The following is a 115,343-nucleotide window of genomic DNA, read 5'->3' on the forward strand; positions in this document are numbered from 1 at the left end:
GCGTTTCGAAATCGATGGCGCCACGTACGTGACGAGCAGCCAGCAAAACCTTGTACAGCGCATAAAGCTGCTTGAGGTGCGGCAGAACGTCGTTGTACTCGCCGCGCAGCTGACGCGCCTCGGTAAGTTTCGGCGTTTCCAGCATTGCACTGACCTTGTTGTAGGTCAGGCGAGCGTGGGAGTGAATCACCGCTTCGTAGAAGCAGTAGTCGGTCATCTCGCCGGATTTGGAGATTGTCATCTCGCAAACCATGGCCAGGCGATCGACGTGTGGATTCAGCGAGCACAGGCCGTTGGACAGTTGCTCAGGCAGCATCGGCACGACACGCTCGGGGAAGTACACCGAGTTGCCGCGAACCTGAGATTCATTGTCCAGCGCCGAACCGATCTTCACGTAGCTGGAGACGTCGGCAATGGCCACGTACAACTTCCAGCCGCCGGAGAACAGGCGCAACTTGCCAGGTTTGGCTTCGCAGTAGACCGCGTCATCGAAGTCGCGAGCATCTTCACCGTCGATGGTCACGAACGGCAGATGGCGCAGGTCGATGCGCTTCTCTTTGTCTTTTTCTTCGACTTCAGGCTTGAGCTTGGCGGCTTCTTTCAAGACCGCTTCAGGCCAGACGTGCGGGATATCGTAGGCGCGCAGGGCGACATCGATTTCCATGCCCGGCGCCATGTAGTTGCCCACGACTTCAACCACGTCGCCTTGCGGCTGGAAGCGTGGTGTCGGCCAGTGAGTGATCTTCACTTCGACAAACTGACCGATTTGGGCGTTGGCGTTACGGCCTGGCGTGACCAGCACTTCCTGCTGGATCTTCGGATTGTCCGCAACGACGAAACCAATACCGCCCTCTTCGAAGTAGCGGCCGACGATGGTTTCGTGAGCACGCGAGACCACTTCGACGATCATGCCTTCGCGGCGACCACGACGGTCGAGGCCGGAGACACGGGCCAGCGCACGGTCACCGTCGAACACCAGACGCATTTGCGCCGGGCTCATGAACAGGTCGTCGCTGCCGTCGTCCGGCACCAGGAAGCCGAAACCGTCCCGGTGCCCGCTGATGCGGCCCAGGATCAGGTCGAGTTTATCCACCGGCGCATAAGTGCCACGACGGGTGTAAATCAGTTGAGCGTCGCGCTCCATTGCGCGCAGACGGCGACGCAGGGCTTCGATCTGGTCTTCTGTGGTCAGACCAAACTCTTCGACCAGTTGCTCGCGGGCAGCTGGCGAACCTCGATCAGCAAGGTGCTGAAGGATCAGTTCGCGGCTTGGAATAGGGTTTTCATATTTTTCCGCTTCACGAGCGGCCTCGGGATCGAGGGACTGCCAATCGGCCATTAGAGAGTTTTCACCTTGTCTATATACGGGTTAGTTTGGCATAGGCGCCATCAAACGGGAAATTTCAGACTATAAAGGCCCATCTAAAGCACTGTATCGCCGTTTTAAAGCGGTTTTGAACACCGTTGGTAAAAAAAATCAAAATATTTGGCAGCAGGGGTTTACAGTTAAAAATACGCTCCGTATAGTGCGCGCCATCGACGACGCACAAGCGCTGCCGATACTGCCCAGATGGTGAAATTGGTAGACACGCCAGCTTCAGGTGCTGGTGACCGCAAGGTCGTGGAAGTTCGAGTCTTCTTCTGGGCACCAATTTCGAGTTTGAGACTAGATCAGTTTCAAGACTCACACAAAAACCCGCGAAAGCGGGTTTTTTGCATTCTAAGGAAAGGATTTGTTAAAACCGATTTATTAAAATTAAATCAGGGGTTTACAGATCAAAAAGCGCTCCGTATAGTGCGCCACATCAACAGCGGCAACGCTTGCGATGATTGCCCAGATGGTGAAATTGGTAGACACGCCAGCTTCAGGTGCTGGTGACCGCAAGGTCGTGGAAGTTCGAGTCTTCTTCTGGGCACCAATTCAAATTCAAGGTTACGACCCTGGATTTCTCAAAAACCCGCGAAAGCGGGTTTTTGCGTTTCTGCCTTCCTGAAATTTCCGACGCCCTATTCGGAATTCGATTACGAACATCACCTGCATTATCAGACCCCTCCTCAGCCCGCAAGGCGCACTTGAGAAACAATATCGTTTATCATTGTTGCAAGATTTTGCAATGCGACAGTGAGGAACCCTGAGAATGACGTTTCGAAATACCCTGCGCCGAGGCTTGACCTTCACCCTTCTCGGCCTGGCACTCGCCACTCCCCTCACCCAGGCTGCCGATGCGGTTTCCCTGACTCTCTACAATGGCCAGCACAAGGAAGTCGGCGATGCGATCGCCAAAGCCTTCGAAGCCAAGACCGGCATACACGTCAATGTCCGCAAGGGCAGCAGCAATCAGCTTGCCAGCCAGATCGTCGAAGAAGGCGATCGCTCCCCTGCCGACGTGATCTACACCGAAGAATCCCCGCCACTGAACAAACTTGGCGAACAAGGCCTGCTGGCCAAGGCCGATGACGCCACGCTGGCCGTGCTGCCGGAAAAATACGTCGCGAGTAACGGCACCTGGATCGGCGTGACGGCCCGGGTCCGTGTGGTTGCCTACAACCCAAAACTGATCAATGAGAAAGACCTGCCGAAATCGGTGATGGATTTCTCCGATCCGCAATGGCAAGGCAAGGTCGGCTTCGTGCCAACCAGCGGCGCGTTCCAGGAACAGGCCGTGGCCATTATCAAGATGCACGGTCGCGACGCCGCCGAAGAATGGCTGACCGGTCTGCGCGCATTCGGCAAGACCTACAGCAACAACATGGTCGCGCTCAAAGCGGTGGAAAACGGCGAAGTCGCCACCGTGCTGGTGAACAACTACTACTGGTTCGCCCTGCAACGCGAGAAAGGCAAACTGGATTCGAAACTGCACTACTTCACCGGCGGCGACGTCGGCGGCTTGATCACCGTCTCCAGTGCCGCCGTGCTGAAATCCAGCAAGCATCCAAAAGAAGCCCAGCAATTCCTCGCCTATATGGCCAGCGAAGAAGGTCAGCGGGTGATCACTCAGACCACCGCCGAATACCCGCTGCATAAAGGAATGGAATCTGACCGCGGCCTCAAGCCGTTCAGCGAACTGGAAGCGCCGAACGTCACCCCGGCCGACCTGGGCAATGCTGAAGAAGCGCTGGATCTGGAACGCGAAGTTGGCTTGAACTGATGACCGCATCGTTAGCCACCCCCGCCATGCGCGGGGGTTACGTGCCACGACGCAAGCGGCCGTCGATCTGGCTGTTGCTACCCGTGTTGTTGCTGGTGGTGATGAGCCTGCTGCCGCTGGCGTATGTCGGGCTGAAAACCTGGCAGGCCGGCTGGGCCGAAGCGCTGCACTTGTTGTGGCGCCCTTACGTTTTCGGCCTGCTGCGCAACACCCTGGCATTGATGGTCGGCGTGACCGTCACCTGCGGCGTGATCGGTCTGTCGCTGGCCTGGCTGCTGGAACGCAGCAATTTGCCGGGACGACGTCTATGGGGCGTGATTTTATGCCTGCCGTTCGCGGTGCCGGCATTTGTCAGCAGCTTCACCTGGGTGTCGTTGAGCGCACAGTTCGAAGGCCTTGGCGGTGCGATTCTGGTGATGAGCCTGTCGAAATACCCGCTGATCTTCCTGCCTGTCGCAGCGACCCTGCGCAATCTCGATCCATCCCTTGAAGAATCCGCCCGCACCCTGGGCCAGAACCGTTGGGGGGTGTTTTTTCGCGTCACCCTGCCCCTGCTCTGGCCATCGCTGCTGGCCGGCTCGCTGTTGATTGCCTTGCACATGCTGGTGGAGTTCGGCGCGCTGTCGATCATCGGCCTGCAAACCTTCACCACAGCGATCTATCAGCAGTTCGAACTGGAGTTCAGCAACGCGAATGCGGCGATGCTTTCTGCGGTATTGCTAGCGCTGTGCCTGGTGCTGTTGTGGCTGGAACTGCGCGTACGCGGCAAGGGCCGACACGTACGCACCGGCCAGGGCGCGGCGCGTCAGGCCGAGCAAGTCAGGCTGGGATCCTGGGCCGCTGTCGGTCAGGTGTATTGCCTGACGCTGGCGATTATCGGCAGCGGGATTCCGCTGGGCATGTTGGCGTATTGGCTGGCCGTCGGGTCATCGGCGGCATTCCCGGTCGCGGCAATTACCGAAGCGCTGCTGTCGTCGCTGGCGTTGTCACTGGGTGGCGCTGCGCTGTGCCTGCTGCTCGCGGTGCCGGTCGGCCTGCTGGTGGTGCGTTACAAAGGTCAACTGGCGATCTGGGCCGAGCGCCTGCCCTATCTGCTGCATGCACTGCCAGGTCTGGTGATCGCACTGACGCTGGTGTATTTCGCCCTGCATTATGTGCCGGCGCTGTACCAGACATCTGGTTTGCTGCTGATCGCTTATGCGCTGCTGTTTCTGCCGCTGGCTCAGGCACCGATTCGCACCGCGCTGAACAAGGCTGCACCGCAATTGGAAGAAGCGGCGCGCACGCTGGGCGCATCGTCGTTCACGGCATTTTGCCGGGTGACGCTGCCGATCATTTTCCCGGCATTGGGCGCAGCGTTTGCGTTGGTTTTTCTGGATGCGATGAAAGAGCTGACGGCGACCTTGCTGTTGAGTCCGACCGGACTCAACACGTTGGCGACCGAAGTCTGGGCGCATACCGCGAATGTCGAGTTTGCAGCGGCGGCGCCTTATGCGGCGCTGTTGATATTGGTCTCGGGATTGCCTGTTTATTTGCTGACTACCCGGATGTATCTGAGCCGCTGAAAAAGCAAAAAGATCGCAGCCTGCGACGGCTCCTGCATGGGATTTTGCGTTTCCCTGTAGGAGCCACCGCAGGCTGCGATCTTCTGATCTTCAGGCCCGGAACTGCCCAAGGCTCGCCTTAAGCTGCGCGGCCAAGCCATCCAGCACCTTGCCACTGGCCGTGGTTTCCACCACAGCCTGAGCCGCTTTCTCGGCCTGCACGTGGATCGTTTCGACGCGCCCACGTACCGCTTGCGCACCCGCAGCCTGATGCGCCGCCGCCTGCGTTGCCAGACCAATCGCTGCATGCACCTGCTCGACCGAAGCCTGCACCGACTGTTGCAACCGCGCACTGTCGCGCAGCACCAGCAAACCTTCACTGGCCTGACGTCCGGCCTGCCCGATCGCCTCCACCGCCTCACGCGCGCCTTGCTGCAACGCGACGATGTGCGCCTGGATGTCGCCGGTAGAGCTTTGTGTCTTGCTCGCCAGCGCCCGAACTTCGTCTGCCACAACAGCGAACCCCCGCCCGGTTTCGCCTGCCCGTGCCGCTTCGATCGCAGCGTTCAATGCCAACAGGTTGGTCTGCTCGGCGATGCCGTGAATGACCGTCAGCACCACTTCAATCTGTTCACTCTGCTGCGCGAGCCGCTCGATGACTTTCGCCCCCGTGTCGACCTGCCCCGCCAGCGCCTCGATCAGACTGCCGACCTTGGCCGACGTGCGGGTGTTCTCATCAGTGGCCTGACGAATATCAACCACCTGCTTCAACGCTGCCTGCATCGCGTGGCTTTCCGATTGGGCCTCGTCCGCCATTTGCGAAAGCGCCCGCAGACTTTCCGCGACTTCGTCACGCTGCATCCCGGCCGCCGCATCGGCACCGGCATTGCGCAGGGTCATCGCGCCGATTTCCACGCCGGTGCGCTGGGCCACATCACCCGCCTCACGCACGATCGGCTGTAACTTGTCGACAAAGCGGTTGACCGCTGCAGCCATGTCACCGATCTCGTCCTTGCTGTTGATCTGTACACGTTTGGTCAGATCACCCTCGCCCGCTGCAAGGTCGTCCATCGCTGCGTTAAGCATCTTCAAGCGGTTGACCACGCGATGGCCAAGCACCACGGCCAGCAACAACAGCACGCCGCAGCCGACTAGCGCGAGGCCCATACCAATGCGCCAACGCAAGGTCGCGGCAGCGTCCTGCACAGTGCTCGCCGTGTTGGATTTCATCTCGGTAGCGGTGGATTGTGCCGATTGCAGACGCGCGCGCATCGCAGTGGCGCTATCGGCTGCGGCACCTTTGAGGCTGTCGCCGACCAATTGATCGCTGCTGGCGATCAATGCCAGGAAGCGCTTGTCGAGCGCAGCCAGATCGGTCTCTACCGAGGCCGTGGAGACGCCCATCAGCACCTTGCCGATTTCAACGCCGTTAGGGCTGATCGACGCTTCAAGGTAATAAACCGAAGGATCGTTCTTTGCCGCATCCAGCACTTTATCCAGTGCACGTTCGCCCTGCCCCTTCTCCAGCAAGGCCTTGTTGATCGGGTTTTCGCGATTGAGGTAACGGGTCAAATGCTGCCCAGTAGCGTCGTCGTAGACCACGAACAGCACATTGGGATTGCGCTGGGCGCGCCGGGCAAACTCGGACAGGGTCGGCACGTCGCTGTCCCACATGGCGCGGGGTGCAACCGAAGCCAGCAATTGGGCCATGTCATTGGCCGAATCCTTCAAATCCTTTTCCAGCGTCGCACGCAATTGCGTTTGCTCGTCCTTCAGGCGAGAAGACAAACCGGCGGTAAGACGCTGTCGAGTACTGGCGGACAAGGCGTCAAGACTCGACGTGACTTCACGCCCGGCCTGCTCCAGTTCCCCGGAGAGTTTCTGGCTGTCGGCACCGAGGCGCACCGCCAGATCCGCTTCCAGTGCCGTGACCGTGCTCCGCGTCAGGGCAACGGCCACTAACACCTGCACCAAAAGGGCGATACCAAGGGTAACGAACACGGGCCGCAACAGACGGCTTTGTAACAGTGAGAGAACGGCTGACACTATGAATCCCTCTACTTCTGACGCCATTAATTTGATGGCACTCTTGTAGGAAGATTCACAGCAAAGGTCGTGCCGCCCAACAGGCATAAACGACAAAGGCCCCGATTAAGGGGCCTTTGTTTTTTACATCAACGACTTATCAAGCAAATGGATGACGCAGAACGATGGTTTCGTTGCGATCCGGGCCCGTCGAAATAATGTCGATCGGCGCGCCGATCAACTCTTCAACGCGCTTGATGTAGGCACGAGCGTTAGCTGGCAGCTCTTCCAGGGTTTTGGCACCCACGGTCGATTCGGTCCAGCCCGGCACTTCTTCGTACACAGGCTGAAGGCCCACGTAGCTGTCAGCGTCTGTCGGGGCAACGTCTTTGCCTTCGGCATCTTTGTAGCCGATGCAGATATTGATCGTTTGCAGGCCGTCGAGTACGTCCAGCTTGGTCAGGCAGATGCCCGAAATGCTGTTCACATCAATAGCGCGACGCAGGATAACGGCGTCGAACCAGCCGCAACGACGCGCACGGCCGGTGGTAGCGCCGAACTCGTGACCTTGTTTGGCCAGGTGCGCACCCACTTCGTCAAACAGCTCAGTCGGGAACGGGCCCGAACCTACGCGAGTGGTGTAAGCCTTGGTGATGCCCAGGATGTAGTCCAGGAACATCGGGCCAACGCCCGAACCGGTAGCCACGCCACCCGCGGTGGTGTTGGAGCTGGTCACGTACGGATAGGTACCGTGGTCGATGTCGAGCAACGAACCCTGGGCGCCTTCGAACATGATGTCTTTGCCGGCGCGACGCAGGTCGTGCAGCTCGGCCGTCACGTCGAGCATCAGCGGCTTGAGCAGTTCTGCGTATTCCTTGCACTCGGCCAGGGTTTTTTCGAACTCGATGGCAGGCTCTTTGTAGTAACCAACCAGCATGAAGTTGTGGTAATCCACCAGTTCACGCAGCTTGTCTTCAAAGCGCGGCATGTTGAGCAGGTCGCCCACACGCAGGCCACGACGTGCAACCTTGTCTTCATAAGCCGGGCCAATGCCGCGACCGGTAGTACCGATCTTCAGCTCGCCACGGGCCTTTTCACGAGCCTGGTCCAGCGCTACGTGGAAGGACAGGATCAGCGGGCAGGACGGGCTGATACGCAGGCGCTCGCGCACCGGTACGCCTTTCTCTTCCAGCTTAGTGATCTCGCGCAGCAGGGCGTCAGGTGCAACCACCACGCCGTTGCCGATCAGGCACTGCACACCTTCGCGCAGCACGCCCGACGGAATCAGGTGCAAGACAGTTTTTTCGCCGTCGATCACCAAGGTGTGACCAGCGTTGTGGCCACCTTGGTAGCGCACTACGGCGGCAGCATGTTCGGTCAGCAGATCAACGATCTTGCCTTTGCCCTCATCACCCCATTGGGTGCCCAGGACTACGACATTCTTACCCATAACACTTGTCCTCATTCGCGCAAACTTGGTGCCGGCGATGGCCGGCAGGAAAACTCAAGAAGCCAGTGGCGATACTTGCCAAAGCCCGTTCTGCTGAATCAATTGCCGGTCGCAGTCCGCATCACGGGCGGCGGCCAAAGGTTGCCCAGGCAATGCCTGAACGACACGCTGACCCTCACTGCGCAACTGACAAACGTGCTGCCAGAGTGCTGCATCCGTACTGTCAGGCATCCAGATACCGCCAGACGGTAACTCGATCTCAGCACGCCCCAGGGTCACCAGGGTTTTCAAATCGGTGGAAAAGCCAGTCGCCGGACGCGCGCGACCGAAGTCGGCGCCGATGTCGTCGTAACGTCCGCCCTGAGCGATGGACTGACCAACGCCCGGTACGAACACCGCGAACACCACACCGGTGTGGTAGTGATAACCGCGCAACTCGCCCAGATCAAAATACAGCGGCAGCTCCGGGAAGCGAGCCGACAGGCGCTCGGCTATCGCCAGCAAATCTTCCAGTGCTTCCAGCACCGGCGCTGGCGCATTGGCCAGACGCTCGCGGGCAGCGCTCAACACTTCACGGCCGCCGCACAAGTCAACCAGCGCACGGAGCATGCCGGACAGGTCGGCAGGCAAGCCTTCGGTCAAGGTAATGACCTCGTCGATGGCCTTGCGTTGCAACGCATCGAACAACTGCTGTTCGACTTCGCCGGACAGACCGGCGGCGCGCGCCAGACCACGGTAGATACCAACGTGACCGAGATCCATGTGCACGTCAGGCACATCGGCCAGTTGCAGCATGGCCAGCATCAGACTGATCACCTCAACGTCGCTGCTCGGACTGGCATCGCCGTACAGTTCGGCACCCAACTGGATCGGACTGCGCGACGACGACAATGCACGCGGCTGGGCGTGCAATACGCTGCCGGCGTAGCACAGACGGCTCGGGCCCTCGCGACGCAGGGTGTGCGCATCGATGCGCGCCACTTGCGGCGTGATGTCGGCACGGAAACCCATCTGCCGCCCCGACTGCGGGTCGATGACCTTGAAGGTACGCAGATCGAGGTCCGAGCCTGCACCGGTCAGCAGGGATTCCAGGTACTCGATATGGGGAGTCACGACAAACTCGTAACCCCAGCTCTGGAACAGATCCAACACCTGACGACGCGCGACTTCAATGCGCGCCGCTTCCGGTGGCAGTACTTCTTCGATGCCATCTGGCAGCAGCCAGCGGTCTACCGTTGCCATTACGCCATTCCCCTTTGATCCGGGCGGCCAGCACTAGGGCGAGCCTTGAGTGAAGCAGAAAATGACCGGTCCGTTCAAAACGCACGCGCATGAACGACGCAGCGAAAGGCCTTTAACCGGCTTCGCCCATCACTTTCCTCGAAAAACTGTCGAGCCATTCAACCCGATGTTCTGCAGTAAAAACAGCAATCAAACGTGCAGACGCAAAAAAGCCGGGAATTTCCCGGCTGCCGCATCATACACACGTTTTCCCAAAGGATCACCCCGCCCGAGGTTTTAGCCGCCGGGCGGAATGATTCAGGTCAACGCCGTATCAAGGCTTGGACTTTTCCAGGTATCGGAAAAAGTCACTGCTTGGGTCGAGGACCAAGACGTCGGATTTGTTCGCGAAGCTTTCACGGTAGGCGCGCAGGCTACGGTAGAAACCGTAGAACTCCTGATCCTGACCGTAGGCCTTGGAGTAGATCGCAGCGGCCTGGGCATCACCATCACCGCGAACCTCTTCAGATTCACGATAGGCTTCAGCCAGCAGCACGCGGCGTTGACGATCGGCGTCGGCACGGATGCCTTCAGCCAGCTCGTTACCCTTGGCGCGGTGCTCACGAGCTTCACGCTCACGCTCGGTGCTCATACGCTCGAACACACTGCGGTTCACTTCTTTCGGCAGATCGATGGCCTTGACCCGGACATCGACGACTTCGATACCCAGCTCTTTCTCTGCCATCTTGTTCAGCGACGCGGTGATGTCAGCCATCAGCGCATCACGCTCGCCCGACACGACTTCGTGCAGGGTGCGCTTACCGAACTGGTCACGCAGACCGGATTCCAGTCGACGGGAAAGACGCTCGTCGGCGATCTGCTTGAGGCCGGAAGTCGCGGTATAGAAGCGCTCGGCATCTTTCACGCGCCACTTGGCATAGGCATCGACCATCACGGCTTTCTTTTCCAGGGTCAGGAAGCGCTGCGTCGGTGCATCCAGCGTCAGCAGGCGGGCGTCGAACTTGCGCACCTGGTTGACGTAAGGCACTTTCACATGCAGACCCGGCTGGACATCGGCCTGAACCACACGACCGAACTGCAGCAACACCGCACGCTCGGTCTGAGCCACGATGTAGAAGCAGTTCCAGCCCACCAGTACGACAACGACGCCAACGATCAGGGCGATCAGCGATTTATTGCTCATCAGCGGGTCTCCCTTGTACGCGACTGCGGCACGTCAGTGACATGCGGCGTGACGTCCGTGTTGCTGCTGGCGGCGGCCGAACCGGTTACCGGTGCGTTGCCCGAACTGTTCTGGATCATTTTGTCCAACGGCAGGTAAAGCAGATTGCTCTGGCCGTCCTTGTTGCCGGTCACGAGTACCTTGCTGGTGTTACTGAAGACTTCCTGCATGGTGTCCAGGTACAGACGCTGGCGGGTGACTTCAGGCGCCTTGCGATACTCGGCAACCAGTTTGGTGAAGCGATCCGCCTCACCCTTGGCGCGCGAGACCGTTTCGTCGCGGTAACCATTGGCATCCTCGAGGATACGCTGGGCCTGACCACGAGCTTCCGGCACCACGCCGTTGGCGTAGGTTTCTGCCTGGTTACGCGAACGCTGCTCGTCTTCACGGGCGCGGATCACGTCGTCGAAGGCTTCCTGTACTTCACGCGGTGCAGCGGCGCTCTGTACGTTGACCTGAGTAACGGTGATACCGGTGCGATAGGTATCGAGGAAACGCTGGAGACGTTCCTTGATTTCGCTGGCCATCAGTTCACGACCTTCGGTCAGCACCTGATCCATCGCGGTGGAACCCACCACATGACGCAGCGCACTTTCGGTCGCGTGCTGCAGGCTGATTTCCGGCTGGTCGACGTTCAGTACGAAGTCCTGCAGGTTGCTGATCTTGTACTGCACGGTCAGCGGCACTTCGACGATGTTCTCGTCTTCGGTCAGCATCTGGCCCTGCTTGGAGTAGGCACGCTCACGCGTGACGTTTTCCATGTACTTTTTATCGATCGGCGGGAAGTAGATATTCAGACCCGGGCCGACGGTTTCGTAGTATTTGCCGAAGCGCAGCACTACGGCTTGCTCCTGCTCGTCCACCACGTAAACCGCGCTGTACAGCCAGACAGCCGCCAGCACAACGAGGGCAATACCGATCAGACCGCCGAAACCGCCGCCGCTCTTGCTCGAACCACCGCCGTCATCACCACGTTTCTTGCCACCACCGAACAATCCGTTCAGGCTTTCCTGCAGCTTTCGGAAGGCCTCGTCGAGATCCGGTGGCCCCTTGCGGTCGCCGTTATTGCGGCGCTTGCCACCCCAAGGATCCTGATTATTCGAGTTGCCACCCGGCTCATTCCAAGCCATAGCGCTCTCCATCTGATAAAGCAAAGACGCACCCACGGCGCGCCGACCAATGCTACAGAATGCCTGACGTTGCGGCACAACCGCTTTGTCAGGCTTTTATTGCAAAGTGTGTTGCTCGATGAATTCCATCGGCTGCAATCCTTCGCGGCTTACCAGTCGATTCAACTCGACCCGGGGCAAGCGAACGGCCAGCAGGCTGATGCCTTCTTCGTCGTGCTCTTCTTTTTGCACCGCACCGAGTTCGAAAAACTGCGCACGCAGTCGAGCGAATTGTTGCGGCAAGCGCAATGTACCCACAAACAAATCACCGCCCAGCAACTCGGAGATGGCTTGTTCAAGTAATTCCAGACCACTGCCATCACGCGCCGACAACCATACCCGTTGCGGTTTGCCATCGGCATCGCGCTGGATTTGCGGCTCAACGCCTTCAAGCAAATCGAGTTTGTTATAGACCTCGAGGATCGGCAAGTCCTGGGCGCCAATCTCGCCCAACACCACCATCACCTGCTCGATCTGCAACATGCGATCCGGTTCGGCCGCGTCGATAACGTGCAACAGAAGGTCGGAGTTACTCGACTCTTCGAGCGTAGACCGAAAAGCCTCGACCAGCTTGTGTGGCAAGTGACGAATGAAACCTACCGTGTCGGCCAGGACAATCGGCCCCAGGTCGTCCAGTTCCAGACGGCGCAAGGTCGGGTCCAGCGTGGCGAACAATTGATCAGCCGCGTACACGTCGGATTTCGTCACGTTGTTGAAGAGCGTGGATTTACCGGCGTTGGTATAGCCCACCAGAGACACGGTAGGAATATCCGCACGCGAACGGCCGCGCCGCGACTGCTCGCGCTGGCTGCGCACTTTTTCCAGCCGGCCCTTGATCTGCCGCAGGCGAACCCGCAACAGACGACGGTCGGTTTCAAGCTGGGTTTCACCCGGACCGCGCATGCCGATACCGCCACCCTGACGCTCAAGGTGAGTCCAGCCACGAACCAGCCGCGTGCTCATGTGGTCAAGCTGGGCCAGTTCGACCTGGAGCTTGCCTTCATGGGTACGGGCGCGCTGAGCGAAAATATCGAGAATCAGACCGGTACGGTCAATCACGCGACACTCGAAAACACGTTCGAGGTTACGTTCCTGACTGGGCGTGAGGATGTGATTGAAAATCACCAGATCAGCCTTTTCGGCATGGACCAGGTCGCGCAGTTCCTCGACCTTGCCGCTGCCGATCAGGAATTTGGCAGTTGGCCGATGACGCGGCACGTTAAAAAACGCAACGGTCTCGGCGCCTGCCGAATTAGCCAGTTCCTGAAACTCCTGCGGATCTTCGCGCGCCTCAGGGTCCTGTCCATCCAAGTGAACGAGGATTACTCGCTCACCACCACCGTGGCGCTCAAAGAACAAAGGAGACTCCTATCAGGCGTTACCTGGCTCAGCGTCACCTGCTTCGGATTCGGTTGCGCTAGGCAGACGAATTGGACGAACCGGCACGACTGTCGAGATAGCGTGTTTGTAAACCATTTGGCTGACGGTGTTTTTCAGCAGGATCACGAACTGGTCGAACGACTCGATCGTGCCTTGCAGTTTGATACCGTTGACCAGGTAGATGGAAACCCCAACTTTCTCTTTACGTAAAGTATTCAGGTAAGGGTCTTGTAGCGAATGCCCTTTTGACATGTGCCGCACTCCTTTAAGGATTCAATAATAAAAATAGGTAATTCAGATGGCTTTAGCCGTCACACCCCCAAGGATAGACGGCAATTGCAAGGACTCAGCTCAATATGGAGATGGTCCCTAAGTATTTCAAGGCGCGTGGCAGATTGTCGCAATCAAGACTGTCCAGCCAATGTAAATCTTCCCAGCTTCGTAGCCAGGTGAACTGGCGCTTGGCCAATTGGCGCGTGGCGATGATGCCGCGCTCCTGCATGTCAGCCAATGTCAGTTTGCCATCCAGGTAGTCCCAGACTTGGCGGTAGCCTACCGCACGTATAGACGGCAACCCCGAATGCAGGTCACTTCTTTTACGCAGGGCTACGACCTCGTCGATGAATCCCTGTTCCAACATATTTGTGAATCTTTGTTTAATGCGCTCGTGCAGTACCTGACGATTCGCCGGGGCAATGGCCAAGTTCGCGACAGTATAGGGCAATTGTTGCAGTCCCGAAGCGGCTGCTTCAGTACTTTGCGCAGATTGTTGCTCCCGCAGCGCAGTCATGCTCTGACCACTGACCCGATAGACTTCCAGCGCGCGACTCAAGCGTTGTGGATCGTTCGGATGAATCCGGGCAGCGGACACCGGATCAATCACCGCCAATTGATCGTGCAGGGCTTGCCAGCCAAGGCGTGCAGCCTCTTCTTCGATCTGCGCGCGCACCTCGGGATCAGCCGCTGGCATATCCGCCAGACCTTCGACCAAAGCCTTGTAATAGAGCATCGTGCCGCCCACCAGCAGCGGAATTTTTCCGCGCGCGGTAATTTCAGCCATGGCTTGCAAGGCGTCGCGACGAAAATCCGCAGCCGAATAGGCTTCAACTGGATCGAGAATATCGATCAGACGGTGAGGATATTCGGCGAGAAGCTCTTTTGAGGGCTTGGCGGTGCCGATGTCCATGCCGCGATAGACCAGCGCCGAATCGACACTGATCAGCTCGCACGGCAACACTTTGGTCAGCTCGATGGCCAGATCGGTCTTGCCCGCAGCGGTCGGGCCCATCAGGAAAATCGCTGGAGGAAGCTGGCTCATCAACGACCGCGCAAAAACAGTTTGTCCAGATCGTCCAGGCCCAATTGGGTCCAGGTCGGTCGGCCATGGTTGCATTGACCGCTACGCTCGGTGTTTTCCATGTCACGCAGCAGACCGTTCATTTCCGGCAGGGCCAGACGCCGGTTGGCTCGGATTGCGCCGTGACAGGCCATGGTGCCGAGCAGTTCGTTCAGGTGTGCCTGAATCCGGTCGCTGGTGCCGTACTCCATCAGGTCCGACAGCACGTCGCCAACCAAACGGTTGGCCTCAGCCTGCTTGAGCAGTGCTGGAATCTGGCGAATCGCCAATGTTTCCGGGCCCAGACGCTGCAATTCAAAGCCCAGGCGCTGGAACCACGCAGCGTGTTCTTCAGCGCAATCAGCCTCACGCTGACTGACCGCCAGCGATTCCGGTACCAGCAACGGCTGGCCGCTGAGGCCTTCGCTGGCCATGGCGACCTTCAGGCGCTCATACATGATCCGCTCATGGGCAGCATGCATGTCCACCAGCACCAGGCCTTGGGCGTTCTCGGACAGAATGTAGATGCCTTTCAACTGCGCCAATGCGTAGCCGAGCGGCGGAATGTCTTCCTGACCGGCCGGCAATGCGTTGGCATTGGCTTCTGGCAAGGGCGCGAAAAACTCGCGATAGGCGGCCTGAGCCTCAGCGACCGGCGGCACAGCGGATTGCGGACGCGGCGTGTATTGATACTGATAAGCGCCGCCAGCACTGGCGCCCGACGACGTGTTGAACGCCGGCTGTGCCTGCGGTTGCTCCAGCAGCGCATTGGCCGCCAGACGCATTTCGCCCTGCGGCCCGAACTCACCGGCATCAAGCCCTGTCGGGCGGACCACGGCAGTGGTGACCGAACCGGCAAGCTGATCTTCCGGACGCACATCGCCCAGCGCCCGGTGCAGCGTGCCGTAAAGGAAGTCATGCACCATGCGCCCGTCACGGAAGCGCACTTCGTGCTTGGTCGGGTGAACGTTAACGTCCACAGCAGCCGGATCAACCTCGAAAAACAGCGCAAACGTCGGGTGGCGACCGTTGAACAGAACGTCGCGATAAGCCTGGCGCACCGCGTGCGCCACAAGTTTGTCGCGCACCGCACGGCCGTTCACAAAAAAGTACTGCAAGTCCGCCTGACTACGGTTGAAGGTCGGCAAACCGACCCAGCCCCACAGGTGCAAGCCATTGCGTTCGATCTCGATCGGCAGCGCCTGCTCAAGAAAACCCGAGCCGCAGATCGCCGCCACACGCCGGGCGCGGGCCGCATCATCGTGGGCTTCGTGCAGGCTGAGAATGGTCTTGCCGTTGTGGCGCAGATGGAAAGCCACGTCGAAACGCGCCAGTGCCAGCCGCTTGATCACTTCTTGCAGGTGATCGAATTCGGTTTTTTCGGTCTTGAGGAATTTGCGTCGTGCCGGCGTATTGAAGAACAAGTCGCGCACTTCCACCGAAGTGCCCACCGGATGCGCGGCCGGCTGAACGCGAGGCGCCATGTCTCGACCTTCGGTTTCGACCTGCCAGGCCTGATCGGCATCACGGGTGCGCGAAGTCAGGGTCAGGCGCGCCACGGAGCTGATCGAGGCCAGGGCTTCACCGCGGAAGCCCAGGCTCATCACCTGTTCCAGGTCTTCCAGATTGCGAATCTTGCTGGTGGCGTGCCGGGCCAGTGCCAGTGGCAGGTCATCGGCAGAGATGCCGCTGCCATCGTCGCGCACCCGCAGCAGCTTGACGCCGCCCTGCTCGACGTCGACATCAATGCGCTTGGCACCGGAGTCGAGGCTGTTTTCCAGCAACTCCTTGATCACCGACGCCGGGCGCTCGACCACTTCGCCGGCGGCGATCTGGTTCGCCAGCCGTGGGCTGAGCAGCTCGATGCGGGCCGTATTCAGGACCTGAGTCATTCTTTGGACGCCAGTTCGGTGCCAGGAATGGTCAGGTGCTGACCCGCTTTCAGGTCATCGCTTTTCAGGTTGTTGGCGCTGCGCACCGCTGCCGGCGAGACCTGATAACGCACGGCGATCATCGCCAGGGTTTCGCCCGGATTGACTCGATGATCACGCGGGCCCTGGGCAATCTTGCCGGAATCACGCAGCCAGGCAATGTAGGTACCCGGCGGCGGGTTCTGTTGGAAGAACTGGCGCACGCCACTGCTGATCGAACGCGCCAGCGCTTGCTGGTGGCTCGACGCCGAGAGCTTGTTCGCTTCGTTGGCGTTGGAGATAAACCCGGTTTCGACCAGGATCGACGGAATGTCCGGCGACTTCAGCACCATGAACCCGGCTTGCTCCACGCGCTGTTTGTGCAGCGGCGTAACCCGGCCGATGTTGGTCAGGACTTTCTGCCCGACGTTGAGGCTGGAGGTCAACGACGCTGTCATCGACAGGTCAAGCAGCACGCCCGCGAGCATGCGGTCCTTGTCGTCGAGGCTGACGTTGCCCGCACCGCCGATCAGGTCGGAACGGTTTTCACTGTCGGCCAGCCAGCGAGCGGTCTCGGACGTCGCACCGCGATCAGACAGGGCAAACACCGAAGCACCGAAGGCCGCCGCAGATGGCGCGGCATCGGCGTGGATCGAGACGAACAGATCAGCACCCTTCTTGCGGGCAATCTCCGTACGCCCGCGCAACGGGATGAAGTAGTCACCGGTACGGGTCAGTTCGGCGCGGAAGCCTTTCATGCCATTGAGCTGACGCTGCAATTCACGGGCGATCTGCAGCACCACGTCTTTCTCACGCTGCCCGCGCGAGCCGGACGCACCCGGGTCTTCGCCACCGTGGCCGGCGTCAATCACCACAATAATGTCGCGCTTGCCGGCCGGGGCTGGCGGCAGCTTGATGGTCGGTTCGGTCGGGGTAACCGGCACGGCCGGCACCGTCGCAACCCGCGGCGCAGGTGCAGGCGGCGGAGCGGCATCGGCCGGGTTGTCGAACAGATCGACCACCAGACGGTTGCCGTATTGCGCGTTCGGCGCCAGCGAGAAGCTTTTGGGCGTGACGGCTTTTTTCAGGTCGATGACCACCCGCAGGTCTGACGGCGTGCGCTGGGCCGAGCGCATCGCGGTGATCGGCGTGTTCGCGGTCTGCACATTCAAAGGCGCGCCGAGGGTGGCGCCATTGATGTCGATCACCAGTCGATCCGGTGAAGTCAGGGTGAAAACGCTGTGCTGCACCGGGCCGCTCAGGTCGAAGACCAGTCGCGTGTTATCCGGCGCCCGCCACAGGCGCACGCTGTTGACCTTTGAATCGGCCACAGCGGTGACGGTTACTGCCATCAACATCAGTCCTGCGGCAGCCACCAACGCGCGAAAGCGCATACCTAACCCCATCATCTAATTGGTTTCCAATGCCAAAGCGGCACACCAGGCCTCGCCACGCGAGCCCTGGGACAAAATATTCAGCGAACGCCCGCTGTCTTGCGGGCTAATGGTAATGGTCAGGTCAGGCTTTGGCAAAAAGCCTGCACCTTTATCGGGCCACTCGATCAGGCAGAGGGCGTCGTCGTCGAAGTAGTCGCGGATCCCGAGAAACTCCAGTTCCTCCGGATCAACCAGGCGATACAGGTCGAAATGGAAGGCGCGGATGTCACCGATTTCGTAGGGCTCGACCAATGTGAAGGTCGGACTTTTTACCGCTCCGACATGGCCCAGCCCGCGAATGATCCCTCGCGACAGCGTGGTCTTGCCCATGCCCAGGTTGCCAACAAGAAAAATCAGGCCATGGCCCTGGGTCACGCGGGCGATCCGTGTGCCAAAGTCGCTCATGGCCTGTTCATCGGCCAGGTACAGGGTTACTTCAGACACGGTGCATGCTCCTCCAACAACTGACGAATGGCTGGAATCAGATCACTGGCCGCCAGCCCACGGCCGAATTTTCCTTGGTGCATCCCGGCATTGGCGTGCAGCCAGACCGCCAGGCACGCGGCATCGAAGCCATCCATGCCTTGTGCCAGCAGCGCGCCGGTCAAACCGGCCAGCACATCGCCGAGCCCGGCGGTGGCCATGGCCGGATGCCCCTGATGACACAACGCCAGACGCCCATCGGGATGGGCGATCAGGCTACCGGCGCCTTTGAGCACCACAACCGCTGTATATTTTTTACTCAACGCCAACGCAGCGGCAGGACGATCGGCCTGCACCTGCGCGGTGCTGATCCCCAGCAACCGTGCCGCCTCACCCGGATGCGGCGTGATCACGCAATCCCTGGGCAAGCTGACAAACCCTTCGGCCAGCAGGTTCAATGCATCGGCGTCCCACACCTGTGGCAACGGCGCATTGGCTGCCGCCGACACCAGCGCCCGCCCCCAGCCAGCCTGCCCCAGCCCCGGCCCGACCACCAGCACGGAAACCTTTTCCAGCAGGCCCATCAATTGATTGGCCGAGGAAACACCCAGGGCCATGGCTTCCGGAATGCGGGTCAATGCCGCTGACACATGTTCCGGGCGAGTCGCCAGCGAAACCATGCCGGCACCGCTGCGCAAGGCACTTTCGGTGCTGAGCAGGATCGCCCCGCCAAAACCGTGATCGCCGCCGATTAGCAGCACATGCCCGAAGCGGCCTTTGTGGGAACCGGGTAGACGTGGCGCCGGCCGTGGAAGATTAGCCGCGTGCAGGCGCCTGGCATTGACGGGAATGTCACCACAGGTTTCGGCCGTCGCCTGCAAATCATTAAACACCAGCTCGCCGATATGATCCGCCGCATCACCGGTGAACAGGCCGACTTTCAAGGCGATGAAGGTGACGGTGAGGTCGGCGCAAACGGCAGTACCCAGTGCATGCCCGGTGTCGGCGGACAGTCCGGAAGGAATATCAACTGCCGTTACCGGCAGGCCACTGGCGTTGATCGCCGCGATGGCCGTGCGATAGGGCTCGCGTACGTCACCGGTCAGGCCGGTGCCGAGCAAGGCATCGACAATGACGCCGCGCAATTCGTTTTGACCGGCCCAGCCCAGCACACTGACGCCCTCGGCGAGCGCTTCGGCGTGCGCCTGTGCGGCATCACCTTGCAGGCGCTGCGCGTCGCCGACCGCCAGCACGCGCACCCGCCAACCCGCCCGATGCGCCATTGCGGCGAGCAAATAGCCGTCGCCAGCATTGTTGCCGTGGCCGGCAAGCACAGTCATTTCATCGGCTGTCGGCCATTGCCGCACCAACGCCCGCCAGGTCGCATGCGCGGCGCGCTGCATCAATTCGAAGCCCGGCGTGCCCGCGGCAATCAGCCGTGCGTCGATCTCGCGCACCTGTGCGGCGCCATACAGCGCGTCGGGTAATTCATCTTTCGTGTGCGGCATGCGTCTTCGGGCTCCGATGTCTGGCAGAATTATACGCACCTCAGCTCCGGTTTCTCTCGCCTCATGTCCGCCATCACCACAGACCTGCCCGCTCTGGCCCAATCGATCAAGGATTGGGGCCGGGAGTTGGGCTTTCAGCAAGTCGGCATCAGCGGCCTCGATCTGGCCGAGCATGAGCAGCACCTGCAGCGCTGGCTCGAGGCCGGCTACCACGGCGAAATGGATTACATGGGCGCCCACGGCAGCAAGCGTTCGCATCCCGAAGAGCTGGTGCCCGGTACTTTGCGTGTGGTTTCCCTACGCATGGACTACCTGCCAGGCGACACCGAGATGGCCAAACGTCTGGCCGAACCGGAAAAAGCTTACGTGTCACGTTATGCCTTGGGCCGCGATTACCACAAATTGATCCGTAAACGTGTTCAACAATTGGCGGACAAGATTCAAGGCGAGATCGGCCCGTTCGGGTTTCGCGCTTTCGTCGACAGCGCGCCGGTGCTGGAAAAAGCCATCGCCGAGCAGGCTGGGCTGGGCTGGATCGGCAAAAACACGCTGGTACTGAACCGTAAGGCTGGCAGCTATTTTTTCTTGAGCGAATTGTTCGTCGATCTACCGCTGCCAGTGGATGAGCCGCACAGTACCGAACACTGCGGGCGCTGCACTGCATGCCTCGATATCTGCCCGACCAATGCTTTCGTCGGCCCGTATGTGCTGGATGCGCGACGCTGCATTTCGTATCTGACCATAGAACTGAAAACCGCCATCCCCGAAGAGCTGCGGCCACTGATCGGCAACCGGGTGTTCGGCTGTGACGATTGCCAGATCGTTTGCCCGTGGAACCGCTTCGCGCGGCCCTCGACGGAAAGCGATTTCAAGCCACGGCACAACTTGGACAACGCCGGACTGGCTGAACTGTTTTTGTGGGATGAAGAGAAGTTTTTGAGCAGCACCGAGGGCTCGCCATTGCGGCGAGCCGGGTATGAGCGCTGGTTGCGCAATCTGGCAGTGGGGTTAGGCAATGCGCCCTCAACGATTGCGGTGCTGGAAGCGTTGAAGGCGCGACGGGATTATCCCTCGGCGCTGGTCAGGGAACACGTCGAATGGGCGTTGAAGCAACATTCGTCATAAAGGGGATTCCCCCGCATTCGAACGCCGCGCAAACCCAATCGTTTTCTCGTCTCAGACCAGTCATTACCTGGCGACATGCGCCGATCCCCAAGCAGGCTCGTGCGCCCCTAACTGCATAATGCGAACCTGTTTTTTCTGGCCATTCACCAGATAAAACAACCGATGCTCTTGGCTTAAACGCGTATGCACATGGGAAAATCCTTCGTGCAAGCTGTTTGGATAGAAGAATTTGTAATTGGGATAAGGATCCTGCTTGCTTCCAGGATAAGCTCGGGCAGCGTCACTGGGGCTGATATTGCTTTCAACTGCCGTTTTGAATTCAGCATATTTAGCCCTGGAACCCGCACCAAGTTTACCCGGCGGCAGGTAGTCGTGATTCTGGAACTCCTCAATCAATGTCCAGTTTGCTGGCGGCTCGGGCGGCGCGGCACTAGCCCCGGCCTTGCCTGATTTGCCACCGTGCTTTCTGCCGCCAAAGGTCGCGTATTCCTTTTCCACGATTCTGACCGGCGGTTCGTCGGCCAATTTCACGAGATAGGGACGAGGCCTCAGGCTTTGCGCAATAGCCTGTCGGACAGCAAGGGCCCCTGCGGCAGCAGACGCAATGCCAAGCCCCAAACTTACCCAGCCAAGTATCGCCCCGACCTGGGACTGTGGCGCCAGTTCATTGGCCAACTCACTGCCTATGGCAGCCGCTCCGGAAGCGATGCCCAACCCCATGCCCAACAGGGCCAGTGGCGAGGCTGCACCCAACGTAACGATACTGGCGACTATCCCGACAAAACCCAGCGCAATCCCTGCAATTGCCTGCCAGGAGATATGGCCCGTGGGGTCAACTCGATTGACCGGATCGCCCAGGCAATAGGCGTAGGCATTCAGTCCACCCGCGCCAAACGGGCTCATGCTGTCAGGTCCGGTGAAACGCATCAGGGTCGGGCTGTAGGCGCGGTAGCCGTTGCCCAGCAAATACAGACCTGTAACGGTATCCAGTTGCTCGCCATTGAAGGCCGCCAGACTGAACTGCCCGCCGTCAGCCGGGCGATGCCCGTAGGGGCAATAAGCGCTGTCGTCCCATTGCTCGTCATGCAACCGGGTCAGCACGCTTTGCTGTTGATCCGTGCCGAAGATCCGGCTACCCGCATCCGCACCGAGTTGCTGCTGGCCCAATATAAACCCGCCGTCACGCACCACACTGAGCGCGTCATTACCGCAAATTTCGCTACTCACGCTGGCGTTGTGATAGTAGCGCTGCACATCCAGCTTTCGCGGTTGCGACAACTCAACGATTCGATCAAAACCGTCGTAGTGATAGCCACGCACCACCTCCCCTCGCTCATTGGTCAACCGGATAAGACGTCCAAACGCGTCATACGCCAGGGTGCGCGCGTGGTCGTCCTTGATCATCCGGCCGTCGGCGTCGTACTCCAGCGTAACCGGCGCCGGATAATCGGCATGTGAGTGGGTTACCCCAACGAGCTGTGCAGGATCGATTTCGCTGTAACTGAAGGTCGTTACGTTAACGCCTTGGGGAAAAGTGGTTTCCAGGGTGAGGATGTTGTCCAGCGCGTCGAAGGTAAAGGTTTGCCGGATGATCTCTTTGCCGTAAGGATCTCGGGGTCGCTGGCTGCCGTCGCAGTTGTACTGAGTGAGGCGGCCGCGCACGTCGTAAGCGAATCGTTCATCGCGCAGCACGAAAGCGCCGCGCTTCAGGACTTTCTGCGACAGCTTGCCAACCACGGTGTAGGTGGAGGTCAGCGTCTGGGTGACCAAACCATTGGCCTCAAAGCTTCGAGTGGCCTCGCGCCCGAGGTCATCGTAGGTCAGGCGCGTCGTCAAGAGCTTGCTGGAGGAGGTATCGCGAGTTTCAATGCGTTCCAGCAAAGCGGTTTTCTTGTCATAGAAAAAATCAGCCTGCACCGCCCCCTGCTTGAACGAGACTCTGCGTCCCCACGTGTCGTATTCGGTCTTGTGCTTTACGCCCAGCACGTCCACGTACGTCAGGGGACGACCGGCGAAAGTATAGGTATGGGAGACGGTCTGGCGCAGATCGCCAAATTGCGTGGTTTGCGATTTGAGGCGCCCGGAGGGAAAGTACTCAAAATGACTCTCGCGGCCCTGTTCTATGCAGCTTTGGGGTTTCCCGCTGAGGACATCGTAGGTGAATCGAGTGGTCAACCCATCGTCTTCGGCCTCGGTCAGTTCGTGACCCTCAATGAGCGATCCGCGAGCGATGACAGCCTTGCGTTCAGTCAATAAACCACCCAAGGCCGGCTCATGAACGAACTCGGTCCGCTGGCCTGAGGCGTCGGTGTGCGATTTGGGCAGACTGCGGCCGGCCTCGTAACTGGCGAACGACTTGCGCCCTCCCACGGACATCCCGGTCACACGGTTCAAACCATCGAACGCCTGCTGCCCCAGCTGCACGCCCGCCACTTTGATTTCCACCGGCAACTCATCGGTGCTGTGGGCTGCAAACGTGGTTTCAACTGCATGTCCGTCTGGCAAAACAGTGCGCACCAGGCGGTCGAACACGTCGTATTCGAAAGAGGTCTTGTTGCCGGCCGGATCGGTCTGGCTGAGGGTTCGGCCCAACCCGTCATAGGTATAAACGGTTTTACCCAGGCTTTGCTCTTTTAGATCGAATACCTCGACGCTGTCTGGCTTGCCGAAAGCATTGACGACAGTGACCGTTTTGCCCATGCCCTGCTGCCAGCTCTTCTGCTTGCGGCTGACGGGATCAAATTCACTGTGTTCGATTCGCCCGTCGCCATGGCGGGTCTCTTTGGTCTGGCCCCAATCGTCGTAGAAAAACTCCGATTTGACCTCGCGCGCAACGCCATCCCACCAGTCGCTGTGCTCCACCGTCACGGGTCGTCCAGTGTTGTCATGGACGCAGGTGTAAACAGTGCGCATAGGGCAGTCGCCCTGCGGGTCCGGGTTATCGCAGTCCTTTTCCTGAATTTTGACGATGCGCCCCAGTGCATCGTAAGTGGCCTCTTGCATGCCCCCGGACGAGTCATGGGTGATCAGTGTCGCCGGCTCGCGGCCCTTGGCAGTTTCATAGCGCCACTGGGTGAAGGAGGCGTAAGCAGTGCCGGGCGCCAGTGTCTTGCGTATCCGCCGGCCAAGCTTGTCGTATTCATACTCGATGACTGCGTCGTCGGCATCGCGCTCGGACACCGTCAACCCACTCAAAGTCGAAAGCTTTTGTTCGCTGGAACTGGTGGTGCCGTCAAACCCGTGAACGGTTTTCTTCAACGACAGTGTGGTCTCTTCAAGCTCATACGAATATTCGATGCGGGTCGTTGTGGCATTGCGCGTAACACTCTGCTGTTGCAACACGCCGTGCAGAGTCGGGTCCTTGGGCGAGCTCAAATAGGTGAGGTCAACCTTTGAACGCAGAATCTCGACACCGTCAACCAACTCCAGAAAACTCTCCTGAACGGGCAGGACACTGGCCAGCGTCGAGCCTTCAAGGGCGGGGTGCAAAGCATAGCGATAGCGGGTAATGGTCGAGGCGCCACCGCCTGCCGCTGGCACCACGGTTTTCTGCTTGAGAAAACGGATAAACCCCAGAGGGTCTTTTGGGCAACCTTCTGAATCGCTGGCCGGGTAGTACTCGAACTGCGTACTCACGCCGCTGGCGTCAACCTGACTGAGCAGATTGCCGGCGGCATCGAACTCGGTGGTGGTGGTTTCCGTGCGTTTCTGCCCGGTTACGCTGTTCGCGTAACCTCGGGTCTGAGACTTGGGCATGCGAAATTGCGCCGGCTGCTCAGTGAAAGGCTTGCCGACTTCACAGTGATAATCGGTAGTAACCGAAGCCACCGACTCACCACATGTGGTCACTTCAGAGACCAACAGATGAAACTTGTTGTAGGTGCGCTTGGTGTGGGTATGAGTCTTCGCCCCCACAATCAAACTTTCCACGCAACTGTACTCATAGCTCTTGGGCGCACGGTACAGAGGGTCACCGTCATCGGCCGGGTCGGACGGCACGCCATGCCCCAGATAATTCCAGTCCGAATACGTGTAGGTCTTGCTAACCTTCGGCTGCCCTTGCTTGACGAAAACTTCATGGGCAATCACGTAGGGCAGGCTTTGCGTCGCCCCTGAGGCAGGAAGCAGGTGTCCGACCCTTTTGTAGCGAATGTTTTCCACGGCACCGAGTGGCGATTCCACGCGTTTCAGGTACCTGATGCCATCAATCTCTTCGTACTGCAGATCCCAACCTCTGCCAACCGGTAAACCGATTGCTGTGACGTGGTCGTTCTTGAGCGTCATCGTGAATTCAGCGCTAGATGGCGTGTCGGGATACTGGGTCAACGTCAGCCGGCCAGCAGTACGGCTGACTTTAAGCAATGTCCTTTTTGCATCGCTGATTTCCACAAGCATGGGTTGCTCGTTGAACGTCGCGTATTTCAAGGAAATGCTCGTTCCGTTCGCGGCGATGACCCGCGTGGGCACGGCAACATGGGTGGCGCCGTAAACCTCAAGCTCTTCGCGCCGGCCATCCTTGTAACGAACTTCATAACGCCCGACAGCCACTTTCAGTACCTTGGCGCTCTCAAGTTTCATTTCCTTGAATTGCAGAGCATCGCCTGTTTCAACGGCCTTATAGCGCTCTCCGCCGTTGAGCGTCATGACTTTGCTACGCAAATCATAACGACTGGTGGGCAGCGACCATCCGGTGCCATAACCGGCGTTGTGAGTGTTGAGTGGGTTGAAGCTCAAGGCAAGATTGAATGAAGGGCCGTTGAGGTCCCCGGAACGAATAACCCCAAGTGTCAGGGCGCAGGTGTAAATGCCTGTACGGGGATCAACACCACCGGCAACAAAACCTCCAAAATTGAATGCATTCGAATGCACTGAATCCTGAGTTTTAGTACTCATGAATAACATCCTGTAAGTTGCAGAAACGAATAGACACGCAAGAGTTCCGACTGCTGCACCGAAAACACCATGATTAGTGAAACTCTTGAAAACCCTACATCAACCAAGCGAGTACGAGCGGTTCGCAATATCAGGATTGATCCGAACACTGTGCGCGGTACCGTATTCATCCAATACCAGCAACTCCAGCGTTTCCTTATTCTCTGGCTTGCGAGGATGTTCTTCCGTTACATGACTGAGGATCGATATTATTCCGGGATCCTGCTCCATGGTTCGAAGGCCGGTTGGCGTGCGCGTCACCACCTGCGCACCATAAATCGGCGCTATATAGCCGGTATAACTTCTCGGGCCGACCGAGACGTTTATGGCATTGCCAGAGGAGAAGAACTCGACCGCATAGTCCGCGTCATATTTCACTTGCAGGCTGGACCAATCGAGCAGGTTGATTTGTCGACCTTCTGCATATAAAGCAAGACTATATTGTTCGAACTTTTCAAAAAGACTGGGCGTAGCCCTGACCCTGTTTTTTTTGAGAGTGAAACTGGTACGTGGATAACGTTTAGGCGCAATCGCTTCAAGCGTCACACTGCTGTCGTAACCATTGCGCCCGTTGCTCCGATACTTCTTTCCATCCAGGGTCAGTTCAGCGGCAATCTGGAGTGCGCCAGGACGGCTGCAAGTGACCCAAAACTCGAAAACCTGAACACTGTCCTCTGGCGCGGAAATCCGATTGCTGGCAGCAGGCACCAATGGCGTCACGCGCGGGGCGCCACCCGCCATGTCGTGTGCGTAGCGGTTTTCCTGTAAATCGACATGCCAATCGCCGCTCAGCGGCGCAGAGGTGTCATAGCTGATCAGCTTGAGCGTCTCCAGTGCCGGATGGCCGTGCAGCGAGACTTCTTCGGCCTGCGAGTTTTCTCCCGCCACCAGCACCAGCACACGAACTTGCATACGGCCATTGGCATACAGTGTTTTATGGCGAACGGCAGAAGAGTAAAACTTCACTTCAAGGCGCTGGATACTCAGACTTTCTTCAAACATATAAATTTCTTCCTGAAAGGCAAATTGAAAACATGCTCCTGGGTGATGACGCTGGAGTATTGACACACACACGCCAGACAAAAAGAAGTCATGCTTTATATCCGTATGTAATGTCGCAAAAAGAAACACCCGACAGTGCAAACCAGGAGACTTACATTCACCTAATATCGCCCCCTGCAATCAAGTAACCACAACCATTCAGAAAACGATCAAATCCTGCAATAAAAAACCTTTCCCACATATTAAAAAGCCCACCTTCATACCGTTGTTCGAGAACGAGGCAGAGAGTGGGCCAAACTGATATTGGCTACAACTGAAAGAAGGCGTTACTGGATTAACAACTACCAGGCAATGTCGTCAGTCACTCGACGATTCAATCCCGGTATCAGGAGAGTCGAAAACTTCAACAACGTCATTCGCCACAGGCTCTCGCACCCTGATTACAATCTGCCTGTCCATACTGGCGTCCTGAACATATTGACCTATACGCATCAATGCGACGTCGCCGAGTGGATTGTCAATCAGGTTGATATCCAGATTTTGTGTATCAGGAAGTTCGAAAAACTCCTCTCTGATATTGACGATATTATTGTCGTGCACATCAAGCACCCTCAAGCTTGCCAGTTGCTCTACCCCGGAAGGAATCTGCGTCAGCCCGGCATCACTCAGGTACAACTCGCCCAATTGGTGCATAAATCCCACATGTGGCGCGACACCCAACGGATTTTCGTCAAGCCTCAACAGAGTCAGTGTCTCGATTCTTGATAGCCCCTCGGCATCGAAGTCAGACAGTTGCAGTGAGCAATCCTGCAAGACCAGATGGCGCAGGTCGCGCATCTGAAAAATGCCTGGAGCGAACGTCTCCATACGCACCCTTTGGAGGATCAGGTAGCGCAGATTGGGAAAGCTGTCGAGCAATTTGCCGAGCTTGACGCTCGGGTTGCGTGCCTCCAGCACCAACTCTGTCACATGTTCGAATCTTGCGGATGTGTGCGGCAACTCACCGGCGAAGTCGATGAACGAAGAAAAACTTTCGCCTTGAGCGTCATGGGGTGTTATCAATTTTTTCTGCCAGAGAGCTTGCAGATTTTTACTGAAGCCCTGTCGCAACTGTAGTTGATGGGCAAGTGCCGCAGGGCTCCATACCTCCCCATCAGTGTGATGTGGAGGGACCATCGCGCTCCAGGCGCTTAACTCCTGGCGCAACATTGCGAACTCTTTTTCCAAACGAATCAAAACCCCGGACGGATCGCTGTGCAGATGCTCATTGATAAATCGCGCAACATCCTCGTCAGAGAGCTCCGGATACAGATCACGAACGCGTTTTTCAACAAACCTGCCCGACTCGGGATTTTCATCGGCTCCGCCCCGCAGATACCCCGCCTGCCGGTATTGCGCAGTTACAGCTTCGATGGCCAATGGCAACGGTTCCAGTCCCAGCACTTCGCTCACGGTCTGCCGCGATGGTAACGGCTGGGCACGAACCCATTGCTGCAATGTCGGGCCAGCGGCTTCAGGCATGCCCAGCGCCTTGCGCTGCGCGGGCAGCAACAACAAGCAGACTGCCGAATACAGATCATGCAGCGCCTGGGTTGATTGGCCATCGGCGCGTTGCACCAAATACCCTGCGTCCTGTCGAATCAGCACGTGACGAACCGGCGACCGGCCATCACCGATCGCGCTCAAGACCTCCCCGTCCAGCACGCCCTGACGCATCTCGATTCGAATCTGTCGCGGCCAATCTGCGAGACCGCCGATCATATAAAGCGCCAAGCGGTCACTGTCCAAATTGGACACCGCATTCAAGTAAAGCCCTTCGCCAGCCCTGGCCAGGCGAGCCTCTCGCAGGGCCACCAACGTCTCTGTCGCCACTCGCGGTGGTAGGCCCGGCTGATTGTGCATATGCAGACGCTCGGCGGCAGTTGTATTGCGCCATATCGCCTCGGCCACTGCTTTAGGCAAATCAGGAAAAATTCGTCGCATCTGCAAGGTATTTTCATCACAGTCGACTTCGAATGCCCGCTCATGCGCCTTAAAGACTGCGGCGCGATCCTCTTTTGGCCAGCGCGCCATTTTCTGATCGAGGCTGAATCGCCTGAGGGTGTCCTGGAGCAGTGCGGGGGGATGAACGTCAGCGTCGGTATGGCGCGCCAGCGTTCCATCAACGCCACTCACTGCGAGGATGCGTGCAAGCGTGATGTCGGAGAATTCGTCGATGGCATACCCCATACGGTGAAACAGGTCCGCCATGTGCTCATGCGCGGAGTTGCTGCTCTCGACCGGATACCAGAGTTTGCCCTCGCTATCCGGTTTGAGTAGCGGGCCGGACGGCTCGCGCTCTCGGGTGACGGTGGCGCGGAACAGACCACTGTCGGCGTCCTTGACCACTTGCACATAATGCTCTTCATCTACAGCGACATATTGGCGTTGCTTGAGCACCCGAATGCCTTGCTCATTGGCCTCGCCCATGTTTCTCGAAACGGGTATCCAGTAGTTCGACAAGGCGCTGATCGCGACAACCCCACCAGGGTGACTGATCGGGATGGCGGGCGGCATCAGGTTCGGGATAACGCTGATGACTTCCACCGATTCTGCCGTGTGCGGTCGGGAGGAAGGCTGCAGCGGATCCGGTTGACGAAGCACCGAAGACGACGGGAGATTACCCCCTACCGGCCGATGAAAGCCGTCAGTGTTTATATCGGGGATTTTGTTTGGCGCAGGTTTGATTTTTGGTGGTTTGCCAGCCATGAATTCTCATCCTTGAGATGTGTGGTTGCGCAGACTTCGCATGAATGCGGAGCCCGCGCATGACATATAGACAATCACGCAGTATTGCGAATATTGACGAGTGACCCGACCAGCTTACCGGCCTGTTCAATAAGAAGCGGTATATATCTTTACCACAATGTCATGGATACAAATTTTGAACGGCCAACCTTACCCGCGCTCCAGACCAAAAGTGCGGGCGACAAAGTCCGTGCGAATCGCCAGTTTATGTTCCGTACCGTGTTGATCGATGGCGCGAAAGTGGAATACATCGCCTTTTTTGTAGGCGCGATCCAAACTCGAATATTCAGACAGTGCCTGCACCACCGTGAGTTCTCCATCGCGGTCATTGACCCTAACGGAATAAAACTTCTTATCTCGCGTAATTGCATCAGCGGAAAACGTGAACGCAATAGGGTCACCGTTGAATGGCAATCCGATGTTCAAGCTGCGCTCCTTTGGACGAGCCAGAACGCCTGTCAGAAAATTAGTCACATATTCATTGAGCTTATTGGCCATGGCGAACATAGGATCGGTATCGGCGGGGACATCGGCAATCCAGTCGACAAGCTTGATCTGCTGTCCTTGTGGATACAAGCCGAGGTAATAGTTCCAGATTCGATTGCCTGGCTCTTCATTGCCGCGACGGGTCGCCTGCCAGCGGAACTGGTCAATGGCGTAGGCCAATGGTTGTTGTGCTTCCAGGGTTACGCTGCTGTCGTGGACACTGGCCAGCGTCGTCCCGTTGGTACGAATCGTCTGCCCGGCCAGGGTCAGGCGTGCGGCAATCTGGGTCGTGCCGGCAACCGAGCAGGAGACCCAGAAAGTACGGACTTGCGGATGGAGTATGTCCTCGTCTGTCTCTTCGTCGGGAATCGAGGTGGTCACGGCCGAAGGTTGCGCTTCAAGGGTATAGGGCCCTTGCTCGATACTGGCGGACCAGCCATCCCGTAACGTCCTGCCCGTACCATAATGAATAAGTTCGATGCTATTCATTACGTCAGCCGGTACATGCACCGTATTTCCGTTGATATCAGCGGCGGCAACAAGCACTTGCACTTTAACTTGCATACGACCATTACCGAACAGCGACTTGCTTCGAGTAACCTCGCCGGCATCAAATTTGACTTTGAAACTGATGATAGAGTCAGCGACTCCCAAATGACTTTGCTGGCTTTGTGTTACTTCCATGTTTTCACTCATAATGCAGATCCTTTGACATTGTATTTAATTGGCAGATAGACCTTGAGCAAGCTATCGACCAAAGAAATAACACGACCATCAAAATAACAGCAAAGCGAAAAATGTAAGAAGCCTATATACACGTGCACAAAACGCTGACCATCGACTCAGCGCAAGTTACTGACTGCGAGGACTATCAATGCTCGTCGTTATAGACAAACTTTGGCATTTCCCAATGAAAACGAATTGCCAACAGACGTAACAGGAATCCGCCGAATAAAGTTATCAGGATCGCCTGTTCGCTCGGAAGATTCAGAAACAGGCAGAACATGTAACACCATGCCGCCGCAAAAGAGACGCTGGCGTAAAGTTCGCGCCGGAAGATCAGCGGGATGTCGTTACAGAAGATATCGCGCAGGATGCCGCCGAATACCCCGGTGATCACGCCGCTGACCGAAGCCACCAACATGCCGTGGCCCATCTCCAGCGCGGTCATGCAGCCGATCAGGGTGAAGGCCACCAGACCGACAGCATCGAGCACCAGAAACAGCGAGCGCAGGTGGCGCATCCAGCGTGCGGTGAACACCGTGAACATCGCGGCGAGCGAGGTCAGCACCAGATATTCCGGATGTTTGACCCACGTCAGCGGGTAATGCCCGAGCAGCACATCACGCACCGAACCACCGCCCAACGCCGTGACACAGGCGATCAGCACCACACCAAACCAGTCCATGCCACGACGACCGGCAGACAGTGCGCCGGTCATGGCTTCAGCGGTGATGGCGACGAGGTAGAGCATTAGCAACATGGTGGCGATCCTTGCAGGAAGGCGCGCAGTCTACTCACTTCGCCATGGCACCAAAAGAGGGCAGCAGCGCAGTCCACCGATGTCAGAACTTGATGAAATGCTCGCGGTAGTGCTGCAGCTCGGCGATCGACTCGCGGATGTCGTCGAGCGCCAGGTGCGTGCCGCCCTTCTTGAAGCTGTCGCGTACGTCCGGCGCCCAGCGGGCCGCCAGTTCCTTGAGCGTCGAGACGTCGAGGTTGCGATAGTGGAAGTAGCTCTCCAGCGCCTTCATATGGGTATAAAGGAAGCGACGATCCTGGCAGATGCTGTTGCCGCAAATCGGAGACTTGCCCTTCGGCACCCACTTTTCGAGGAAGGCGATGGTTTCGGCTTCGGCTTCGGCCATGCTGACGCGGCTTTCGCGTACGCGCTGGGTCAGGCCGGAGTTGCCGTGGGTGCGGGTGTTCCACTCGTCCATGCGCGAGAGGACTTCGTCGCTATGGTGGATGGCGATGACCGGGCCTTCGGCCAGGGTGTTGAGGTCGCTGTCAGTGACGATAGTGGCCATTTCGATGATGACGTCGTTTTCCGGATCCAGACCGGTCATTTCCAGGTCGATCCAGATCAAGTTCTGCGGGTTCTGCATATTCGGGCTCCTAGGCAATGCTGCGCAGTTTAGCTTAGGCCGGTGGCCGGGCGTGCTAAACTCGCGGCCGTTTTACCTAATCGCTGCATTCTTCAGACGGAACACCCATGGCCAAACGCCAACTCAATCGACGTCAAAACTGGCGCATCGAAAAAATTCAGGGCGAGCGCGCCGCACGCGCCGCCAAACGCGAGTCCTCGGCTGTCGAGGCACTTGAAGGTGGCGACCTGGGCCCGGAACAGACCGGCCTGGTGATCGCGCACTTCGGTGTGCAGGTCGAAGTCGAGGCCAAGGACGGCGAACTCGCCGGCCAGGTGTTCCGTTGCCACCTACGCGCCAACCTGCCGGCGCTGGTGACCGGCGACACCGTCGTCTGGCGTGCCGGCAACCAAGGCATCGGTGTGATCGTCGCGCAATTGCCGCGCACCACCGAGTTGTGCCGCCCGGACAGCCGTGGCCAGCTCAAACCGGTCGCCGCCAACGTTGACATGATCGTCATCGTTTTCGCCCCGCTGCCCGAGCCACATGCCAACCTGATCGACCGCTATCTGGTCGCGGCCGAACACGCCGGCATCCGTCCGCTGTTGCTGCTGAACAAATTCGACCTGATCGACGAGCAGAACGCCCCGGCGCTGAACGCGCTGTTGGCGGTTTACCGCACGCTCGGCTATCCGGTGCTGGAAGTTTCCGCGCACCACGGCAACGGCATGGAACAACTGCAACAGCAGCTCGATGGGCGCATCAGCGTCTTCGTCGGCCAGTCCGGCGTCGGCAAGTCGTCGCTGGTCAACAGCCTGCTGCCAGAGGTTGAAACCCGCGTCGGGCCGCTGTCCGAACTCTCCGGCCAGGGCACGCACACGACGACCACCGCGCGTCTGTTCCACTTCCCCGGCGGTGGTGAACTGATCGACTCCCCGGGCATCCGCGAATTCGGCCTCGGCCACGTCAGCCGCGCCGACGTTGAAGCCGGCTTCATCGAGTTCAACGACCTGCTCGGCACCTGCCGCTTCCGCGATTGCAAGCACGATCGCGAACCGGGTTGCGCACTGCTCAAGGCATTGGAAGATGGCCGCGTGCAGCAGCAACGGATGAACAGCTATCGCTCGATCATCGCCAGTCTGCCTGAAAGCGGCTATTAAACAGCCAACCCGGCAGCGCCTGTCTCGGGTGCTGCCGGTTGTCGGATCCGCCCTTACAAATCCCCTGTTTTTTAAACATCAGAATTTTCTGTAAGGCCTGCACACGCCTGTTTGCAGGACATTTCTCTTTTGCCGCGCACATCTTGTAGGCATCTCCCAGATGCCTACATTCAGTTCCTCGTCCGCACTTTCGCGACCTCCGAGGAACCCCATGCAAACCTACCATTTGTTCATCAGTCATTCGTGGAACTACTCCCATGCCCACGACAATCTGGTACGCCTGCTCGGCGCTCAGGCGGATTTCACTTTCAAGAATTTTTCCGTACCGCCGCACAACCCGATCATGGGCGCGCAAACCGACAAGCAACTTGAACTGGCCATCGAAGACAAGATCCGGCCCTGCTCGGCAGTGCTGATCATGGCCGGGATGTATTCGACCTACAGCAAGTGGATCAACAAGGAGATCGAGATCGCCAAGCGGATGGGCAAGGTGATCATCGCGATCAAACCTTTTGGCGCCGAGCGAATTTCCACCGTGGTGCGTAACGCTGCACAGGCCGAATGCGCGTGGAACACCAACAGCATTGTCAGCGCGATTCGTCTGCATACGGCGGTGTAATCATGCGCAAGGGACTGTTTATCGGGATCAACGACTACAAACATATTCCGCGCTTGAGCGGGTGCAGCAATGACGCCATGGCCATGGCGTCCGTACTGAAAACCGACGCCAATGGCGACCCCAACTTCAAGAACGTGGTGCTGACATCCGCCGAGGATCACTTGAGCAGGGAGAAACTCGAAGATCAGATTCGCGAACTGTTTTCCGGCGACTGTAACGTCGCGCTGCTGTACTTCGCCGGGCATGGCGGCTTCGACAATGACAATGATGAAGGCATGCTGTTGCCGCAGAACTACCGAAACGCCAAGGACGGCATCCGCATCAGCGACATCCTCAACTGGGCAACCAAAGCCACCAGGATCAAGAACAAGGTGATCATCCTCGACTGCTGCCAAAGCGGCGCGGCCGGCGAGGCGCGCGCGCTGCGCAGTGAAAGCAGCGTGGTCGGCGAAGGCATGACCATCCTGACCGCGTGCAAAAAGGAAGAGTCGGCCATGGAAGGCGCGCAACACGGTGTGTTCACCGGGCTGCTGTTGCAGGCGTTACATGGCGGCGCAGCCAACATCCTCGGCAAGATCACTCCCGGCAGCCTCTATTCCTTCGTCGACAATGCGCTCGACGCCTGGGAACAGCGCCCGGTGTTCAAGACCAACGTGTCGCAATTCATTTCCCTGCGTGAAGTCTCGCCGCTGATCCCCAAGGAAATCCTGCGCAAACTCCCCGAATGGTTTACCGAAGCCGAGTCGGTTTTCCCGCTCGATCCCAGCTACGAACCCACCGAAGCCACTTTCAATCCGGACCACGGCGAAGTCTTCGCCCAATTGCAAAAGTGCAACCGCCACAGCCTGATCGAACCGATGGACGCCGAGCATATGTATTACGCGGCCATCCACTCGACCGGCTGCCGCCTCACCGCCCTCGGCGCCTATTACCGCGAACTCGCCCTCAAAGGACATTTCTGATGCCAGTCTTCATCAGCTACCGCCACATGGATCGCGCCTACGCGATGGCCATCAACAGCCGCCTGATCGGGGCCAACATCAAGACCTACCTTGACGTGCTGGACCTGGAATCGCAGACCACCGATGACATCACAGGGGTCATTACGCGCAACATCACCGAATGCACGCACTTGCTCGCGGTGGTTTCGGAAAAAACCGCGCTGTCGTGGTGGGTGCCGTTTGAAATCGGCGAAGCGACCATCAGCAACCGGCGGATCTGTTCCTTCAGGACCGGGCCAGCGGAGTTGCCGCTGTATCTGGACAAATGGCCGAAGCTGAGCACGGAAAGTGATCTGGATTTCTTTATTGATGCGTATCGTGAGGAGGTGTCGAACAAGCGGTCGATGTCACTGGAGTCGATAAGTGAATCCGTGAAGGGCAACTACAAACGCGATGCCGACATGTTCCACGAACAATTGAAGAACCGGATTCGGCGCGGATTCTGAAAACGCATCGCCTTCGAAAGCCCTCACCATGGCCCTCTCCCAGAGGGAGAGGGGACTGACAGAGGTGGATGTTCGAGTTACGCCGACGTGAAGGACCGAGTCGAACTCAGGTTTCGTGCAGCGTGAAGATCGAAAGAACACAACAACATTCAGGACGAGACAACAGACGCAAAAAAGCCGCGATCATCGCGGCTTTTTCGCATCCGCCCGCCCTACTTCGGCTCAGGCTTCTTGAACGCATAGAGATGCTGACGCACGATCCCGCCCGGCAATTCCTTGCCGAACACGCCATAACGCACTGGCCATTCTTTCGGCGGTAGCTTGAAGGTGCCGAACAGCATGTCCACCAGAGGCGTGTGAATCGCGTAGTTTTTGTAGATGTAGTCTTTGTGCCGGGCGTGGTGCCAGTGGTGGTAGCGCGGCAGGACGATCAGGTAATTCAGCCAGCCGCCGTTGATCCGCACATTGGCGTGGGCCAGCACCGCTTGAACTCCGACCAGAATCACGTAAGCGTTCAACGCTTGCGGCGCGAAGCCCAGCAGCATCAGCGGCACCAGGACGCCGGTGCGGGTCAGCAGGATTTCGATGAAGTGCACGCGCGAGCCTGCGAGCCAGTCCATGTGGGTGCTGGAGTGATGCACCGCATGGATGCGCCACAGCCATGGCACCACATGGTAGAGCCGATGCAACCAGTATTGACCAAGATCCGCGACCAGCACGGCGAGCAGGAATTGCACCACCAGCGGCAGGCTTTGCACGCTGGTCTGCAAGCTCGGCGACATCGCCCATCCGGCGATGTAACTCGACGAGGCGGTGATAAAAATCAGGATGAACTGCACCAGCATGTGGCTGACAAAAAAGTAGGTCAGATCGGTGCGCCAGTTCGGACGCAGGATGTTTTGCTCAGGGTCTTTGGAATAAAGTTTTTCCAGCGGAATGAACACGATGGCCGACACCAGCAGCGCCAGGACAAACCAGTCCAGACCGAGTGAGTACGGCGTCTGCCCGATCTCGCTGACCTGCACATTGGTGCCACCGAGAAACACCGCCAGCCCCGACGCAACCAGCCCGGTAATCCCCAATCGTTTACGTTTGTTGAGCAGGATATTCAGGGTGCCGAGGCTGAACGACACCACCAGCCCGAGCAACAGCGTGGTGCGCGCGAATTGCTCATCGTAGACCTTGCGCAATTCGGCTGTGGTCAGCCATTCGGGAAACAGGAAGCAGAACACCGCCAGCAAGCTCAATAGCCCGAGGGTGGCCGAAATATAGCCACTGACCCTCCCCTCACCGAACTTGAAGGGTGCGCTGCCGTGCCGCTGAAAATAGGCTTTGAGTCTTTCCATAACTGATCTTCCGTGATTGCGAAAACTGCGACTGCTCATTGCGACGCAGGCAGAAACAAAAAAGCCACGGTTAACGTGGCTTTTTGTCGATCACTTCGGCGCGGTGGCCGGTGGCGTTGTCGGCGCCGCACTCCCCGGCTCAGCCGGTTTGGGCGCGGCGTCGTCGAACAGGTTCAACCGTTCGCGCAGCTCGTGCGCGGGCACCGGTTGCTGATCCGCTGGCAAGGCGTTCGGGTCGACCGGGGTTGCCGGCGCGGCATCGTTCTGACCTTGTTCGGCCGGCTTCGCAGCGTCGGGGCCTTGCGCACCTTCGATGGCCGCCTGAGCCTTTTTGGTCAGCACCACGATGTCGATGCGACGGTTGATCGGGTTGAACGGTTTTTCCTTGTCGAACAACGCCGACGAGGCGTAACCGACCACCCGCGCCACTTGCGTGTCTGGATAACTGCCCGCAATCAGCGCACGCCGTGCAGCGTTGGCTCGGTTGGCTGAAAGCTCCCAGTTGCCGTAGTCGCCGCTGCCGATATAAGGCTTGGCGTCGGTGTGGCCGCTGATGCTGATCTTGTTCGGCACCGCTTTGATGGTGTCGGCCATGGCCAGCAGGATGTCTTCGAAATAAGGTTTCAGGCGCGCGGAACCCGAGTCGAACATCGGCCGGTTCTCGGCGTCCATGATCTGGATGCGCAAGCCGTTCGGCGTGATCTCGAAGAGGATCTGATCCTTGAATTTCTGCAGTTGCGGGTTCTCGTCGACCTTGTTCTGCAGTTCTTGCAGCAACAGTTCCAGGCGTTCTTTCTCGACCATTTCGGCCATGCCTTCGACTTGTTCGGTGTCGACGGTGACCTTGTCCGGTTGCGGCTGGGACTTCACCTCGGGGTTGAGGGTGTTTTCCGGCGCCAGCGTCGGCGTACCGCCCAGATCGATGATGTACGGCGTGCCGCTTTCGGAGAAGCCGACCGGGTCCTTGAAGTAACCGGCGATAGCAATCTTCTGCTCCGGGGTTGCGGTAGACAGCAGCCACAACACCAGGAAGAACGCCATCATCGCCGTCGCGAAGTCGGCGAAGGCGATTTTCCACGCCCCGCCGTGATGCCCGCCGGCTATGCGCTTGACGCGCTTGATGATAATCGGCTGATTATTTTCCATGACTTAGCGACCGCGAACCGCTTGTTCCAGCTCGGCAAAGCTTGGACGGTGGGCCGGGTACAGAACCTTGCGACCGAACTCGACCGCCAGCGATGGCGGCATGCCGGACGCAGAAGCCACCAGCGAGGCCTTGATGGCTTCGTAAACGTTCAGTTCTTCCTTGGCATCGTGGGCCAGGGAATGCGCCAACGGACCAAAGAAACCGTACGCCGCCAGAATACCGAAGAAGGTACCCACCAGTGCCGCACCGACGTGCAGGCCGATGGATTTCTGATCGCCGTCACCCAGGGAGGCCATGGTCACCACGATACCGAGTACCGCCGCAACGATACCGAAACCCGGCATGGCGTCGGCAATGCCGTTCACCGCGTGCGATGGGTGTTCAAGGTCTTCCTTCAGGCTGTACAACTCCATGTCGAACAGGCCTTCCAGTTCGTGCGGAGCCATGTTGCCGGAGGACATGATGCGCAGGTAGTCGCAGATAAACGCGGTCATGCGTTCATCTTTAAGCACCGCCGGGTACTTGGCGAAGATCGGGCTCGCGGCGGCATCTTCGATGTCGCCCTCGATGGCCATCATGCCTTCGCGGCGGCTCTTGTTGAGGATCTCGTAGATCAGCCCCAGCACTTCCAGATAGAACGTGTGGGTGAAACGCGAACTGAACATGCTCAGGGATTTCTTGAGCACGTGCATCGTCATATAGCTGGGGTTGGCCTGGAGGAAAGCGCCCAGTGCTGCACCGCCGATGATCAACACCTCGAAAGGCTGGATCAGGGCCGCGATCTTGCCGTGGGAAAGCACGTATCCGCCGAGCACGCTCGCGAATACGACGATGATGCCGATAATTTTAGCCATAGGTAGAAAGTACTTATTTAAGTCGGGTTCAAGGTCATATTCGGAAGTTAAAAAATCTCTTCTTCTACTTATCGGCAAAACTGCGCCAGACTATAGCCAGTTCAGGCGAAAAGCCAATTTAGCCCATGCCGGGCGCGTCTACAGTCAGTGAAGATCTTGTCCAGACATGGCTAATGAAACGAACGTCCCACACGCAAAACCGACCACCCTCGACGGCTGGGTCAAGCTGCTCGACAGCGTCCCCCTGCCCGTACCGCAAGAGGCGCACGACAAGGTCTGCCGCGCGATCCGCGACAATCGCAGCTCGCTTCGTGACATTGCCGACCTGATGCAGGACAGCCCGGCGCTGGCCTTGAGCATCATCCGTGAGGCCAATCGTCACACCCACGGCAACATGGCCACGCCGGCAGAAAATCTGGAAGTGGCGATCAATCGCCTCGGCCTCGCCCGCACCGAAGAATTGCTCTCGCGCCTGCCCGCCGTTGCGCAGATGCAGATCCCCAAGGCCCTGCGCCAACTGCAAATGATCAGCCAGCACGCCACGCAACAGGCCAACGGTTTTTTTGCCAGTCGCCTGGCGCGGCTGTGGCAGGACATTCATTGGGGCAGTCTCCTGTTCCTCTCGCCGCTGTGGCCGCTGGCGCTGACTTATCCGCAATTGCTTGAAGAGTGGGAGCTGCGCGTTATCCACAAGGGCGAATCGGCGCGCACTGTCGAGAAGCAATTGTTTGGCGTGCGCCTGCTGAAAATCGCTGAAGCGTTGGTCGCTGTCTGGCATCTGCCGATCTGGGTGCAACAGGGCTACAGATTGTTGCTCAGCGAGCAACGCGAACTGGTCAAAGTGCTGCGCATCGCCCGCGACAGCGAACATCCGCTGCGCCAGCAAAACCGCCTGGACGATGATCCGACTCTGCGCCGCTGGCTCAATCAGCCAGCCAATACCGTGTTGCTGGCCAACGGGCTGGCGCTGTCGGCGCAGCAGGCGTGGGACAGCCCGCACAGTGAGCGCTGGCAGTACCTGACCAGTCTTTATCTGCAGATTTCGATGGACGAGGTGCAACAACAGCTGCACCAGCAAGCCGCCAACAGTGCGCGCCAGCATGCGATGCCTGACCTGTGGCACCCGGCGGTTTCGTTGCTGTGGCCGTGGGGCACGCGTCGCTTGCCTGCTGGCATGCTGCCTGCTGCGGCGCCCAGTTCCGATGATTTGACTCAGTGGCGCCGGCAATGCGCCGAACTGTTGGCCGAGCCGAGTCGCTTCACCAATGCCATGAGCCTGACCGTCGCCGCTCGCGATGCGCTGGTGGCCAGCGGCATGCGGCGGGTGATGATCCTGATGGCTGATCGCACGCAGTCCAATCTGCGCGTAAATCAAACCGTTGGCCTGCCGAAAGAAGCTGCCGCGCTGAATTTTGTTGTCAGCCAGAGCAAAGTCCTGCAACGGTTGCTCGCGCAGCAGGCACAGGTGCGGATCAATCCAGAAAACAACGCGCAATTCTCCGCGCTGTTGCCGCCGGGCCTGCGCACGCTGTTTCGTGGCGAGCATCTGTTCCTGCGTTCACTGGTCAATAACGGCCGGGTGATCATGATCGTCGTTGCCGATCAGGGCGGCGGGCCGTTCGCCGACATCACCGTGCAAGCCTTTGGCAAAACCGCGCAGTGCATCGAAAAAGCCCTGCACAGCTTTAGCAGCCGTGGCCGATGAGGCTGCGCTACAATCCCCCCCTTTGTGCTCTGGAGACCTCACATGTCTGACTTCTCTGGCTTGCCGCTCGTTATCGAACCGAGCGACCTGCTCCCTCGCCTCGATGCCAGCGAACTCATCCTGGTGGACCTGACCAGCCCCGCCCGCTATGCCGAAGGTCATCTGCCCGGCGCACGCTTTGTCGATCCGAAACGCACCCAGCTCGGCCACCCGCCGGCGCCGGGACTGCTGCCGGGGAAAGCCGATCTGGAAGCGCTGTTCGGTGAGCTGGGCCACCGCAAGGACGCGGTCTACGTGGTCTATGACGACGAGGGCGGTGGCTGGGCCGGGCGCTTCATCTGGCTGCTCGATGTGATCGGACACGACAAGTACCACTATATTGATGGCGGTCTGCCGGCCTGGCTGGCGGAAGGTTCGCCGATGTCGATCCAGGTGCCACCCGCTGTCGGTGGCCCGGTCGCACTGACCCTGCATGACGAGCCGACCGCCACTCGCGAATACCTGCAAAGCCGCCTCGGCGCTGCCGATCTGGCGATCTGGGATGCACGCGGGCCGCTGGAGTATTCCGGCGAGAAAGTCCTGGCTGCCAAGGCAGGTCATATTCCCGGCGCGGTCAATTTCGAGTGGACTGCCGGCATGGACAAGGCGCGGCAGTTGCGCATTCGCACTGACATGCCGCAGATCCTCGAAGACCTGGGGATCACCAAGGACAAAGAAATCATTACCCACTGCCAGACCCATCACCGGTCGGGCTTCACCTATCTGGTGGCCAAGTCCCTCGGTTATCCGCGGGTCAAAGGCTACGCCGGTTCCTGGGGCGAATGGGGCAACCACCCTGACACGCCAGTCGAGATTTAAGGTTTTTAAGGACAACTAATGAAAGAGCGTCTGTTTATCCTCAGCCAATACCTGCTGCCTCATCACCTGCTGTCGCGCCTGGCCGGCTGCATTGCCGAATGCCGCGTGCGCTGGTTCAAAAATGCTTTCACCACCTGGTTCGCCAAGCGCTATCAAGTTGATATGTCGCAGGCGCTGGTTGAAGACGTGACCGCTTACGAGCACTTCAACGCCTTCTTCACCCGTGCCCTGAAAGACGGCGCACGGCCGCTGGACGAAACCCCGGGCGCGGTCCTCAGCCCGGCCGACGGTGCGGTCAGCCAACTCGGCCCGATCGAACACGGTCGCGTGTTCCAGGCCAAGGGCCACAGCTTCAGCGTGCTGGAACTGCTCGGCGGTGACGCGGCCAATGCCGCGCCGTTCATGGGCGGTGACTTCGCCACCATTTACCTGTCGCCGAAGGACTACCACCGCGTGCACATGCCGCTGGCCGGCACCCTGCGTGAAATGGTTTATATCCCGGGCCGGATCTTCTCGGTCAACCAGACCACCGCCGAAAACGTCCCGGAGCTGTTCGCCCGCAACGAGCGTGTGGCGTGCATTTTCGACACCGAGCGCGGACCGATGGCTGTCGTGCTGGTCGGCGCAATGATCGTTGCTTCGATCGAAACCGTCTGGGCTGGCCTGGTCACCCCGCCGAAGCGCGAGCTGAAAACCTTCCGCTACGACGAAGCCGCCCGTGCGCCGATTCATCTGGAAAAAGGCGCGGAACTGGGTCGCTTCAAGCTTGGTTCTACCGCGATCGTGCTGTTCGGCCCAGATCAAGTGAAGTGGGCTGAAACACTGGTTGCCGGTTCGCCAGTACAGATGGGCCAGGGTCTGGCACTGCCGAAAGCCTGATGCTTGGTGCTGTGGGAGCCGCCTCGGCTCCCACAGACTGCTGCAATTGCTGCTATGGTTTTTGGCATGAGCCAGACCATTTCCCCCCAGCTACGCGCCACTACCCCGACGCAAACGCGCCTGTCGTTTTGCGAAGCCACTACGCGCGATCTCAAGCGCTGGATCGCCGGCCTGCCCAAGGCCAACATCGGCGAAACGGCCCGTCAGTTGTACCAAGGCATCGGCGAACTCAACCAATTGCTGACCCCCAGCGACAATCGCCTGCAACTGCTCGAGCTGCTGCGGCCCGAGGTGTATTTCGTCTGCCAGCATCTGGAGCGGCACTTTCTGCATCAGGCGATCATGCTCGACGAGCGCTCACGCAAGGTCAGCAACCTGTGTCAGGCACTGCAAAGTCATCTGGCCATCGGCTACAAGCAGATCGTCCTGCGCATCGCGCCGAAATACAGCAAGGACCGTGCGGCATTGCTCAGCCTCGCCCTGCAACGGGCGACCCATGCGCTCAAAGGACAACTGGTGCGCGCGACGCAGTTATACAGTTCGCCGCCGGAGCATCTGTGGTTCGAACTGCATCAGCTGTATCGCACCGCGTGCGCGTTGCAGCTGCAACAACGTCGCGTACACGATGATCTCGCCAGCCTGACAACCGAACTGAGCGTCGAACAGACTTACATCGCCACTTTGTTATTGGGCAGTGCCCGCTGCAATCAACTGCGCCAGAACCAGATCGCGCGGCTCGCGGAAGTCCTGGAGTCGTGGAGTGCGCTGCTCAAGCTCCACCCCGGCAGCCCCGGCGATGGTTTGTTTGCGGTGAGCGCAGAAATCGACGCCGGGCCGCGCTATCGCAATATGTTCCGCAGCGAGCAAAAGGCCGGACTGCTCGGCTTTGATCCTCAGCTATTGGTGAATGCCATCGAAGCGCAACTGCTGCGCCAGGACACCTCGACGCCGTTGCCCGTCCCGGCGGGGCTCAGTTTCGACACCCTGCAACATTTGCACGCGACCTGGGGTCAGGCGGCCGAGCGCAGTTTTCAGCGCACCGTGGGTCAGGGCAGCCTGACCGTCTGCGTCGGCATGAGTGCCCTGCACTTCTTCCTGGGTGGCGAGCGTACGTTCAGCGATCTGCTGAAACATCCTGGCACCCGTGCAGCAAACTTCAGCAGCGTCGTCGCCAAGGGTGAAAAGGACAGTTGGAGCCAGGCGTTCGACGCCGCGCCGCAGAGCAAGGCTGACGAGTTTTTACCCTACGAAGAAATCCAGTACGACCGTCTGCTCGAGGACGAAAGCAGCACCGACAGCACGACGCACTACCCGACTTATGCGTTGCCGGTGATCAATCATAGCCCCGGCGGGTATTGCCTGGGCTGGCCGCAAGAAGCGCCCGCCGAATTACAGGCCGGGGAAATGCTCGGGATTCAGGACAGCGTGAGTCTTGGCTGGAGCATTGCGGTGATTCGCTGGATTCGTCAGGTGCGCGGCAGTGGTACGCAGATGGGCATCGAACTGGTGGCGCCGCATGCCGAGCCGTGCGGCCTGCAACTGGTGCGCTCGCGGGACGATCACAGCCAATACTTACGAGGATTGCTGTTGCCGCAGATCAGCGCGATCGATCTGCCAGCCACGTTACTGGCACCACGCTTGCCGTTTCAGGAAGGCAGCAAAGTGCTGATCAACACCCATGGCGAGGAACACTGCGCCGGGCTGGACCGACGGGTGGCGAGTACGCACAGCTTCAATCAGTTTGCTTATCGCTCGCTGGAGCCTGCGCAAAATGGCGGGAGCGAGGAAGATTTTGATTCTCTCTGGAAGTCGCTTTAGGTATTCGACGATAAATCGGCGGTGCAGCCTTCGCGAGCAGGCTCGCTCGCACAGGAAATTTGTGAACGACACAGATCCAATGTGGGAGCGAGCCCGCTCGCGAAGGGGCACGCTCAGGTTATCGAGAACTCACAGCTGTCCGTCGCGATCGCGCAAGCCCAGCAGGTACAGGACACCGTCCAGCCCAAGCGTGGAGATCGCCTGTTTCGCCGACTGTTTGACCAGCGGCTTGGCGCGGAACGCCACACCCAACCCGGCAATCGCCAGCATCGGCAGATCATTCGCGCCGTCGCCGACCGCAATGGTCTGCTCCAGACGCAGACCTTCCTTATGCGCCAACTCTCTCAGCAGATCAGCCTTGCGCTGCGCATCGACAATCGGCTCGATCGCCACGCCGGTGCACTTGCCGTCGACCACTTCCAGCTCGTTGGCGAACACGTAATCAATGCCGAGTTTGGCCTGCAATTGCTTGGCAAAATAGGTGAAGCCGCCCGACAGGATGGCGGTCTTGTAGCCCAGACGCTTGAGTTCGGCGAACAGGGTTTCGGCACCTTCGGTCAGGCGCAGTGAAGCACCGATCGAATCGAGCACACTGACGTCGAGGCCTTTGAGCAAAGCCAGACGCTCCTTGAAACTGGCACGGAAATCCAGTTCGCCGGCCATCGCGCGCTCGGTGATCTGCGAAACCTGCTCGCCAACGCCGGCCGCCTTGGCCAGTTCGTCGATGACTTCGGCTTCGATCAGTGTCGAGTCCATGTCGAACACCGCCAGACGACGGTTGCGACGGAACAGCGAATCTTCCTGGAAAGCGATGTCGACGTTCAATTCGTGCGCGACACTGAGAAACTCGGCACGCAACGCCTGCGGATCGGCCGCTTCGCCACGCACGGAGAACTCGATGCAGCCCTTTCCCTTGTCGGCCGGGGTGTCCAGCGGCATGCGACCCGACAGACGGTCAATGTGATCGATGTTCAGGCCGTATTTGGCCGTGATCGAACTGACAGCCTGCAATTGGCCGGCCGTCACTTTGCGGGTCAACAGGGTGACGATGTGGCGTTTCTTGCCCTGATTGCCCACCCATTGCTGGTAATCCTCTTCGGACACCGGAGTGAAGCGCACCTGCTGGTCGAGCTCGTAGCCCTTGAACAGGATGTCCTTGAGCACGGATTTGCCTTGCTCGGAGTCGGGAATTTCAACCAGGATGCCGAACGACAGGGTGTCGTGGATCACCGCCTGACCGATGTCGAGAATGTTCACGCCACCTTGGGCCAGAACACCCGTAATGGCCGCCGTCAGACCAGGACGGTCGACTCCCGTGATGTTAATCAGGACGATTTCGCGCAACGCGCACCCCCGCAACTGGAAAAAAACCGCATTCTACCCACTTTCAGTGACCATCGGGCACAGCGAGCGCTTTGCCGGTCTAGGGCCTGTCGCTATACTGCGCGTCAACTTCACGGACAAAAGAGCCGAGCTCAGTGAACCGGCCTACGCCAGTCAAAACCGATAACTTCTTCCTGCTGATCTTCCGTGCACTGCGCCACCGCCGTGTACCGATAGCATTGCGCATTGCCAGCCATAACGTGATCCTGGTCGCTCTGGCCCTGGTGATCTATGCCGGCGTGATGGGTTTGCAATTCAAGCAGGCCATGCACGAGCAGGCCGATGCGCTGGGCGAAAGCCTGACCACGCAGACCGCCACCTCCGCCACTGAGCTGTTGGTGTCCAACGACATCCTCAGCCTTAACGTGCTGCTCAATAACCTGACCAAGAACAAACTGGTCGCCCACGCGGCTATCTATAGCGTGGATAACCGCATCCTCGCCGAATCCGGCCAGCGCCCCAAGCACAGCCTGTTGGGCGAAGCCGAGGGTATGTACGAGAGCAAGATCACTTTCCAGGACGTGACGGCCGGGCAACTGCGCATCAGCCTGGACATGGATCAGTTCCAGCAGCCAATGACCATCAGCTTGCAGAGCATGGGCATTCTCAGTGCAATTCTGTTGGCGCTGTCGCTGGCCTTGAGCCTGCGCATGGGCCGTTATCTGTCCACACCATTGCTGCAATTACGCGTCTGGCTGCGCCGGATCGACGAGCACACGCCGGGCATAGAACGTCAGGATGAAATTGGCGATCTGGCGCGGCAACTGCACGCCAACTACGCGCCGGAACCTGCGCCCGAGCCTGAGCCGGAACCTGAGTTCGAGGACGAAGAAGACGAACCGGAGTTCGAAGTACGCAATCTGCGCGACCCGAGCTTTGACGAAACCCGCCCGTTGGCCGCGCACAAGCCTGCTCCGCGCCATGTGGTCAGCACCGTCGAAGACGATGATGACGACGACGCGTTCGCCGACCTGCGCGACGAGTCTTTGACTGCCGTCGCGCAACCGGCCGTGCGCAAAGCAACGCCGAACGTACCGCAACACACGGCAGTGCTGGCGGTGCAATTGGGCTCGCAAGAGCAACTGCGCCGTTTGCCTCGGGCACGTCTGGAAGAATTGCAGGCGCGCTACCGCGACTGTCTGGATCAAGCCGCTTCGTTGTACCAGGGCGAAATCGAAACCCTGAACGACGGCAGCACGCTGATGCTGTTCCACACCGAAGACAGCGGCGACGACTACCTGACCAACGCGATTTGCTGCGGCGAGTTGCTGCGTGCACTGGGTCATCAGTTGCAAATCGAAGTCGCCGACAGCGGCATCACGCTGCAATTGCAACTGGGCCTGACCCTTGGCGATGAATTGTTCGGTTTGAGTCAGATCGATCTGCTGCTGACTGATTCGGCGCAGGATGCCCTGGCCCTGTCGCAACACAGCCGCAACCTGCTGCTGGTCGAGCGCAAGATCAGTGATGACGCGCTGATCCGTCAGCGTGCGCGGATCCGGCCGATAGCCAGCCCTGAGGGCGCTTGCTGTGTCGAGCGGTTGATGGAGCCTTATCCATCGATGCTGGAGCGGCAACTGGCGCGGATGCATGAGCGTCGGTCTTAAGCCATAGCCCTGATACGCAAAAGCCCGCAGACGAGTGATTGTCTGCGGGCTTTTTTGTGGTCACCTGAAAGGATCTTCGAACGCGGAATCGGATCGTGTAGGAGCTGCGGCACGCTGCGATCTTTTGATCTTGATCCTGAAGACCAGATCAAAAGATCGCAGCCTTCGGCAGCTCCTACAGGGTTCGCGTGTGTTATTCGTTCGTCCAGACACAACAAAGCCCGCACAAGGGCGGGCTCTGTCTTGACTCGATCCAGCCTTAGAAGCGAAACACTTCCATGTCTGTACGAATCGGCGATGCCATCGGGATCTTCGGCTGCTTCTCGGCTTCATCGGCCCGCGCTGCCGGTTTCTGCGCCGCTTTACGCGGTACTTCTGCCACAGGAGGCTGATTGGCCAATGGCTTGAGCGCTACCGACAGTTGCTCGGCCAGACGTTGCAACAGAATGCCTTGAGCCTTTACCTGCGACGCCGTGCTGCCCGCATGCAACTCTTGCAGATGAACGATGCGGTTATCGCGCACCTTGCCGCGACGGTCGATCAAGCGCCATTGCGCATCGAGAATTGCCGGTTGTTTCGCACCGGAGTCCAGACGCGTGATGGTCAGCAACACCTGCACATCCGGGGTGAACCCGCCAGTGGCCGGTGCCAGCACGACACGCTGACTGTCCAGATGACCGGCAACCTGACGCATCAGCAACTGATCAATATCCGACGAAAGGCTGCCAGCCCAACGACCGTCGGTCGCTGCTTGCAGACTGCCATCCGGTTGACGTTGCAGCAGGGTTTCACGTTGCAGGTAATCGGCTACGACTACCGGGCCCAACAAAACCGCCATGCCCGCGCTTTGCGCAGGCTGAACCGGACTTCCGCTGTCCAGTTGATAGAGCGACACCGGCTGGTGAACGCTGCAACCCGCCAGGCCAAGAACGCCGGCGAGTAACAAAATAATTGGAAGGCGCAGCGCAGTCATCATCCCGTCCAGGTGGCCGCCACAAAGCTGACCACAGTGAAAATACTCAATAAATATGAAGAACGCTCGGCCACGCCGGCGCTTGAAAGGCCATATCATCCGTGAATATGCGTTCCGACTCCAGCGCCAAAGCGTCGATCTACGCGTTAAATCGTAGATCGAGCTCTCTAGGACGCCTAATTGAGGTTTTCGACGAGCAGCGCATCCACTCGCTGGAAGCCACGCGGAAGCTTGTTACCGCGACGCCCACGCTCACCTTTGTAGTGTTCGAGATCGTCAGCCTTCAGCGACAACGTGCGTTTCCCGGCCTGCAACACCAAGGTCGAGCCTTCCGGAATGACGGCGATGTCCGTGACATATTCTTCGCGACTGGCGACACGCTCACCGGGAATACCGATGATCTTGTTGCCTTTGCCCTTCCCTAATTGTGGCAGATCGCTGATTTTGAAGATCAGCAGGCGACCCTCGGTCGTGACCGAGGCCAGCCAGTTGTTCTCACGATCAGCCACCGGACGCGGCGCGATGACCTTGGCGTTGTTCGGCAGGCTCAACAGCGCCTTACCGGCCTTGTTCTTGGCTTGCAGGTCTTCACCTTTAACCACGAAACCATACCCGGCGTCGGAGGCGATGACGTACAGCGCATCGTCTTCGGGCATCAGCACGCATTCAAACGTCGCACCCGGTGGCGGTGTCAGACGGCCGGTCAACGGTTCGCCCTGGCCGCGAGCCGACGGCAACGTGTGCGCGGCAACCGAATAGCTGCGGCCGGTGGAGTCAATCACCACGGCAGACTGGTTGGAACGCCCCGCCGCCGAGGTCTTGAAGCCGTCGCCAGCCTTGTACGACAGGCCGGTGGCGTCGATCTCGTGCCCCTTGGCAGAACGGATCCAGCCTTTTTCCGAGAGCACGACGGTGACTTTCTCGTTCGGCAGCAGATCGTGTTCGGTCAGCGCTTTGGCTTCGGCGCGCTCGACGATTGGCGAGCGGCGGTCGTCGCCATAGGTCTCTGCATCCTTGATCAGCTCGGTGCGCACCAGTTTCTTCAGCTTGGCTTCGCTGCCCAGCAGGGCTTGCAGCTTGGCTTGTTCCTTGAGCAGTTCGTCCTGCTCATCACGCAGCTTCATCTCTTCCAGTCGCGCCAATTGACGCAGACGCGTGTCGAGAATGTAGTCGGCCTGAATTTCGCTGAGGGCGAAACGCTCGATCAGCTTGGCTTTCGGGTGTTCCTCGGTACGGATGATGTGGATCACTTCATCCAGGTTGAGGTAGGCAATCAACAAACCGTCCAACAGGTGCAGGCGACGCTCGACCTTGTCGAGGCGGAATTGCAGGCGGCGACGCACGGTCTGCACGCGAAATTCCAGCCATTCGACCAGCAATGCGCGCAGGTTTTTCAGCTGCGGCTTGCCATCCAGACCGATGATGTTGACGTTGACCCGGTAGGTCGACTCCAGCTCGGTGCTGGCGAACAGATGCTGCATCAGTGCTTCGTGATCGACGCGGCTGTTGACCGGAATGATCACGATGCGGCACGGGTTTTCGTGGTCGGATTCGTCACGCAGGTCAGCAATCTGCGGCGCTTTCGATGGTTTGGCCTGCATCAGCCCGGCGATCTGCTCCAGCACTTTGGCCCCGGAGACCTGATGCGGCAGCGCGGTGACGATGATGTCGCCGTCCTCGACGTGGTACACGGCGCGCATGCGCACCGAGCCCTTGCCGGTTTCGTACATTTTCAGCAGGTCGGCGCGCGGTGTGATGATTTCCGCTTCGGTCGGATAATCCGGGCCCTGAATGTGTTCGCAGAGCTGTTCGACCGTGGCTTTGGGCTCATCGAGCAAGCGCACGCACGCGGTCGCGACTTCGCGCAGGTTGTGCGGCGGTACGTCGGTGGCCATGCCCACGGCGATACCGGTGGTGCCGTTGAGCAGAATGTTGGGCAGGCGCGCTGGCAACACCAGCGGCTCCTGCAGGGTGCCGTCGAAGTTCGGGCCCCAGTCCGCGGTGCCTTGGCCAAGTTCGCTGAGCAGCACTTCGGAATATCGCGACAGACGCGCTTCGGTGTAACGCATGGCGGCGAAGGACTTGGGATCATCCGGCGCACCCCAGTTGCCCTGACCGTCGACCAGCGTGTAACGATAGCTGAACGGCTGGGCCATCAGCACCATCGCTTCGTAGCACGCCGAGTCACCGTGCGGGTGGAACTTGCCGAGCACGTCGCCGACGGTACGCGCCGATTTCTTGTGCTTGGAATCGGCGTCCAGCCCCAACTCGCTCATCGCATAGATGATCCGCCGCTGCACTGGTTTCAGGCCGTCGCCGATATGCGGCAGGGCACGGTCCATGATCACGTACATGGAGTAGTTGAGGTAGGCACTTTCGGTGAAGTCAGCCAGCGAGCGGCGTTCAACACCGTCCAGGCTAAGATCAAGGGGATTGCTCATGCAGGCCTCATCGGTTCGTTGTCTGGCGCAGCAGCATGGTGCCACCGCGCTGAGTAAATTCAAGTTTGTTCAGGGCGCTCATGCCGAGCAGCACCTGATCACCATGCAACCCCGGCGCCACCAGTGCGCGGACATCCCGCAACACGATGTCGCCCAGTTGCAGGCGAGCGATTTTTGTACGATAGCCCTGGCTCAGGCCATTGGCCGTGCTCAGGGTCACACCGAAACCTTCTTCCAGCTTCAAACGTTTGGCCAGATCCGCCGGGATCGCGACATCGGTCGCGCCGGTGTCGAGCATGAACTCCACCGGTTCGCCGTTGATCTGACCGCTGGCGACAAAGTGCCCTTGGGCATTGCTCGCCAGTTTCACTTCGATAAATCCTGCGCCCTGCTCCGAACTCACGACGACGTTCGGATTCTGCTGGCGTTGTTCCCACTGGCCAAAAAACCGCGTGGCCAGAAACAGCGCTGCGCACCAGGCCAGAATCATCAGCACCCGACCGGCGCGCTTGCCCGGCGGTTGCTGGCTCATGGCTTGGCGCTCCAGCCACCTTGCGGCGCTGCGAAGCGCCAGACAATTGGGCGGTTCTCGCCATCGGCACGCGGGCCGAAATTATTGTCGACGCCAATCCACGCACCGTTGGCATCGACGATCAAGGCTTCTTCCAGCCCATAGTCCTGTGAATAACGGCGATTTTCCTGCAACAGTTCGGCGGCATACGACCAGCAGCGCTCGACCTTGGCCGTCAGCGGATCGCGACGGCAAATCTGAAAGGCGTTGCGCTCGAGGGTGAACAGCTTGCCGTTGAAAAATGACAGGTCGGAAAAATCCCGGTCGACCGCTTTGGCTTTGGGAAACTGCGTCGGCTGCATTTCCTTGCCGCCTTCGCTCAGCAGCACACAGCGACCGTCGCAGTCCCACACCGTCTGCTGGCGCTTGATCAACAGCAAGCCACGGCTTTGGCGCTCGGCAGCCAACCACATCTGATCCCCCGCCGGATTGATCGCCAGACCTTCGAATATCGCGTTGAATTTCTGCAACATGCCCTTGGCTCGCGCTTCGCGAACCACAATCGGCGAGATCTTCAGCCAGTTCGCCGGGCCGCTGACAGGCAGTTGCAACACCGCCGCATGCCCCTCGCTGACGATGTAGCGATTGCCGGCGCTGTCGCAACTGATGCCTTCGAAATCCAGATCGCCGCCGCGCACGAACGACGCCGCCCAGTTGCGCGAACGCAACCCCCAGGGCAGCCCGGTCTCGGGTAATTCAGGCACGTCGATGCGCACGGTTTCGGCCTGCCAGGTGGCTTGCCGCGTATCGAGGCGATAGATCTGATCATCGTCGCGATCGGACACCGTCCACAACTCGTTGCCACACTGCGCCAGGCCCGACAGGTTGCCGCCGCGCATGCCGTCTACCGGATGCTCGGACAGCACGCGCAACTCCGGCACCGGCTCGGCAAGCGCCGAAACAGAGGTCAGGAGTAACGCACACGCCAGGGCAAAGCCAACCCGCATCAACCAAGAACCTCGGCCAGGTTGCCTTTGGATTCCAGCCAGGATTTGCGATCACCGGCGCGTTTTTTCGCCAGTAGCATGTCCATCATTTCCGAGGTCGCGTCGAAGTCTTCCAGAGTCAACTGCACCAGACGCCGAGTGTTCGGGTCCATGGTGGTTTCACGCAGTTGCGGCGGGTTCATTTCACCCAGACCTTTGAATCGGGTGACCTGTGGCTTGCCGCGTTTCTTCTCGGCCACCAGACGGTCGAGAATGCCGTCACGCTCAGCCTCGTCGAGGGCGTAGTAGATCTCTTTGCCCAGGTCGATGCGGTACAGCGGCGGCATCGCGACGTAGACGTGACCGGCGTCCACCAGCGGGCGGAAATGCTGGACGAACAACGCGCAGAGCAAGGTTGCGATGTGCAGACCGTCGGAGTCGGCGTCGGCGAGGATGCAGATCTTGCCGTAGCGCAGCTGGGCGATGTCGGCCGAGCCTGGATCGACACCGATGGCCACGGCAATATTGTGCACTTCCTGACTGGCGAGCACTTCGCTGCCGTCGACTTCCCAGGTGTTGAGGATCTTGCCGCGCAACGGCAGGATCGCCTGAAATTCCTTGTCCCGCGCTTGCTTGGCGGAACCGCCGGCGGAATCACCTTCGACCAGAAACAGTTCGGAACGCATCGGGTCCTGCCCGGCGCAGTCGGCCAGTTTGCCCGGCAGTGCCGGCCCCTGGGTGACGCGTTTGCGCTCGACTTTCTTGCTCGCTTTCAGACGACGGCCGGCGTTGTTGATCGCCAGTTCGGCCAGCGCCAGGCCGGTTTCCGGGTTGGCGTTGAGCCACAGGCTGAACGCGTCCTTGACCACACCGGAGACAAACGCCGCCGCTTCACGGGACGACAGACGCTCTTTGGTCTGGCCGGAGAATTGCGGCTCTTGCATCTTCATCGACAGAACGAAGGCAATGCGCTCCCAGACGTCTTCCGGCGCCAGCTTCACGCCGCGCGGCAGCAGACTGCGGAATTCGCAGAATTCGCGCATCGCATCGAGCAGGCCCTGACGCAGACCGTTGACGTGGGTACCGCCCTGCGCCGTCGGGATCAGGTTGACGTAGCTTTCCTGCACCGCGTCGCCACCTTCCGGCAGCCACAGCAATGCCCAATCGACCGCTTCTTTATTACCGGCGAAAGCACCGCAGAACGGTTCGTTCGGCAGGCGTTCGAACTCGCTGACAGCGTCGACCAGATAGGAGCGCAGGCCGTCTTCGTAATGCCACTCGATTTTCTCGCCGGTGCCTTTGTCTTCAAAGCTGACCAGCAGGCCCGGGCACAACACGGCCTTGGCCTTGAGCACGTGCTTGAGGCGGCTGATGGAGAATTTCGGTGAATCGAAATACTTAGGGTCCGGCGCGAAATACACGCTGGTACCGGTGTTGCGCTTGCCAACGGTGCCGACGACTTCAAGTTCGGTGGCCTTGTAGCCATCGGCGAACGTCATCTGGTACTCGTTGCCATCACGCTTCACGCGCACCCGGACTTCGGTCGACAAGGCGTTGACCACGGAAATACCCACCCCGTGCAGACCGCCGGAGAACTGGTAGTTCTTGTTGGAAAACTTGCCGCCCGCGTGAAGCTTGGTGAGGATCAGCTCAACACCCGATACCCCTTCTTCAGGGTGGATGTCGACCGGCATACCGCGGCCATCGTCGCTGACTTCCAGCGAGTGGTCGGCGTGCAGGATGACCTGCACCGATTTGGCGTGGCCGGCCAAGGCTTCGTCGACGCTGTTGTCGATGACTTCCTGGGCGAGGTGGTTCGGCCGACTGGTGTCGGTATACATGCCGGGGCGTTTACGCACCGGGTCGAGGCCCGAGAGGACTTCGATGGCGTCGGCGTTATAAGAGCTAGCGCTGGGAGTGGCCATAGGGTCTCGTCGTCAGTCATTCATGAAATAGGGGCAAGACTTCACAGTGCGGTGAAATCGATTGCCTGATACAAATCGGCGCCAATGCAGGCAAAACTCAGCAACGCCGGCAATTGCCCGGCGAAACCCTGGAAACTGTGGTCGCCGCCGGCCTGGATGCGCAAGGCACAGGCGCGGTAATACTGCTGGGCGAGGCGATAATCCAATGTTTCATCGCCGGTCTGCAACCAGACCTGAAAACGCTGCGCATCCTGGGGCGCCGGCACTTCCAGTTCGGCCAGGGCCGCAACGTGGTCGTGGGTCAATTCCCAGGTTTCATCGGTGTACAGGTTTTTCTGCGTGCCCAGATAGCCGTCGAACATCCGGTGCGGGCTGACCGCCGGGTTGACCAGCAGGGCTTTCAGGCCATGGCGCTCGGCCAGGTGAGTCGCATAGTAGCCGCCGAGTGAGCTTCCCACCAGCAACGGCTGGCCTAGCTCGGCAATCGCCTGTTCCAACTGACCGATGGCTTCACGCGGATGGTGATGCAGGGCCGGGACACGCAATTGCTCGCTCAAACCCATCCGTTCCATCACCGCCACCAGCTGACAGGCCTTTTTCGAGGTCGGAGCGCTGTTGAAACCGTGGATATAGAGGATCGAACCGGACATTTGAGCTCCCTGGGTGTCGGCGAAAGATAGCGGAGTTTACAGGGAGTCACAGCAGGATGGGCCATACAAATGATGCCCATGCTGAGCATGTTGCCTCTTGTAGGAGCTGCCGCAGGCTGCGATCTTTTGATTGTAAAAACAGGGTCAAAAGATCGCAGCCTTCGGCAGCTCCTACAAGGTAGCGTTAGCCGGGTTGGCATTAGCCGTTGAAAAAAGGAATTTCAGTACCCGTTGGAGCCGTAGTCGACGGTGAAGGCGAAATCAGTCACGCGCTCAACCCCGGTTTCCAGCCGTCCATCCGGCAACAACCGCAACCAGCGATACCCCGGTGCCTGCTCACCGACCTTGAAGTCTTCACTCCCCGGCTCGAACTGAATGCAGGTCGAAGGTGACGCCATCAAACGCACGCCATTACGCTGGCGATCAATTTCCTGATGCACATGCCCCCACAGCACCGCCCGCGCCTGCGGAAAACGATCCAGCACCTCGAAAAACGCCTCTGGATTGCGCAAACCAATCGGCTCCATCCACGCACAACCGATCGACACCGGATGATGGTGAAAACACACCAGATGATGACGCTCCGGCGCTTCGCTCAACGAGCGGGCCAGCAGTTGCAACTGATCGTCCTGCAAATACCCCGGCACCGAACCCGGTACCGCCGAATCCAGCATCGTCACGCGCCAGTTGCCGAGATCGACCACCGATTCGAGCAACGCGCTTTGCACGGCGGCCTCAGCCATGATCATCGGTTCGTCGTGGTTGCCGGGAATCCAGCGCGCCGGCGCATCGATCTGCGCGGTCATTTCACGAAATTGCTGATAGGACTCCAGCGTGCCGTCCTGAGAAATATCCCCGGTGGCCAGCATCAGGTCGATTTTCGGCTGCTGCCCCAGGACCAACTCGATGACCTTTTGCAGGCTCTCGCGGGTGTTCATGCCCAGCAGCGAGCCATCCGCTTCGGCGAACAGATGGCTGTCGGACAACTGCACCAGCAACGCAGGATCGGCGGTGGTCAATGTGGATACGCTCGGCAAGGCGTTCTCCCAAGGCAAAAGCACGGAATCGTTAAGTGCCGCAATTATGCTGGGGGATTACTGAAAGAGGAAACCGAGGAACCGGACGCAGTTCACAACTAGCGTACGACTTCGTACTCGTGCCCCAACGCCAGACAATGACTCAGCCATTCCCCCAGGAACAGATTGAGCTGAGCTTTTTCATCGGGCTGATGCATCGCGGCGTTCGGGTAAGGATAGATGCCGCGAAAGCGTCGTGCATGTTCGGCGCTGATCACTTCAGCCATACGCGCGTCGTGATAGACCTGAACTTCCAGTTGCGGCACCGGCAACCACGGCAGGCTGTGCTCCTGGCGCACCTGCAACGTGGTGGTATACGGGCAGGTTTGCAGCACTTCGAGGGCCAGTACGCCGAGCATCTGCTCGCCCTGAGTCACGGCGATGCGCCGGGCCTCGGGCTCGTTGCGCATGTCCGGCACCAGTCGCATCAGGCGCGCGTAGTTGGCCTCGCAGGCAGCCTGTAGCCCCACGAGGTCGACTCGATAACGATCGCGCAGCTTGTTTACAACCATAACCCCCTCACTTCGGCGCGGTTGAGCGCCAGCCACTGCAAAGCGATGATGCTCGCCGCGTTGGCAATGCGTCCGTCACGGACGGCCTGCAAGGCATCTTCAAAGGCCCAGACCGTGACGCGGATATCTTCTGCCTCTTCCTCCAGCCCATGCAGGCCGCCAACGCCATCGGTACTGCAACGCCCCAGATACAGATGCACGAACTCGTTGCTGCCGCCCGGTGACGGGAAATATTTGGTCATCGGCCACAGGGCCTTGATGTCCAGCCCAGCTTCCTCCTGCGCCTCGCGGTGAGCAACTTCTTCCGGTTGTTCATCCTTGTCGATCAGACCAGCGACCAGTTCTACCAGCCACGGATTGTCAGCCTTGCCCATCGCACCGACGCGAAACTGCTCGATCAGCACCACTTCGTCGCGCTGCGGATCGTACGGCAGCACGCACACGGCATCGTGACGCACGAACAATTCACGATTGATCTCGCGACTCATGCCCCCGGCGAACAGCTCATGGCGCAGGTGCACACGGTCGAGCTTGTAGAAGCCCTGATAGCAGCTCTCGCGGCGCACGATGTCGACGGCGGTCGGAATGGCGTTGGCAAAATCAGTCATGAGCATCCTCGTTTACTGCGAATCCATTACGAGGTTGCTTATCGTTACTGGCAACCTCGACTTCGCGCCATCCTAACGCGCCCGTACCGTTTGATGCAGCCCCTTTACCGTCATCGGGATGGACGGTGGCGGCGAAACCCACTCTAATTAGCTTAGTGGCGAACTGACTGCTTCGTTGAGAGTCGAAGCGGTAACTTTTTGCCTTCCCCTGCTTTCGAAAGGACGCCCATGTCGCTTTTCAAAATTGCCTCCGTGGCCGCCATTGCCCTGACCCTGGGCGCGTGCGCGAGCCTGTTCCAGCCCAACTATCGCACGCCGCTGGAAACTACCCGTGATGCGTCGGAACAGCTGAAACCGGGATGTTCCACCCCTGATTGCCCGCTGGTGAACATCGACACCCTGCGTTTCCCGGCAGAGCCCGCGCTGGACCCGATCATCGAAAAACGCCTGCTGCAAATGACCCGCACCGAGCCGGGCGCGCCTGTTGCGCCGACGCTGGCGGCCTATCGCGAGCAGTTCCTGGCCAACGCCGGCCCGCGCAACAGCAGCTATCTGCAAGCGAAAGTACGTGAGCAGCATGACGGCTTGGTGATCATCGAATTGTCGAGCTACCTCGACACCGGTGGCGCCCATGGCACACCGGGTCGCGGTTTCATCAACTATTCGCGCCAGCAGCACAAAGTGCTGAACCTGTCCGACATGCTGATGCCGGGGCAGGAAGAGGCGTTCTGGAAGGCTGCGCAAGTGGCGCACAACAGCTGGCTGATCAGCACCAAGCTCGATCAGGAGCCCGAGTTCGTCAAGAGCTGGCCATTCGTGAAAACCCCGCACGTGGCGTTGACCTACGGCGGGGTGATCCTCAAGTACGAAGTGAGCACCATCGCGCCTTACGCGCTGGGCCACGTCGAACTGAAGATCCCTTATCCACGTCTGAACGGCATTCTCAAGCCTGAGCTGTTTCCCGGCCGTAACTGAAGGCCCGACCGAGCACAAATTGCAGCAGCCCTGCCAGCACCAGCGCCGGCAGGGTGGCGCCGATGTCCGGATACAGATTCGCCAGCAAGTGATAGGTGCTGACACCCCCCAGCCACGCCAACAACGCCGGCCAGCGCAACGCGGCTGATGCGACCTGCCCCCGGCGCTTGCGCAGGATGAAGTGATCCACCAGCACCACGCCGAACAACGGCGCAAACACCGAGCCGATCAGCAGCAGGAAATTCTGGTATTGCGCCAATGGCGCCAGCAGTGCAATCAGCGTGCAGATGACGCCGATGGCGAGCGCCAGATGCTCGACTCTCAGGCGCAACAGAATCCCGCTGGACACCGCTGCCGAATGAATGTCGGCGAAGGCGTTTTCAGACTCGTCGAGCAGAATCAGCAGCAACGGAATACCCAACCCGGCACCGGCCAGTGCCAGCAGCAACGCATTGACTTCACCGCTCGGCGCGAACGCCAGGGTGTAGGCCACGCCGAGGCTCATCAGCCAGAAATTGCCGATAAAGAAACCGACGGCGGTGCCGCCGAAAACGTTCTTCGCACGCTTGCCGAAACGCGAGTAGTCGGCGATCAGCGGCAGCCACGACAGCGGCATGGCGATGGCGATGTCGAAGCCCACGGCGAATGGCATCGAACCGTCACCGGCACGCGCCCAGAGCGCCGTCAGATCCGCCTTGGCGAACAGGTTCCAGGTCAGCCAGAGGCACGCAGCCAACAGCAGCCAGATCCCCCATTTGCGCAGGATCTGCCGGACAAACGTCAGCGGCCCGCTGACGGCAAGCAGGGTTGCCAGAGCGCCGAAGAACAGCGTCCACAACACCGGATTGGACCACAGCGAACCTTCGCTGAATGCGCGGGTGCCGAGCAGGCTGGCCGCATCACGCATGACGATGATTTCGAACGAGCCCCAACCGATCAGTTGCAGCAGATTGAGCAGCGCCGGCAAGCTCGCACCTTTGCTGCCGAGGCTGAGTTTGAGTGCAGCCATCGAAGACAGACCGGTGTCGCTGCCGATCACGCCGACGGCCGCCAGCAGCAGAACACCGACCAGCGTGCCGAGGAAAATGGCCAGCAGCGAACCGGACAAGCCCAGACCCGGCGCGAGCAATGCGCCGGTCTGCAGCACCATCAGGCCGATGCCGAGGGAGAACCACAGGGAAAACAGATCGCGACCGCCGAATACACGCCTGTCGGCGGGCACGGCGCGATCGGGGGAGTAAGTACCGGGTTGAATGCTCAAGGGTGTTGATCTCACGGAGTGATAGCTACAAGTTGCAAGCCACAAGCTGCAAGAAAAAGCAGGTTTCGCATCTGCTTCTAACTTGCAGCTTGTAGCTTGCCGCTTACACTTTTTTATAAAGCTGACTGCCTTCCTTCTTGAACCGCTCAGCCTGTTCCGCCAGGCCTTGGGCGACGTCCACGTCGACCGCTTCGATACGCTGGTTGGCCGCGTATTCGCGGACTTCCTGAGTGATCTTCATCGAGCAGAATTTCGGCCCGCACATCGAGCAGAAATGCGCGACCTTGGCCGAATCTTTCGGCAAGGTTTCATCGTGGTACGAACGCGCGGTATCCGGATCGAGGCCGAGGTTGAACTGGTCTTCCCAACGGAATTCGAAACGCGCCTTGCTCAAGGCGTTGTCGCGGATCTGTGCGCCCGGGTGTCCCTTGGCCAAGTCCGCTGCGTGCGCGGCGATCTTGTAGGTGATGATCCCGGTCTTCACGTCATCCTTGTTCGGCAGGCCCAAGTGCTCCTTCGGCGTCACGTAGCAAAGCATGGCGCAACCGAACCAGCCGATCATCGCCGCACCGATACCGGAGGTGATGTGGTCGTAGCCCGGCGCGATGTCAGTGGTCAAAGGGCCAAGGGTGTAGAACGGCGCCTCGTCGCAGCATTCCAGCTGCTTGTCCATGTTCTCTTTGATCAACTGCATCGGCACGTGGCCCGGGCCTTCGATCATGCACTGCACGTCGTGCTTCCAGGCGATCTTGGTCAGCTCGCCGAGGGTTTCCAGCTCGCCGAATTGCGCTTCGTCGTTGGCGTCGGCAATCGAGCCCGGACGCAGGCCGTCGCCCAGCGAGAAGCTGACGTCGTAGGCCTTCATGATTTCGCAGATTTCGTCGAAATGGGTGTAGAGGAAGTTCTCTTTGTGGTGCGCCAGGCACCACTTGGCCATGATCGAACCGCCACGGGAAACAATGCCCGTCACACGTTTGGCGGTCAGCGGCACATAGCGCAACAGCACGCCGGCGTGGATGGTGAAGTAGTCGACGCCCTGCTCGGCTTGCTCGATCAGCGTGTCGCGGAACAACTCCCAGGTCAGGTCTTCAGCGGCGCCGCCCACTTTTTCCAACGCCTGGTAGATCGGCACGGTACCGATCGGCACTGGCGAGTTGCGGATGATCCACTCGCGGGTTTCGTGAATGTGCTTGCCGGTGGACAGGTCCATCACCGTGTCCGAACCCCAGCGGATGCCCCAGGTCAGTTTCGCCACTTCTTCTTCAATCGAAGAACCCAAAGCACTGTTGCCGATGTTGCCGTTGATCTTCACCAGGAAGTTACGGCCGATGATCATCGGTTCCAGTTCGGTGTGGTTGATGTTGGCCGGAATGATCGCGCGACCACGGGCAATTTCTTCTCGAACGAATTCAGGGGTGATGACTTTCGGCACGCTGGCACCGAAGCTGTGCCCGGCGTGTTGCTGGTCCAGCAGGCCGGCGGCGCGAGCCACTTCGAGCTTCATGTTTTCGCGGATGGCGACGTATTCCATCTCGGCGGTAATGATGCCTTTGCGCGCATAGTGCATCTGGCTGACGTTGGCCCCGGCCTTGGCGCGCCGCGGGTTGTTCACGTGGGCAAAGCGCAGTTTGGTCAGCTCGGCGTCGGCCAGGCGTTCCTGGCCAAAATTGGAACTCAAGCCAGGCAGGCGCTCGGTATCGCCACGGGATTCGATCCACGCCGAACGCACATCGCCCAGGCCTTTGCGCACATCGATGATGACGTTGGGATCGGTGTACGGGCCCGAGGTGTCGTACACGACGACCGGCGCGTTGATCTCGCCGCCGAAGTCGGTCGGGGTCACGTCGAGACTGATTTCGCGCATCGGCACGAGGATGTCCGGGCGGGAACCCTGAACGTAGACTTTTTGCGAACGGGTGAACGGCTTGACCGATTGCTCGTCGACCTTGGCCGAGTCACTCAGGTTGATCGCGTTTTTTGGTTTTGTAGTCATCACGGGCTCTCCAGACATCATCCAGGCAGTGGATTGTCGGAGCAGAACCTGAAAGGCACGGACGCACCAGGACTGGTGCTGTGCATCGTCGTCGAGCGTTCGATTGTCGAACAATTTCCCGGACGAAGCACAAGAGGACTCGCCGGGTGACGAGAAATCTTGTTCCCTACGCAGGCGCTAACCTGATCAGGTTCAACGGGATCCGAAATTATTCGATCTCAGCCTCATAGCAAGGCACCCCGACAAGAACCCGGCCAGTCTAGACACAACCGGCAAAGAACGCCAACTCCGCGGCAAACACCATGATGAATGGCGCAATTAACGGATTGTTGCCGAACGCAGGCGCAACTACACTCGCTCTGCCCCGCCGGGCCTTGACGCTACGGGGGGTGCGCCTTACCTTTGGCGCCCGGATTACTTCCATAATATTCATGCTAGGGATCGCCTCATGCTGCGCAAACTTTCACTGGCTCTTGCCGTGTCTTGTGCGTCCAACGCAATGGCCTGGGCAGCAGAAGCGCCCTTGTCGACCAAAACCGATCTGGTCAGCGTCTATCAGGAAGCGGTCGACAACAACGCCGACCTGGCCGCTGCCCGCGCCCAGTACGGTGCACAGAAAGAAGTGGTACCGCAGGCTCGCGCCGGATTGCTGCCGAATCTGTCCGGTGGCGCCGAAGTCGCTGACGTGCGCACTTCGCTCGACCAGCCTTCAGCCATCGCCAACCGCAGCGCTCACTCGTATCAGGCGACCCTGGCTCAACCGCTGTTCCGCGCCGATCGCTGGTTCCAGTACCAGGCTGCCAAAGACGTCAACGAACAAGCCGCGCTGCAACTGTCGGCCACCGAGCAGAACCTGATCCTGCAATCGGCCGAAAGCTACTTCAACGTGCTGCGCAGCCAGGACAACCTGGCCTCGACCAAGGCTGAAGAAGCCGCGTTCAAGCGCCAGCTCGACCAGTCCAACGAGCGATTCGACGTCGGCCTGTCGGACAAGACCGACGTGCTGCAATCCCAAGCCAGCTACGACACCGCGCGCGCCAACCGGATCGTCGCGCAGCGTCAGGTCGATGATGCGTTCGAAGCGCTGATCACCCTGACCAACCGCCAGTACAACTCGATTCAGGGCATTGTCCATACGCTGCCGATCCTGCCGCCGGCGCCGAATGACGCCAAGTCGTGGGTCGACACCGCCGCCCGACAGAACCTCAATCTGCTCGCCAGCAACTACGCTGTCAGTTCCGCCGAACAGACCCTGAAACAGCGCAAGGCCGGCCACTTGCCGACCCTCGATGCGGTGGCCAAGTACGAAAAAGGTGACAACGACGCCCTCGGTTTCGCCAACCCGAACGCCTTTGGCACACCCTACGGTGGCAACGTCGAGCAGAGCACGCTGGGCCTGCAACTGAACATTCCGATCTACAGCGGCGGGCTGACCAGCTCCCAGGTGCGTGAGTCCTACTCGCGGCTTGACCAAACCGAGCAGCAGCGCGAAGCCCTGCGCCGGCAAGTCGTCGAAAACACTCGCAACCTGCACCGCGCGGTGAACACCGACGTCGAGCAGGTGCAGGCGCGCCGCCAGTCGATCATCTCCAACCAGAGCGCGGTGGAAGCCACGGAAATCGGTTATCAGGTGGGCACGCGCAACATCGTCGACGTGCTCGATGCGCAGCGCCAGTTGTATACCTCGGTGCGCAACTACAACAACACGCGTTATGACTACATCCTCGACAACCTGCGCTTGAAGCAGGCCGCGGGGACTTTGAACCCGGGTGATCTGGAGGATCTGCGCCGTTACCTGAAAGCCGACTACAACCCGGACAAGGACTTCTTGCCACCGGATCTGGCCAAGGCTGCGGAAGAGCAACTCAAGGCCCGCCCTTAAAAGCAAAAGATCGCAGCCTTCGGCAGCTCCTACATTGGAATGCATTTCCATGTTGGAGCTGCCGATGGCTGCGATCTTTTTGCTTTATTTGATCAGTCGGCCCAAGCCATCCAGCAAACGCTGCAACGCGCCCTGATTGCGGCGCATCACCGCCAGCCCCGCATCAGCCATACGCTGTGCATCCCGCGGCAGTTCGAACAGGCGCTGGACTTCCACTGCCAGCCCTTCGGCATCATCTACTTCAACCAACGCCCCGGCCTCGCGCAACTGCGCGGCGATGTCGAGGAAGTTGAACAGGTGCGGGCCGCTGATCACCGGTTTCGCCAGTGCGGCGGGCTCCAGCAAATTGTGTCCGCCATTCGGCACCAGGCTGCCGCCGACAAAGGCGCTGTCGGCCAAGGCGTAGAGAAACAGCAGCTCACCCATGGTGTCGCCGAGCAGCACCGAAGTTTGCGCATCGACATTGGCGGCGGTCGAACGACGCAGTGTGGCAAAACCTTCGCGCTGACACAGTTCGAACACCGAGTTGAAGCGCTCCGGGTGACGCGGTACCAGAATCAGCAACGCATCCGGATGATTGGCCAACAAACGCCGATGGGCGTTCAACACCACTTCATCCTCGCCTTCATGGGTGCTGGCAGCGATCCACACCGGTCGCTCCAGCGCCTGCCACTGGCCACGCAATTGGGCGGCGCGTTGCAGCAGTTGCGGGTCGATGGTCAGGTCGAATTTGATCGAACCAGTGACTTCGACGGTCTCCGGACGCGCACCCAGATCGCGGAAGCGCTGAGCTTCGGCCTCGGTCTGCACGGCAAAAAAACTCATCTCGGCGAGCATCGGCGCGGTCAGTTTGCTGAAGCGGCCATAACCCTTGGCCGAACGTTCGGACAATCGTCCGTTGGCGAGCGCCACCGGGATGCCGCGTTTGGCGCACTGATGAATATGGTTGGGCCACAGTTCGGTTTCCATGATCACGGCCAGTTTCGGCTGTGCGCGATCAAGAAAGCGCGCCGCTGCACATGGCAAGTCATAGGGCAGGTAGCAATGCTGGATGCGCGGCTCGGAGGCGAACAGTGCCTGAATCCGCTCCGAGCCGGTCGGCGTCATGCAGGTCACGGTGATCGGCAGCTGTGGATAACGTTGCAGCAACGCGCGGATCATCGGCGCGGCGGCGATGCTTTCGCCCACCGACACCGCGTGTACCCAGATGCCGCCGGGTTGCAGCGCCGGCATCGCGTAAGAGAAACGTTCGCCAATGCGCTTGGCATACGCCGGCGCCTTGCGCGCCCGCAGCCACAGCCGAATCGCCACCAATGGCAGCCCCAGGTAAAACAGCGCGGTGTAGAAAGTTCTATTCATGGCGGCGGAGTTTATCGACTTTTTCCGTCGATCGCGCGCAAGTGCACGGCAAAACGCTCGGCCAGCCAACGCGCAGCCGGGCCGAGCGGCTCGTCACGCCGCCAGACCAGCTCCACCACCAGCGCTGGCGGCGTCCATTCACTGGCGAGTTCGACCATCAAGCCCTGATAGGCCGAGTACTGCACCACGTGCCTGGGCAGCCACGCCCAGCCTAGATCGCGCACCAGCCATTCGGCCATCACGTAAAAACTGTCGGCACGCCACACCTGTGGGCTGGCCGGCTCGTTGCCGGGGTAGACACTGGTTTGCGTCGACATCAAAAGCTGCCGGTGTTGCGCCAGGTGTTGGCAGGTCACGTACTTCTGCGTCGCCAACGGATGATTGATCCCGCAGACCGTGACCATTTCCACGCTCCCCAATACTCGTCGCTCCAGCGCCTCGGGGATTTCATCGTGATAGAACAGCAAGCCGAGATCGGCGCGGCGCTCGACGAGTTTGCGTGCGACTTCGCCTTGAGCAGCGCTGGTGAGTTGTACTTCCAGGCTGGGAAATTGATCGGCCAGCGCGCCGAAACTTTCCACCAGCGCCTGATAGGGCATCGCCTCATCCTGCGCCACGCGCAGTTGCGCTTCCTGGCCGCGCATCATCGCCATGGCCCGGCCATTCAGGCGCTCACACTGGCGCAAGACTTCTCGCGCCTCCTCGAGCAGCGCCTCCCCCGCTTCGGTGAGCCTCGGCTGGCGACCGCTGCTACGCTCAAACAGGCTCACGCCCAGATCGTCCTCGAGCATGGCGATGGCACTGCTGATCGCCGACTGCGCCTTGCGCTGTTGCCGGGCTACGGCGGAGAACGAACGCTGCTCGGCGACCGCGATAAACACGCGTAACTGATCCAGATTCCACTGCATGCTCATCGCGCAACCCATCTCCCAAACAGATAGGTAATGACTTTACCGCATCTGAACAACCTCTAAAATGCCGACCTCAGAAAGTAACGCTACACACGAGGATTACACATGAACGCCTACGCCTACCTTGCCATCGCCATCTGCGCCGAAGTCATGGCCACCGTTTCGATGAAAGCGGTCAAAGGCTTCAGTACACCGCTGCCGCTGCTGGTAGTGATCGTGGGTTACGCCATCGCGTTCTGGATGCTGATCCTGGTGGTGCGCACGGTGCCGGTGGGTGTCGCTTACGCGGTGTGGGCCGGGATGGGCATTGTGATGGTCAGTATCGCGGCGCTGTTCATCTATGGGCAGAAGCTGGATGTGCCGGCGATCTTGGGGATGGGGTTGATTGTTCTGGGCGTTGTGGTGATTCAACTGTTCTCGAAAACTGCCGGCCATTAAAAACCAATCGCAGTACCAGCCTGCTCGCGAAGAGGGCATGTCAGTCGACAACGATATTGCCTGACACACCGCCTTCGCGAGCAGGCTCTCTCCCACATTTGATTTTGCATCCAGCCTGTTGATCATCGACAAATCCGCCTCTTTCCCGAGTCTGTATACTGCGCCCTCGTCTTGAACACTGAGGTCGCTGCATGCCATCCGTTATTTCCACCGACGTTCTGATTGTCGGCGCTGGTGTCGCCGGCCTCTGGCTGAATGCGCGCCTGCGCCGTCAGGGGTTTTCGACCGTGCTGGTGGAAAGTGCCAGCCTCGGTGGCGGGCAGAGTGTGAAATCCCAAGGCATCATCCACGGCGGCGCCAAGTACGCGCTGCATGGCGCGTTGACCGGCGCTTCGGAAGCCATCGCCGACATGCCGCGACGCTGGCGTGAAGCGCTGGCCGGCAACGGCGAGCTGGATCTGAGTGGCGTGCGCCTGCTCTCCGAAGCCCATTACCTGTGGTCGCCGGGCACCCTCGCCGGCAACCTCACCAGCTTCTTCGCCAGTAAAGCCGTGCGCGGCCGCGTCGATCAGGTCAAGGGCGATCAACTGCCGCCAGCCCTGCAAGACAAGCGTTTCAAGGGCAAGGTCTATCGCCTGGCCGAACTGGTGGTCGATGTGCCGAGCCTGATCCAGCGTCTGGCCGATCTGGCCGGTGACGGTCTGCTCGCCGGGCAGACCATCGAGCCGTTGCTGGAAGCAGGCGTGCTGGTGGGCCTGAAGGTCGACGGTCGCGAGATCCGCGCCCAGCGCATCGTGCTCAGTGCTGGCGAAGGCACCGCGCATTTGCTCGAGCACCTGGGCCTGAGCAAACCGGCCATGCAGCGCCGGCCGCTGCACATGATCCTCGCCAAAGGCCCAGGCCTGAAACCGCTGTACGCCCACTGCCTGGGTGGCGGCACCAAACCGCGCATTACCGTCACCACGCATCCGGCGGCTGATGGTCAGTGGGTCTGGTACATGGGTGGCGACATTGCCGAAAGTGAAGGCGTGAACCGCGAACCCGCCGAACAGATCGCTACCGCGCAAAAAGAAATCTCCCAGTTGTTGCCGTGGATCGACCTCAGCACCGCGCAATGGGCGACGTTGCGCGTCGACCGTGCCGAGCCGCTGCAAACCGGCCTGACGCGCCCGGACAACGCGTTCCTCGCCGAAGAGGGTCGCCTGCTGGTCGGCTGGCCGACCAAACTGGCGCTGGCGCCGGACTTTGCTGACCGAGTGATGGCCTCATTGCAGCGCGACGGTATCCAGCCGCAACCCGGCGAACCATTGCCGTCGCTGCCAAAACCACCGATGGGCGTTCCGGCCTGGGAGCAACTGTTGCCATGAGCATTGCCACCCTGCATGACTTTCACCGCCCGCTGGGCAGTACCGGCCTGACGGTCTCACCGCTGGGCCTGGGCACGGTCAAACTTGGCCGCGATCAAGGGGTGAAATACCCCAACGGCTTCCAGATTCCCGATGACGACGAAGCGCGGATGCTGCTCAGGCAGGCACGCGAGTTGGGCATCAACCTGATCGACACTGCCCCGGCCTACGGTCGCAGCGAAGAGCGTCTTGGCCCGCTGTTGCGCGGCCAGCGTCAGGATTGGGTGATCGTCAGCAAAGTCGGCGAAGAGTTTGCCGACGGCCTCTCGCGACACGATTTCAGCGCGGCGCATACGCGTTTGTCGGTCGAACGCAGCCTGAAACGTCTGGAAACGGACGTTATCGATCTGGTGCTGGTGCACTCCGATGGCAACGACTTGGCCATTCTTGAGCACCAAGAGGTTTATGCCACACTCGCCGCGCTCAAGGCCGAGGGCAAGATTCGCGGCTTCGGTTTTTCCGGCAAGACCGTCGAAGGTGGCCTCAAAGCATTGGAGCAAGGCGACTGCGCGATGGTCACCTACAATCTGAACGAACAAAACGAGAAGGCTGTCATTGACTATGCTGCTGCGCACGGCAAAGCCATTCTGGTGAAGAAGGCCCTGGCCAGCGGCCACGTTTGCCTGAGCCCGGGCGTGGATCCGGTGCGCGCCAGCTTCGAGTTGCTTTTCGCGCAACCTGGCGTCGCCAGTGCTATCGTCGGGACGATCAATCCGCTGCACCTCGCCCACAACGTTGCGACCGTTGCCCAAGTCCTTCGTAGTCACTGACGCCGCCCCGCGGCCTTAAGCAGGAGCCGATATGCCGCGCACGCTCATCAGAAAGAACCCGAGCAACTTCAAGACTCTGCCGCTGTTCGTCGAAGCTACGCCCGAAGGCCTGACGTATCAGAGCGTCGGGATGCCGCTGAATTTCACGCAGACCTTGCAGCGACGCAAACCGGTCAGCGTGGCGGACGCCGAGCGCTTCTCGCTGGAACTGGCGAATCTGGGAGTCTCGGTGCGCCTGACCCTGCATTGGCAGAATCGCGACTACTGGGTGTTGGTGCGCCAGCGCCGGCAGGATCGCGGCGATGTGGTGCTGAAGTTGATTTCCGGTTACGTACCGGCTCACGAACTGAATATCCCGCTGCACACGGCCATTCAGGAAATCGCCGAAGAGTGTTTGCTGGAAACCCCCGAAGGCTGGCTCGGCGGGCGCTTCAACGACACCTGGCTGCCGGCGCCCTACTCCTCGGCCCTGCACTATCGCGAGGCTTTGCCGTTTCGGTTGACGCCGTTGTCCGGTTCGGCACGCCCCATTCGTAGCGCCAATCTGCAATTGCTGGAGCGGCCGCGGGCCTATGTGCACTTGCCGACAGCGTCGCTGCAATTGATCTACGACTTGCGCCTGGACGTGCCCAAGGAAGCCAAGTCCCTGAGCCTGTTCCACGTCGATGAGCGTCTGGAAGGCGATCAACTGGTGGCGCGGCTCGACCGCAAGCGCCCCGATCTGTACTTGATGCCACTCAAGGACGGCGCGCCACTGGCCGAGTTGTACACCCTCAAGCGCGACAAACTGCTACCGGCCAGCACACGCGGGCTGTATCTGGCCGAGAGCTTTGCGAATCAAGAAGGCTGGGTAGTGCGCGAAGAGCGGATTCGCTGGAAAGACTGGCTGGTGCAACAGGGCCTGCAACCGGCAAAGCCCCCTCGTGCAGGCCTCAAGCAGCTAAGTCTCAAGGCGTTGCGCCTTGTGGGCCTGGGCAAGAAGCGCGCGAGCAAGTAGCCGGCAACAGCATCTTTTATTTTGGGCGGAACAACTTTTGCCACCAACGACGAGGTTGCAGAGGCACCACGATGACGTCCGCTGTCTGCAACCAGTCCCGCTCGTAATCCCAGGCATGGCCACCCCACAGTTTTCCTGCTTCGTTGGAAAAACCAAGGGTCATGAGCTGATAGGTATAACCGGCATGGCGGCGCAACCCGTCGAACAACAACAGCGTGCTGAAACCCGTAGAGGGCCCGGCGTAGAGCTTGCCTCCCGGGCGGTTGACTGGATAGTTCAACAGCGGCGGCAAGGGAATGCGGTCCATGTACATGGCCACGCCCGGCATCGGACTCATCGGTGTGATGCTCCCCACCAGCATCGTGAAACAACGCGCATCCGGCTGATCCAGCAACCGCTGCACATTCGGCCCGCACGGCAGACCAAAAAAATACGCATCCGGTGCGTTGCATCCATGCACGAAGATATTCACGCTTTGCTCGTTGAGCAGCGATGCCTTGATGCAGGTATTAAAGCTGACCACGACATCATCGACGCCAATGTTCAACGCTTGGAAATCTGCCGCAGTGATAGCCGGGTTATTGGCCACCAGTACGACACGAGCCGCATTGCTTAAACATTCGCGCAAGGGCTCAGGCAACGCATCCAGAAGAGACTGGTTACGGCCAGGCAGCGTGTCCGACGCCATGTGTTCGTTCTTCATTCAGACCGGTACCTTCATTCCATAACGCAGCTTGACCCAGAACTGCGTGAACGCCGAAGGCGGCTGCCATGGGCGCATTTCACGCTGGATTTCCGTGGCCAGGGCCTGGCCAACTCGGGCGAAGGAATAGCGACTTTGCGCAAACTCCTGCCCATTCATGGCGATACGTTGCGCCAGCTCCGGGTCGTCCTGCAGCAGTTTGATCTTCGCAACGGCCTCGTCTGCGCTGCGGTAAAACACGGTGTTGTGCATGTCTTCGAAGCCGAGTAACTGGTCTTCTTCGCCCTGGCTCCAGGCCAGCAGCACGCAGCCACAAGCCATGGCTTCAAAATTCTTGATCATGAACTCGTTCATGCCGATGTCAGCACTGACGAAAATCTTGATGCGATTGAGTGTTTCGAGGTATTCCGTACCCGATTTCGTGCGAGTCACCAGCATGCCGGTACGTTGCGCGAGCGACTCAAGCATTGCCTTGCGCTCGGCGTACTCGGTGCTTTTCAGGCTGCCCAGAAAACCGATGGGGATATCGCGCTCGGCGCCGGTATTGCGCAGCATCTGCTCGTCGTAACCCTTGGAGACGAAGACTGTGTCGATGCCTTCAGCGAGCATTTTGCGGGCAACCACGGCGCCGGACACCAGCGCGCGGCAGCTCGGTAGACGACTGTAGAGACGCGAATACACGCCACGATATTTACTGGCGGGCATGTAGTTCTGGTAGGCGTCGTGCTCGAGGAACACCAGCCCGGGAATGCACTTGAGCACCCGCAATTGCGTGGCCAGGCGCTTGACCCGAGAGAAGATCACCACGCGGTCGAACGTTTGATAGTCAACCGAGGCCAGAAACGGCCCGAGATTCATCTGTTGCTGCTTGCTCAGACGGAAGATGACGCATTCATCACAGTTCTGCTGCACGATGTCGTAGAGCCGGTCGAGAATGACCCGCTGCTCGTCCATCACCAGTAGCATGACTTTCATAGGTTAATTGACCACGCGACGTAGGCAGGCAAGCGCATCGGATTCAAACCTGCCGACATCAACGGAAACGGCTAGATCCCCATGGCAAAATCCGTTCACACGCAGTACACAAAGGTAAAAATTCATCTGATCAGCGACTGCGGATTTTTTCGACAATTGCGGTCGTCGAGCTGTTTTCCACAAGCCCCAGCACTTTCACGGTACCGCCATAAGACGTCACGATGTCGGCGCCGACCACTTGGTCGATCCCGTAATCGCCGCCCTTGACCAATACGTCCGGCTTGACCTCACGCAGCAGGTTTTCCGGGGTGCCTTCAGGGAAACTGATGACCCAGTCCACCGCGCCCAACCCTGCCAGAACTGCCATGCGGCGGTCGACACTGTTGATCGGACGACCCGGCCCCTTCAAGCGACTGACCGAAGCATCGTCATTGACCGCGACAATCAGACGATCGCCCTGGGCGCGCGCCTGTTCCAGATAGGTCACGTGGCCGGCGTGCAGAATGTCGAAGCAGCCATTGGTGAACACGATCTTTTCGTTATGCGCCCGAGCATCGGCCACCGCGAGAATCAACTGCTCCAGGCCCAGCACACCGCGCTCGGAGCCTTCTTCACGCTGAATGGCGCGACGCAGTTCCGGAGCACTGATGGCCGCCGTACCGAGTTTGCCGACCACAATGCCTGCGGCCAGATTGGCCAGCGCCACGGCATGGGGCAGCTCTTCGCCGGCGGCGATTGCAGCAGCCAGCGTCGAGATCACCGTGTCACCGGCACCGGTGACGTCGAACACTTCTCGCGCACGGGCCGGCAGGTGCAGCGCCGGATGATCAGGACGCAGCAGGGTCATGCCGTGTTCGCCACGGGTCACCAGCAGCGCACCGAGCTCAAGGTCGTGCATCAGCGCAGCGCCCTTGCTCACCAACTCATGCTCATCGGCGCAACCGCCGACGATGGCTTCGAATTCGCTGAGGTTGGGGGTGATCAGGCTGGCGCCACGGTAGATCGAGAAATCCTTGCCCTTCGGGTCGGCCAGCACCGGGATATTCCTGGCGCGGGCAGCCTGAATCAGCGCCTGATGGTTTTTCAGTGCGCCTTTGCCGTAGTCGGACAACACCAGCACCTTGATGCCTTCCAGCAGATCATCGACCTGCGAGGCGAGGGCCAGGGCATCGGTGGCAAACGGTTCTTCAAAGTCAATTCGCAGCAATTGCTGGTGCCGGCTCATGACCCGCAGCTTGACGATGGTTGGCTGGTGCGCAATGCGCTGGAACAAGGCACGTACGCCCGCGCCCTTGAGACTGTTGCTCAGGCTGTCGGCAGCTTCGTCGTCACCGGTCACACCGACCAGGGACGCCGGCGCACCCAGCGCGGCAATGTTCAAGGCAACGTTCGCGGCACCGCCCGGACGATCTTCGATTTGCTCGACTTTAACGACCGGCACCGGGGCCTCAGGGGAGATCCGTGAGGTTCCGCCATGCCAGTAACGGTCGAGCATGACATCGCCGACTACCAAGACCGGGGCTTGATCGAAACGCGGCATGGACAACTTCATGGAGCAACCCACATACAAAATGAACAGGGGCGCGATATTAACACAGGGAAAAGCGCCGTCCGCCTCAATCTGAAAGGTCGCGCACCCAGAACAATTCGTGGCGCCGGACAGCCTTGCGGAAAAATTCGTTACTGCCCGTTACAGGCCAGCGGCGCCCGGCCAGAGCCTGCTGGATCCAGCGGCGCAATTGGCGCTTGAACACTTGCCCGCCCTGCAAGTCATGCTCCATCGCCAGTGCCATGGCCTTGTCCAGCTGCGTATCCGCCGACAGCAACGGGCTCCACAAGCGGTCAGCCGGCAACGGCTCGATCGCAGGCGGCAAGGCGATACCGGCACCAGCAGGCCCCATCGGCCAGCGGTCGTTGTCATGCAGGTGATTGGCGTACATCAGGAACGTCGTCGGCTTCCAGTTGCTCAGGGCAATGGCTTCAAGCAGCGCTTGAGTGGAGGCGACGTGATCGCTGTGGGGGTCGAGCTCAGGATGCGGCGTGACCAGCACCTCGGGACGATAGTGTTCCAGCAGTTTCGCCAGGTCACCGACCAGATTCTGCCAGGTCGGTTGCCCGTCGATGTCGGCGGGCAAGGCCAGAGGATTATGCCGGCGCACGCTGCGCACATCGCTTTCCTGCGACTCTCGGGAGCCGAACGCCTTGCCCGGTTCTGCAGCCATCGCAGGCAATTGCAGGCAGTAATAACCCAGTTGCACGCAACGCTCGGCGGGCACCCCGCCCCACTGCGGAATCGCCAGACTGTCCCAACTGCGCAAACGCCCCTTCAACCGGGCAGCCGCAGCTTGATCCAGACCCAGGCGCTGGAAATCTTCAGCCTCGATCTCGCCTTGGGTCAGAGTGACGATGCTGACGTCCTCGCAGCGGCTATACAGGCCGAACGCTGCCAACTCGGCATCATCGGCATGGGGCGCGATGACCATCACACGCTGGCGGCTGTAGTCAGGGCTGGCCATGATCCACAATGTGCCGGCGGTACCCGCTGCACAATAGCGGCCGCGCAGGGTCAGTGATCCCTGCTGCAATGCCTCGGCTTGACCGGACAGATTCAGAAAACGCCGCCCGCTGACCCCGCGCTCAAAATCCTGGCGATCATCGCCGACCTGAACGTAAGGATCGAGCCAGCGCCCCAGCCAGCCGGCCTTCAATTCAAGTTCGAGAACAAGCGTCTCGCCTGCTGCCAACGGCTCGCTCAGACGCACAACACCAGCGCTCAGGCTCACCGCCTGACGCGCCGTGTCAGCAGGAAACGCGTATTGATAATCGTCAGAGGGCCGATAGAACAAATGATCGGCAAACCACGCCTCGTGGGCGATCCAGGCCAGCACCAGCAACAGCGGCACCAGCCACCACGCGATGAGTAACCCGATCACAAGCAGCGCGACCAGAAAGGCTACGAGGAACATGCGCTTGTTACGTCGATGGGCCTTGAGAAGCTGTTGCTTGCGAGCGCTCATGAATTCAGACCTTGTAGACCGGCACCGTGTGGCACCAGCGATCCTTGTACTCACGGTCGGCACGACCGAATGAATAACGCAGAGGCTTGCCCAGCGCCTGCGCATCTGCCCAGGCCTGCTGGGTGTTGACGAAGCTCAGGACGCTGCCCGGGCTGAACTCGCGGCTCTGCGGGTCGACGCCACCATTGACGTATTCAAGCGACACCCACTCGGGCGCCTCGACGCGATACAAAACCTGAATGGCCACGGGGGCCGATTCGAGCATGACCACCGAGCCGGTCATGAATTCGCGCAACAGTGTGAAGACCTCGACCAGCCCGGCCTTGCCCGGCACCTCAAAGCCCCAGCGACGCTGAAACAGATCGCCGTAAGCGGCGGCCTGCTCTTGCGGGGTAAAATCGGACATCGGCACCAGCGAGCCACCCGCCTCTTCCAGCAAGCGCTGCTCGCGACGCTGGTTGTAGCGAAATTTCTTCGAATACTCTTCCGGCAACCGGGCAAGGGCCAGGCCCTCCGGCTGCGCTTTCAAGGTGCTGATCTGCTCGGCATTCAGCTGGGAAACATAGGCCATGCGCTGACGGACCGGCACGACGATATCGGGTGCGATCGGCAGGATGATTTCTGCATTGCCCATGTCCAGCAAGCCGCGCTTGCCCTCACGCTTGAGCACTTCCTTGGACAAGGCGACGTGGCGCCCCCAGCAAGGAATGGCGGCAAGCACCTCACCGCCAACGATCCAGCCCAGGTAACGCAACTCGATGCCAACGAAGGCCGAAAGCCGTTCGACCACCTCGGGATGTGTCGCGAAACTGCCACCGAAACGCTGCCAGGCACCCGCGTAAGCATCCCGGTCGATTTCAGTCCAGCCGCGCTCACGAAAGCTGCGAAACATTGTCAGCATACGTTGGTCACGTGGGCCGGCTGAGGTTCGTCACCCTCTTCAAACTCTTTGGCATGCAGACGCGAGTAGTAGCCGTTCTGCTCGAGCAACTGCGCGTGAGTGCCACGCTCGACGATGCGGCCTTCATCCATGACCAGAATCAGGTCGGCCTTCTCGATGGTGCTCAAACGGTGAGCGATGACCAGCGTCGTGCGGTTCTGCACCACATGATCCAGTGCTGCCTGAATGTGCCGTTCCGACTCCGTATCGAGAGCCGACGTGGCCTCGTCGAGAATCAGCAACGGTGCATCCTTGAGCAGGGCCCGGGCGATCGCGATGCGTTGGCGCTGGCCGCCGGACAGCAATACGCCGTTTTCGCCGACCATGGTCTCGTAACCCTCCGGCATCTTGACGATGAACTCGTCAGCATAAGCCTCGGTAGCCGCGCGTTTGACCTCTTCGAAAGGCGCGCCAGCCAGATCGCCGTAAGCGATGTTGTTGGTCACAGTATCGTTGAACAGCGTGACTGCCTGGGTAACCAGAGCGATCTGGCGACGCAGGCTGCGCAAGGTGAAATCCTGAACCTCTACGCCATCAAGCAGAATCTGACCCTGCTCATGCTGGTAGAAGCGCGGAATCAACCCGGCCAGCGTCGACTTGCCGCTGCCCGAACGCCCGACCAGAGCAACCATCTGCCCAGGCTCGACGACAAAGCTGATGTCGTTGAGCACCTTTTTGTCGGTGTCCGGGTACTGGAAGCTGAGATTGCGCACTTCCAGACGACCTTCAAGACGATCGCGCTCGACCGTGCCCTGATCCACTTCCGCCGGCTCATCCAGTTGCTCGAAAATACTCTCGGCACCAGCCACGCCTTTCTGGATGGTCGAGCTGACTTCGGAGAGCTGGCGAATAGGCTTGGGCAACAAACCGGCCATGGTGATGTAGGCCACCAGATCGCCCGGCGATGCGTCACCGCGAAGATAAAGCACGAGGAACATGACCACGGCCATGGCGCTGTACGTCACCAGTTGCAGCATCGGTGTGTAAACCGCGCCGGTCTTGGTCATCGTCAATTGCTTGTCGGTGTTGCTTTGGCTGGCGTCGCGAAAGCGGTCTTTTTCGTAGACTTCGCCACCGAAACTGCGCACGACGCGATAACCATGAATGGTCTCGGAGGCAACGTGCGTGACGTTGCCCATGGACACCTGGATCTTTTTGCTTTGCTTGCGGAATTTCTTGCTGGTGCTGTTCACCATAATGCCGATCACCGGCAGGATAGCGACCATCACCAGGGTGAGTTTCCAGTTCATCCACAACAGGGTGCAGAACAGGAAAATCACGGTCATGCCTTCACGGATGACCACTTTGATCGCATCCGTCGCCGCCCCCGTGACCATCGTCACGTTGAAGGTGATTCGGGAAATCAGATGACCGGAGTTGTTCTTGTCGAAGAAACGGTTGGGTAAATCCAGCAACTTGTTGAACAGCACGACCCGCAAGTCATGCACCAGGCCCAGAGAAACCCGCGCCAGAAAGAAGTTGCCGAGATAAGAACCCACACCCTGCAACACGGCGATGAACACAATCATCAGTGGTACGGTTTCGAGCAACTGCAACTTGCCCAGATAAGGGTTGCCCGGAAACAGACTGGCTTCAGGATTGGCCAGACCGTCGACAAAGTACTTGAGAATGTAAGCGAGCATTGGCTGGGTCGATGCGAAGAGCAGGAACCCGACGATGCTGAGAAGGAAGAGACCGGCGTAAGGCCGCACGTAAGCCAAAAGGCGGAAATAGATCGCCAGCGTTGACTGGGCTTTCGGTTCAGGACTGCTCATGGTGATCCGCACAATTCAGTGAGGCGCGGATGATATCACACGCGTTTTTCCCCCGATAAACATGACTTAACGCCAGCCTTGGAGCAAGTCGGTTAAGATACGCCGCTAATGATGGGAGCCAGATATGCAATCGATTGATCACAGCACTTACGAGGCACTGCGCGAAGGTGCACACGTACTGGAAGCCGACGGCTCCGGCGACAAGGTGCTCAGATTGGCCGATGGACGCATGCTCAAACTGTTCCGTCGCAAGCGGCTGCTCAGCTCTGCGCTGTTCTACCCCTACGCGCAACGCTTTGCCGACAACACCCGGGCCCTTGAACAACGCGGCATCCTCTGCCCCAAAGTCATCGCGGTGTACCGCATCCCGAGCATCGAGCGTGACTGTGTGTATTACAGTCCGCTGGCGGGCAATACCGTGCGCCAGTTACAAGGCACCAGCGAAGAGACTGACTCACTGAGATTCCAACTGGGCGGGTACTTTGCTCAATTGCACGAGAAGGGTGTGTACTTTCGATCGCTGCACTTCGGCAACGTGGTGCTGACCCCCGACGGCCATCTGGGCCTGATCGACATCGCCGACCTGCGCTGCCAGAAGCGCTCGCTCAGCGACAGCAAACGCCTGCGCAATTTCGCTCACCTGCTGCGCTACAAGGAAGATCGGCAATGGTTGCTGGGCCAGGACGCCGGCGACACCTTTATTGAAGGTTACCGACAGGCCCTGCCGAGTAACCGGCAAGCGCCGCTGATCTCGCGCCTGCGCCCACTGCTTGCTTGAACCCTAGCGACCAATCACCACAACGGTCGCGCCTTTGCGATTGGCGAAATGCTCAAGGATGCGCAGCTTGTGTGCTGCCAGCCACTCGTTCAGCCATGGCTCGTCCCCCTTCGCCTCGATCACGAAGTAGCGGTAGTCGCCAGCATGCGCTGGCGATATTGCCTCTTCCTGCGTCAGGACTGGCAACACGTAGCCGCGGCCCGCGTAATAGCTGATCCGCCCATCCGAAAAGTAAGTCGGCGCGTCCGGTTCGATATGGGAGGACATCCAGCGGCCGGCCTCGACATAGTGGGTTTTCCCGGCTCCGGTGGAGATGACGTTCGAGAGCATCACCAGCAGCGCCAGCACCACCAGCCCCTTGCCCATACGCGGAAATTCGCGAGCAAACGCTGCCAACCCCATCGCCAGCACAGGCACAAACAACAGATTCAGAAAACTCATGTAGCGCGTGTTCATGAACTGTTGCTTGATGAAAAACAGTACCAGTACCACCAGGTAGAGCAACGCTACCCAGGCGAAAGGACGATAGTCGCGCCAGTAGATGCCCAGCACGCCCCAGTTGCGCCGCAATATGAACGGGACGGCAAACGGCCCCATCAACTTGACGAAAGTAATCGTCATGGTCGCAAGAATGCCGAAGAAAATGATCCGGCCCGCTTCATCCTGGGAATACTTGTTGATGAGTGAATTGGCGAACTGATCGCAGAGCATCTGGAACGAGGCGAACACACCGCGCGGCTCAATCATGTCCAGATACAGCACCACGCGCGCCGACATGAGCACGCCTGTCACCGACACGACCAGCAACCCAAGAACCGGCAACAACGAAAACTGAAAGAACGACAGGCGACGGCTCGACGACCACAGACTGGGCAATTGCCACAGCGCCAACGCCGGCATCAACAACAGCGCCTCCAGCCGAAACAAGGCTGCCGCGACAATTACCATATGAATGAATGCCGCACGCAACCAGCCTCCACGTGCCTGCCAGCGCAACGCGAGCCACAGCGCCAGTGTGCAAAAAAACCAGAAGCCGCACTCACGGATGATGTCATTCCGAAAGGCATTGACCGCCGGCATTGCCAGCATGACAAGACAGGCCCAACGAGTGATGTCGGGCGAACGCTGACGGACGCAGTCCACCATCAACGCGCTGGTGCCGGCAAAGAAGAGACCACACCAGAGGTAGGCGCTCAGTTCCAATGGCAACCGCAGGATGGAATGGGTAGCGGCAAGCAGAAGGGAAAACCACGGCCAGTCGAAGGAGGCCCAGGCGACATTGGGACCATGCTCGGTGACTTGTTGTGCGACATCGATGTAAAGCGCGGCATCACGCCCTACTGTCGCAGTCCCCATGACCGCTATCAGCGATAGCAGCAAACTGCCAAAAAATGCCAGCCATACCGGGTATTCGTCGATGATTCTGGAGACCTGAGTACCCACTTTCCCGCTCCTGCCTTTCACCCAGCCACCTCACCAACACTCATAACAAGGTACGCGCAGTCACGGCGGACCATTTATCGAAACAGCAAACGCAAAGCCTTGCGAGTGTAGGACCAGCGCGAAAACGTGCGCCAGTCTGCACGCAGTGCCTGAAAATAGAAGCCCTTGGCCAGGCTGTATTCGCCATGTGAATAACAATCGCGAAACAGCGACAAGCAACGCTGTGCCAAAAAGGCCTGACGCAGGTCGTGCATCTCCTTTGGCATGCGTCGACTCGAAAACACCTCGCTGACGACCTGCTCCGTACCGGCAGCAAGACTTTGGCGCAAATCGTGACGCATGCTGTCGACGTGCTTGTAGATCAGTGCCAGAGGCTTGTCGAGGACGGTGCAAGGATAGCGCGCCAATACCTGGGCAAACACCGGCAGATCCTCAACGTTGCGCAAATGTTCCGGGTAATTGCCCGGAGCGAATACATCGCGATGCATTGCGCAGGCGCCGTTGGATATCGATACAGTCTTGTCCAGCAGGTAGCCCTGCAAACGCTGACGAGGCGTCAACGGCAAAGGCTTGGCGCTCTGCAAGCTGCGCCTGCCGTCAGCAAATACCGACCAATGCGCGCCAATGATCATCAGAGTTTGCGGGTTGCTGGCAATGTGCTGCGAAATCGCGGCCAGTGCACCAGGTGCCATTTCGTCGTCGGAATCGAGAAAAACCAGATATTTCCCGGTCGTTTCTTCAATCCCCCGATTGCGCACCGTAGACAACCCGCCATTGCATTTGCGCAGCGCGCGAAAACGCCCGCCATGCTTGAGCAACAGCGATTCCACTACCTCAGGCGTCTCGTCCGTCGAGCCATCGTCGATGACCAGCAAATCCGCCGTCGCTTCATCCAACTGCGCCAACACCGACTCCACTGCGCGGGGCAGGGTTCGCGCGTAGTTGTAAACGGGGATCACGACGCTGATCAGGGTTTCAGTCAATTGCGTATCCTTTTACACCCTCTTTAACGACCAGAATATCTTCCATGATCAGGTACTCCAGATCGGAGCCGAAAAACATGTTCAGCGCGTCAGTCGGCGAGCAGATCATCGGTTCGCCACGACGGTTGAGCGAAGTGTTCAGCGACACGCCGTTGCCAGTCAGGTTTTCCAGCGCTTTCATCATGTCATAGTAGCGCGGATTGTATTCGCGCTTGAGCACCTGGGCGCGAGACGTGCCATCTTCGTGGACAACCTCCGGCACACGGGTCTTCCACTCTTCAGATACTTCGAAGGTGAACGTCATGAACGGCGCCGGGTGATCAATCTTGATCATCTGTGGAGCGACAGTGTCGAGCATCGACGGGCAGAAAGGCCTCCAGCGCTCGCGGAACTTGATCTGGTGGTTGATCCGGTCAGCAACGCCGGCCACGCTTGGGCAGCCAATGATCGAACGACCGCCCAATGCGCGCGGACCGAACTCCATGCGACCCTGGAACCAGGCCACCGGATTGCCCTCGACCATGATTTTGGCGATCTGCTCCGGCATGTTGTCGAGCTTGCGCCAGACAGGCTTGCTCTCGTGCCGGGCACACGCGGCGATCACGTCTTCGTTGCTGTATGACGGGCCGAGGTAGACGTGTTCCATCTTCTCGACCGGAACGCCGCGAGCGTGTGACACATAGGCTGCTGCGCCAACCGCGGTGCCGGCATCGCCGGACGCCGGTTGCACGAACAGTTCCTTGATGTCATCGCGGGCGATGATTTTCTGGTTCAGCTTGACGTTCAACGCACAGCCGCCGGCGAAAGCCAGTTTGCCGGTTTCCTTGAGCACGTCGCCCAAGTAGTGGTCGATCATCTGCAACGCCAGTTTTTCGAACAGCGCTTGCATGCTCGCGGCGTAGTGGATGTAAGGTTCGTCAGCGATGTCGCCTTCGCGTTTCGGGCCCAGCCATTCGATCAGCTTCGGCGAGAAATAGAAGCCTTTGCCCTTCTCTTTGTAGCGACGCAGGCCGATGACGTTGGCGTAGTCGGTGTTGATCACCAGTTCGCCATTTTCGAACGACGCCAGACGCGAGAAATCGTATTTGCTGGCGTCACCGTAGGGCGCCATGCCCATGACCTTGAACTCACCGTCGAGCATCTCGAAACCGAGGAACTCGGTGATTGCGCCGTAGAGGCCGCCGAGGGAGTCCGGGTCGAAGAATTCCTTGATCTTTTGGATCTTGCCGTTTTCGCCGTAACCGAAGAAGGTCGTGGCGTACTCACCCTTGCCGTCGATACCGAGGATCGCGGTTTTCTCTTTGAAACCGGAGCAATGGTAAGCGCTGGAAGCGTGGGCCAAATGGTGCTCAACCGGTTCGATCTTGATCTTTTTCGGATCAAAACCCAGTTGCTCGAGGCACCAGACGATCTTGTTGCGGTAGCGCTTGTAGCGACGATTGCCCATCAGGATCGCATCAAGCGCGCGGTCCGGGGCGTACCAGTAGCGCTTGGCATAGTGCCAGCGGGCCTTGCCGAACAGACTGATCGGCGCGAAAGGGATTGCCACTACGTCGACATCGGACGGCTTGATGCCGGCCTGTTCAAGACAGAACTTCGCCGACTCGTAGGGCATGCGGTTCTTTGCATGCTTATCGCGTACGAAGCGCTCTTCTTCAGCCGCCGCCACCAGCTTGCCGTCGATGTACAAGGCTGCTGAAGGATCGTGGCTAAGGGCGCCGGACAGGCCAAGAATCGTCAATGCCACAGGGGTCTAGCCTCTTTAGTCTGCGTGCAGGCGCGATGCGCCTTTTAAATTGATGTGTCCTCGCATAAGGCGATAGACAGCTAAAGAGCGGGATTATAGCGTAAACGTGACGGGAATTACCCTGTGCGAATTGCCCCGGGGTGAATGGTTTGCATATTCCTCGTCCGCTGACTCTATAACCGCCCACGCGTCGAAATTTTCGATGCGATCGTGCTGCGTCCTACTGATTTTCGTCCCGGGCTACCGATGGCAATCTCTGAAAATCAGCACCGAGGCCGTTGTCGGCACAGCTCATGGCTTGCGAAGAAACTGCAAGACACTTCAAAGCCCTTATCTCTCACCCGACTCAGACACCACTCGAAATATCTTTCGGCAATCGCTGATCGATCACTTGATATAACGCACTGCTCTCGGGCCAGTTACGCATGAATCGCGCCCGGTCCCGCGCATAGGCCGGGGCAAAGCTGCCCGGCGAGCCATGCTGACACATCGAGTCAAGATCGATCAGCGCCCAGCGATCGTTGTGCCAGAACAGGTTGTGGCCCTTGAAATCGCCATGACTGATGCGCTCGGCAATCAATCGGGCAAACAACCGATCCAGTGCCTGCAACTCCGATTCCGGTGCTTCGCCATTTTCAACATACGGCGCAAAGCGCTCGATGATGTCCGGCCCCGGCAGGAACTCGGTCACCAGATAGGCACGGCTGCGCAACCACAGGAAGCGCTTTTCCAGCACCGCCAGAGGCTTGGGCGTGGCAATCCCGAGAAACGCCAGGCGATTGCCTTCACGCCACGAATGCCAGGCACGACTCGGACGCCAGAACCGCTTGAGCCAATGCGCGAAACCCTTGATGTTGTAGCGCTTGATCACCAATTGGCGCGCCCCCACTTCGACCTTGCCGACGCTTGCCGCGCCGCCGGTCTTGTAGAGATGGCCGCGCTCAAGCAGCGTATCCGCCTGTTCAAGCACCGGAACCATGGCCGCTTCTTCCTCGCGACGAATCGCCTGCAGGCCAAACGCACCACGGCGGACGCTGAACAGGGTGCATTCGCGGCCGACCTTGATCAGGTAATCCTTCAGGCGCCAGCGGCGCACCTTGTCGATCTGCTTCTGCAAGGCTTCCAGCGGCAAAGCGTGCTCGCTGTTGCTCAGCAGGTAATACACCAGCAGCTCTTCGGTGAACGGCTCCAACGCCTTGGGCAACTGGGCGAAAAACACGCCGAGATTTTCCAGGACCTTTTCCCGCGACAACGGGTGACCGGCGGTTTCCACGCAAATGCCGGCACCGTCGATCAAGTACAACTGACCGCCGTGGCGCAGCAGATTGTCCAGGTGCAGGTCTTCCTGCCAAAGCCCTTTGCCGTGCAACTGGCCAATGGCGGCAAGCGCCTCGGCCAACACAGCGGTTTGTTCATCCGCCAGCGGCGGCAGTGCCTCGACTTGCGCCCAGGCATCGCCAAGGCTTTGCGCGCCTTCCAGGAAGTCGAACAGCAGCCAGCCACCCTCACCGCTTTTCAGGCCATCGGCCAGCAGCAGCGGTGTCGTCAGCCCTTGTGCGGCCAACAGGCGCACGCCTTCCAGTTCACGCTGAAAATGTCGAGCGGCCTTACTGCCGACCAGCAATTTGGCCAATACCGGGCGACCGCGCCAAACGCCGGCACCGACGTAACGTTGCCCAGGCAACACGCGCAGCAGGCTCAGCAACTGCAAATCCGCAGCACCGGCCGCATCGGCCAAAGTGACTGTCAGCGGCAATTGCGGGGTACGCCCGACAGTGGCCAGCTCGGACAATTGCATCAGCGAGTCTCCTTGTGACTGCGGCGCGCAGTCAGCCGGGCGAGCCAGCTGTCGAGCAGCGAACTGTCCACAGGCTGATCGAGATAGGCCGACAGCAACTCGCGCAGTTGCGCCTCGTTCCACTGCGGTGCGCGGCGCTGCAGCGGCTCCAGATCCTTGATCCGGTCACGCATGCCGAACAACAACGGCCGGGTTTTCTCCAGGTCGATCAATTGCGCCTGATACCCGTCGCCGCGGGCCTGAAGAAAAATGTGTTTGGGATAAAAACAGCCATGCACCTGACGCACGCCGTGCAACTGCCGCGCCAGCAACCCGCAGGCCTTGAGGATGGCCGACTGTTGCCCAGCGCTGAGCTGCGACCAGCGCGCAAGCAGCGACTCCAGGTCGCTCCAGCCATCCAGCGCCCGCGTCAGCAGAATCGCGCGGACTTCGCCAGCGACTTTACGCTCACCGAAAAACGCCGCTTGCAACGCCGGAATACCGAGCTTGCGGTAGCGGCTGATATTACGAAATTCGCGGGCAAAGCTTGGTTCGCCGAACGGCGCATGCAAGGTGCGGGTCAGGTAATTGCTCTGGCGCTTGAGGTAGAAACCCTGACCTTCGAGTTCGAGACGGAATACGCTGCTCCAACCGCCACGGGCAGTATTGGGCTCGTCCACCGCTTCAAGCTGTTTGGCCCACAGGGCGTCAAAAGTGCCCAGGCCGTGGCGCTCAAGCAACGCACGGTCTTCATTGGCGAGAAAGTCAGTCATTCGCGTCCCTCGAAAAATCTCACCACGTGCCGAATCCGTTTCTTGTCGGCAGTATTGAGCCGATCGCACTGGCGGTATTGCATATAAAAGCGCAGGCGTTGGGTATTGGACAGGTGATATTTGGCGAATTTGTCGAGACAGGCCAGATCCTTGGTGATCCGATACTTGAGCCAGAAGCCGCGCCAGAACTCGCCATTGGGGCAATCAATGAGAAATATGCGCGCCTGATCGTCGATCAACAGGTTGCGCCATTTCAAATCGTTATGGGTAAAACGGTGATCATGCATCGTGCGCGTATAACCGGCCAACTGCTGGCTGATACCGTCGACCCAGGCGCGATCCTTGAGCTTGGGGTCCTTGCGATCGGCGAGTGCGGCGAGGTCCTCGGTATTGGGCAATTCAAGGGTGATCATTGCGCCACGGTCGTATGCTGCACCACGTCGCTCCAGCCCCCACGCCACCACTTCAGCGGTAGGAATTCCCCATTTGGCGAAGCGCTTGAGGTTCTGCCATTCCATCTTCACTCGCGGCTTGCCGAGGTAACGGCGCAGGCCTTTGCCGGCGCCGACGTAGCGTTTGACGTAATAATTGACGCCGTTGCGCTGCACGCGAATGACCTCGGACAACGGGTCGCGGGTCAGCCGCTCGCCCTGAAGGGCGAACACCGCGTCGAGGCTGCCGAAGTCTTCGGCAAGATCGCTGTACGGCGGTTCAAGAGTCCAGCCCGCCATCAGAGCGCATCCCCGTAACGCTGTTTACGTGCGTAGAGCTTGCTGGCTTTACCTTCCAGCCAGTTAAGCAGCGGCGCTTCTTGCGCCAGAATCTGCCGTAGCGGCTGCTGGAAATAGCCCTTGAGGAATCGCAGCTTGTCGCGACGCGTCAGGCCGATGTCCAGGGCGGAAAAGTACAGCGCCGCCAGATCCTTGTTGCGCCAGCGTTGCGTGATTCTGACGCGGGTCTGGGCGCGGTGCAGGTCGATCACCGAGAGTTTGAAATCATCCGCCGTCACCGGTTTGTCAGTGTGCAGCAGGAAGTGGCAGATGTAGCAGTCGCGGTGATTGACGCCCGCGCGGTGCATCATGCCGGTCATGCGCGCCACTTCGGCAATCAGCGCGTGTTTGAGTTTCGGCTGCGGTGGCTGCTTGAGCCAGTCGATGCTGAAGTCTTCGAGGCTGATGGTCGGCGCCAGTTCTTCGGTGACGATGAACGAATGCTGGTCGGCCGGGTTGCTGCCCTTTTCGCCATACGCCACGGCAGTCATGGTTGGCACGCCGACTTCCTGCAAGCGCTGGATGGCTTTCCACTCCTGACCCGCGCCGAGTACCGGCAGCTTGGCGGTCAGCAGGTTCTTGAAGATCTCACCCCAGCCGATACCACGATGGATCTTCACAAAGAATCCATGGCCGTCGACTTCGGTGCGCAGCGTCCGGCGCGCTTCGAGCTCGCGGTACACCTCGCCCTGCAAGCCCTCGACTTCGGCGAACGGGTCGCGTCCGGCCCAGAGGCTCTTGAACGGTTCAGCCAGCATCAACTTCATTTAAGCGTGCTCCGCCAGAATCACATCCGCCGCGTGTTGCGGCATGCTGTAAAGGTCGGCCGTTTCGGCGAACGCCAGACCATTGCGGCTCCAGGCCGCGCGTGCAGCGTCGTCGCTCAACATATCGGTCAGGTATCGCGTCAGTTGCGCCTGATCGAACGGTTCGTCCAGCACTCGCCCGGCATCCGCCTCGGCAATGTAGTGGGCATAACCGCACACCGCGCTGACCAGCACAGGCAGGCCTGCAACCAGCGCTTCGAGCAGCACTGTACCGGTATTTTCGTTGTACGCCGGGTGGACCAACAGATCGGCGCCGAGCAAGAACCGCGGGATATCGCTGCGGCCCTTGAAGAACGTCACGTTGTCGCCCAGGCCCAAAGTGGCGCTCTGCATCTGGAACAATTTGGGGTCATCCTGGCCGATTACAAACAGCCGGGTGCGTTTCTTCAGTTCGGCGGGCAATGCGGCCAGGGCTTTAAGACTGCGATCGACGCCTTTGGTCTTAAATCCGGAACCGATCTGCACCAGTAGCAGGTCGTCGTCCTTGAGCTTGAATTCGGTACGGAAACCGGCGCGAATCTCATCGGCATCCGCCGGACGGCGACGATCCTGTGCAATGCCCGGCGGCAGCAAATGGAAGCGCTCGAGTGGCGTGTCGTAGTGCTTGATGAAGAGCGGCTGCTGCACTTCGGAAATCATCAGCACTTCGGTTTTCGCCTCTTTGGCGAACACCGCGCGCTCGTACTCGGCGAAGTGGCGATAGCGGCCCCAGCGACGGTACAGCGAATTGCGCAGGTTCTGCGCCTTGTCTTCGAAGCAACCGTCGGCGGCGTAATACACATCCAGACCGGGCATTTTGTTGAACCCGATCAGGCGATCCACCGGACGCTTGGCCAGATCCGCTTCCATCCACGCACTGAGTTTTTCGTTGCGACGGTGATTGAAGAACGCCTTGACCGGCGCCACCAGCACTTCGAAACCGGGCGGCACGTCGCCTTCCCAGATCAGCGTGTAGACGCGGATCTGGTGACCGCGCTTCTGGCATTCGAGGGCGATGCGCATGAAATCGCGCTGCAAGCCACCGAACGGGAAATATTTGTACAGGACGAATGCCAATTGCATCAGCGCAGCTCCTCAGCCATTAACAACGTGCTCAGTCGGCTGGCGACACGCTCGGGGTTCAGACGCGTGAAGCACAGAGGCTGTTCACGCTTCAGGTCAAACTGACGGGCATCCTGCTCGGTCGGTTGATAAGTGCATTTTTTCTGCAGGCACGGCGCGCATGGAAAGTCGCTGGCCATGTGAATCTGCAACTTGCCGTAGGCGCCGGTCAGGCCCGGGTTGGTCGGGCCGAAAAGCGAGATGGTCGGCACGTCCAGCGCCGCCGCCAAGTGGCCGAGACCTGTGTCCACCGCCACACAGGCTTGTGCGCCGGCAAGGACTTTGCCGACCCCGGCCAGATTAAGCTTCGGCAGGACTTCGGCGTGTTTGAAACCGGCGGCGATGCGCTCGGCGCGAGCCTTTTCCAGCGGGTTGCCCCATGGCAGTTTCACGCCAACGCCGAGATAACCGACACGCTCGGTCAGCTCCCGCCAGTAAGCTTCCGGCCAGTGCTTGGTGTCCCACGTCGTACCGTGGAGAAATACCACGAAGGCGTTCTTGCGCGGCAACTCGACCAGACGCTCGACGTTGAGACCATAATCGCCCAGGCCTTTGGGCAGGTCATAACCGAGAGCGATGGCAAACAACTGACGCACGCGTTCAACGGCATGTTGACCGCGGGCCACGGCCAGCTTGCGATCATAGAATCGCGCAGCCATAGGCTCACGGGCCGAGCCTTTGTCGAGACCGGCCACCGGCGCTTTGACGTAACGGGTCAGCCAGGCGCTTTTCAGCAAGCCCTGCGCGTCGATCACCAAATCGTATTTGTTCGCGCGCACGCTCTGCTTGAAGCGTTTCCACTCGCCGCTGGTGATGGTTTTCCAAAGACTTTTGCGCCAGCGACGGATCGCCACCGGAATCACTTTGTCAACAGCCGGGTGCCAGGTTGGAATCTCGGCGAAGCCTTCTTCCACCATCCAGTCGAACTTGATTCCGGGGATGGCCCGGGCCGCGTCGGTCAGCGCCGGCAACGCATGAATCACGTCGCCCAGCGATGAAGTCTTGATCAGCAATACCCGCAACTTAATGAACCTCGACCACAGAGCCGTGCAATTTCTGCAAGGCATCGTTGACCGCGTCCGGCATCAGCTGGCGCAGGCAGTTGTAATGGCCGAAACGGCAGGTTCGGTCGAAGCACGGGCTGCAATCGAGGCCCAAACGGACGATTTCGACGTGCTCGGCCAGCGGCGGGGTAAAGCCTGGGGAGGTCGAACCATAAACCGCCACCAACGGGCGGTTCAGCGCGGCGGCGACGTGCATCAGGCCGGAGTCATTGGAGACTACCGAGTCGGCGCAGGACAGTAGGTCGATGGCTTCGGCCAACGAGGTGCCACCGCTGAGATTCACCGCCTCTTCACGCAAGCCGGGAATCAGCCGCGCGCGGATGTCTTCGCCGACCGAGTGATCGTTTTTCGAACCGAACAGCCACACCTGCCAGCCTTCACGAATCCGCGCTTCGGCAACTTTGGCGTAATGCTCGGATGGCCAGCGCTTGGATTCGCCGAACTCGGCGCCTGGGCACAGGGCCAACACCGGGCGGTCGAGGCTCAAGCCAAACTTGGCCAGCGCCGCTTCGCGGGTGACCGGGTCGATTTGCAAGCTTGGGCGTGGATACGGTTTCGGCAGTTCGGCGTTCGGTTCATAGGCCAGGGCCATGAAACGCTCGATCATCAGCGGATAGCGTTCTTTATCAAGCGTGCGCACGTCGTTGAGCAGGCCATAACGGAACTCGCCGCGCCAGCCGGTGCGTTTCGGGATGCCGGCAAAGAATGGCACCAGCGCCGATTTCAGCGAGTTTGGCAGCAGGATCGCCTGGTCGTACTGGCCGCGCAGGGACTTGCCGATCCGTCGACGGGTCGCCAATTCAAGTGCGCCGTGGCCGAGCGGAAAGCTCAAGGCCTTGCGTACTTCGGGCATGCGCTCAAGGATCGGACGGCTCCACTCGGGGGCCAGCACGTCGATTTCGCATTGCGGGTGGCGTTGCTTGAGACACTGAAACAGTGTCTGCGCCATCACCATGTCACCGACCCAACTGGGCCCAACGATCAGAATATTCATGTGGTTTCCAAAAACGAACCGGGGAGGCCAATGCCTCCCCGCCTCGAGAATTCTACAAACACTGTAGATCTACTGTGGGAGCGAGCTTGCTCGCGATGGGGGCGTCACATTCAACATTATTGTCGTCTGATACTCCGCTATCGCTGGCAAGCCAGCTCCCACAGGGTTTTGCATCCGTTCCAACATCCGCGATTCACCGCAGATCACTGTGGGAGCGAGCTTGCTCGCGAAAGGGCCGGCACATCCAGCATCAATGTCGCCTGATACTCCGCTATCGCTGGCAAGCCAGCTCCCACAGGGTTTTGCATCCGTTCCAACATCCGCGATTCACCGCAGATCACTGTGGGAGCGAGCTTGCTCGCGATGGGGTCGTCACATTCAACATTATTGTCGTCTGATACTCCGCTATCGCTGGCAAGCCAGCTCCCACAGGGTTTTGCATCCGTTCCAACATCCGCGATTCACCGCAGATCACTGTGGGAGCGAGCTTGCTCGCGAAAGGGCCGGCACATCCAGCATCAATGTCGCCTGACACTCCGTTTTCGCGAGCAGGCTCGCTCCCACATTTGAATCTCACAGCCCTCACTGGCCTTTTTCAGCTTAGCCCCAGCTCACGCCATATTCGCAAAACCTGTCGCCGTTCTTCAGCAAACTGGTCGCCTGCAATCACCCCGGCGTCCTTCTGCAAGGCCTGCCGGTGGGCGGCGGAGCGGTAGGCTTTATAGGCCTCACGCAACAGACTGGCATCTTGGGCAGGCATCAGCCCTTCGTGCTCCAGCTCTTCCAGAATGCGGATGTTATCGGTCCAGCGCAGCAATGGCGGGTGGCTTTGCGACCACGCAAGAGCCGCGTATTGCACCATAAATTCAATATCGACGATACCTCCGGCGTCCTGCTTGAGGTCGAACGGCGCCGTGGCCTCGAAGGCGTTCGCCGCGGTGCCGGCTGCGGTGCTCTTGCTGCCGAGGTTATCGCGCATCTTCGCGCGCATCTCGCTGACTTCCTGCTGCAGCTTGGCCAGGTCCCGGGTTTTACCCAGCACTTGGGCGCGAACCTTCTCGAAGGCCTGCCCGACATCCTGGCTGCCGACCAGCACCCGCGCCCGCACCAGAGCCTGATGCTCCCACGTCCAGGCTTCGTTTTCCTGATAGCGGGCGAACGCACCCAGCGAACTCACCAGCAACCCCGACGCACCGGACGGCCGCAAACGCATATCCACTTCATAAAGCTGACCGGAGTTGGTCTGCGCCGTCAGCAAGTGGATGATCCGCTGCCCCAGCCGCGTGAAGAATTGCGCGCCATCAATCGGTTTCGGGCCATCGGTTTCTGCCTGTGGATCGCCGTCGTGGATGAACACCAGATCGAGGTCCGAACCATGCCCCAATTCCAGGCCGCCGACTTTGCCGTAACCGACAATGATGAACCCGGGATCGCACAACGTACCGTCGGTACGCAACGGCGTGCCGTACTTGGCCACGGTCTGGCGCCAGGCCAGCGCCAGCACTTGCGCAAGAATTGCCTCGGCCAGCCAGGTCAGATAATCGCTGACCTTCATCAGCGGCAAACTGCCGGCGATTTCCGACGCGGCGACGCGCAAGCGGTGCGCCAGTTTGAAATGGCGCAGGGCTTCCATCTGTTGTTCGAGGTCGTCTTCGGGAATCCGCGTCAGACGCTCGCGCAATTCAGCGGCAAGTTCCGGCGCCAATGGCGGCTTGAACAAGCGTCCTTCGTTGAGCAATTCATCGAGCAACAGCGGAAAGCGGGTGATCTGTTCGGCAATCCACGGACTTGCCGCACACAACGTCAACAAGCGACGCAGCGCACCGGGGTTTTCCGTCAGCAACACCAGGTACGCCGAGCGCCGCGCCACTGCTTCAACCAGCGGCAGCACACGCTCCAGCACCAGATCCGGGTTGTCATGCTCAACCGCTTGGGCGATGAGGCGCGGGATGAACAAATCCAGACGTTCGCGCCCCAGACGCTGCATCGCCCGCAATTGCGGACTGCCGCGCAGCCCGGCCAAGGCCTTCAGCGCTTTCGGTGCATCGCTGAAACCGCCCTCCTCCAACTGACGGCAGGCAGCCTCTTCGTCCTGCGCCTCTTCCCACAACGGCAGCCATTCACCGCCAACCACCACTTCGCTTTCGGTGCCCTCTTCCTCATCAGGATCAGCGATCACCTGCGCAAAGTGCCAGGCCACCCGGCCGCGCCAGAACATCAGTTTTTCGTGGAAGGCTTCCCAGTCGGCAAACCCGAGCATGAATGCGATACGCGCCTGATCCTGAGCGCCATCCGGCAGCATCTGGGTCTGGCGGTCGGCAATCGCCTGGATCGCGTGCTCGGTGTAACGCAGAAATTCATACCCCTCGCGCAACTCGCTGATCACCGCGGGTGGCAGATAACCCTGACCTTCCAGCGTGCTCAACACCTTTAATAGAGGACGCTGTTGCAGACTCAGATCGCGCCCGCCGTGGATCAGTTGAAAAGCCTGGGCGATGAACTCGACCTCGCGGATCCCACCGGAACCGAGCTTGATGTTGTCGGCCATGCCTTTGCGCCGGACTTCCTGCTGAATCAGCTGCTTCATGGTGCGCAGCGCTTCGATTGCCGAGAAGTCCAGATAACGCCGGTAAACAAACGGCCGCAGCATGTCGAGCAACTGCGCACCCGCCACTTGATCGCCGGCCACCACGCGAGCCTTGATCATTGCGTAGCGTTCCCAGTCGCGACCCTGATCCTGGTAATACTGCTCCAGCGCATTGAAGCTCAGCACCAGCGCGCCCGATGAACCATATGGACGCAGACGCATGTCGACACGGAAGACGAAACCATCGACGGTCATCGGGTCCAGCGCCTTGATCAGGCGCTGGCCCAGACGGATGAAGAATTCCTGATTATCCAGCGCGCGCTTCACGCCAACAGTTTCGCCGCCCTCGGGGTAGGCGAAGATCAGGTCGATGTCCGAGGACAGGTTCAACTCAACCGCGCCGAGCTTGCCCATGCCGAGAATGACCATCTGCTGTGGCAAACCGCTGCGACGCCCGGTCGGCGTGCCGAACTGCTGACAATGGCGGCTGTACAACCATTGATAGGCCTGATCGATGGAGGCATCAGCCATGTCCGACAGATCACGACAGGTCTGCACGAGATCGGCCTGACGGGTTAGATCACGCCAGATAATCCGCACCTGATGGCGTGCGCGCTGACGGCGCAGGACGTGACCGAGCTCATCTTCGGTCTCGGCGGCCGCCACTGCAGAGGCTATTTGCGCGCACAATTCGCCGGGGGCAAACGGCCGGTCGAGCTCACCGGACTGCACCAGCGTCAGTAACATCAAAGGGTCACGAACGCTCTGTTCAATGACGAACTCGCTGGCGCCGGTGACGCGGGCAAATTGCGCCCAGCGTTCGGATGTCCAGTTCGAGAAGCCATGATCGTCTTCAAGCGCGGCGACGGCCGTACGGAACGACTGCTCGGATCGAGTGACCAACGGCAGGAGAATGGCAGGCAGTTCGGCAAGCACGGGCAGGGTCATGGTCTATCCTTGATCGGCGTGTAAATGGCCGCTTGTAGTGAACGGTGAAAACCCGCTACCTGAAGGACTGTCGAACAAAAGTTAGAAATAGCTGATATTTCTTTTTCTTTGGCAGCCAGCATCAAACTTTCACCTTTTTCGGATGGCAATCGACCAACCTTAACGATTATTCTCACAACGTAGTCGGAGGCCACAAGCCTTTCATCTGTAGTTTTACTACTCGTCTATACATTCGAAAGGCTGAAATGCCGGAAGATTTGTAGTAAAACTACACGCCGCCGGAACAACCTGTCGGCAATCCAAGAATTTTAAATCGTCTGCCCACAAGGCCAGTCGCAAACTCAGGCAACCGATTCTGGAAGCCTTTCCGCCCTGGAGCAAGCCATGCAAGACCTCGATCCCGTCGAAACCCAGGAATGGCTGGACGCCCTGGAATCGGTTCTCGACAAAGAAGGCGAAGACCGTGCTCACTATCTGATGACCCGTATGGGCGAACTCGCGACCCGCAGCGGCTCGCAGCTCCCTTACGCCATCACCACGCCTTACCGCAACACCATCCCCGTGACCCACGAAGCACGCATGCCTGGCGACCTGTTCATGGAACGCCGCATTCGCTCGTTGGTACGCTGGAACGCGATGGCCATGGTAATGCGTACGAACCTGAAAGATTCTGACCTGGGTGGTCACATCTCCAGCTTCGCTTCCAGTGCGACCCTGTATGACATCGGCTTCAACTACTTCTTCCAGGCCCCGACCGACGAACACGGCGGCGACCTAATCTACTTCCAGGGCCACACCTCGCCAGGCGTTTACGCCCGTGCATTCATGGAAGGCCGCATCACCGAAGACCAGATGAACAACTTCCGCCAGGAAGTAGACGGTCAGGGCCTGTCGTCCTACCCGCACCCTTGGCTGATGCCTGACTTCTGGCAGTTCCCGACCGTATCGATGGGTCTGGGTCCGATCCAGGCGATCTACCAGGCACGTTTCATGAAGTACCTGGAAGCTCGCGGCTTCATCCCGGAAGGCAAGCAAAAAGTCTGGTGCTTCCTGGGCGACGGCGAGTGCGACGAACCAGAATCCCTGGGCGCCATCTCCCTGGCTGGCCGCGAGAAGCTCGACAACCTGATCTTCGTCATCAACTGCAACCTGCAGCGCCTCGACGGCCCGGTTCGCGGTAACGGCAAGATCATCCAGGAACTCGAAGGCGTGTTCCGCGGTGCTCAGTGGAACGTGACCAAAGTCATCTGGGGCCGTTTCTGGGACCCACTGCTGGCCAAAGACGTCGACGGCATCCTGCAACGTCGCATGGATGAAGTCATCGACGGCGAGTACCAGAACTACAAAGCCAAAGACGGCGCGTTCGTGCGTGAACACTTCTTCAACTCGCCAGAACTCAAGGCGATGGTTGCCGATCTGTCCGACGACGAGATCTGGAAACTCAACCGTGGCGGCCACGACCCGTACAAGGTCTACGCGGCGTACCACGAAGCGGTCAACCACAAAGAACAACCAACCGTCATCCTGGCCAAGACCATCAAGGGTTATGGCACTGGTGCCGGCGAAGCGAAAAACACTGCGCACAACACCAAGAAAGTCGATGTCGACAGCCTGAAGTTGTTCCGCGATCGCTTCGACATCCCGGTCAAGGACGAAGAGCTGGAGAACCTGCCGTTCTTCAAGCCAGAGCCAAACAGCGCCGAAGCCCGCTACCTGAGCGAGCGCCGCACTGCACTGGGCGGTTTCGTGCCACAGCGCCGCGCCAAGTCCTTCGACATTCCTACACCGCCACTCGACACCCTCAAGGCTATCCTCGACGGCTCGGGCGACCGTGAAATCTCCACCACCATGGCTTTCGTGCGGATCCTCGCGCAACTGGTCAAGGACAAGGAAATCGGCTCGCGTATCGTGCCGATCATCCCGGACGAAGCCCGTACCTTCGGTATGGAAGGCATGTTCCGTCAGTTGGGCATCTACTCGTCCGTCGGCCAGCTCTACGAGCCAGTCGATAAAGACCAGGTGATGTTCTACAAGGAAGACAAAAAGGGCCAGATCCTCGAAGAAGGCATCAACGAAGCGGGCGCCATGAGCTCCTTCATCGCTGCCGGTACTTCGTACTCCAGCCACAACCAGCCAATGCTGCCGTTCTACATCTTCTACTCGATGTTCGGCTTCCAGCGTATTGGCGACCTGGCTTGGGCAGCAGGCGACAGCCGTACCCGTGGCTTCCTGATCGGCGGCACCGCGGGCCGGACCACCCTGAACGGTGAAGGCCTGCAACACGAAGACGGTCACAGCCACATCCTGGCTGCCACCATCCCGAACTGCCGCACCTTTGATCCAACCTACGGCTACGAGCTGGCGGTGATCATTCAGGACGGCATGAAGAAGATGACCGAAGAGCAGCAGGACGTTTTCTACTACATCACCGTGATGAACGAGTCCTACCAGCAACCTGCCATGCCGGCCGGTGCAGAGGAAGGCATCATCAAGGGCATGTACCTGCTCGAAGAAGACACCCGCGAAGCAGCACACCACGTACAGCTGATGGGCTCCGGCACCATCCTGCGCGAAGTGCGTGAAGCGGCGAAGATCCTGCGTGAACAGTTCAACATCGGCGCCGACGTGTGGAGCGTCACCAGCTTCAACGAACTGCGTCGCGACGGCCTGGCCGTAGAGCGCAGCAACCGTCTCAAGCCTGGCCAGAAGCCTCAGAAGAGCTACGTTGAAGAGTGCCTGAGCGGCCGTAAAGGTCCGGTCATTGCCTCTACCGACTACATGAAGCTGTTCGCCGAGCAGATCCGTCAGTGGGTACCGTCCAAGGAATTCAAGGTCCTGGGCACCGACGGTTTCGGCCGCAGCGACAGCCGCAAGAAACTGCGTCATTTCTTCGAAGTTGACCGTCATTTCGTGGTGTTGGCAGCCCTGGAAGCACTGGCTGACCGTGGTGATATCGAACCCAAGGTTGTGGCTGAAGCCATCACCAAGTTCGGCATCGACCCGGAAAAACGCAACCCACTGGACTGCTGAGGAGACATTTTGTGAGCGAACTCATTCGCGTACCTGACATCGGCAGCGGTGAAGGTGAAGTAATTGAACTGTTTGTGAAGGTCGGCGACCGTATCGAAGCCGACCAGAGCATCCTGACCCTGGAATCGGACAAGGCCAGCATGGAAGTGCCAGCCCCGAAAGCCGGCGTCATCAAGAGCCTGAAAGTGAAGCTGGGCGACCGTCTGAAAGAAGGCGACGAACTGCTGGAGCTGGAAGTCGAGGGCGCCGCTGAAGCGGCCCCCGCGCCTGCCGCGGCGCCTGCTGCAAAAGCTGAAGCCAAACCGGCTGCCGCTCCTGCTGCTGCCGCGCCAGCCGCTGCCCCTGCTGCCGCTTCGGTTCAGCAAGTGCACGTGCCGGACATCGGTTCGTCGGGCAAGGCGCAGATCATCGAGATCCAGGTCAAGGTCGGCGACACCGTCGAAGCTGATCAATCGCTGATCACCCTTGAATCCGACAAGGCGAGCATGGAAATCCCGTCGCCTGCCGCTGGCGTGGTCAAGGCCATCAGCGTCAAGCTCAACGACGAAGTGGGTACCGGCGACCTGATTCTGGATCTGGAAGTGGCGGGTGCTGCGGCCCCTGCTGCTGCCGCTCCGGCTCAGGCTGCTGCGCCAGCCGCTGCTGCTGCGCCTGCCCCGGCAGCCGCGCCAGCTGCACCGGTGGCTGACAGCGTTCAGGACATCCATGTTCCGGACATCGGTTCGGCCGGCAAGGCCAAGATCATCGAAGTGTTGGTCAAGGCTGGCGACACCGTCGAAGCTGATCAATCGCTGATCACTCTGGAATCCGACAAGGCGAGCATGGAAATCCCGTCGCCTGCCGCTGGCGTGGTCGAAAGCGTTTCCATCAAGCTGGATGACGAAGTCGGCACTGGCGACCTGATTCTGAAGCTGAAAGTCAAAGGCGCGGCACCTGCTGCTGCCCCGGCTCCAGCTGCCGCTGCACCTGCACCCGCTGCTGCCGCACCAGCCGCCGCCCCGGCCAAGCCGGGCGCGAAAGTTCACGCCGGCCCTGCCGTGCGTCAACTGGCCCGCGAATTCGGCGTTGAGCTGAACGCAGTCGGCGCCAGCGGTCCGCACGGTCGTATTCTGAAAGAAGACGTGCAGGTTTACGTCAAAGCGATGATGCAGAAGGCCAAGGAAGCACCGGCCGCTGCTGCTGGCGCTACCGGTGGTGCGGGCATCCCGCCGATTCCGGTTGTCGACTTCAGCCGTTTCGGCGAAATCGAAGAAGTGCCGATGACTCGCCTGATGCAAATCGGCGCGTCGAGCCTGCACCGCAGCTGGCTGAATATTCCGCACGTGACTCAGTTCGATTCGGCTGATATCACTGAGCTGGAAGCGTTCCGCGTCGCACAGAAAGCCGTTGCAGAGAAGGCCGGCGTCAAGCTGACCATCCTGCCGCTGCTGCTCAAGTCGTGCGCGCACATGCTCAAGGAGCTGCCGGACTTCAACAGTTCGCTGGCACCAAGCGGCAAGGCGATCATCCGCAAGAAGTACGTCAACATCGGCTTCGCCGTCGACACTCCGGATGGCCTGCTGGTACCGGTCATCAAGAACGTCGACCAGAAGAGCCTGTTGCAACTGGCAGCCGAAGCCGCTGCGCTGGCCGCCAAAGCCCGCGACAAGAAGCTTACCGCTGACGACATGCAAGGCGCCTGCTTCACCATTTCCAGCCTCGGCCACATTGGCGGCACCGGCTTCACGCCGATCGTCAACGCGCCGGAAGTGGCGATCCTCGGTGTTTCCAAGGCAACCATCCAGCCAGTCTGGGACGGCAAAGCCTTCCAGCCGAAACTGATGCTGCCGCTGTCGCTGTCCTACGATCACCGTGTGATCAACGGCGCCGCTGCCGCACGCTTCACCCAGCGTCTGGGCAGCCTGCTGGCGGACATCCGCACCATCCTGCTGTAATCCAGGCGGCCCTCCGGCGACGGAGGGCCGCTTGTGCACCACGTTTTCGAGCGCCACACGCTCGTACCTCAACCCCGCCAATTGGCGGGGCTTTTTTTGCCTGAAATAAACCAGGCTTCGTGTTTTTCCTACAAGTCGCGCTGACATCGGCCACGACTCCAGTCAACTTTACGCCGACTTATTCATTCAACTTACAACTAACCTTGGCGCAGCAAGTTTATTTAACGAACTTGACACTAAAACTTATTCAGCAATTCATTCGAATGGATTCGAAATGCTAAAACCAACTATCGGCCCGATAATCGGCCATGTAACAACTAATCATGCACGCATATTTATCCGCGGCGACCGCCAGGACAAGGCTACTGTGTTTTCCGGGATACGTTATCGCATCGCCGACACACAACAGTGGTCTAACGGTATTTTCGCCAAACTGAGCGATCTGCGAGATATGTCGGAAGTTTTCGCACTCAACAACTTGAGCAGCGATACGGAATACGAATTTCAAGCAGGCTGGTTCAGCCCGATGAATCCGGTTCATACCCAGGACTCGGTGGCAGAGCTGCCCCTGCAGTGGCCTCGGGAAATCTACCGTCTGCGCACTCGCTCGACAGCAATGCACGCAAGGGCCTACATTGTCGGCTCCTGCCGCTACTTGCGCATGACCGCCGGCATTGCTTCCTTGCCCCAGTTGGGCGACCGGATCTTCGCGTCCATCAACCAATTGATCGAAGGCGCACAACCCCCGATCAGCGCCGCGCTAATGACTGGCGATCAAATTTATGTCGACGACATGAACCTGTTCGCACCGGATCACGAATACAAGGACATACTCAGTAAATACCGCGCGGCCTTCTCGCAACCCAATATAAAGCGATTGATGTCCAGCACTTCGACTTACATGATTCTCGACGACCATGAAATAGAAGACAACTGGCCGGCCAATGCGAGCAAGTCCGACGGCGCGTTATATCGCAATGCCATGGCGGCCTACGAGTTGTATCAAGCCAGTCACAGCCCGGTGCATCCGCTGACAACTAACGGCCAGATTAATCGCTCTGTACTTGAGCATTACTGGTATCAATTCAGCGACGGTGACATCGAATGGTTCGTGACCGACAGCCGCACTCGACGTAACTTGTCGCCCGATGATCGACGCATCCTTGATGAGGCTCAAGAACACGCGCTGCTGGAGTGGCTGATCAACAGTCCGGCGCGGGTGAAATTCGTAGTGACCAGCGTGATGTTCTACCCGGATCGCAAACGACTTGGCGACGATGCGTGGGAAGCCTTCCCGGAACAGCGCCTGCGCATTCTGGAAACCATTCGCACCCGGCGGATCAAAAACGTGGTGTTCGTCTCGGGCGACGTGCACGGCTCGCTGACTGCGCGTCTGACCCAAAGCGAAGATCCGGACTTTGAAGTTCACACCATCGTTTCCTCGCCACTGTGCAACAGCAAATTGCTCCCCTACGCCAAAGCCTCGACTTTTATGCTCGATCAACCGCTGGTGCGCACAGCGACGGGGGACTATCGGCATGAACTGACCAGCACGGTGGTCAGTGAGGACAACTTTGCCCATGTGGTGGTGGAAGCCGATCAGATTCTGGTCAATTACCATGATCGGAATGGCAAGAAGCTACAGTCGATTGCCATAAAACTGCGTTAAGCCTTGAAAGATCGCAGCCTTGGGCAGCGCCTGCAAAGGTCAAATGCCCCTGTAGCAACTGTCGCAAGCTGCGATCAATCGTTCTTTTCCGACAGACACTGGAGAAATGCCCCGCGCGGCCGACACATTCTTATAGCACTTGGCCTTCATCACTCTTGTCAGTCAGTGCCGCAATGATGCAACCTTGCCGCAGGCAACAGTAAAGAGGGCGAGAGCCCAGCGCGTTCAGCATATTTCCAAGCGAGTTTCCCTCCATGAAAAGCCAACCCGATGCCGCCAGCCGTATGGTGGCCGAGGTAGTGACGCAATTGCCGGTGCCCTCGCGGCTCGGCATGCTGCGTTTCGAGCGCTTGAATGAAGCCAGCTGGGCAATGCTGTTTCTTGATCCCAATTGCGAACGTCAATTCGGTCAACCGGCCGTCGAGCTGTGTGCTCTTGTCGGCTCGCCTTACGCCAGCCTGATGGAGCCGGAAGCGCGCTATCAGTTACACGACACGATCCAGCTGCAACTCAGTGCCAGCCCGCATTATCTGGTGCGTTACACTCTACACACCCCTGCCGGCGTGCTGTCCATCCTGGAACTCGGCGAAGCCTACAAGCAGCACAATCGGCACTTGCTGCGCGGCTATTTGCTGGCGGTCGATAACGTATTCGACGAAACGCCGCTGCTGTCTTCAGTTGATCTTGAAACCCAGAATTCACGCCTGCAAATCGCCCTCGAACTCAACCAGCGTGCCCAGCAGGAACAACTGCAGCATCTGGAGCGGGTACGTGCCCAGCAGGATCTGATTCTGCTGCTCGCCCGCCAGCGCTACAGCACGCACAACTCGCTGCAAGAAGCCGCCGAACTGATCACCCGCTGCGCCTGCGATATCTATGAAATCGACTGCGCCAGCCTGTGGAATCTTGAAGGCCAACAACTGCTGCCGATCTCGGCTTACCACCGTGCGACCCAGGAATACATTATCCCGGACGCGATCGACATCAGCGGCTTCCCAGATTACATGGACGCCCTGCACAGCAGCCGCGCCATCGACGCACACAATGCCATGCGTGACCCGCGCACCCGCGAGATGGCCGAAGCGCTTCGCCCGCGCGACGTCAACGCCATGCTCGACGCCAGCATCCGCGTCGACGGCCATGTGGTCGGCGTGCTGTGTCTGGAGCAGACCGGCGTCACCCGTGCCTGGCAGTCCGATGAAATCGCCTTCGCCGGTGAACTGGCCGACCAGTTCGCCCAAGTCATCAACAACCACAACCGGCGCACCGCCACCAGCGCCCTGCACCTGTTCCAGCGTGCGGTCGAGCAAAGCGCCAATGCCTTTTTGCTGGTCAATTGCGACGGCGTGGTCGAGTACGTCAACCCGAGCTTCACCGCGATCACCCAGTACACCACCGAGGAAGTCCACGGCCAGCGCCTGTCGGAACTGCCGGCCCTGGAAAACCTCAGCGAGCTGCTGTTCGACGCGCCCTCGGCGCTGGCCAAGAGCAACAGCTGGCAGGGCGAATTCAAGAGCCGCCGGAAAAACCTCGAACCCTACTGGGGGCAGTTGTCGATCTCCAAGGTTTACGGCGACAACCGTGAGCTGACCCATTACATCGGCATCTACGAAGACATCACCCAGACCAAACTGGCGCAGCAGCGCATCGAACGTCTGGCGTACACCGACAACCTGACCAACCTCGGCAACCGCCCGGCGTTCATCCGCAACCTCGACGAACGCTTCGCCCGCGATACCGATACTCCGATCAGCCTGCTGCTGGTGGACATCGACAACTTCAAGCGCATCAACGACAGCCTTGGCCACCAGACCGGCGACAAACTGCTGATCAGTCTGGCGCGGCGTTTGCGCAACAGCCTGAGCTCGAGCGGCAGCCTCGCCCGGTTCGCCAGTAACGAATTTGCGGTGCTGCTCGACGACACCGACCTTGAGGTCGGCCAGCAGATCGCCAGCCAGTTGCTGATGACCCTCGACAAACCGATGTTCGTCGACAACCAGTTGATCAGCGTCACCGGCTCCGTGGGCCTTGCCTGCGCGCCCCTGCACGGCCGCGACCCACAAACCCTGATGCGTAACGCTGGCTTGGCCCTGCACAAGGCCAAAGCCAATGGTAAGCATCAGGTGCAAGTCTTCACCGAAGCGCTGAACGCCGAGGCCAGCTACAAGCTGTTCGTCGAGAACAACCTGCGGCGCGCCCTGACCCAGAACGAGCTGGACGTGTTCTACCAGCCCAAGCTCTGCCTGCGCAGTGGTCGCTTGCTGGGGATGGAAGCGCTATTGCGCTGGAATCATCCGGAGCGCGGCATGATTCGTCCGGACCAGTTCATCAGCGTCGCCGAAGAAACCGGCCTGATCATTCCGATCGGCAAATGGATCGCCCGTCAGGCCTGCCGCATGAGCAAAGCGCTGACCGCTGCCGGTCTGGGCAATCTGCAAGTGGCGATCAATCTGTCGCCCAAGCAGTTTTCCGATCCGGATCTGGTCGCGTCCATCGCCAACATCCTCAAGGAAGAAGCGCTGCCGGCCAATCTGCTGGAGCTGGAACTGACCGAAGGCCTGCTGCTGGAAGCCACCGAAGACACGCACTTGCAACTTGATCAACTCAAGCGCCTGGGCCTGACCCTGGCCATGGATGACTTCGGCACCGGCTACTCGTCGCTCAGCTACCTGAAAAAATTCCCGATCGACGTCATCAAGATCGATCGCAGCTTCATCCACGAAATCCCCGACAACCAGGACGACATGGAAATCACCTCTGCGGTGATCGCCATGGCCCACAACCTGAAACTCAAGGTCGTGGCCGAAGGCATCGAGACCGCCGAGCAACTGGCGTTCCTGCGTCGCCATCGTTGCGATGTGGGTCAAGGCTACCTGTTCGACCGGCCGATCCCCGGCGCCGAACTGATCCAGACCCTCAAACGCTACCCACGCGGCCCGCTCTGCCTGTAAACCCTTCTCGCCAACACTGCAGCTCCTACATTGGGTAGTGCGCATCCGGATAGCTTTGGGCACACTGGCGGTCTACTTTTTTACATCCCATCCTGACTGAGAGGAACGATCATGGTTCTGCGCTCGGAAATTCTGGTGAACAAAAACGTGCTCCCGACTAAAGAACAAGCTCTGCCCGGCCGCGAAACCGCGATGACCCTGCCTGAAAAGCACTTCGTCTTCGAAGAAACCCCGCTGCTCGGCCCGTTTTTCCAGGACGTCGATTTCGCAATCTTCGGTCTGGGTTGCTTCTGGGGCGCCGAACGTCGCTTCTGGCAGCGCGAAGGCGTGGTCAGCACGGTGGTTGGTTATGCCGGCGGCTTCACGCCGAACCCGACTTACGAAGAAGTCTGCTCAGGCCTGACCGGCCACGCCGAAGTGGTGCTGGTGGTGTATGACAAGGCGCAAGTCAGCTACGAAGAACTGCTGGCGATGTTCTGGGAATTGCACAACCCGACTCAGGGCATGCGTCAGGGCAACGACATCGGCACGCAGTACCGCTCGGTGATCTACGCGACCTCGCCAGAGCAACTGGATGCCGCGCTGGCGAGCAAAGCGACCTATCAGGCTGAACTGTCGAAAGCGGGCCTGGGTGAAATCAGCACCGAGATCGAACAGGCACCGACCGTGTACTTTGCCGAGACGTATCACCAGCAGTATCTGGCGAAAAACCCGGAAGGCTACTGCGGGATTGGCGGCACTGGCGTGTGCATGCCGAACTAAAGCTGCAAGACGTGAGCTGCAAGCTGCAAGCGTTGCGTTCGCTTCAGCTTGTAGCTTGTAGCTCGCAGCTTTATTCCGCTATTAGCCAATCCATCTGCCAGCCACCCTGGGTCTGCCCCAGCTTCTTCGACAACCACGGCAGCAGCTCACGCAATTCTTCCTCCAGCCCCCACGGCGGATTGGCAATCGCCATCCCCGAGCCATTCAGGCTGTTCGGCGTATCCAATGGATGCACCAGCAACTCCACGCGCAACAATTTCGGCGCGCCAGTGCCGGCCAGGTCCTGGTAGAAACGGCGCAAGGCACGCTGATCCTTCACCGGGTACCAGATCGCCGTCACGGTTTGACGCATCCGGCCAATGGCTTCTTTCATCGACGCCGCACAACGCTGCATTTCATCGAGCTGCTCGAACGGCGGATCAATCAACATCACCGCGCGCTTCTCCTGCACCGGCAACATCGCCCGCGCAACATGCCAGCCCTCACCCAGATGCACTTTCACACGGCGATCGCCGGCCATGTTGTCTTTGAGCAGCACGCCGTCTTCAGGGTGCTTCTCGTTGAGCATCACCCGATCCTGTGGCCGGGTCAGACGCCGCGCCAGCTCCGGCGAACCCGGGTAGTAGCGCAACTGGCCATCCGGGTTCATCTCGTGCAGCACTTTCATGTAGTCGGCGGTCAGCGCCGGCAGGTCCGGCTGATCCCACAAGCGCGCAATGCCTTCCAGGTACTCGCCGGTACGGTTGGCCTGATCGCCCTTCAAGTCATACAGACCAATGCCGGCGTGGCTGTCGAGATAGGCAAACGGCTGCTCCTTGCGCGACATCAGGGCGATGAGGCGGGTCAAGGTCAGGTGTTTGAACACATCGGCGTGATTGCCGGCATGGAAGGCGTGACGATAATTCATGATTGCTCCTGCGAAGGCCGCGAAGTTTACCTTTTACCGGGCGGCAAGTCAGGGGTTGGTAGCCGAGCGGCCTCTTACATGTTAAGAATCTGACCCAACCCCATCGCCACAGGTCATTTATCTCGCTTAACAGGCAGGTACCCGCCGACAGGAAGTCCAACCCATGCGTCACCCGATCTTTTTCTCTCTGTGCCTGATCTGCTCAATGCACGCTGTTTCGGGCGAAAACCACATTGCGCAGGCCCGCCAAATGCTCAAGAACTACGGCTTGAGTCACTGCATCCTGAAGCCATTCAAAGAAAATTCAGCCTTGGAAAAGGACATCGGTCTGTCCGCTGGTGCTTACTCGTTCATGGGCAAAGGCATGCACTCCGTCCTGCAGAATGAAGACACGCTGCAAGTGCTGCACGATCCATATAAAGAAACCAGAAACTATGTGTATGCGGCCTACAAGCAGACACCATCGATCAGCAAACACTCGAACAGCAATGTCGTTTTTTATGGGTGCCTGGAGGTCTACAACTCAGAGGCTTTCGACAGTTTTATCAAGACACAGGATCGCTACATCGCAGACTGACTGCCGTACCCTCAACGTCAAAAGATCGCAGCCTTCGGCAGCTCCTACAGGGGATTTCATGTAGGAGCTGCCGAAGGCTGCGATCTTTTGATTTTGCTCCTGAAAATTCAGGAAGGCATCGCGCGCAACCGCTTGCCGATGACATCCAGGACATCACAGCCGTCGCGCAGCGGAATCACGCAGAGCTGGGCGAAGTCGCTGAGGATGACGGAGTCGCATTCGACCGAGCCGCGCATGCACATGTTTTCCAGGACCTGGATCACGGCGCGCAGGCGATGGTTGGCGGCGTCCAGGAGGATGTCGAGGGGGACGTGGGTGTCGATGAACAGGGTGGGCATGTCGCTGCAATTGCCGGTCAGGGCCATGAAGCGGTTGTCAGGATAGGGGATGATTTTTTCGTAGGGTGGATCGGGATGCAAAGTCGTCATTTTGTTAGCTCCATGATTGATAAACGTGAGCAGCCAAACGCACCTTCCTACAGGTTTGGGTGGCAGCTGTGCGCAAGAGTAGGAACCGAGCAATCATGGACCTCGGTCACGCCGAAGCGTGTCCCGCGCACAGCCGCCGCGAACGATCTTACGGACTTGAATCAAGTGCCACAATAATCCAACCGACTGTGACTCCATGAAAGCGAGGGTTCCTACACCCTGTCACCACTCTCGCAGTGACAACGAAAAGCCTACCCCTGCAACCCAACGCCCACCAGTTCATGAAAACCGCCGCAACTCGAAGGAAACGTCCGAGGCCTTCGCCCGGAAATTTCACACCGACTCTGCCAGCAAAAACTCCAATAACGCCGATTGCGACGATTCTTCCGACACTGCAACCCGGAAAAACTGCCTGACCTTGCAGCGCATAACAGCCTCGGGAAATGCCTCGTACAACGCCGGATGTTCCTCGCTCAGCCATTGCACAGCATTGCTGACCTGAACCTCATCACCATTCAAGGCCAACACCGAATCAGGCACCGCCCACCAAGGAAACACCCGCCCCGAAACCTGTGCCCTGCCCCCGATATCAACAGGCTGACCATTAATGAGTCCGCGCGCGACCACCGGCAACAGCTGCGCCGATTCCACTTCTTCAGACTGCAGGATCGGCAACAGAAACCGCCCATCCCAAAACCGGAAAAACACAGCCTTCCCGTCTGGCATCAACACTTGCGTCAGGCTGCGAAAATGCTCGACCACCACTTCAAGGCTCGCCGAAGACACCGCCAACCAACCCCATTCGCGGGACTCGGTAGTCGCCACCCAATCCAGAAACTCACTGTCCGCCGCGACAATTCCCACGAAGGGCATCACCGCATCCCACTCGGCGTAGATCGTGTCCGCCCAAACCGGGCTCGGCGCCAACTGCAACGGCGGCTTGGCAGCGCTGGCATTACTGAAAATCGCGAACAACTGCTCCGACGGTTTCAGCGACTCACGCGCTAGCCATGCGTGCGGATCAAGACATTCAGGCTGCACAAACACCCTCCTTGCAGCGCTCACACTCTTCGCAGAATGGCGCGTCACCTTTGAAACTCATGATCTGCGCGGCCGTCAGCATCGCTGCCGGAGCCGCCACCAAATTCTCCGGCAGCCCCGGCACACTCGGCGCCGCGCTCATCGCCGCCATCGGCGCGCCACCCACCACAATCGGCACGCTGCTGAAAATTCCGCCGGGGCCGATGTTGATCCACTGCCCGCCCGCCTGAATCGTCGCGCTGGCGCCGCCATCGATGACCACTTGCTGACCGGCGCTGACGTGGAATTGCGCACTGGCGCTAGTCGCCTGATTGCTCACGCGGATATGCCGATCGCCAACAACCGTCAGATGATCGTCCTGCCTCACTTCAGTCTGGCGTTGGCCATGGGTGATGCGTTGTTCGTCAGCCTTCAACTCATGCCTGGCGATGCCGGTGACGACGATGCTGCGCTGGTTGTCGACCTGCACTTGTTGATCATTCAACACATGCTGAGTCCAGTTGCGCTGGGCGCGCAGGTAAATTTCCTCGGCGCCTTTTTTGTCTTCAATGCGCAGTTCGTTGTAGCCGCCACCACCGGGGCTGCTCTGGCTGCGGAAGATGCTGCGGGTCTTGTCCGCTGGCAAGTCCAGTGGCACCGGGGTCGCTGCGTTTGGCAGACACCCCATCACCAGCGGTTTATCCGCGTCGGCATCGATGAAACCGACCAGCACTTCCATGCCGACCCTTGGAATCAACACGCTGCCGTAACGATCGTGAGCCCAGCCAGTGGCAACTCGCAGCCAGCAACTGGCGTGTTCGTTGAACTCGCCGTCGCGATCCCAGGCCAGTTGCACCTTGACCCGACCGTACTCATCGCAGTGGATTTCGCTGTCCTGCGGCCCGGTGACGACTGCCGGTTGATAGCCGAGCATCCTTGGCTTTTCGGGCCCCAAGGCTGGACGAAAGAACACGTCCCACGGCGTCGCGAGAAAGGTATTACGGTAACCACGGAATTCTTCCCCATCACTGGTCACCGATTCCTCCAGCACTTGCGGCTGCCGACCACGGTGTTCGATGGCGGTGAGCAGCCACAGATCATTCCATATCTGACGCGGATGCCCGGTCAGTTGCAGGAAATGTCCACAAGCCAGTGCGGATTCATCGCTGATGCCTTCGGCTTGACGGTAATCGGCGATATGGCGCTCAAGTGCGCGCTGGGCGAGGTGCTTGCCGGTTTCACGGTCGTTGAATTGGCCGGGAAAGCGGTAATCCTCCAGCACCGGGTTCTGTTCGCCGTCGATGCGACTCTGCAGTTGCAAGCGCGGCCTCTCGAAGTTGTAGTCGCGCCGGGTGACCACACTGGTACGGGTTTGCACGCGAACATTGAAGCGCTGAATCGCCGGCGCCCCGCCTGCCATGCCAGTGCCCGGCAAATAAAGGGTCGGCTCGGCCAGGCGCGGGAACACCGTTTGATCGTCGCCGAACACCAACAGGTGGCCTTCGGGACTGTGCTGAAAATGGTAGTGAATGCCGACTTCGGCGCACAGGCGCTGGATAAACGCGAGATCACTCTCTGCGTATTGCACGCAATATTCGCGCACCGGGTATTCGCTGCCGAGGCGAAACTCGAAGGCATCACGCAGGATCGCGTGGTCCTTGAGAACCTGCGCAACGATCTGCGGCACGCTCTGGTGCTGGAATATCCGCTGATTGATGCGGTGCCCCAGGTACGTCAGACGCGGGACAAGGCTCAGGTGATAACGAGTAAGACGTTTCCCGGAGTCGCCCTGTCCGACCTGATAGATCTGACCGTGAATACCGGAACCATCCGCAGCAAAGCTCAGAAACGCCTGACGGTGCAGCAGGCTTTCGAGGTCCAGGTCCGGCCGCTCACTGACCAGTTCCAGCTCGAAGCGAAAGGGTTGGCTGATGGCTTCCGTGCCCGTGAACTCAAGGACTTTGAGGTCGTGCGGGGCGCCTTCGAGGGTCAACGTGAAACGCGGTTGATTGGCAGGCGCGAACATCCGATGTCTCTCTGCAGAATGAAGGGCGGGCGATTCTGCATGAGAGGCAAGGGAGGCTGGGTGGGTGACGGAAAAATCAGATTTGCCCTACTTTGACCGTCTAAATGCCCTACTCAAATTGCCGCATCCAACTACAGACAGATCCCTCGAACCCTGCACTGAACCCCGTGGGAACTGGCTTGCCAGCGAAGGGGCCAGCACATTCAACAGATGCAGTGACTGACAAACCGCCATCGCTGGCAAGCCAGCTCTTACAGGGTTTTCCAGTGTTCTATAGAAAACACGGGCACAAAAAAACGGCCCGCCTCTTGTAGGAGGCGGGCCGTTTTTAGTGAGCCTCAGCTCAGAACAATCACTTGTTCAGGTTGTAATCTTTTTCTGCCGCTTCGAAACGCTGCACCATGCCAGCCGTCGGCTTACCGAGCTTGCTGACGATGTAGATGACCAGGCTGGCGAGGATGAAGCCCGGGATGATTTCGTACAGACCCATCACGTCCAGCTGCTTCCAGGCGACCACGGTGATCGCGCCGACCAGAATACCGGCCAGTGCGCCGTCACGGGTCATGCCTTTCCAGATTACCGAGATCAATACAACCGGACCGAATGCTGCACCGAAACCGGCCCAGGCATAGCTGACCAGACCCAGTACCTGGTTTTTCGGGTTAGCGGCCAGTGCGATGGCGACCAGTGCAACCAGCAGCACCATGGCGCGACCGACCCAGACCAGCTCTTTCTGCGAAGCGGTCTTGCGAATGAACGCTTTGTAGAAGTCTTCAGTCAGGGCGCTCGAGCACACCAGCAACTGGCAGCTCAGGGTGCTCATGACAGCCGCGAGGATGGCCGACAGCAGAACCCCGGCAACCCATGGGTTGAACAGCAGTTTGGCCAGTTCGATGAACACGCGCTCGTGGTTCTCGGTCACAGGACCCGCTACTTCCGGGTGCGCCGAGAAGTAAGCAATACCGAAGAAGCCCACGGCCACGGTACCGCCCAGGCACAGGATCATCCAGGCCATGGAGATGCGACGCGCCTTGGCAATCGATTTGACCGAATCAGCGGCCATGAAACGCGCAAGGATATGCGGCTGGCCGAAGTAGCCCAGACCCCAGCCCAGCAGCGAGATGATGCCGATGAAGGACGTGCCTTTGAGCATGTCGAAGTTGCTTGGATCTTGTGCTTCGATCGCCAGGAACGTGGTATCGACGCCGCCGGTGGCCAGCAGCACGATAATCGGCGTCAGGATCAGCGCGAAGATCATCAGCGTGGCTTGTACGGTGTCAGTCCAGCTCACCGCGAGGAAACCACCGACGAAGGTGTAGGCAATCGTTGCCGCAGCACCGGCCCACAGCGCCGTCTCGTAGGTCATGCCGAAAGTGCTTTCGAACAGACGGGCGCCAGCGACGATGCCCGAAGCGCAGTAAATGGTGAAGAACACCAGAATCACAACGGCCGAGATAATCCGCAGCAGGCCGCTTTTGTCTTCGAAACGGCTGGAGAAGTAATCAGGCAGGGTCAGTGCGTCGCCGTTGTGCTCGGTCTGCACGCGCAGACGGCCGGCAACGAACAGCCAGTTCAGGTAGGCACCGATGATCAGGCCGATGGCGATCCAGCTTTCGGAAAGACCGGACATATAGATGGCGCCCGGCAGGCCCATCAACAACCAGCCACTCATGTCGGAAGCACCGGCAGACAGAGCAGTCACGACGCTGCCCAGGCTACGGCCGCCCAGAATGTAGTCAGAAAGGTTGTTGGTGGAGCGATAGGCCATGAGACCGATCAGCACCATTGCTGCGATGTAGATCACGAATGTGATCAGGGTTGGATTACTTACGCTCATTGAGTTACGCCCTGGCTTTGTTTTTATGTAGCGGCGGTGGTGAACCGCTCGCAAACGACGACGTTTGGCAGACGATCCGGGATCCCGCGCATTTAAGACTGATGTTTCCCCAGGAAAGCCATCAGCCGGGTACATCGGGAATTCCGGTTGCACCTTGGGCGCGAATGCTATGCAACAAATCAAATAAGGTGCAACCAGTTTCGCGAGAATAAGTTGCACCTAGTCGGATTTATCGAAGACGACCCCGTTTTTGCTCCCTTTTGTAACAGTTATGGCCTGTTGCTAGAAGCAAAAGCACCAAACAGGAGCAGCACTTTCGTACCAGAAAATATTTCCTGACGAGCTGCTTATATTTCCGACAAAAAAAGGGTTGCACCCGGTTGCACCTCATTCGGCGCACGGCTAATCTTGCCGCCAGCTGATGCCACGCAACTGTGGCAACCATGAGGATAAAAATATGGCTACCACCACCCTTGGGGTCAAACTCGATGACCCGACCCGCGAGCGCCTGAAGGCCGCCGCAACCTCGATTGATCGTACGCCGCACTGGCTGATCAAGCAGGCAATTTTCAATTACCTGGAAAAACTCGAGGGTGGTGCAACCCTGACCGAGCTGAACGGCTTGTCCGCCAAGGACGCCGACGACTCGGGCGAAGTCCACAACGATCACGCCCACCAGTGCTTCCTTGAATTCGCTGAAAGCATTCTGCCGCAATCGGTACTGCGCGCCTCCATCACTGCCGCTTACCGCCGCCCTGAGCCGGAAGTGGTACCGATGCTGATCGAGCAGGCTCGCCTGCCGGTCGCAATGGCCGAAGCCACCAACAAACTCGCGGCGTCCATCGCAGAAAAACTGCGCAACCAGAAAAGTGCCGGCGGTCGTGCAGGCATTGTCCAAGGTCTGTTGCAGGAATTTTCCCTGTCGTCCCAGGAAGGCGTGGCGCTGATGTGCCTGGCCGAAGCGCTGCTGCGTATCCCGGACAAGGGCACTCGCGATGCGCTGATCCGCGACAAGATCAGTACCGGCAACTGGCACCCGCACTTGGGCAACAGCCCGTCGCTGTTCGTCAACGCCGCCACCTGGGGTCTGCTGCTGACCGGCAAACTGGTGTCGACGCATAACGAAGCCGGCCTGACTTCGTCGCTGAGCCGCATCATCGGCAAGAGCGGCGAGCCGATGATCCGCAAGGGCGTCGACATGGCCATGCGCCTGATGGGCGAGCAGTTCGTGACCGGCGAGACCATTGCCGAAGCACTGGCCAACGCGAGCAAGTTCGAAACCAAGGGCTTCCGCTACTCCTACGACATGCTTGGTGAAGCAGCGCTGACCGAACACGACGCGCAAAAGTACCTGGCGTCGTACGAACAAGCGATCCACTCGATCGGCAAAGCCTCTCACGGTCGTGGGATTTATGAAGGCCCGGGCATCTCGATCAAGCTGTCGGCACTGCACCCGCGTTATAGCCGTGCGCAGTACGAGCGCGTGATGGAAGAGCTGTATCCGCGCCTGCTGTCGCTGACCTTGCTGGCCAAGCAATACGACATCGGCCTGAACATCGACGCTGAAGAAGCTGACCGTCTCGAACTGTCGCTGGATCTGCTCGAGCGCCTGTGCTTCGAACCGCAATTGACTGGCTGGAACGGCATCGGTTTCGTCATCCAGGCTTACCAGAAGCGCTGCCCGTATGTGATCGACTACGTGATTGACCTGGCTCGCCGTAGCCGTCATCGCCTGATGATCCGCCTGGTGAAAGGCGCGTACTGGGACAGCGAAATCAAGCGCGCCCAGGTCGAAGGCCTGGAAGGCTACCCGGTCTACACCCGCAAGGTGTACACCGACGTTTCCTACATCGCTTGCGCACGCAAACTGCTGTCGGTGCCGGAAGTCATCTACCCGCAGTTCGCCACGCACAATGCCCACACCCTGTCGGCCATTTACCATATTGCCGGTCAGAACTATTACCCCGGCCAGTACGAATTCCAGTGCCTGCACGGCATGGGCGAACCGCTCTACGAGCAGGTTGTAGGCAAAGTTTCCGAAGGCAAACTGAACCGTCCGTGCCGCGTGTACGCACCGGTTGGCACTCACGAAACCCTGCTGGCGTACCTCGTGCGTCGTCTGCTGGAAAACGGTGCGAACACCTCGTTCGTCAACCGCATCGCCGACCAGTCGATTTCGATTCAGGAGCTGGTGGCCGATCCGGTTGCTCAGATCGAGCAGATGGCGACCGTGGAAGGTGGCTTCGGCCTGCCGCATCCGCGTATCCCGCTGCCGCGTGACCTTTATGGTGCCGAGCGCGCCAACTCCAGCGGCATCGACATGGCCAACGAACACCGTTTGGCGTCGTTGTCCTGCGCTTTGCTCGCCACCGCTCACAACGACTGGAAAGCCGCGCCGATGCTCGGTTGCGCTTCCAGCACCGAAACGCCTGCGCCAGTGCTGAACCCTGCGGATCACCGTGATGTGGTCGGCCACGTGCAGGAAGCTACGGTTGAAGACGTCGACAACGCTATTCAATGCGCCCTGAACGCTGCGCCGATCTGGCAGGCCACCCCGCCCGCTGAACGTGCCGCGATTCTGGAGCGTGCCGCTGATTTGATGGAAGGCGAGATCCAGCCGCTGATGGGCCTGTTGGCTCGCGAAGCCGGCAAGACGTTCGCCAACGCCATCGCCGAAGTCCGCGAAGCTGTCGACTTCCTGCGTTATTACGCGGTGCAGGCACGCAACGACTTCAGCAATGACGCCCACCGCCCACTGGGCCCTGTGGTGTGTATCAGCCCGTGGAACTTCCCGTTGGCGATCTTCAGCGGTCAAGTCGCCGCCGCTCTGGCTGCCGGTAACCCGGTACTGGCCAAACCGGCCGAACAAACCCCGCTGGTGGCGGCTCAGGCTGTGCGCCTGATGCTCGAAGCCGGGATTCCGGAAGGCGTGCTGCAACTGCTGCCGGGTCGCGGTGAAACCGTCGGCGCAGGCCTGGTCGGTGATGATCGCGTCAAAGGCGTGATGTTCACAGGCTCCACCGAAGTCGCGCGTCTGCTGCAACGCAACATCGCTGGTCGCCTCGACAACCAGGGTCGCCCCATTCCGCTGATCGCCGAAACCGGTGGCCAGAACGCGATGATCGTCGACTCGTCTGCTCTGACTGAACAAGTCGTGATCGACGTAGTGTCCTCGGCGTTCGACAGCGCTGGTCAGCGTTGCTCGGCCCTGCGCGTACTGTGCTTGCAGGAAGATTCTGCTGATCGCGTCATCGAAATGCTTAAAGGTGCCATGGCTGAATCCCGTCTCGGTAACCCAGAGCGTCTGTCCGTGGACATTGGACCGGTGATCGACGCCGAAGCCAAGGCCGGCATCGACAAGCACATCCAGGGCATGCGCGACAAAGGTCGCAACGTGTACCAGGTGGCTATCGCTGACACCGAAGAAGTCAAACGCGGCACCTTCGTCATGCCGACCCTGATCGAACTGGAAAGCTTCGACGAGCTGCAACGCGAGATCTTCGGCCCGGTGCTGCACGTGGTTCGCTACAAGCGCAAAGAGATCGACCAGTTGATCGGCCAGATCAACGCTTCTGGTTATGGCCTGACCCTCGGCGTGCACACCCGTATCGACGAGACCATCGCCAAGGTGATCGACAACGTCAACGCCGGTAACGTCTACGTCAACCGCAACATCGTCGGTGCTGTGGTCGGCGTGCAGCCGTTCGGCGGCGAAGGTTTGTCGGGGACTGGCCCGAAAGCCGGTGGCCCGCTGTACCTGTATCGCTTGCTGTCGACGCGTCCTACCGATGCTATCGAACAATCCTTCGCTCGCGGTGATGCTGCCGTAGCCCCGGACATTCGCCTGCGTGACGCCATGAGCAAGCCGTTGACCGCCCTGAAAGCCTGGGCTGACAGCAACAAGTTCGCTGACCTGAGCACCCTGTGCGTTCAGTACGCCGCGCAATCGCAAAGCGGCATTACCCGCGTGTTGGCCGGCCCGACCGGTGAGAAGAACAGCTACGCGATCCTGCCGCGTGAACACGTGTTGTGCCTGGCGGACGTTGAAGGCGATCTACTGACCCAACTGGCCGCAGTACTGGCTGTAGGCGGTTCGGCGGTATGGCCAGAGTCCGACATCAGCAAGGCATTGTTCGCACGTCTGCCGAAGGAAATTCAGGCGCGGATCAAACTGGTAGCCGACTGGAACAAGGACGACGTGGTATTCGATGCCGTTCTGCACCACGGCCATTCGGACCAGTTGCGCGGCGTTTGCCAGCAGATTGCCAAGCGTGCCGGCGCGATCGTTGGGGTTCAGGGCTTGTCCCAGGGCGAGACCAACATTGCGCTGGAGCGCCTGGTGATTGAGCGCGCGTTGAGTGTTAACACCGCTGCGGCGGGTGGTAATGCGAGTTTGATGACCATCGGTTAGTACCGAAAAACCGGGCACCTGCATAGGTGCCCGGCATGGCAACAATCCCTGTGGGAGCTGGCTTGCCAGCGATAGCGATGTGTCAGTCACCATTAATGTTGACTGATCTGCCGCCATCGCTGGCAAGCCAGCTCCCACAGTGTTTTGGGGTGTTTGTTAAGTCGGCGCTCTAGCCCAACATCACGCTTATCAATCTTCCTGTTCAGTGTTTATCAGCAAGCCTAGACTCGGCCCAACCCCAATTTCAGGTAGGCCGCCATGTCCGAGACGCTGCTCAGTTCCCGCAATCTGGCTTTCGAGCTGTATGAAGTCCTTGATGCCGAGGGCCTGACCCGGCGTGAGCGCTTTGCCGAGCACAACCGCGAGACCTTCGATGCCGCCATTGGCACAGCCCGCAACATTGCCGAGAAATACTTCGCGCCGCACAACCGCAAGGGTGACGAGAACGAGCCGCGCTACGAGAACGGTCAGGCGATTCTGATTCCCGAGGTGAAACCGGCGGTGGATGCTTTCCTCGAAGCCGGATTCCTCAACGCTGCGAGAAGTTTCGACGCCGGCGGCATGCAACTTCCTACACTGCTGTCGCAAGCCTGCTTCGCGCATTTCCAGTCGGCCAATGCTGCTTCGACTTCGTACCCGTTCCTGACCATGGGCGCGGCCAACCTGATCGAAAGCTTCGGCACGGATGAACAGAAGCGGCGCTTCCTGCAACCGATGATCGATGGCCGTTTCTTCGGCACTATGGCCCTGACCGAGCCGCACGCGGGCTCTTCGCTGTCGGATATTCGCACCCGCGCCGAGCCCGCGGCCGACGGCACCTATCGCCTCAAGGGCAACAAGATCTTTATTTCCGGCGGTGATCATCCGCTCTCGGAAAACATCGTGCACATGGTGCTGGCCAAGCTGCCAGACGCGCCACCGGGGGTAAAAGGTATCTCGCTGTTCATCGTGCCGAAGTTTCTGGTCAACGATGACGGCACCCTGGGCCAACGCAACGATGTGCTGCTGGCGGGCCTGTTCCACAAAATGGGCTGGCGTGGCACGACGTCTACCGCGCTGAACTTCGGCGATAACGGTGAATGTGTCGGCTATCTGGTCGGTGAAGCGCATCGCGGTTTGAGCTACATGTTCCAGATGATGAACGAGGCGCGGATCGGCGTTGGCATGGGCGCGGTGATGCTCGGTTACGCCGGTTACCTGTATTCGCTGGAGTACGCTCGCGAACGTCCGCAAGGCCGGGTGCCGGACAGCAAGGATCCAACCACTGCGCCCGTGGCGATCATTCAGCACGCCGACGTCAGACGCATGCTGCTGACGCAAAAGTCCTACGTCGAAGGTGCCTTTGACCTCGGGCTGTATGCGGCGCGGTTGTTCGATGACACCACAACACTGGAAACCGAAGCCGAGCGCAAGCACGCCCATGAGCTGCTGGATTTACTGACACCCATCGTCAAATCCTGGCCGTCGGAGTTCTGCCTCAAGGCCAACGAACTGGCGATCCAGATTCTCGGCGGCCACGGTTACACCCGCGAATACCCGGTTGAGCAGTATTACCGCGATAACCGTTTGAATCCGATTCACGAAGGCACCCACGGCATTCAGTCGCTGGACTTGCTCGGGCGCAAACTGGCGCAGAACGGTGGGGCAGGCTTGAAGCAACTGGTGCGGCTGATCGCCGACACCGCTGAACGCGCTGTTGCGTACGAATCGTTAACCGCACTACGTGAGCCGTTGGAAAAACTGGTGGCGCGCCTGCAAGTGGTGACCATCGGTTTGCTGACCGATCTTGCACAGGGCAAGGTCAACAGCAGCCTGGCGAATTCGGCGCTGTATCTGAAAGTGTTTGGCCACACGGTGATTGGCTGGCGCTGGCTGGAGC

At 59.4% G+C, this 115,343-nt stretch carries 85 protein-coding genes, 2 tRNA genes and 1 riboswitch (2 of these 88 running past the window's edge); of the genes, 29 read left to right on the forward strand and 58 right to left on the reverse strand.

Annotated features, from left to right (window positions below):
- A protein-coding gene (rnr, locus tag AB4P92_RS12450; RefSeq protein ID WP_042557395.1) for a ribonuclease R crosses the window boundary here: on the reverse strand, positions 1-1,339 show its 5' portion. Its footprint begins 1,292 nt before the window's first position; 1,339 of the gene's 2,631 nt are visible here — the first part of the coding sequence; it begins with the start codon at positions 1,337-1,339; its stop codon lies off the left edge, out of view.
- A 225-nt stretch (positions 1,340-1,564) separates the two neighbouring features.
- Here rnr and AB4P92_RS12455 point away from each other — a divergent pair.
- The 4 genes from AB4P92_RS12455 to AB4P92_RS12470 all read left to right on the forward strand — a co-directional run bounded on the left by AB4P92_RS12455 (position 1,565) and on the right by AB4P92_RS12470 (position 4,714).
- Positions 1,565-1,651: transfer RNA gene (locus tag AB4P92_RS12455), tRNA-Leu, on the forward strand.
- Positions 1,652-1,832: 181 nt separating this feature from the next.
- Positions 1,833-1,919: transfer RNA gene (locus AB4P92_RS12460), tRNA-Leu, on the forward strand.
- A gap of 219 nt (positions 1,920-2,138) precedes the next feature.
- Positions 2,139-3,149 carry an iron ABC transporter substrate-binding protein gene (locus tag AB4P92_RS12465; protein WP_395599452.1) on the forward strand — a complete coding sequence of 337 codons (1,011 nt, stop codon included), beginning with the start codon at positions 2,139-2,141 and terminating at the stop codon, positions 3,147-3,149.
- Entirely contained in the window at positions 3,149-4,714 is a 1,566-nt protein-coding gene (locus AB4P92_RS12470) for an ABC transporter permease (protein ID WP_395599453.1), read from the forward strand. Before AB4P92_RS12465 ends, AB4P92_RS12470 begins: the two co-directional genes overlap by 1 nt.
- A gap of 90 nt (positions 4,715-4,804) precedes the next feature.
- Here the strand turns inward: AB4P92_RS12470 and AB4P92_RS12475 are convergent, their stop codons facing one another.
- The 12 genes from AB4P92_RS12475 to AB4P92_RS12530 form a co-directional block, all read right to left on the reverse strand.
- The gene (locus AB4P92_RS12475) at positions 4,805-6,739 is read right to left on the reverse strand and encodes a methyl-accepting chemotaxis protein (RefSeq protein ID WP_047299492.1); all 1,935 of its coding nucleotides are present in this window, start codon (positions 6,737-6,739) and stop codon (positions 4,805-4,807) included.
- 139 nt (positions 6,740-6,878) lie between these two features.
- Positions 6,879-8,168: an adenylosuccinate synthase gene (locus AB4P92_RS12480; protein ID WP_042557391.1), complete on the reverse strand. Its 1,290-nt coding sequence runs from the start codon at positions 8,166-8,168 to the stop codon at positions 6,879-6,881.
- A gap of 54 nt (positions 8,169-8,222) precedes the next feature.
- Positions 8,223-9,410: an ATP phosphoribosyltransferase regulatory subunit gene (locus tag AB4P92_RS12485; protein WP_042557390.1), complete on the reverse strand. Its 1,188-nt coding sequence runs from the start codon at positions 9,408-9,410 to the stop codon at positions 8,223-8,225.
- 313 nt (positions 9,411-9,723) lie between these two features.
- Entirely contained in the window at positions 9,724-10,593 is an 870-nt protein-coding gene (gene hflC / locus AB4P92_RS12490) for a protease modulator HflC (protein ID WP_042557389.1), read from the reverse strand.
- Positions 10,593-11,762 (reverse strand): FtsH protease activity modulator HflK, encoded by a 1,170-nt coding sequence (gene hflK, locus AB4P92_RS12495; RefSeq protein WP_042557388.1) that lies wholly within the window; start codon positions 11,760-11,762, stop codon positions 10,593-10,595. Before hflK ends, hflC begins: the two co-directional genes overlap by 1 nt.
- 96 nt (positions 11,763-11,858) lie before the next feature.
- Positions 11,859-13,160, reverse strand: coding sequence for a ribosome rescue GTPase HflX (gene hflX, locus AB4P92_RS12500; RefSeq protein WP_042557387.1), 1,302 nt, complete (start codon positions 13,158-13,160; stop codon positions 11,859-11,861).
- A 12-nt stretch (positions 13,161-13,172) separates the two neighbouring features.
- Positions 13,173-13,433: an RNA chaperone Hfq gene (gene hfq / locus AB4P92_RS12505; RefSeq protein WP_007902656.1), complete on the reverse strand. Its 261-nt coding sequence runs from the start codon at positions 13,431-13,433 to the stop codon at positions 13,173-13,175.
- Between the two features lie 94 nt (positions 13,434-13,527).
- Positions 13,528-14,499 (reverse strand): tRNA (adenosine(37)-N6)-dimethylallyltransferase MiaA, encoded by a 972-nt coding sequence (miaA, locus tag AB4P92_RS12510; RefSeq protein ID WP_047299491.1) that lies wholly within the window; start codon positions 14,497-14,499, stop codon positions 13,528-13,530.
- The gene (mutL, locus tag AB4P92_RS12515; RefSeq protein ID WP_261736304.1) at positions 14,499-16,409 is read right to left on the reverse strand and encodes a DNA mismatch repair endonuclease MutL; all 1,911 of its coding nucleotides are present in this window, start codon (positions 16,407-16,409) and stop codon (positions 14,499-14,501) included. Before mutL ends, miaA begins: the two co-directional genes overlap by 1 nt.
- A complete protein-coding gene (locus AB4P92_RS12520) occupies positions 16,406-17,836 on the reverse strand; it encodes an N-acetylmuramoyl-L-alanine amidase (RefSeq protein WP_042557384.1) in 1,431 nt (476 codons plus the stop codon). The genes mutL and AB4P92_RS12520 overlap by 4 nt, the downstream gene beginning before the upstream one ends.
- Positions 17,837-18,307 carry a tRNA (adenosine(37)-N6)-threonylcarbamoyltransferase complex ATPase subunit type 1 TsaE gene (gene tsaE, locus AB4P92_RS12525; protein ID WP_042557383.1) on the reverse strand — a complete coding sequence of 157 codons (471 nt, stop codon included), beginning with the start codon at positions 18,305-18,307 and terminating at the stop codon, positions 17,837-17,839. It abuts the gene before it with no gap.
- Positions 18,295-19,794, reverse strand: a complete 1,500-nt coding sequence (locus AB4P92_RS12530; protein WP_395599454.1) for an NAD(P)H-hydrate dehydratase — start codon at positions 19,792-19,794, stop codon at positions 18,295-18,297. The genes tsaE and AB4P92_RS12530 overlap by 13 nt, the downstream gene beginning before the upstream one ends.
- Before the next feature lie 63 nt (positions 19,795-19,857).
- Between AB4P92_RS12530 and queG the strand changes: the two genes are divergently transcribed.
- Complete coding sequence (gene queG / locus AB4P92_RS12535; RefSeq protein ID WP_047299486.1) at positions 19,858-20,919, forward strand: tRNA epoxyqueuosine(34) reductase QueG; 1,062 nt, start codon at positions 19,858-19,860, stop codon at positions 20,917-20,919.
- Between the two features lie 63 nt (positions 20,920-20,982).
- On the opposite strand, the gene AB4P92_RS12540 is transcribed toward queG, so the two are convergent.
- The 6 genes from AB4P92_RS12540 to orn all read right to left on the reverse strand — a co-directional run bounded on the left by AB4P92_RS12540 (position 20,983) and on the right by orn (position 32,234).
- The gene (locus tag AB4P92_RS12540; RefSeq protein WP_395599455.1) at positions 20,983-25,812 is read right to left on the reverse strand and encodes an RHS repeat domain-containing protein; all 4,830 of its coding nucleotides are present in this window, start codon (positions 25,810-25,812) and stop codon (positions 20,983-20,985) included.
- A 99-nt stretch (positions 25,813-25,911) separates the two neighbouring features.
- Complete coding sequence (locus AB4P92_RS12545) at positions 25,912-26,853, reverse strand: hypothetical protein (RefSeq protein ID WP_395599456.1); 942 nt, start codon at positions 26,851-26,853, stop codon at positions 25,912-25,914.
- Positions 26,854-27,210: 357 nt separating this feature from the next.
- A complete protein-coding gene (locus tag AB4P92_RS12550; protein ID WP_395599457.1) occupies positions 27,211-29,601 on the reverse strand; it encodes a hypothetical protein in 2,391 nt (796 codons plus the stop codon).
- Positions 29,602-29,790: 189 nt separating this feature from the next.
- The gene (locus tag AB4P92_RS12555) at positions 29,791-30,822 is read right to left on the reverse strand and encodes a hypothetical protein (protein ID WP_047299483.1); all 1,032 of its coding nucleotides are present in this window, start codon (positions 30,820-30,822) and stop codon (positions 29,791-29,793) included.
- A gap of 175 nt (positions 30,823-30,997) precedes the next feature.
- Positions 30,998-31,609, reverse strand: coding sequence for a trimeric intracellular cation channel family protein (locus AB4P92_RS12560; RefSeq protein WP_042557376.1), 612 nt, complete (start codon positions 31,607-31,609; stop codon positions 30,998-31,000).
- Between the two features lie 82 nt (positions 31,610-31,691).
- The gene (gene orn, locus AB4P92_RS12565; RefSeq protein ID WP_042557375.1) at positions 31,692-32,234 is read right to left on the reverse strand and encodes an oligoribonuclease; all 543 of its coding nucleotides are present in this window, start codon (positions 32,232-32,234) and stop codon (positions 31,692-31,694) included.
- 107 nt (positions 32,235-32,341) lie between these two features.
- On the opposite strand from orn, the gene rsgA reads away from it, so the two are divergent.
- From rsgA to AB4P92_RS12585, 4 genes are all read left to right on the forward strand, one after another.
- On the forward strand, positions 32,342-33,373 hold the full coding sequence (rsgA, locus tag AB4P92_RS12570; protein WP_042557374.1) for a small ribosomal subunit biogenesis GTPase RsgA: 1,032 nt from the start codon (positions 32,342-32,344) through the stop codon (positions 33,371-33,373).
- Between the two features lie 211 nt (positions 33,374-33,584).
- Positions 33,585-33,992 (forward strand): TIR domain-containing protein, encoded by a 408-nt coding sequence (locus AB4P92_RS12575; RefSeq protein WP_150594028.1) that lies wholly within the window; start codon positions 33,585-33,587, stop codon positions 33,990-33,992.
- 2 nt (positions 33,993-33,994) lie between these two features.
- Complete coding sequence (locus AB4P92_RS12580) at positions 33,995-34,954, forward strand: caspase family protein (protein ID WP_042557372.1); 960 nt, start codon at positions 33,995-33,997, stop codon at positions 34,952-34,954.
- Positions 34,954-35,439, forward strand: coding sequence for a toll/interleukin-1 receptor domain-containing protein (locus AB4P92_RS12585; RefSeq protein WP_395599458.1), 486 nt, complete (start codon positions 34,954-34,956; stop codon positions 35,437-35,439). Before AB4P92_RS12580 ends, AB4P92_RS12585 begins: the two co-directional genes overlap by 1 nt.
- A gap of 212 nt (positions 35,440-35,651) precedes the next feature.
- On the opposite strand, the gene AB4P92_RS12590 is transcribed toward AB4P92_RS12585, so the two are convergent.
- The 3 genes from AB4P92_RS12590 to motA form a co-directional block, all read right to left on the reverse strand.
- A complete protein-coding gene (locus AB4P92_RS12590; protein ID WP_395599459.1) occupies positions 35,652-36,785 on the reverse strand; it encodes a sterol desaturase family protein in 1,134 nt (377 codons plus the stop codon).
- Positions 36,786-36,875: 90 nt separating this feature from the next.
- Positions 36,876-37,931, reverse strand: a complete 1,056-nt coding sequence (gene motB / locus AB4P92_RS12595) for a flagellar motor protein MotB (protein WP_261736299.1) — start codon at positions 37,929-37,931, stop codon at positions 36,876-36,878.
- Positions 37,932-37,934: 3 nt separating this feature from the next.
- The gene (gene motA, locus AB4P92_RS12600) at positions 37,935-38,786 is read right to left on the reverse strand and encodes a flagellar motor stator protein MotA (protein ID WP_042557368.1); all 852 of its coding nucleotides are present in this window, start codon (positions 38,784-38,786) and stop codon (positions 37,935-37,937) included.
- Between the two features lie 166 nt (positions 38,787-38,952).
- Here motA and AB4P92_RS12605 point away from each other — a divergent pair, with 166 nt between their 5' ends.
- The 4 genes from AB4P92_RS12605 (at position 38,953) to AB4P92_RS12620 (ending at position 44,046) form a co-directional block, all read left to right on the forward strand.
- The gene (locus AB4P92_RS12605) at positions 38,953-40,491 is read left to right on the forward strand and encodes an HDOD domain-containing protein (protein WP_261736298.1); all 1,539 of its coding nucleotides are present in this window, start codon (positions 38,953-38,955) and stop codon (positions 40,489-40,491) included.
- A gap of 42 nt (positions 40,492-40,533) precedes the next feature.
- Positions 40,534-41,349: a thiosulfate sulfurtransferase gene (gene rhdA, locus AB4P92_RS12610; protein ID WP_042557366.1), complete on the forward strand. Its 816-nt coding sequence runs from the start codon at positions 40,534-40,536 to the stop codon at positions 41,347-41,349.
- An 18-nt stretch (positions 41,350-41,367) separates the two neighbouring features.
- On the forward strand, positions 41,368-42,228 hold the full coding sequence (gene asd, locus AB4P92_RS12615; protein WP_042557365.1) for an archaetidylserine decarboxylase: 861 nt from the start codon (positions 41,368-41,370) through the stop codon (positions 42,226-42,228).
- A gap of 66 nt (positions 42,229-42,294) precedes the next feature.
- On the forward strand, positions 42,295-44,046 hold the full coding sequence (locus AB4P92_RS12620; protein ID WP_395599460.1) for a molecular chaperone: 1,752 nt from the start codon (positions 42,295-42,297) through the stop codon (positions 44,044-44,046).
- Between the two features lie 129 nt (positions 44,047-44,175).
- On the opposite strand, the gene serB is transcribed toward AB4P92_RS12620, so the two are convergent.
- Complete coding sequence (gene serB, locus AB4P92_RS12625) at positions 44,176-45,390, reverse strand: phosphoserine phosphatase SerB (RefSeq protein ID WP_047299476.1); 1,215 nt, start codon at positions 45,388-45,390, stop codon at positions 44,176-44,178.
- Between the two features lie 134 nt (positions 45,391-45,524).
- Here serB and AB4P92_RS12630 point away from each other — a divergent pair, with 134 nt between their 5' ends.
- On the forward strand, positions 45,525-47,036 hold the full coding sequence (locus AB4P92_RS12630) for an AhpA/YtjB family protein (RefSeq protein ID WP_210624138.1): 1,512 nt from the start codon (positions 45,525-45,527) through the stop codon (positions 47,034-47,036).
- 259 nt (positions 47,037-47,295) lie between these two features.
- On the opposite strand, the gene AB4P92_RS12635 is transcribed toward AB4P92_RS12630, so the two are convergent.
- The 9 genes from AB4P92_RS12635 to AB4P92_RS12675 form a co-directional block, all read right to left on the reverse strand.
- Positions 47,296-48,009: a membrane integrity-associated transporter subunit PqiC gene (locus AB4P92_RS12635; RefSeq protein ID WP_042557361.1), complete on the reverse strand. Its 714-nt coding sequence runs from the start codon at positions 48,007-48,009 to the stop codon at positions 47,296-47,298.
- Positions 48,010-48,185: 176 nt separating this feature from the next.
- Complete coding sequence (gene parC, locus AB4P92_RS12640; protein ID WP_042557360.1) at positions 48,186-50,450, reverse strand: DNA topoisomerase IV subunit A; 2,265 nt, start codon at positions 50,448-50,450, stop codon at positions 48,186-48,188.
- Positions 50,451-50,457: 7 nt separating this feature from the next.
- Entirely contained in the window at positions 50,458-50,982 is a 525-nt protein-coding gene (locus AB4P92_RS12645; protein WP_042557359.1) for a TIGR02281 family clan AA aspartic protease, read from the reverse strand.
- Positions 50,979-51,968 carry an esterase-like activity of phytase family protein gene (locus AB4P92_RS12650; protein WP_395599461.1) on the reverse strand — a complete coding sequence of 330 codons (990 nt, stop codon included), beginning with the start codon at positions 51,966-51,968 and terminating at the stop codon, positions 50,979-50,981. The genes AB4P92_RS12645 and AB4P92_RS12650 overlap by 4 nt, the downstream gene beginning before the upstream one ends.
- Positions 51,968-53,872 (reverse strand): DNA topoisomerase IV subunit B, encoded by a 1,905-nt coding sequence (gene parE, locus AB4P92_RS12655; RefSeq protein ID WP_042557357.1) that lies wholly within the window; start codon positions 53,870-53,872, stop codon positions 51,968-51,970. Before parE ends, AB4P92_RS12650 begins: the two co-directional genes overlap by 1 nt.
- Before the next feature lie 41 nt (positions 53,873-53,913).
- Positions 53,914-54,522: a YqiA/YcfP family alpha/beta fold hydrolase gene (locus AB4P92_RS12660; protein WP_395599462.1), complete on the reverse strand. Its 609-nt coding sequence runs from the start codon at positions 54,520-54,522 to the stop codon at positions 53,914-53,916.
- Between the two features lie 221 nt (positions 54,523-54,743).
- Complete coding sequence (gene cpdA / locus AB4P92_RS12665; RefSeq protein ID WP_395599463.1) at positions 54,744-55,559, reverse strand: 3',5'-cyclic-AMP phosphodiesterase; 816 nt, start codon at positions 55,557-55,559, stop codon at positions 54,744-54,746.
- Between the two features lie 98 nt (positions 55,560-55,657).
- Entirely contained in the window at positions 55,658-56,110 is a 453-nt protein-coding gene (locus AB4P92_RS12670; protein ID WP_042557354.1) for a DUF1249 domain-containing protein, read from the reverse strand.
- The gene (locus AB4P92_RS12675) at positions 56,101-56,718 is read right to left on the reverse strand and encodes an NUDIX domain-containing protein (protein ID WP_042557353.1); all 618 of its coding nucleotides are present in this window, start codon (positions 56,716-56,718) and stop codon (positions 56,101-56,103) included. The genes AB4P92_RS12670 and AB4P92_RS12675 overlap by 10 nt, the downstream gene beginning before the upstream one ends.
- A gap of 228 nt (positions 56,719-56,946) precedes the next feature.
- Here AB4P92_RS12675 and AB4P92_RS12680 point away from each other — a divergent pair, with 228 nt between their 5' ends.
- Positions 56,947-57,693: an RsiV family protein gene (locus tag AB4P92_RS12680; protein WP_042557352.1), complete on the forward strand. Its 747-nt coding sequence runs from the start codon at positions 56,947-56,949 to the stop codon at positions 57,691-57,693.
- Here the strand turns inward: AB4P92_RS12680 and cytX are convergent.
- Together cytX and thiC are read right to left on the reverse strand one after the other, a co-directional pair.
- Positions 57,662-58,954 (reverse strand): putative hydroxymethylpyrimidine transporter CytX, encoded by a 1,293-nt coding sequence (cytX, locus tag AB4P92_RS12685; protein WP_261736292.1) that lies wholly within the window; start codon positions 58,952-58,954, stop codon positions 57,662-57,664. The two genes, AB4P92_RS12680 and cytX, sit on opposite strands and share 32 nt — an antisense overlap.
- 103 nt (positions 58,955-59,057) lie before the next feature.
- Positions 59,058-60,947 (reverse strand): phosphomethylpyrimidine synthase ThiC, encoded by a 1,890-nt coding sequence (gene thiC / locus AB4P92_RS12690; RefSeq protein ID WP_042557350.1) that lies wholly within the window; start codon positions 60,945-60,947, stop codon positions 59,058-59,060.
- Positions 60,948-61,093: 146 nt separating this feature from the next.
- Positions 61,094-61,199, reverse strand: a riboswitch (TPP riboswitch).
- 196 nt (positions 61,200-61,395) lie between these two features.
- Here thiC and AB4P92_RS12695 point away from each other — a divergent pair.
- A complete protein-coding gene (locus AB4P92_RS12695) occupies positions 61,396-62,829 on the forward strand; it encodes a TolC family outer membrane protein (protein WP_395599464.1) in 1,434 nt (477 codons plus the stop codon).
- An 84-nt stretch (positions 62,830-62,913) separates the two neighbouring features.
- On the opposite strand, the gene waaA is transcribed toward AB4P92_RS12695, so the two are convergent.
- Positions 62,914-64,188 (reverse strand): lipid IV(A) 3-deoxy-D-manno-octulosonic acid transferase, encoded by a 1,275-nt coding sequence (gene waaA, locus AB4P92_RS12700; RefSeq protein ID WP_395599465.1) that lies wholly within the window; start codon positions 64,186-64,188, stop codon positions 62,914-62,916.
- A gap of 11 nt (positions 64,189-64,199) precedes the next feature.
- Entirely contained in the window at positions 64,200-65,102 is a 903-nt protein-coding gene (locus AB4P92_RS12705) for a LysR family transcriptional regulator (protein WP_395599466.1), read from the reverse strand.
- 102 nt (positions 65,103-65,204) lie between these two features.
- On the opposite strand from AB4P92_RS12705, the gene AB4P92_RS12710 reads away from it, so the two are divergent.
- From AB4P92_RS12710 to AB4P92_RS12725, 4 genes are all read left to right on the forward strand, one after another.
- On the forward strand, positions 65,205-65,537 hold the full coding sequence (locus AB4P92_RS12710; protein ID WP_042557345.1) for a multidrug efflux SMR transporter: 333 nt from the start codon (positions 65,205-65,207) through the stop codon (positions 65,535-65,537).
- A 191-nt stretch (positions 65,538-65,728) separates the two neighbouring features.
- Positions 65,729-66,904 carry an FAD-binding oxidoreductase gene (locus AB4P92_RS12715; protein ID WP_200615130.1) on the forward strand — a complete coding sequence of 392 codons (1,176 nt, stop codon included), beginning with the start codon at positions 65,729-65,731 and terminating at the stop codon, positions 66,902-66,904.
- Positions 66,901-67,713, forward strand: a complete 813-nt coding sequence (locus AB4P92_RS12720; protein ID WP_395599467.1) for an aldo/keto reductase — start codon at positions 66,901-66,903, stop codon at positions 67,711-67,713. The genes AB4P92_RS12715 and AB4P92_RS12720 overlap by 4 nt, the downstream gene beginning before the upstream one ends.
- A 31-nt stretch (positions 67,714-67,744) precedes the next feature.
- Positions 67,745-68,710 carry a metal ABC transporter ATPase gene (locus AB4P92_RS12725; RefSeq protein ID WP_261736286.1) on the forward strand — a complete coding sequence of 322 codons (966 nt, stop codon included), beginning with the start codon at positions 67,745-67,747 and terminating at the stop codon, positions 68,708-68,710.
- A gap of 16 nt (positions 68,711-68,726) precedes the next feature.
- Here the strand turns inward: AB4P92_RS12725 and AB4P92_RS12730 are convergent, their stop codons facing one another.
- The 6 genes from AB4P92_RS12730 to msbA all read right to left on the reverse strand — a co-directional run bounded on the left by AB4P92_RS12730 (position 68,727) and on the right by msbA (position 76,120).
- A complete protein-coding gene (locus AB4P92_RS12730) occupies positions 68,727-69,413 on the reverse strand; it encodes a hypothetical protein (protein ID WP_395599468.1) in 687 nt (228 codons plus the stop codon).
- Positions 69,414-70,388 (reverse strand): glycosyltransferase, encoded by a 975-nt coding sequence (locus tag AB4P92_RS12735; RefSeq protein ID WP_395599469.1) that lies wholly within the window; start codon positions 70,386-70,388, stop codon positions 69,414-69,416.
- Positions 70,389-70,518: 130 nt separating this feature from the next.
- Complete coding sequence (hldE, locus tag AB4P92_RS12740; RefSeq protein ID WP_042557338.1) at positions 70,519-71,940, reverse strand: bifunctional D-glycero-beta-D-manno-heptose-7-phosphate kinase/D-glycero-beta-D-manno-heptose 1-phosphate adenylyltransferase HldE; 1,422 nt, start codon at positions 71,938-71,940, stop codon at positions 70,519-70,521.
- A 64-nt stretch (positions 71,941-72,004) separates the two neighbouring features.
- On the reverse strand, positions 72,005-73,405 hold the full coding sequence (locus AB4P92_RS12745) for a PIG-L deacetylase family protein (RefSeq protein WP_395599470.1): 1,401 nt from the start codon (positions 73,403-73,405) through the stop codon (positions 72,005-72,007).
- Between the two features lie 4 nt (positions 73,406-73,409).
- The gene (locus tag AB4P92_RS12750; protein ID WP_261736282.1) at positions 73,410-74,306 is read right to left on the reverse strand and encodes an antimicrobial resistance protein Mig-14; all 897 of its coding nucleotides are present in this window, start codon (positions 74,304-74,306) and stop codon (positions 73,410-73,412) included.
- Positions 74,300-76,120, reverse strand: coding sequence for a lipid A export permease/ATP-binding protein MsbA (gene msbA, locus AB4P92_RS12755; RefSeq protein WP_210624124.1), 1,821 nt, complete (start codon positions 76,118-76,120; stop codon positions 74,300-74,302). The genes AB4P92_RS12750 and msbA overlap by 7 nt, the downstream gene beginning before the upstream one ends.
- A 124-nt stretch (positions 76,121-76,244) precedes the next feature.
- Between msbA and AB4P92_RS12760 the strand changes: the two genes are divergently transcribed.
- On the forward strand, positions 76,245-76,898 hold the full coding sequence (locus tag AB4P92_RS12760; protein WP_042557334.1) for a lipopolysaccharide kinase InaA family protein: 654 nt from the start codon (positions 76,245-76,247) through the stop codon (positions 76,896-76,898).
- A 3-nt stretch (positions 76,899-76,901) separates the two neighbouring features.
- Here AB4P92_RS12760 and AB4P92_RS12765 read toward each other — a convergent pair whose 3' ends face one another.
- The 11 genes from AB4P92_RS12765 to glnE form a co-directional block, all read right to left on the reverse strand.
- Positions 76,902-78,278, reverse strand: coding sequence for a hypothetical protein (locus AB4P92_RS12765; RefSeq protein ID WP_395599471.1), 1,377 nt, complete (start codon positions 78,276-78,278; stop codon positions 76,902-76,904).
- A gap of 137 nt (positions 78,279-78,415) precedes the next feature.
- The gene (locus tag AB4P92_RS12770) at positions 78,416-79,324 is read right to left on the reverse strand and encodes a glycosyltransferase family 2 protein (RefSeq protein WP_395599472.1); all 909 of its coding nucleotides are present in this window, start codon (positions 79,322-79,324) and stop codon (positions 78,416-78,418) included.
- Positions 79,317-81,071, reverse strand: a complete 1,755-nt coding sequence (locus AB4P92_RS12775) for a carbamoyltransferase (RefSeq protein WP_395599473.1) — start codon at positions 81,069-81,071, stop codon at positions 79,317-79,319. Before AB4P92_RS12775 ends, AB4P92_RS12770 begins: the two co-directional genes overlap by 8 nt.
- Before the next feature lie 346 nt (positions 81,072-81,417).
- Positions 81,418-82,869 (reverse strand): lipopolysaccharide kinase InaA family protein, encoded by a 1,452-nt coding sequence (locus tag AB4P92_RS12780; protein ID WP_395599474.1) that lies wholly within the window; start codon positions 82,867-82,869, stop codon positions 81,418-81,420.
- A complete protein-coding gene (locus tag AB4P92_RS12785) occupies positions 82,869-83,621 on the reverse strand; it encodes a lipopolysaccharide kinase InaA family protein (RefSeq protein ID WP_395599475.1) in 753 nt (250 codons plus the stop codon). Before AB4P92_RS12785 ends, AB4P92_RS12780 begins: the two co-directional genes overlap by 1 nt.
- Positions 83,618-84,352: a lipopolysaccharide kinase InaA family protein gene (locus AB4P92_RS12790; RefSeq protein ID WP_395599476.1), complete on the reverse strand. Its 735-nt coding sequence runs from the start codon at positions 84,350-84,352 to the stop codon at positions 83,618-83,620. The genes AB4P92_RS12785 and AB4P92_RS12790 overlap by 4 nt, the downstream gene beginning before the upstream one ends.
- Positions 84,352-85,158, reverse strand: coding sequence for a lipopolysaccharide core heptose(I) kinase RfaP (gene rfaP, locus AB4P92_RS12795; RefSeq protein ID WP_395599477.1), 807 nt, complete (start codon positions 85,156-85,158; stop codon positions 84,352-84,354). Before rfaP ends, AB4P92_RS12790 begins: the two co-directional genes overlap by 1 nt.
- Positions 85,159-86,280: a glycosyltransferase family 4 protein gene (locus tag AB4P92_RS12800; RefSeq protein ID WP_395599478.1), complete on the reverse strand. Its 1,122-nt coding sequence runs from the start codon at positions 86,278-86,280 to the stop codon at positions 85,159-85,161.
- Entirely contained in the window at positions 86,280-87,341 is a 1,062-nt protein-coding gene (waaC, locus tag AB4P92_RS12805; protein ID WP_395599479.1) for a lipopolysaccharide heptosyltransferase I, read from the reverse strand. The genes AB4P92_RS12800 and waaC overlap by 1 nt, the downstream gene beginning before the upstream one ends.
- Position 87,342: 1 nt before the next feature.
- Entirely contained in the window at positions 87,343-88,377 is a 1,035-nt protein-coding gene (gene waaF, locus AB4P92_RS12810; RefSeq protein WP_042557324.1) for a lipopolysaccharide heptosyltransferase II, read from the reverse strand.
- A gap of 595 nt (positions 88,378-88,972) precedes the next feature.
- A complete protein-coding gene (glnE, locus tag AB4P92_RS12815; protein WP_395599480.1) occupies positions 88,973-91,912 on the reverse strand; it encodes a bifunctional [glutamate--ammonia ligase]-adenylyl-L-tyrosine phosphorylase/[glutamate--ammonia-ligase] adenylyltransferase in 2,940 nt (979 codons plus the stop codon).
- A gap of 384 nt (positions 91,913-92,296) precedes the next feature.
- Here glnE and aceE point away from each other — a divergent pair, with 384 nt between their 5' ends.
- From aceE to msrA, 5 genes are all read left to right on the forward strand, one after another.
- A complete protein-coding gene (gene aceE / locus AB4P92_RS12820) occupies positions 92,297-94,942 on the forward strand; it encodes a pyruvate dehydrogenase (acetyl-transferring), homodimeric type (RefSeq protein WP_042557322.1) in 2,646 nt (881 codons plus the stop codon).
- A gap of 11 nt (positions 94,943-94,953) precedes the next feature.
- Entirely contained in the window at positions 94,954-96,876 is a 1,923-nt protein-coding gene (gene aceF, locus AB4P92_RS12825; RefSeq protein ID WP_395599481.1) for a dihydrolipoyllysine-residue acetyltransferase, read from the forward strand.
- Positions 96,877-97,150: 274 nt separating this feature from the next.
- Entirely contained in the window at positions 97,151-98,545 is a 1,395-nt protein-coding gene (locus AB4P92_RS12830; protein ID WP_395599482.1) for an alkaline phosphatase D family protein, read from the forward strand.
- Positions 98,546-98,799: 254 nt separating this feature from the next.
- Positions 98,800-101,496, forward strand: a complete 2,697-nt coding sequence (locus AB4P92_RS12835) for a putative bifunctional diguanylate cyclase/phosphodiesterase (RefSeq protein WP_395599483.1) — start codon at positions 98,800-98,802, stop codon at positions 101,494-101,496.
- Between the two features lie 111 nt (positions 101,497-101,607).
- Entirely contained in the window at positions 101,608-102,258 is a 651-nt protein-coding gene (gene msrA / locus AB4P92_RS12840; RefSeq protein ID WP_042557318.1) for a peptide-methionine (S)-S-oxide reductase MsrA, read from the forward strand.
- 70 nt (positions 102,259-102,328) lie between these two features.
- Here msrA and AB4P92_RS12845 read toward each other — a convergent pair whose 3' ends face one another.
- The gene (locus AB4P92_RS12845) at positions 102,329-103,165 is read right to left on the reverse strand and encodes a 23S rRNA (adenine(2030)-N(6))-methyltransferase RlmJ (RefSeq protein ID WP_115145969.1); all 837 of its coding nucleotides are present in this window, start codon (positions 103,163-103,165) and stop codon (positions 102,329-102,331) included.
- 163 nt (positions 103,166-103,328) lie between these two features.
- On the opposite strand from AB4P92_RS12845, the gene AB4P92_RS12850 reads away from it, so the two are divergent.
- Entirely contained in the window at positions 103,329-103,742 is a 414-nt protein-coding gene (locus tag AB4P92_RS12850; RefSeq protein WP_042557316.1) for a hypothetical protein, read from the forward strand.
- Positions 103,743-103,849: 107 nt separating this feature from the next.
- Here the strand turns inward: AB4P92_RS12850 and AB4P92_RS12855 are convergent, their stop codons facing one another.
- The 4 genes from AB4P92_RS12855 to putP form a co-directional block, all read right to left on the reverse strand.
- Complete coding sequence (locus AB4P92_RS12855) at positions 103,850-104,170, reverse strand: hypothetical protein (RefSeq protein WP_395599484.1); 321 nt, start codon at positions 104,168-104,170, stop codon at positions 103,850-103,852.
- Between the two features lie 333 nt (positions 104,171-104,503).
- A complete protein-coding gene (locus AB4P92_RS12860; protein ID WP_395599485.1) occupies positions 104,504-105,211 on the reverse strand; it encodes a DUF4123 domain-containing protein in 708 nt (235 codons plus the stop codon).
- Complete coding sequence (locus AB4P92_RS12865; RefSeq protein ID WP_395599486.1) at positions 105,201-107,216, reverse strand: type VI secretion system tip protein VgrG; 2,016 nt, start codon at positions 107,214-107,216, stop codon at positions 105,201-105,203. Before AB4P92_RS12865 ends, AB4P92_RS12860 begins: the two co-directional genes overlap by 11 nt.
- Positions 107,217-107,568: 352 nt before the next feature.
- Positions 107,569-109,053, reverse strand: coding sequence for a sodium/proline symporter PutP (putP, locus tag AB4P92_RS12870; protein WP_047299443.1), 1,485 nt, complete (start codon positions 109,051-109,053; stop codon positions 107,569-107,571).
- Positions 109,054-109,510: 457 nt separating this feature from the next.
- On the opposite strand from putP, the gene putA reads away from it, so the two are divergent.
- Together putA and AB4P92_RS12880 are read left to right on the forward strand one after the other, a co-directional pair.
- Entirely contained in the window at positions 109,511-113,464 is a 3,954-nt protein-coding gene (gene putA / locus AB4P92_RS12875) for a trifunctional transcriptional regulator/proline dehydrogenase/L-glutamate gamma-semialdehyde dehydrogenase (RefSeq protein ID WP_395599487.1), read from the forward strand.
- A gap of 258 nt (positions 113,465-113,722) precedes the next feature.
- Positions 113,723-115,343, forward strand: partial view of an acyl-CoA dehydrogenase gene (locus AB4P92_RS12880; protein ID WP_395599488.1) — the 5' portion only. 182 nt of this gene lie beyond the right edge of the window; 1,621 of the gene's 1,803 nt are visible here — the first part of the coding sequence; the start codon lies at positions 113,723-113,725; its stop codon lies beyond the right edge, outside the window.

The organism is Pseudomonas sp. A0308 (genome assembly GCF_044218815.1).
GTDB classification, from domain to species: Bacteria; Pseudomonadota; Gammaproteobacteria; order Pseudomonadales; family Pseudomonadaceae; genus Aquipseudomonas; species Aquipseudomonas iridis.

Bases quoted from the DNA above. Each gene is read 5' to 3' on its own strand.
- AB4P92_RS12670 (WP_042557354.1), bottom strand. From the start codon at position 56,110: ATGGTTGTAAACAAGCTGCGCGATCGTTATCGAGTCGACCTCGTGGGG.
- AB4P92_RS12760 (WP_042557334.1), top strand. From the start codon at position 76,245: ATGCAATCGATTGATCACAGCACTTACGAGGCACTGCGCGAAGGTGCA.
- AB4P92_RS12530 (WP_395599454.1), bottom strand. From the start codon at position 19,794: ATGCCGCACACGAAAGATGAATTACCCGACGCGCTGTATGGCGCCGCA.
- waaF (WP_042557324.1), bottom strand. From the start codon at position 88,377: ATGAATATTCTGATCGTTGGGCCCAGTTGGGTCGGTGACATGGTGATG.
- parE (WP_042557357.1), bottom strand. From the start codon at position 53,872: ATGGCCACTCCCAGCGCTAGCTCTTATAACGCCGACGCCATCGAAGTC.
- orn (WP_042557375.1), bottom strand. From the start codon at position 32,234: ATGCAGAACCCGCAGAACTTGATCTGGATCGACCTGGAAATGACCGGT.
- AB4P92_RS12855 (WP_395599484.1), bottom strand. From the start codon at position 104,170: ATGACGACTTTGCATCCCGATCCACCCTACGAAAAAATCATCCCCTAT.
- AB4P92_RS12540 (WP_395599455.1), bottom strand. From the start codon at position 25,812: ATGAGTACTAAAACTCAGGATTCAGTGCATTCGAATGCATTCAATTTT.
- rsgA (WP_042557374.1), top strand. From the start codon at position 32,342: ATGGCCAAACGCCAACTCAATCGACGTCAAAACTGGCGCATCGAAAAA.
- AB4P92_RS12785 (WP_395599475.1), bottom strand. From the start codon at position 83,621: ATGACTGACTTTCTCGCCAATGAAGACCGTGCGTTGCTTGAGCGCCAC.
- rfaP (WP_395599477.1), bottom strand. From the start codon at position 85,158: ATGAAGTTGATGCTGGCTGAACCGTTCAAGAGCCTCTGGGCCGGACGC.
- thiC (WP_042557350.1), bottom strand. From the start codon at position 60,947: ATGACTACAAAACCAAAAAACGCGATCAACCTGAGTGACTCGGCCAAG.
- AB4P92_RS12850 (WP_042557316.1), top strand. From the start codon at position 103,329: ATGCGTCACCCGATCTTTTTCTCTCTGTGCCTGATCTGCTCAATGCAC.
- hflC (WP_042557389.1), bottom strand. From the start codon at position 10,593: ATGAGCAATAAATCGCTGATCGCCCTGATCGTTGGCGTCGTTGTCGTA.
- AB4P92_RS12585 (WP_395599458.1), top strand. From the start codon at position 34,954: ATGCCAGTCTTCATCAGCTACCGCCACATGGATCGCGCCTACGCGATG.
- AB4P92_RS12675 (WP_042557353.1), bottom strand. From the start codon at position 56,718: ATGACTGATTTTGCCAACGCCATTCCGACCGCCGTCGACATCGTGCGC.
- queG (WP_047299486.1), top strand. From the start codon at position 19,858: ATGTCCGCCATCACCACAGACCTGCCCGCTCTGGCCCAATCGATCAAG.
- AB4P92_RS12845 (WP_115145969.1), bottom strand. From the start codon at position 103,165: ATGAATTATCGTCACGCCTTCCATGCCGGCAATCACGCCGATGTGTTC.
- motA (WP_042557368.1), bottom strand. From the start codon at position 38,786: ATGGCTAAAATTATCGGCATCATCGTCGTATTCGCGAGCGTGCTCGGC.
- rhdA (WP_042557366.1), top strand. From the start codon at position 40,534: ATGTCTGACTTCTCTGGCTTGCCGCTCGTTATCGAACCGAGCGACCTG.
- miaA (WP_047299491.1), bottom strand. From the start codon at position 14,499: ATGAGCCAGCTTCCTCCAGCGATTTTCCTGATGGGCCCGACCGCTGCG.
- AB4P92_RS12705 (WP_395599466.1), bottom strand. From the start codon at position 65,102: ATGAGCATGCAGTGGAATCTGGATCAGTTACGCGTGTTTATCGCGGTC.
- AB4P92_RS12470 (WP_395599453.1), top strand. From the start codon at position 3,149: ATGACCGCATCGTTAGCCACCCCCGCCATGCGCGGGGGTTACGTGCCA.
- AB4P92_RS12590 (WP_395599459.1), bottom strand. From the start codon at position 36,785: ATGGAAAGACTCAAAGCCTATTTTCAGCGGCACGGCAGCGCACCCTTC.
- msrA (WP_042557318.1), top strand. From the start codon at position 101,608: ATGGTTCTGCGCTCGGAAATTCTGGTGAACAAAAACGTGCTCCCGACT.
- msbA (WP_210624124.1), bottom strand. From the start codon at position 76,120: ATGAGCAGTCCTGAACCGAAAGCCCAGTCAACGCTGGCGATCTATTTC.
- AB4P92_RS12580 (WP_042557372.1), top strand. From the start codon at position 33,995: ATGCGCAAGGGACTGTTTATCGGGATCAACGACTACAAACATATTCCG.
- AB4P92_RS12480 (WP_042557391.1), bottom strand. From the start codon at position 8,168: ATGGGTAAGAATGTCGTAGTCCTGGGCACCCAATGGGGTGATGAGGGC.
- hldE (WP_042557338.1), bottom strand. From the start codon at position 71,940: ATGAAGTTGTCCATGCCGCGTTTCGATCAAGCCCCGGTCTTGGTAGTC.
- motB (WP_261736299.1), bottom strand. From the start codon at position 37,931: ATGGAAAATAATCAGCCGATTATCATCAAGCGCGTCAAGCGCATAGCC.
- AB4P92_RS12695 (WP_395599464.1), top strand. From the start codon at position 61,396: ATGCTGCGCAAACTTTCACTGGCTCTTGCCGTGTCTTGTGCGTCCAAC.
- AB4P92_RS12730 (WP_395599468.1), bottom strand. From the start codon at position 69,413: ATGAAGAACGAACACATGGCGTCGGACACGCTGCCTGGCCGTAACCAG.
- AB4P92_RS12830 (WP_395599482.1), top strand. From the start codon at position 97,151: ATGCTAAAACCAACTATCGGCCCGATAATCGGCCATGTAACAACTAAT.
- AB4P92_RS12560 (WP_042557376.1), bottom strand. From the start codon at position 31,609: ATGTTGCTAATGCTCTACCTCGTCGCCATCACCGCTGAAGCCATGACC.
- AB4P92_RS12660 (WP_395599462.1), bottom strand. From the start codon at position 54,522: ATGTCCGGTTCGATCCTCTATATCCACGGTTTCAACAGCGCTCCGACC.
- AB4P92_RS12555 (WP_047299483.1), bottom strand. From the start codon at position 30,822: ATGAGTGAAAACATGGAAGTAACACAAAGCCAGCAAAGTCATTTGGGA.
- AB4P92_RS12745 (WP_395599470.1), bottom strand. From the start codon at position 73,405: ATGAGCGCTCGCAAGCAACAGCTTCTCAAGGCCCATCGACGTAACAAG.
- waaA (WP_395599465.1), bottom strand. From the start codon at position 64,188: ATGAATAGAACTTTCTACACCGCGCTGTTTTACCTGGGGCTGCCATTG.
- AB4P92_RS12720 (WP_395599467.1), top strand. From the start codon at position 66,901: ATGAGCATTGCCACCCTGCATGACTTTCACCGCCCGCTGGGCAGTACC.
- aceE (WP_042557322.1), top strand. From the start codon at position 92,297: ATGCAAGACCTCGATCCCGTCGAAACCCAGGAATGGCTGGACGCCCTG.
- hflK (WP_042557388.1), bottom strand. From the start codon at position 11,762: ATGGCTTGGAATGAGCCGGGTGGCAACTCGAATAATCAGGATCCTTGG.
- AB4P92_RS12465 (WP_395599452.1), top strand. From the start codon at position 2,139: ATGACGTTTCGAAATACCCTGCGCCGAGGCTTGACCTTCACCCTTCTC.
- asd (WP_042557365.1), top strand. From the start codon at position 41,368: ATGAAAGAGCGTCTGTTTATCCTCAGCCAATACCTGCTGCCTCATCAC.
- AB4P92_RS12835 (WP_395599483.1), top strand. From the start codon at position 98,800: ATGAAAAGCCAACCCGATGCCGCCAGCCGTATGGTGGCCGAGGTAGTG.
- AB4P92_RS12635 (WP_042557361.1), bottom strand. From the start codon at position 48,009: ATGACTGCGCTGCGCCTTCCAATTATTTTGTTACTCGCCGGCGTTCTT.
- parC (WP_042557360.1), bottom strand. From the start codon at position 50,450: ATGAGCAATCCCCTTGATCTTAGCCTGGACGGTGTTGAACGCCGCTCG.
- putA (WP_395599487.1), top strand. From the start codon at position 109,511: ATGGCTACCACCACCCTTGGGGTCAAACTCGATGACCCGACCCGCGAG.
- AB4P92_RS12645 (WP_042557359.1), bottom strand. From the start codon at position 50,982: ATGAGCCAGCAACCGCCGGGCAAGCGCGCCGGTCGGGTGCTGATGATT.
- AB4P92_RS12780 (WP_395599474.1), bottom strand. From the start codon at position 82,869: ATGCAATTGTCCGAGCTGGCCACTGTCGGGCGTACCCCGCAATTGCCG.
- AB4P92_RS12620 (WP_395599460.1), top strand. From the start codon at position 42,295: ATGAGCCAGACCATTTCCCCCCAGCTACGCGCCACTACCCCGACGCAA.
- AB4P92_RS12865 (WP_395599486.1), bottom strand. From the start codon at position 107,216: ATGTTCGCGCCTGCCAATCAACCGCGTTTCACGTTGACCCTCGAAGGC.
- AB4P92_RS12725 (WP_261736286.1), top strand. From the start codon at position 67,745: ATGCCGCGCACGCTCATCAGAAAGAACCCGAGCAACTTCAAGACTCTG.
- AB4P92_RS12680 (WP_042557352.1), top strand. From the start codon at position 56,947: ATGTCGCTTTTCAAAATTGCCTCCGTGGCCGCCATTGCCCTGACCCTG.
- AB4P92_RS12800 (WP_395599478.1), bottom strand. From the start codon at position 86,280: ATGCAATTGGCATTCGTCCTGTACAAATATTTCCCGTTCGGTGGCTTG.
- AB4P92_RS12790 (WP_395599476.1), bottom strand. From the start codon at position 84,352: ATGGCGGGCTGGACTCTTGAACCGCCGTACAGCGATCTTGCCGAAGAC.
- AB4P92_RS12520 (WP_042557384.1), bottom strand. From the start codon at position 17,836: ATGATGGGGTTAGGTATGCGCTTTCGCGCGTTGGTGGCTGCCGCAGGA.
- AB4P92_RS12485 (WP_042557390.1), bottom strand. From the start codon at position 9,410: ATGGCAACGGTAGACCGCTGGCTGCTGCCAGATGGCATCGAAGAAGTA.
- AB4P92_RS12710 (WP_042557345.1), top strand. From the start codon at position 65,205: ATGAACGCCTACGCCTACCTTGCCATCGCCATCTGCGCCGAAGTCATG.
- mutL (WP_261736304.1), bottom strand. From the start codon at position 16,409: ATGACTCAGGTCCTGAATACGGCCCGCATCGAGCTGCTCAGCCCACGG.
- AB4P92_RS12715 (WP_200615130.1), top strand. From the start codon at position 65,729: ATGCCATCCGTTATTTCCACCGACGTTCTGATTGTCGGCGCTGGTGTC.
- AB4P92_RS12735 (WP_395599469.1), bottom strand. From the start codon at position 70,388: ATGAAAGTCATGCTACTGGTGATGGACGAGCAGCGGGTCATTCTCGAC.
- AB4P92_RS12650 (WP_395599461.1), bottom strand. From the start codon at position 51,968: ATGCGGGTTGGCTTTGCCCTGGCGTGTGCGTTACTCCTGACCTCTGTT.
- glnE (WP_395599480.1), bottom strand. From the start codon at position 91,912: ATGACCCTGCCCGTGCTTGCCGAACTGCCTGCCATTCTCCTGCCGTTG.
- AB4P92_RS12550 (WP_395599457.1), bottom strand. From the start codon at position 29,601: ATGGCTGGCAAACCACCAAAAATCAAACCTGCGCCAAACAAAATCCCC.
- putP (WP_047299443.1), bottom strand. From the start codon at position 109,053: ATGAGCGTAAGTAATCCAACCCTGATCACATTCGTGATCTACATCGCA.
- AB4P92_RS12575 (WP_150594028.1), top strand. From the start codon at position 33,585: ATGCAAACCTACCATTTGTTCATCAGTCATTCGTGGAACTACTCCCAT.
- AB4P92_RS12545 (WP_395599456.1), bottom strand. From the start codon at position 26,853: ATGTTTGAAGAAAGTCTGAGTATCCAGCGCCTTGAAGTGAAGTTTTAC.
- AB4P92_RS12750 (WP_261736282.1), bottom strand. From the start codon at position 74,306: ATGCTGACAATGTTTCGCAGCTTTCGTGAGCGCGGCTGGACTGAAATC.
- hfq (WP_007902656.1), bottom strand. From the start codon at position 13,433: ATGTCAAAAGGGCATTCGCTACAAGACCCTTACCTGAATACTTTACGT.
- AB4P92_RS12605 (WP_261736298.1), top strand. From the start codon at position 38,953: ATGGCTAATGAAACGAACGTCCCACACGCAAAACCGACCACCCTCGAC.